Genomic DNA, 115,343 nt, shown 5'->3' with positions numbered 1-115,343 from the left:
ATCATCTTCTCGTAAGCTTCGAGGTTCTGCAGCACAATAATGCCGTTGAGGCACTGGTTGAATTCCTTGCTCTTACCCTGCTTAGCGAGGTCGATGCAGGAACGAATCTTCTGAACGACTTCGCTCTTATTTCCGGCCGCGGACTTCTGGAATTCTTCGTTGACCCGGCGATCCATTTCCGCAACAGTCTTGGCCGTCTTAGTCACTTCAACAATGGCCTTGTCCAGGTCAGATACCCCGTTGGAGTAAGCATTTACATAGGCTTGCGCGGCCGCAACGAAGCGCTGATCCACATAGGCCTTGGAGTAATGAGAGGCCTGATTCTGCAGCGCACTGACCATCCAGGCATCGGCCTGATCGGCCGGGGTAGCCCCCAGGGCTTCGTTAATCTTGCCCGCGGCGTAGTCGGCGGTGCTGGTATCAGCAGCGGCGGCATCTGCCGGCGCGCCCGCACCGCCAGCGCCCGCAGCTCCGGCACCCGAAGAGGCATCTGAAGCAACCGGCGCGGTGGCTCCGTTCGGGCTCGTCGAATCCGCGAAAGCCGCGCCCGCGCCGCCCAGCATCACCGTGCAGGCGGTCGCGGCAGCCACGACACCTCTGAGTACTTTCTTCATATTCTTCCTTACGCTAAGAGCAGCCACTCCACAGGGCCACCACCATCGGTGCCGTTGCGTCATCCTATGTCTTGGATTTAGGCGCCCTTAACGAACATAAACACACGAGCACGCCAGCTTTCCACGCGGGTACCCGCAGCTCATCCCATCTATTCCACCGCCACAACGTACAATTTAATTTATCAAATCACGACAGGATTGATAAAGGTACTTCAAAATCACAATCGTCACACAGGTAAGCATGCGGGCAGGCCAGCGAGCCAGAAACACCGGCTACACCGTGTGACGAAGCCCGCTGGGGCATCCCGAAACGGGCCCTATAGTACAAACCCCGGAACCTCGGCCACACGTCCGGAATAACCCGCGGCGGCCCCGCCGCTACCCCACCGAGGAAATAAATACCGCGGTAATGAGATGGGACACCCAGTCAAGCAGGTCATCACCTTCCATGGGCGCACCGCTCCCGAGGCGCGCGGAGGTCTGCGCCACCCCGAGCGTTCCGGGGCGAAGGCCGCCCGCTCCAGCGCGCGTGCTTCCCCCGGCAGCGCCCCCGCCGCTCCCCGCGGCGGGCGCGGGCGGGACAGGCACCATGAGGACTCGAACCGCGGGCTTGAGCATCGCCCCCGGATACAGGCGCTTGAGGCGCGCCTGCCGGGAATCGGGCAGCGCCACCGGCGTGAAACGCACATTGCGCCCCATCTGGGTAATTTCCTCCAGCCCGGCACTGCGCGCCAGGTCACGCAGCTGCGCGATCCGGAAGAGCCGCGCTGCCACGTCGGGAATCTCCCCGTAGCGGTCGCGCAATTCCGCCCGAATTTCCTCGCGCTGGTCCTCCCCGCGCGATGCCGCCAACTTGGTGTAAATCTCCAGGCGCAACCGTTCGGAAGGCACGTAATCCTCGGGTAGGTAGGCTTCCACCGGCAGCTCAATGCGCACATCGCTGCTGGCGTCGTCGTCGCCCGGAATCTCCCCGCGCATTTTCGCAACCGCTTCGGAGACCATGCGCACGTACAAATCGAAACCAACGCCCTCGATGTGACCGGATTGTTCGCCGCCGAGCATATTGCCGGCCCCGCGGATTTCGAGGTCCTTCATGGCGACCTGGGTGCCGGCCCCGAGGTCGGTATTCGCGGCGATGGTGCGCAGGCGTTCCAGGGACGTTTCCGTGAGCGCGCGGTCCGGGTCGTACAGGAAATACGCGTAGGCGCGCTCGCGCCCGCGGCCCACGCGCCCGCGCAGCTGGTGGAGCTGAGAAAGCCCGAGCTTATCGGCATTATCCACAATGAGCGTATTCGCATTGGAAATATCGAGGCCCGTTTCCACGATGGTGGTGCAGATAAGGACGTCGATCTCGTGATTCCAGAAATTCTGAATAACATTTTCCAGATCGCGTTCGCTCATTTTTCCGTGGGCGACGGCGATGCGCGCCTCGGGCACCAGCTCGCCGAGCTGCGCGGCCACCCGGCCCATATCCCCCACCCGGTTATGCACGTAAAAAACCTGGCCGTCGCGCAGCAACTCGCGGCGAATCGCAGCACTGATCTGGCGATTTTCCCGCGCGCCCACGTAGGTGAGAATCGGGTGGCGCTCCTCGGGCGGGGTGGCCAGGGTGGACATTTCCCGCACCCCCGTGACCGCCATTTCCAGCGTGCGCGGAATCGGGGTGGCCGACATCGAGAGCACATCGATATTCGGGTACATCTGCTTGAGGGTCTCTTTATGTTCGACGCCGAAACGCTGCTCCTCGTCAATCACCACCAGGCCGAGGGCTTTGAAACGCACATTTCCCGTGAGTAGGCGGTGGGTACCGATGACCACATCGATACTGCCGTCGGCGAGCCCGGAGATGACCTCCTCCGATTCGCGCGCGCTCTGGAAACGCGAAAGCGCCGCCACCCGCACCGGGAAGCCGGCGTAGCGTTCCTCGAAAGTCTCGCGATGCTGCTCCACCAGCAGGGTGGTCGGCACCAGAACCGCCACCTGGCGGCCATCCTGCACCGCCTTGAAAGCCGCCCGCACCGCAATCTCGGTTTTGCCGTAGCCCACATCCCCGGAAATAAGGCGATCCATGGGAACCGGCTTTTCCATATCGGCTTTCACTTCGTCGATAGTGTGCAGCTGATCGGGGGTTTCCACGTAGGCGAAGGCGTCTTCGAGCTCGCGCTGCCAGGGCGTATCCGGCGAAAATGCGATACCCGGGGTGGCCATGCGCTGCGCGTAGAGGCGAATAAGCTCCGAAGCAATTTTGCGGGTGGCAGCGCGGGCCTTCGACTTGGTTTTCTCCCAATCGGCCCCGCCCATTTTATTGAGGCTCGGGGATTCCCCGCCCGAATACTTCGACACCTGGTCAAGCTGATCGGTGGGCACCCAGAGCTGATCGGGTGGCCCGCCGCGCCGCGACGGCGCATACTCGAGAACAATATATTCGCGCTGCCCGCCTTTACCGCCAATCGTGCGTTTTTCCATCCGCACGAAACGGCCCACCCCGTGGCGGTCATGCACCACAAAATCCCCGGGAGTTAGCGAGAGCGGATCAACGGCATTCTTGCGGCGCCGCTTGGGCAGCGTGCGCATATCCCGAGTGGAGGAACCGCCCCGCCCGGTCAGATCCGCACCCGCGTACACCCCGAGCTGCTGGCCTTCCATAACGAAGCCCTCGGCGATGGGCGCGGCCACCACGTAAACCACCCCGGGTTCGAAGTGAGCGGGGAGCTCCGCTACCGCGCTGGCCGGAACACCCAGCTCACCGAGCTGTTCCGCGTAGCGGCGCGCCAAGCCCGGCCCGTCCACCACGAGCACCTGCCGCACCCCGCGCCGTGCCTGCTCCCCGATAGCGGCGAGAGCCTCATCAACTTTCCCGAGGAATTTGCGCGGTTCGCGCGCCGCGACAGCGGCGCCGGCGTCGTCGTTCTTGGTGGTGCTCCCGGTGGAAGCGAGGCGACCCGAAGTAGTCCCGGCGGACGCGCTGTGTCCGGCGACGGCACTGCCGGACAGCGCGTTGCCGGACAGCGCGTTGCCGGAAAAGCCGCCGAGCGTCCACCAGGCCTGGCCGCGTTTCAGCGCTTCCGCCCGGGTGGCCGCGACACTCGCGAAACTCGCCGCATTGGCCTGCACCGGAGGCGTGCCGCCGGCCGCCGCCGCACTCCAGGCCGCCGCTAGGAATTCCTCCGTGGTGGCGATCAGCGATTCGGCGCGCTGGTCCACGCGCTCCGGCTCGATAATGAGGAGGCGGGCGGTGGCGGGAAGCACGTCCACCACGGCGTCCATGCCGTCCACGAGCACCGGCGTGAGGGATTCCATGCCCTCCGGGGCGATGCCGGCGGCGATTTTGTCGAGCATATCGGTGGCGCCGGGCAGCTCGCTGATGAGCGAGCGGGCGCGGGTACGCACCGATTCAGTGAGGAGAATTTCGCGGCAGGGCGGGGCGTAAAGTTCTTCGCGTTCCTCCATGGAACGCTGGTCGCCCACGGAGAAGGTGCGGATTTCGTCCACGGTATCGCCGAAGAATTCCACGCGGATGGGGTGGCGTTCCGTGGGCGGGAAAACGTCCAGAATGCCGCCGCGCACCGCGAATTGGCCGCGGCGTTCCACCATATCAACCCGGGTGTAAGCAGCGTTCACCAGCGCATTTTCCACCTCCTCCATGGGGGCGTCCTCGTTGAGGCGGATACGCACCGGCGCCAGGTCGCCCAGACCGCGGGTAATGGGCTGAAGCAGCGCGCGCACCGGCATAATGAGGAGGCGCAGCGGCTCGAATTCCTCCGGATGGGCCAGGCGACGCAGAGTGAGCAGGCGGCGAGCCACCGTATCCGAACGCGGAGACAGGCGCTCGTGCGGGAGCGTTTCCCAGGAGGGGAACACCGCGATCTGCTCCGCCGGAAGGTAGGCGCGCATCGCGCCCTCAAGGATTTCAGCCTCCCGCCCCGACGCGGTGATGGCCACGTGGAGGGGTGCGGGGGTGGCGGTTTCTGCGGTGGGGTTTTTCGGGGCAGCGGTTTCTGGTACGGCGGCCGTGCCGGTTTGCCGAGCCGCGCTTTCCGAGGCATTCGCGCGCGCGAGGTACGCCAGGGCCGGCGGCACCACCCCGCGCGGCATCGGAATATCCAGGCGGGTGGCGGTCGAGGCGGCAGCGCTGCTCAGGGCGGGATCGGCGCCGATGAGCGGCAGCAAGGATTCTAATTGCACGGGACGCTCGTTTCCTTCCTCGTCCTTCTGGGGTTTCGGTTCTCGCTCGGCGCAGCGCGGGCGCGGTGCCGGCGATTTAGCGCGCAGCGCGGGCGGTTCGGCGCCGTATTTGCGCGGATCCGCGCCGTATGCCGCGGCGCCGCCGCTCCACGCCGCCGGCTAATGCTTCGTATGCAAACGCATCGTGGCGCTTTCCAGCCCGTTGCGCAGCACATCCTCCACGGCGTCCGCGGCCTGCGCGATAAGCACATCAAGCTCCTTGCGCTCCGTCGAGCTAAAGGGCCGCAGCACAAAATCGGAAGGGTCCTGGCGCCCGGGCGGCCGGCCGATACCGAAACGCAGCCGAATATAATCCTTCGAGCCCGTGGACTGCGAAATCGACTTGAGCCCGTTATGCCCGCCTTCGCCCCCGCCGCGCTTGAGGCGCAGAGTCCCGAAGGGGAGATCAAGCTCATCGTGAACCACAATAAGATTCTCCACCGGGCAGTCGTAATAGCGCAGCAGCGCGCTGACCGGCCCGCCCGAGGTATTCATGTAACACTGGCACGTGGCAAGAATGACCTGCTCACCGGCCTGCCCGGGCGCCACCCCCACCCGCGCGGAAAGCTGGTTCGTCTGGGTGGCGCCGTGCGAGCGCAACTGCCCCCCGCAACGCGCGGCGAGCTCCGCCACCACCATATGCCCACAATTGTGGCGAGTTCCGGCATAGGTAGCACCGGGATTGCCTAATCCAACAACAGCGTACATGCGTTCCTCCTGTGCATATTCAACCGTACCCGCTTGCCCGGGATTGTTCCGCCTCTGCGTACTTCATATTTTTTACGACGACGCCGACACGGCACGCGGCCGCGGACATTGCGTCCGCGGCCGCGTAAGAGTCACTCGTGGCGAGTGAGGTGCATCGCCGAATTACTCGCCGGCACCTTCGGAAGCTGCCGCTTCTTCGGCTGCTTCTTCTGCCTGAGCTTCGGCCATGGCGGCGTCGGCTTCTTCCAGAGCCTTATCAACCTGGGGCTCCATGACCAGGGACACGATTTCTTCGCCATCGACCAGGGCTTCCACATCCTCGGGAAGCTTGAGGTCGGCCACGGTCACGCGAGCGCCATCTTCGAGACCTTCCACATTGACCTCGATGGATTCCGGAATATCGATCGCCGGGGCGGAGACCAGGATATTGAGGAGTTCCAGGGTGTTGATAAGGCCGGGAGCCGGTTCGCCCACAACGACCACCGGAATTTCAACCTCGACCTTTTCGTCGCGCTTGACGCGCAGGAAGTCCACATGCTCGATGGAGCGGGAGAGCGGGTTACGCTGAATGTCCTTGACCAGCGCGAGGGTCAGTTCACCGTCGATGGTGAGGCTGACCAGAGCATTCGGATTGCCCTTGACCGCGAGGAACAGATCGTGAGCATCCAGGTGCACGTGCACCGGCTCGATTCCGTGCCCGTAAAGCACGGCGGGAACGCGCCCATCGCGGCGCAGGCGGCGAGCCGCGCCCTTGCCAAATTCATCACGGGTTTCGGCAGTCAGCTTCGCAGCATCAATAGCCATGATTCTCCTTCGTCAGATTAGCGGTCACCCGAGTGGCGGGCTGACCTCGATATTGTCGATATGAACACCCGCGCCGCACACGCCGCGCCGGGTGGTGGCCTCGTTAAAGCAGGCCACCCGAAGGAGCGCCTGCCGCGTCGATAACGGAAGAGTCCGCGAGCGCGAATCCCGATTCCCAGCTCCCCTGCCCCGCAGGCTTACCAGAATCGCCATCCCGTAGACCGGGCGATTCCCCAATTCAACGACCGGGTGATTCCGCGCTTCGAGCTCCCTCCCTCGCCGAAGCAACGCCGTCAATTTTAGGGCGACGGCGGCAAAAAACAAAGTTTTTTGCCGCTCCTCACACACACGCGCCCTTCCTGCCCCACCAGCCCCCTCACGTTCCGAGGAGCTCCACCGCCCGAACCCGGAACACCCCCGCTGCCCCACCACCAACTCCGCCAGAATCCGCCCCGCCAGCTGGCGCCGTCGTCGTACCACCCCTACCCCACACACAAAGTGCGCATTTCAAACCACCACCCCCGTCAAGTGCGCGTAAGAGACACAAAACCAGCCGAAAACGGTGCTCTTACTCGCACTACGTTTTGGCCCCCACCCCGGAGATCCCTGTGGAGCTTACTGGCGGCTTTCCGCGCGATTTCTACCTGTGGATAACAGCACCTTCCTGTGGATAGCCGCTTGCCCGAACCACCACTTGCCTGAATACTCACCTCATGGTCAATAAACCCCGTGAATCGGTACCAATCCCACCCATCTTCAGCCTCGCACAGCTGGACGCTCTGGGGTTGCCCCGAACTCTCGCCCGGCGCAATTGTTTCCAACTATTGACACGGGGGATCTACCGGGACACCCGCCGCGATTTTACGGAAGTCGATGTCCTCATCGCTATGCAACATAGATTCCCACGAAGCGTAGTGACAGGAATGTCCGCAATGCGCCTCTGGGGTTTACCGCTCCCACCCCGCTTCTCGACATGGGACGACTCTAAGCCCGTGGATCTATCTACACACGCTAAACAGGACAAACATCCCCACCCCCTCATCCGCTGGGATCGCACGCAACTGCTGGACAGCGACATCGAAACGATCTGCACGCCCGGCGGGGACCTGCGCATCGCCTCCCGGCCCCGCGCCGTGCTAGCGAGCGTGCCGGATCTATCGTTTTACCAGCTCATCGCGGCAATCGACGCGCTCCTGCGCATTCCTCGCCAGCGCTTCGAGGGGAGGTCGGCGCCCTACGCCACCCGCGAGGGACTGGAGGCTTTCCTGGCAGAACACCCGAGCTGGAATTTTGTGGCGCACTTCCGCGCGGCGCTGGCCTGGGCGCGGGTGGGCGCGGATTCGCCGATGGAAACCCTGCTGCGACTCCTTATCGCCATGGCGGGATTCCCGGAACCGCGCCTCAACCAGCGGCTTCTCGCCCCGGACGGCTGCCCGCTCGGCCAACCCGATATGCTTTTCGAGGAGCAGCGCATCATTGTGGAGTACGACGGCGCACCTCACCGAGACGCCTCCCAGCAGGTCAAAGATCGCCAGCGGCGCGAACTCCGCACCAGCTACGGCTGGATCGAACTTCAGTTTTTCCACCCGGATCTCCACCTCCCTCGGCGGCTCGTCCGCATGATGTTCAACCCGGGCAGACCCGCGCTCCCACGCATCGCGAGCGGCGAAGTTCCCGCAACCGCTCACCTCGCCGAGGCATTCCGCCAGCGCGGGTGGCGGATGAAGAACTGAGCCGGTGGCGGATGAGGAACTGAGCCGGTGGCGGATGAGGAACTAAGGGCAGCCGCGCCGCCCTACCCCAACGCCCGCAGCATCAGCCAGATCGCGAGCGCTGTCCCGAAGATGCCGACCAGCCAGCGCACCACACCACCGGGGAGGAAACGCTGGAGGTGCGGGCCAACCATCCCGCCCAGCAGCCCGCCGAGCATCATGGTCAGCGCCGCCGCGTAATCCACTTCCCCGGACCAGATGAAGAACAGTAGCGCGGTGAGATTTGCGCAGCCGAGCACCGGAGATTTGAGCAGCAGTGCCTCGTGGGTGGTCATCGGGGTGAGGATCGCGGCGATGCCAAGATACACAACCGCCGAGGCCGCCCCGAAATAACCTCCGTACACGCCCAGCACACCCACTAGCACCAGGAAGGTAGGAACCGGAATATTCGCGTGGATGCCGCGTCGTTCCAGGTAGGGGCCAACCAGCGTGGAAAGGGTGGCGATGAGAACCAGCCAGGGCACCACGAACTCGAAAACTTTCGGGTCGAAAGCCAGCAGCAGCACCGCGCCGATAGCTCCGCCCACCGCGCTGATAAACATCTGCGGCCACAACGGATAGGCCTGCACCGCCCGCATGGAGCGCCAGCCGGTCAGCACCGAGCCCAGGCTGCTCCCGAAATTATTGATCGCATTCGTCACATTGGCGGTAATCGGCGGGAATCCGAGGGCCAGGAGAGCCGGGTAGGTGACCAGCGAAGCCACCCCGGTCAGGTATCCCACAATGCCGCCCACCAACCCGGTAGCGAAGACAAGTACGGACAGCGCCCAGCTCGATGTGACCACCACGTGCGTTTTTAGTACGCGCCGTCAAATAGCGAGGTCACCGAGCCATCCTCGAAGACTTCGTCGATGGCGCGCGCCAGGGTGGGGGCAATGGAAAGCACCGTCAAGCCCTTGAAACGCTTCTCATCGGGAATCGGCACGGTGTCGGTCACCACGAGTTCACGAATCGGCGCATTGGAGAGCCGCTCGACCGCTTCCCCGGAAAGCAACGCGTGGGTGGCCGCCACGATAACGTCCTTGGCGCCGGCATCCTTAACCACGCGAATCGCGCCGACCAGCGTGCCGGCGGTATCGATCATGTCGTCAACAATAATGGCGGTCTTACCGGCCACATCGCCGACAACCCGGTTAGCCTTCGCGGTATTGGCCTTCTCAATATTGCGGGTCTTATGCACAAAAGCCAGCGGAATTCCGCCCAGGCGCGAGGACCACTGCTCGGCCACCTTAATACGGCCGGCATCGGGTGAGACCATAACGGCGTCGTCGCCGGTAATAATGGAGCGGACATATTCGACCAGCGTGGGCATCGCCCACAGGTGGTCCACCGGCCCGTCGAAGAAACCCTGGCTCTGCGCGGCGTGCAGATCCACGCTCATAATGCGGTTCGCGCCGGCCGTCTTGAGCAGATCGGCCACCAGCCGCGCCGAAATCGGTTCGCGGCCCTTGTGCTTCTTGTCCTGACGAGCGTAGGGGTAGTACGGCGCCACCACGGTGATGCGCTTGGCGGAGGCACGCTTGGCGGCATCCACCATGAGCAGCGTCTCCATCAGCCATTTATTAATGGGGCTGCTGAAGGCCTGCATAATAAAAACATCCGCCCCGCGGATCGACTCCTCATAGCGGATGTAAATTTCTGAATTTGCGAAATCGTAGATGGTGGTGGGCAGCATGCTGATATGCAGGCAGCGCGCAACCTCCTCCGCCAACTCCGGATAGGCGCGGCCCGTGGCTAGGACCAGCCGCTTATCGTTCGATACCCGCATTCCCGTGCTCATTGTGCTCCCCCGATGTGTTTCGCCTGCTTGGGTTTTTCGACGTTGTCAGCTTATGCGATCGCGGCGCTACCCGCTACCCGGTAAACGGTGTTTACCGCCGGAACAGTGTTTACCCGCCGCAGCGGTGCTGGGCGGCTTCCCCGAGCGCAATCGCGTGCCGGGCACATTTACCGGCCGGAATGAGGCAATCGCGCAGGTGCACATGCCGCGCCCGCGCGCCTTCCTCCACGATGACATTGCTCAGTTCCCCGGGCCCCACGTGCCCAAACCGCGCTACCCGCGTGGTTCCGCGCAAAATTGTATTAGGTTCGACGACGCAATCCGGCTCCAGTTCCACCTGGACATCAATCCACGCTGTGGCCGGATCAATAATGCTCACCCCGCTGCGCATCCACTTTTCCCCGATGCGTCGATTCATTTCCCGGCGCAGGGCCGCCAGCTGGACCAGGTCATTCGCACCCTCCACAGCCAGGTAATCACTGCTTACATAAGAACCGACCCCGGCGCCGAGCTGGTACGCCCGCGCCACCACATCGGTCAGGTACATTTCCCCCTGCGCGTTATCGGTGCCCAGGGTCGCCAGCGCCTCGCGCAAAAACGCGGCATCGAAAATATAGGTAGAAGTATTGATTTCGTTGATGGCACGCTGCTGCGCACTTGCGTCTTTATCTTCTACGACGGCGCAGATGGTGCCCTGGCTATCACGCACAATCCGCCCGTAGCCAGCCGGATCAGGCACCCGGGCGCTCAGCACGGTGACAGCGGGGTTGGCGGGGGCAGCCGGAGCGGTAGCGGCGTCGTCGTTCATGTAAACAGTGTTCCCGCACGAACTGCTGCCGTGAACACTGTTCCCGTGGGCGCGCGCGAGCTCCCCGAGAATCTCCCCACCCAAAAGCGGGGTATCCCCGGCCATCACAAGAACCGGGCCACTCACCCCCGCACCCAGGGCTTCCATCCCGCACCACACCGCGCGGCCGGTGCCCTTGATCTCATCTTGATCGGCGATCATGACCGAATCGTCCAGCTCAAGCGCGTGGGCAGCCACCCGATCCCGTTCGTGGCGCACCACCACAACAATATGGCGGGGATTGAGGCTGCGCGCGGCGGTGATGGCGTGCCCGAGCAGCGTGCGGCCGCACACCTCATGCAAAAGTTTCGGGGTGGCTGATTTCATGCGAGTTCCCTGGCCAGCAGCCAGGATGACGACAGCGGAGAGATCCATGCCTTCCCTTTTCTGGCGGCAATGCGCCCTATATTTCGCCACGGGCGCTGACGCTGCGCCCGAAAACGTTCCGCCACTAGGATTCGAACCTAGAATAACGGTTCCAAAGACCGCTGTGTTGCCGTTACACCATGGCGGAAAACTGCCGACGCGCGGGCCGGCACCGATATAGTCTAACCGACCGAAGCGCTCCTGGCATAATACTGAGTATGAAACAGACCTCGCCTGAGGGCACGAACGGCATTGATGCCGCCCGCGCCGCCGATAATACGCTCGCTCACACCGATCAGAACATCGAACAGAACACCGCTGCCACCACCGCGGATGCCTCCACTCCGACCACGACACAGACCCCCGCACCTGCCCCCGCCCCGGAAAAGAAGCGGGTGCGCATGTCGCGAGCGGACCGGCGTAAACAATTGGTGGGCGTGGCCCGCGAACTTTTCGCGGCCCAGGGTTTCGACGGGGTCTCCATCGAAGAAATCGCCGCGGCCGCCCAGGTCTCCAAGCCGGTTGTGTACGAACATTTCGGCTCCAAAGAAGGCATTTACAACGTGGTAGTGGATCGCGAGCTCGTCACGCTCACGGAATTACTTTCCGCGCGCATGAACATTGGCCTGCCCGAGCGCGAGGTGCTCGAGTCCATCGTCGTCGCCGTGCTGGATTATATTGAGCATAACGACGACGGTTTTCGCCTCCTCGTGCAGCGTTCGCCGGCCACGCTGGGCGGGGATTCCTTCTCAACCGTGATCGCGGATGTGGCTGATTATGCCTCGGATTTGCTGGCGCCCATGCTCGGGCGCAATGGTATTTCTCCGCAATACGCCCGCATTTACGGGCAGACGCTGGCCGGGGCGCTCGGCCAGGTGGGCCAGTGGTGGGTGGATGTGCGTCAACCCGATAAAGAAACGGTAGCCGAGCACGTGGTCAATTTTATGTGGAACGGCTTGCGCGGGCTGGAATCGCAGCCGCGCCTGCTCACCCGCGGCGGGCACTGAGCGCGCGTTGAGCGTGCGTGGGAACGCGCTGAGCCGGCACTAAGCGGGCACTGAGCCGGCGCGCATCCGGCATAATCCGGCCCGTCCCCCTTTCTTAATCTAGGTTTCACCGGGACTCTGGCATAGGATAGACGGCGACACGCAAATAGAACGATGGCGCTCTAGGTGACGTCACCGGTCTTGCGCGCGGCGGTTGCCCGTGTCTGGGCGGGCGGCGCGCTACCCTAGAATATTCATCAATCGCACAATAGCAAGGACGTACCCTTTATGCTCTCCGTTGAGAACATCTCCAAGAGTTTCGGGTCGCGCAAAGTGTTGCAGGATCTTAGCTTCGCGGTTCGCCCCGGTGAAATCTTCGGTTTCGTCGGCTCGAACGGGGCCGGGAAAACCACTGCGATGCGCATTATGCTCGGCCTCCTGAGTAAAGATTCCGGGCAGGTGACCTGGAATGGCCAGCCCATTGATTTCGCGGCACGCCAGCGCATCGGCTATATGCCAGAAGAACGCGGCCTCTACCCGAAGATGCAGGTCGATAAGCAGCTGATGTATTTCGCGCGCCTGCACGGGATGAGCCCGGATGCGGCACAGGCCGCTATGGAACGCTGGACGGATCGCCTCGGGGTGGGCTCGCGCCGGGAGGATGCCGTCCAGAAGCTTTCCCTCGGTAACCAGCAGCGCGTGCAGCTGGCCGCCGCTCTCATTCACGATCCCGAACTCCTCATCCTTGACGAACCTTTCTCCGGTTTGGACCCGGTGGCGGTGCGCACCATGAGCGATACGCTGCGCCAGAAGGCCGATGAGGGCGTTCCGGTTATTTTCTCCTCCCACCAGCTTGACCTGGTCGAACGCCTCTGCGATAGCGTGGGAATCCTCGCGGGTGGAAATATCGTGGCCCGCGGCACCGTAGATGAGCTGCGTAATTCCGGTAACCCGCCCTACGCACTGGCGGTGCGCGCGGAGGAAACCGCGCTGCGCACGGCCCTCAGCCAAGCCGGATTCACCGTCCACCCCGATCCGCTGGCCGGCACCTCGGAGGCGCCGCTGAGCGCGGGAATTGCGCGGGTGCTCGTGGAGACCGCGCCCGCTAACCCCACCCCCACCGCAGACCCCACCGCCGCGCTTCTCGCCGCTGCCCAGCAGGCCGGCACCGTGGTGGAATTCGCCCAGCGCCGCCCCCACCTCACGGAATTGTTCCGCGACGTTGTTCAGGTGCCCTCCACAAACGAAGATGACGCGGCCGCACCCAAGAAAAAGCGCGGCCTGCTCGGCTCGCTGTTCGGAAAGAAGGCTAAGTAATGGTACGCACTGTTTTCGCACGCGAGTTCAAGAACGTTTTCGCTTCCCGCGCCACCATGATTTCCCTCGCGGTTATGTGGGTCATCGCTATTGTGGCCGGCTTCGCGGGCCGCGTCTTCCTGGGCGGAGACGATGAAGCTAACGGCGCCGCCCCGGCCGCGCAAGCCCAGGGCATTTACCTGGAGGCCAGCGCCGCGCAGCTCCAGCCCTACCTGGAGAGTGCCGGTTTCGCCGCCCTCCCCACCTCCAATATCGCCGCCGAGCTGGCCACCGAAGAACCGGAAGCGGAAATCGGCATTTCCGGCACGGCCCTCGATCCGCAGATCGTGGCCACTTCCCCGGATCCGAAGGAGCTGCCCGCTCTCAAGAAGGTGCTCAGCACCTATGTGCTGGAGGAATCCGGGGTGGATGCCACGGTCCTCGCCCACCTGGATACTATTAATAATCTCCGGGTTCAGACGGTGAATTACACTCCCTCCGGTTTCGATGCGAATCCCATTGGTTTCCTTATCGGCTCGGTGAGTGCCATGCTGATTTTCTTCATGGTGATGGGCGGCATTGGCGCGGTAGGCGCCGGCGTCGTCGAAGAAAAATCCTCCCGCGTGGTGGAAATTATTTTGACCACGGTCCGCCCGCGCGTCCTGCTGCTCGGCAAAGTGCTGGGCCTGGGCGCCGGCTGGGTGGTCATCCTCTTCGGTTATATCGGCGCGATTATTACGGGCGTGGCCATTTCCGGGCTGGTTCCCGATCTCAGTTTCCTCCAGGAATTCGGGCTGGCCGGCATGGTGGCGCGCACGGTCGTGTGGATGGTGCTCGGCTACTTCACCGCCACCGCGCTGGTGGGCGGGCTGGCGGCCACGGTGTCCCGCCAGGAAGACCTGGCCGGCATCAACACCCCGGTCATGTTCCTCCAGTTCATCCCGTTCTACACCGCGCTCTACCTTATTCCGGCGCTGCCCGAGGCCGCGGTCACGAAGATTCTCTCCGTGCTGCCGTTCTTCGGCCCGTTCATGATGCCCATGCGCGCGGCCATCGGCGAGGTCCCGCTCGTGGAAGAACTGGCGGCGGTCGGCATCAACGCGCTCGGGGTCTTCCTGCTGGCGATTCTGGCCGGCAAGATTTACGAACGCTCGATTTTGCGGATGGGTGAGCGCGTCAAGCTCACGCAGATTTTCCGTAAGGCCGCCTAAATTCTGATGTAGTACGACGACGACGCACGCGGGGCCCGGGATTCTCCCGGGCCCCGCGTGTGTGTACGCCTGGCGGAATGGCCATTCTGGCTGGGTGGGTGCGCTCGCCTTAGCCCTCGGCTACTTCAGCTGCCTCCAACCACTGTTCTTCCAGCTCGTCAAGCTGGCCACTTGCCTCACTTAGCTCTTTGCCAATGCGCGCGAGTTCCTCATAGTCCCCGCTGACCGCGCAGGCGGTGCTGCGCTCCTCCAGCGTGGTGATCTGCTCGCGTAGCCGATTCATCCGTTTCTCGATGCGCTGCACTTCTTTGCGGGCTTCGCGCTGGAGGGCACTCGCGCTTTTCTCAGCCCGCTCCCCCGATGCACCGGACGCGGCTGCCGCAGCCCCGGAGCTGCCGGAGCCGCCTGCACCGCCGGCGCCCGCACGAGCATCTGCACCCGCGCGCGCTCCAGCCGCGCCCTTGGCACCCTCGCGCTCGCCCCGCTCCTCTTCACGCAGCCGCAAATACTCATCCACGCCGCCCGGCAAATCCCGCACGTGGCCACCCAGCACCGCGATCTGCCGGTCCGTCATGCGTTCGAGCAGGTAGCGGTCGTGGGAGACCACAATGAGGGTGCCCGGCCAGCCGTCCAGCACATCTTCCATCGCGGCGAGGGTATCGGTATCCAGGTCATTCGTCGGTTCGTCCAGGAGCAGCACATTCGGTTCGGCCATGAGCAGGCGCATGAATTGCAGGCGGCGCCGCTCCCCGCCCGAAAGTTCACTGACTCGCGTCCAGGCACGTTCGCGGGTGAATCCCATCCGCTCGGTCACCTGGCTCGCGGTGAGTTCCTTCTTCCCCACCTGCACGCGAGCTGCGACGTCGTTCACGGCCTCCACCACCCGCAAATCCGCAACCTCATCGAGTTCGCGAGTGTGCTGGGATAGTTCCGCGAGTTTCACGGTGGCTCCGCGTTTGACGTGCCCGGAAGTGGGCTGGAGCCGCCCGGCAATGAGCGCGAGCAGCGAGGATTTCCCGGCACCGTTCGCGCCCAGGATCCCCACGCGTTCACCCGGCGCAATCCGCCAGGTCACCCCGCGTAAAATTTCCGGGCCGCCGCCGTAGCGCAGGCTGACGTCCTCAAGATTAACCACTTCTTTACCTAAACGAGCGGCGGCCATGCGCGTCATTTCCACGGTATCGCGCGGGGCCGGAACATCCGCAATAAGATTTTCCGCCGCTTCGATACGGAAACGTGGCTTCGAGGTGCGGGCCGGGGCGCCGCGCCGCAGCCACGCCAGCTCCTTCCGCAATAAGTTATTGCGTTTTTCTTCGGCGAGCGCGGCCTGGCGTTCCCGCTCAGCGCGCTGGAAAATATAATCCGAATACCCGCCCTCGTAGGTTTCGACCCGGCCGGGAATCTGCCCGCGCGGCCCCTCCACCCCGGGCACCACTTCCCACAGGCGGGTTGCCACCGCATCCAGGAACCAGCGGTCGTGGGTGACGGCCACCAGCGCCCCGCGCGGGCGCGGCCCGCCGAAACGTTCCTTAATATAATGCGCCAGGAAAGTAATACCCTCCACGTCTAAATGGTTGGTCGGCTCGTCGAGAATAATAATATTCGCGTCTCGCGTGAGGGTGTGGGCCAGGGCCACCCGCCGGCGCTGCCCGCCGGAAAGCTCACGAACCCGCGCCTCGAGGGGAATATCGGGCAACAGCCCGGCATGCAGGTCCCGCACCCGCGCGTCACTGGCCCATTCGTGGCGAGCGGTTCCGGCGTGAATCGCCTCAAGCACCGTGGTATCGGGCAGCTCATCGGCCTGGGTGAGCGTAGCAAATTTTGCGGTATTGGTGGGAATCACCTCACCGCTGGTGGGCGCGAGCGCCCCGATGATGAGGCGCAGCACCGTGGTTTTCCCTCCCCCGTTCGGGCCGACGACGCCTATGCGGCTGCCGTCCTCTAAACTCAGGGAGACGTTGCTGAGAATATCGCGGCTTCCCAGGCTGACGCCCACGTCATGTACCGAAAGTAAATGTGCCATAGCTGGTGGTCCTTGGAATGGGTTTTTAGTTGGGGAGTTCGCGGGCCTGCACGATCCGCACATAATCGTCAATGGTGAGGGTTTCCCCGCGGGCCTGGGGCGATACCCCAGCCCGCTGAAGGATGGTTTCGGCGGCGGCCGGGCTGCCGGCCCAGGAACCCAGGGCACTGCGCAGAGTTTTACGCCGCTGAGCGAAAGCGGCGTCGATCACAGTGAAAACGCGTTCGCGCAGGTCATCGTTACCGGGCGCGGGCCGCAAGCGCAGGTGGACGAGGGCGGAATCCACATTCGGCTCCGGGTAGAAAACGTGGCGGGAGATTTTCGCGCCGCGGGTGGCACTGCCGTACCAGGCGGCTTTCACCGAGGGCACGCCGTAGGTGCGGGAGCCGGGGGCTGCGGCCAGGCGGTCGGCGACTTCCAGCTGCACCATCACGGTGATGGTTTCCAGGCTGGGCAGGGCTTCCATGAGGGTGAGGAGCACCGGCACCGCCACGTTATAGGGAAGGTTGGCCACCAGGGCGGTGGGGGCGAAGGGCTGCGTGCTGCCGGGATCGCCGGTGCTGGCGGTTACGGTGCCGGTTGCCGCGGCTCCGGTCTGGCCAGTGCGGAGCGCGGGCGGGCAAGCGAGTTGTTCGGGCCCGGTGATGCTCAGGGCATCCGCGTGCAGCAGCGCGAAATTCTCCGGGGCGCTGTGGCGGCGCGCCACGGTATCGGGGAGCGCGACAGCCAGGGCGGCGTCGATCTCCACCGCGGATACGTAGGCGCCGCTTTCCAGGAGCGCCAGGGTGAGGGAGCCTAGACCCGGGCCAATTTCGAGGACCTTATCCCCCGGGCCCACCCCGGCTTCCCGCACGATTTTGCGCACGGTGCCGCCGTCGTGCACGAAGTTTTGCCCCAGGGTTTTGGTGGGGCGAATATTCAGGGCCGTGCACAGCGCGCGCACGTCCACCGGGGTGAGGAGGGCAGTTCCAGCCGGGGTATCACCGGCCGGTTCACTACCGAGCGGTGTGCGGCCGGGCTGCGTGTTCCCGGGCGAGTCCTGTTGAGCAATATGATTGGCGACCACAGATGCAGTGTACCCGGCTAACTCGCGCTCTCGAAGCGAGGCCCAACGAACGGGGTTCCCAGAGTTACGAAAGTCCCTTCCCACCTCTCAGCTCTGCAAACGTAGACTCGCGCGAAAACGGCGCGGGAGAGTAGATGGGTTCACACCGAGACCGTTGATGAGAACCAGGACGACAGCCGCTGAAGAAAAAACAATCCAATACAGGCCGCGGTCCATTCCGGCTCCGATCAATGTCACGGAGACTATCCAACCAACTAAGGCACAGCATATGGCCACGATGAATGAGACACCCACCTGCGCGGTACGGATCTTCTTTGTACTCCAACCCAAGTTCCAGTACACAAATTCTTTGAGATCCCGCACAGCGGTTTGTTTCCTGCGCGCCAGGAGAAGCAGCACGCTCACTGCCAGGCCCGCCGCTGCCGCCAGGACTACAAGCACAGGTAGTAATACTTCAACAAGGGCTTCACCAATATCTAATCCGCGGGCACCTTTCCGGAACCACACGATCATTGTTACTACTTCACCAAGTAGCGCGCAGAACACTCCGATAAACAGTCCCTCAGCAACGGTTAACCAGCCTAGAAGAGAGATTCGCGGAAGATTCGAGCCGCTCCTTCGACTGGCGTAACGAAGCGGAAGGATAAGAAGGAGCGCATAGATAACAGCCCCGCAAACAAGCGGAATGCCTGCTAGTAATCGAGGTTGTTCCGCCACTGAAAACAGTGCCGTCGTTACAAGGGCACATGCGAGAAGAATCAGCCCCCACGCTTCTTCCCGAAGAACGGTTGCAAGACATGAGGATGAGGACCATCCTTGATTTTTGAGAACATTGAATCTGGTTCGTCTCGCGGCAAATTCCACCGCTCCCACCACCGCAATCACGCCGATGATGAGGAAGCCGCCCGCCTGCGCGATGGAGTGCACCAGAGTGGTGAGGAGGCTTGCCATGAAATCCGCTGCGCCTAGCACAACATAGCGATGATCGACCCAGCCAAGCGCTTCCACTTCTTGACGGCCGGCCTCGCTATCGGTTTGGCCCGCAGTTTGCGGTATCCAAATCTTCGCAGTTCCGAGTGATGAGCCTGCCACTACCCTGGCATCTACACCTATGGACCGGATTCGATCAGCCACTTTGCCGATGGCTACTAGCGCATCCTCCCGAGTTAGGCCCTCAAGATTCGCGACTCGTACCCTAATGGCGTTGATCGGGAGTTCCCCCGCAAGAGCTTCCGCGCTTCCGTAAGAAACCACTGCCGATGGTGGGTTCAGCGCAACACCGAGTCCTGAGCGGAGGTGGTCGATCCGTTCGCCTCCCTGCATCAGGTGATTTGAAGAATAAAGTCCGAGCGCTCCGAGAGGATCCGTGCCAGGTACATCATCCGTTTTCGTTTCCTGCGGAGTGAACTCGCCAACCTCAAACGGTGCACCACCGTCACGAACAACCGAGCCAAGAGAGGTGTCTAAGGGAGAGGTCGCACGATACGTAATCTCTGCTCCAATCTCCTGCGGAGTTACTTGCGCGGCTAGAGAATCAGACTCGTTATAAGAAGTATAAAGGGGAGCAATTCCTACGGGATTCACCACAAAGCTAGCCCGATATTCCTCGTCAGCCTGAGCACGCCGCGAAGCTTCATCTTCCGCCACCGTTTCACCCGCAGGAACCGGAGTGAGTTTCGGAGCGAAAACGTTATCGGCAGTAACGTAGGCGCCATTGGTATAGGTCTCAGTTATTCGCCCGTAGGTTTCCCCTCCCTGTTCTGGAAGAGGCAGCAAAACCGCACGCGAGCCAAAGGGGCTATTGTCATGCGCCAGATCAATGCGTTGCTCGACTGTGCCTACCGTTTTTCCATGCTTGTCGATGCTCTCTATGGCAACTGAGATAGAGATATTCGGTGAGAAATCCTGGTTGGCAACGTATCCAAATATCTGAGAATTTATCCCATATGCCCGCCACGGCACCGGACGACTACGTTCTGCCATTCCTGGCATTGCAGCGAGCGGCGCAATCTCCTCGTGTCCTTCTCCCGATCTCGCTTCCTGTGCCAGAGCAAGGTCTTGCTGAGTAACTACAACGCCGTTGGGAAGAGCCGCGAGATCATCTGCGCTAAGAGGATCTCCAAGGCCCAATTTACGTTCAACTACCTTGTCGAATTCAATAAGAGGATTGAGCCATTCTCCTGCTGACCCTAACATTTCACGTTCCGATACGGGATCTACTACTGCGACACTGGTTGCCACATCTGGCAGCGCAAAAGCCGTGAGAAGAACCGAGTTTTCATCCGGGATGGTGACGCTTGGATAGTGATACCGGTAGAGCTCTGGCCGCATGCCTATATGCGACTGAATTCCGGTGGGTTCGCCGCCGGTGGGCGTGGGCCGAGCAATGATTCCTGTGGCATCGAGGTCATATTGCGCCGTCCCTTTATCCAGAACCTTAGTTTCTGCCTCAAGCACTTGCCACGTGACGCGATAACTCTTCACAGGCGACGTTTGGAAATCTATTCCATCTGAGGCAATTTGCGGAAGTACCCAAAATCCTTTGTAACTGCCGAGAAAACCGACCGGTGCCGCCACTGACACACCCTCAATTTTTCTCACTTCTTCTAGTATTCGCGATTCCAGCTCCGGCAAGGTCTGCGCTGCATAGTTTTGTTCCAGCAGCGTCATTCCGGCTTTATCACGTGAAGAATAGAGACTCTCTCCTGCCTTTTTATCTGTGACCAGAATGTCGTAACGTCCGCGCCATTCGTCATCCATTTTGGCCCCGGCGAGGGAGTATGCCATGTGCGAGGCAAACACCCACGCGAAGCAAAACAGCGCTATGAGCACGTAAACAGCACTGCGCTTCCAACTGGGCCGGAACATTTACAGGCTCACTTTCGTGTCAGCAATGGCCCCAATCACGTCATCGTGAGTGGCGACAAGAATACCGGCTCCCCGCCGTGCCTCCAGCTGTAAAATCTCGGCAACCGTTTGCGCGTTTCCCAGATCAAGCGACGAGGTGGGTTCATCCAAGATCAATAGATCAGGTTGCTTTGCAAGCGCCCGTGCCAGCGCTACCCGCTGAGCTTCACCACCCGAAATCTTCGCTCCCCGACTATCCGAAATATCTGCGACGCCAAGCTTTTCCAGCCATGAGTGCGCCGTCGCTTTGTCAGCTCCCCCGCACATAACGTTCTTGAGAACAGTAAGGTCGCCTAGTAAAAGCGCTTTCTGGTCCACGTACCCAATATTTGCGCGCCGGATATGTTGCGCTTCGCTTTCACGCAAAGAACCGAGATCCCTATCGCACCAGGAGACTCTTCCCGAACTGGGAGGCAGCTTTCCATATGCCACATCGAGGACGGTACTTTTCCCCGAGCCCGAGCGGCCACCTACCGCTGTAATGCTCCCGGGCTCTACCGAAAAAGTAAGATCATCAAAAATAACCTTATTCGGCTTGCCAGCTACCGAATACACCAAGCTCACAGCTTCAAAACCTATGAGGGTCGTACAATCCATTTTTAACCGCCTCCCTTCGAACAGCTATTTACGGAGCATGTGATCTTATAAGACCCCTACCCCCGGTTGGTCACGCCCACACAACCAAGCAGAGATACACAATAATAAGAATCACAGCCGCCACTACCGCTATAAGCAAAGCAATTGCGCGGCGCTGCTGCCGGACAACTACACCACTGGAATCCGGTGAACCCCCGGAAGCCTCAGAACCCTGTGCGTACCCAGATTCCCCAGAATCTCCAACCAGGAATTTCCCCCACGCCAACCCGGCACCCACGAGGATCACGAATTGAATAACCCAGACGTACCAGGGTAGCCCCCATGACCGCAGCCCAACCATCGAGATCAGCGTCAACCCGCCAGCCAGTATCGTGCTTCTCACCACATTCATGGTGTAACTGTATACCCGGATAGTCACGTTTATTCAGCTTCCGGCACTGAGGGAAAACTATTGACTAACCCCGGCCGCGCATTCTCTTTGAGTAGCTCGGTTATCTGTTCCAGATCCCGTAATTGACCTCCGGCGACAGCGAAACACATGTCAGCTAGCGCGTCGTCGTTCATCATCAATGCGAAGCCGAACTCGTTGAGGGTAGCTTCGCATAGTAGCGCCCCGAGCCGCTTATTTCCGTCAAAAAGCGGGTGTTGGGTTTCTACTTCCAGCAGGATTTTCGCGGCTTTTTCGTGCGGACTCGGGTACAGTTCCACACCGTACATTTTCCCGAAGGTACCCTGGAAGCAGGAGCGCAGTCCGGCCCGGGAGCGCACATAAAATCCACGCCGCGCCAGCCAGCGTTCCACCGCGAATTCGTTGAGCCGCCTCAATTTCCCAAACGCTCCATCGCGGTAGCGCGCTTGGAATACAGTGCATCAAGCTGGTCCGCGACCTCAAGCTCGCTGCGAAGAGCCGCCAGGCTTTCGCGTAACACCTGCTCTTCGCTCATGCCGTAGCGAGCCGCGATATCCGCAATATCGCGCGCTAGTTTTTCACTAATCGTTATCGTGGCGCTCATAATCATGAGCGTATAAGCCGCCCGGCACCAGCGCAATACCGCTCTTGAGTAGCGGCGGTTGCGTAACGGCTGAGGGCTGCGGGCTTAAACCTTAGAGCTGCGGGCTTAAAGCTGCAGGCTTAGTACCACCCGCGGGAATTGGAATGCCCGAGCGCGGCGCAGGGGCTGCCGTAGCGGCCCTCAATATAACCCAGGCCCCAGCGGATCTGGGTGGCGGGATTGGTCTGCCAATCGGCACCGGCGGACGCCATCTTGGAGCCGGGCAGCGCCTGCGGAATACCGTAGGCCCCCGAGGAGCTGTTTTCGGCCAGGTGATTCCAATTCGATTCCCGGTTCCACAGCGTGACCAGGCAGGAGAACTGGTCCTGACCCCAGCCGTAAGCGGAGAGCATACCCGAGGCGATTTCCTGGGCGGTGCCGGCCGGAACCACGCTGGCGCTCCCGAGCGCCGCACTGCCACCGTCACCGCTCGCGCCCGCCACCGCGGCGGCGCTTTCCGAGGTCCCCACCTTGACCACTTCATCCATGCGGGCCTGCTTGACCGCGGAGAAGGTCAGGGTACGAGCAACTTCCTTGCCGTTTTCCACCCGGATTTCGTAGGTATTGGCAGAAATGCCATCCTTGCCTTCCGTTTCCACCTTGGTGGTGCCTTTGGCAAGCGCGGCGTCGTCGACCTTGGTGGAACCGTGCGCGTCCACCACCTCTTCGGTGACCACGCGCTTTTCCACCCGGGTGATGGTGACCTTCGCGCCGGGGGTGACCGCTTCGGCGAGGCTCTGCGAAACAACGTCATCCCCGGAAACCGTGATCCCGGCTTCCTGCAAAGCTTCCCCGAGAGTGCCCGCCGTGGTGGTGAGGGTGCGTTCTTCGCCTTCAAAATTAACGGTGAAAGAGTATTCGGAAACCGTAGCGCCGGCCGCGCGCGCCACCGGGAAACCATCCGCGTACGCATTGGCGGGCATGGACATATGCGACATCAGGCCGATACCACTGCCGGCCAGCAGCACGGCCCCGAGCGCGGCAACTCCGCGCCGGCTGAGCGGGAAAGCGCTGAGCTGGGCGTTCGCAGCGGTATCCTCCACCGCGGCGGGTGCCTGGAACGCGGTGCCGGTGGCCTGCGGCCGAGTGGCCAGCGCGGCCTGCACCGCCTCGCTCACCGCGCCGCGTTCCATCATGAGAGCCCGCGACCGCGGACCCGGGGTACGAACCTCAGCCCGAACGAATTGCTCGAGTCCCATTCCCTGTGCGCTGTGACGCCCCACTAAACTTCCTCCGTTGCTTGCGCGAGGACCCTCCGGCCTCGCTTTTATAACGAAACTATATCGAGTGTAATCATTTCGTAACATTTGGACAACGATTCGGAGAGGAAGGCTCGTTTTTCTTGAGATTTTCAAGAACGCTCATGCGGTTGTTACGTGATCTTTCCGCGGATTCTTGCGGTTTTTGCGCATGTGGTACGACGACGCCGCCAGCTGGCACATCGTAATCTGAGCGTTATTTCACATTGCCGGGGAGGGCTGGGGAGGCCCTGGCGGGGAGACTTAGCTAACGCGCCGCCAGCGCGGGCGTTACATCGATTACATTTAAGGCTATGAGCACTCAATATCCCGGATACGCACAGCAGCCTGTTCCTCCGAGCTACCCCGTTCCCTCCGCATCGAAGCGTGGCACCGGCGTGCTGCGCGGCCTGGCGGCTCTGACCACCGCGCTGAGCATCGCTCTTATTATCTTGTGCTTCACGCCGGTCCTGGCCCTGGGCGAAGATAATGCCTCGATCTTCGGGCTGGCGCATCCGGGTGGCGTGTGGCTGCCCGTGATCCTATACGGTGTCGGATTGCTCCTCGCGCTGCTGGCGGGAGTGCTCGGTTTGTTCATCACCGGCCGGGCAGCCCAGGCTTTTTCGTGGCTGGCGCCGCTGGGCGGGGCGATCACCCTGGGTGGGCTCGTGGCGCTCTCCTTGGATAGTTCGGTGGGTGCGCTCCGCGAATTCGGGGCGCAGTACACCGTGCTTTTCTGGGTGACCGGCGCGCTGGCCTTGGTTCTGGCACTGGTGGGGATCACGCAGGGGGTGGCTGCGGGAACGGCCGCTAAGAAATCCACGCGCCCCGCGTACCCGGGTTATCCCGGCTATCCCGCAGCGCAGCCCTACGGGCAGGACTATCCGGCGCAAGGGTACCTGAGCCAGGGCGCGCCGATGCAGGGTTATCCGCAGGGCTACGGCCAGGGCTACCCGGGTCAAGCTCAGTATCAGGGCCAGCAGCCCTATGCCCAGCAGTACCGCCAGCCCTACGGCCAGAATTACGGCCAGCAGGCTTATGCACAGCAGGGATACCCGCAAGGTAGCGGCCAGCCGCAAGCCCAAGCTCAGCAGACGGCTTCAAGCCAATCGGCTGCCCAATCCGGGCCGTCCGCCCAGAGTCCCGAGTCGGAAAGCCCGCAGAACTAACGAACCGCAAAGCTAACTAGGCCGCGCCCAGTTCCCCGTACACCGCCCGGGTGTTCTCCAGGAGCTGGGCGCACCAGTCTGCTTCGCTCACGCCGCGCAGCTCGGCCCCGAAACGTACCGTCCACGCCATCACGTAGGGTGCGTTGGGGTGGCCGCGCCAGGGCACCGGCGTGAGGTAAGGGGCATCGGTTTCCGCGAGGAGCAGCGCCGGATCAAAAGCTTGGAAGGCCGCGCGGAGTTCATCATTGGCCGGGTAGGTCATTTGCCCGCCAAAACTTCCGTACCAGCCTTCCTGGTTGCACAGCTCGGCAAGCGCGGCGTCACCGGAAAAAGCGTGGAAAACTACGCGACTCGGGGCGCCGTCACGGCGCAGTACCTCCACGCAATCGGCGTGGGCTTCGCGGTCGTGAATCTGAACGGGCAGGTCGAGCTCGCGCGCGAGGGCGAGGTGGGCGCGGAACGCCTCAATTTGGGCGGCGCGGCCCTCCTCGGAAGTGCGGAAATAGTCGAGCCCGGTTTCCCCAATAGCAACGACGGCGCTGGAGCGGGCCGCCTCCGCCACCCGGCCAATGGCATCCTCCAAGCTGAGGGCGTGGTGAGCGGCAAGCTCCTGGGCTAACCCATCCGGGCCGGTCGCGGTGATGCCGCGGTGCCGGGCGGCCTCATTGGGGTGAATCGCGAGCGCGGCGGAAAAGTGGGCGCGATCCGCTTCCGCCACCGCAACCGTCGGCAGCAGATCCGGGACCTCGCAGGCGCAGGTAATGGCGTGGCAGACCCCGGCGGCGTCCATGGCGGCGGCTTCCTCGCTCGGCAGCATCCGCCCGCGCGGCGGGGTGAGCGCCTCCCCCGCCGGCACCCAAATATGGGTGTGGTTATCGATAACCGGGCCGGCAAGCCGGGCCGGAGCATCGGGCAGGTACCAGCGGCGGGCCCGCTTTTTCTCCTTCGCGGAAAGGGCCGCGAATTCTTCCGGCGCTAATTCATTGCGCACGGCACCATTCGGAACCGCTCCATTCGCAACTGCTCCATTCGGTGCCACGTCACGCGCGGCCCCGTCCCGCACCGATTCATTGCGCACGCTTAGCCCTCAACAACGCGTCGAGGCGCTCCAGTTCCTCATCAACCACGCTGGTATCCAGCTTGGTGAAAACCGGGGACGGCTTCGAAATCGGGGTGCCAACCGTAACCTCAACTCGCGCCCACGGATGCGGATCGGAATAATCCCCGGTAATAATCGGGTAGGGCTTACCGGAATCCAGGTCGGTGACTTCTTCCAGGCGCGGCATCGGGGCAATATCACCGGCACCGCCCAGCACCCGGTCCACCGTATTCGAGGAATGCGGAAGGAATACGCTCATCATGGTATTGAGATCAGAAACCACCTGGATGAGGGTGTGCAACACCGTGCCCAGGCGTTCACGCTGGGAAGGATCCTTCATCTTGAAAGGTTCGGTCGCGGAAACGTAACCATTGGCCTCCCCCACCAGCCGCATAATTTCCGTGAGCGCGGCGCGCTGGCGGTGCGCGGCAATGGCATCACCCACGGTGGTGAATCCGGCTTCCACCGCGTCCAGGAGCTCCCGGTCCATATCCTCAAGCGGCCCGGCCGCCGGGATTTCCCCGAAGTTCTTGGCGATCATGGCCGCGGTGCGATTGACGAGGTTCCCCCAGCCGGCCACCAGCTCGGAATTATTACGCCGCACAAATTCCGCCCAGGTGAAATCAGCGTCGGAAGTTTCCGGGCCGGCAATGGAAATAAAGTAGCGCAGCGCATCGGGCTGGTAGCGCGAGAGTACATCACGCACATAAATAACCACACCCTTGGACGAGGAGAACTTCTTGCCTTCCATGGTGAGGAATTCCGAAGCCACCACCTGGGTGGGCAGATTAAGCGCACCTAAATCCCCGGGCTGGCCGCCGCGGCTCCCCTCCCCGTTATAGGCGAGGAGTTCGGCCGGCCAGATCTGGGAATGGAAAACAATATTATCCTTCCCCATGAAGTAGTAGGAGCGGGCCTCCGAATCATTCCACCAGGCCCGCCAATCCTCCCGGCTCCCCACTCCGCGCGCTTCACGCCGGCGTGCCCATTCAATAGAGGCGGATAGGTAACCGATAACGGCGTCGAACCACACATAGAGGCGCTTGGAGGGCTGATCTTCCCACCCGGGTACCGGAATGCCCCAGCTAATATCCCGGCTCATGGCACGGGGGCGTACATCCTCCAGGAGGTGCTTGGAAAATGAGATAACGTTCGGGCGCCACTTCCCAGATTCTTCCACCTCATCAAGCCACTGCCCCAGGCGCTCCGCCAGCGCCGGCAAATCCAAGAAATAATGCTCGGTTTCGCGGAATTGCGGGGTCTTCCCGGAGACCTTGGAGACCGGGGCGATAAGATCCTGCGGATCGAGTTGGTTACCGCAACTATCGCACTGATCCCCACGGGCCGAGGTGTTACCGCACAGCGGGCAGGTGCCTTCAATATAGCGATCCGGGAGGGTGTTCCCGGTTTCCGGATCGAAGGCAACCGGGGCGGAGTGCACCACCATGTAACCGTTATCCCGGCACACCTCAAACATCTGCTGCACAACCCGCTCGTGATTAACCGTGGTAGTACGGGTGAACAGATCGTAGGAAAGCCCGAGCGCCACGAGGTCCTCCACAATAATGCGATTATTGCGGTCCGCGAGTTCTTCCGGGGTAATTCCCTCCGCGTCGGCCGAAACCAAAATCGGGGTGCCGTGTTCATCGGTACCCGAGACCATGAGGACATCCTCCCCCACCATGCGCATATAGCGCGAGAACACATCCGAGGGAACACCGAATCCAGCAACGTGACCAATATGGCGCGGGCCGTTGGCATACGGCCAGGCAACAGCGGAGAGAATATGAGTCATGGCCACCATTCTACTAGCGTGCCGGCGCGCGTGCCCGCTAGCTGACTTCCGCGCGCGCCCGCTAGCGCGCCCGCATCCCCGCGCCTAAACTATAAGGGCGCGGCGCCACCATTGCGTTAAACCAGCCGGCCGCCGCGCACCGCGTGATGACCCGCTTCATCAGGAGGATGACTATGGATGAGACCCGCGCACTCATCATTGTTGATGTACAACCCACATTCTGCGAAGGCGGCAGCCTCGGGGTAGATGGCGGTAACGCCGTTGCCGAACGCATTGCAGATTTCGTCACCGATAACGCCGAGGAATACGCTCTCATCGCCACCACCCAGGATTGGCATATTGATCCGGGTCCGCATTTTTCCGAGAATCCAGATTTTGTGGATAGCTGGCCGCCCCACGGCGTGGCCGATACCCCGGAGGCGGAGCTGCACGAATCCATCGCGGCACTTCCTATCGACGTGCAGTTCAAGAAGGGCCAGTACGCCTCGGGCTATTCCGGGTTCGAGGGCACCGATCCGCAGGGCAATCTCCTCGAGGACGTGCTGCGCACCGCCGAGGTCACGGATGTGGACGTGGTGGGTATTGCCGAATCGCATTGCGTGCGCGCCACCGCCATCGACGCGGTCCGTAACGGTTTCCGCACCCGCGTTTTTTCCGACCTCACCGTGCCCACCTCCCCGGAACTCGGGGCCGCGGCCCGCGTGGAGATGGACGAAGCGGGCGTGGAGCAGCTGCATTCCTCGGAGGCCTTCGGTTTCTACGAAGAGTCTGAGGTTCCGGATGAATTCGATGATCCGTACGACGACGCCGCAGCTGGCGAGGAGGAACTCGAGCACCTCGATGAGGATTACGAGCTCTACGAGGACGATGATTTCGATGACTACGCCGAAGAAGACGAAGATATCGACTTTTCGGATGAGGTCAATGAGGCCGATTTCGATTTCTCCGATATCGACTACCGCCCCGGAATGGACTCCGCGAAATAGCGCGGCTGTACCAGCCGGCCAGCCCTGTGCCAGCCGGCCAGCCGGCCCGCGCGCGGCCCGCTAAACCGAGCGCCAGAAGTCTTTGACCAGCTCCTCGCGGTTAGCCACCTGGCTTTTCTTGAGGATATTGTGCACGTGCACCTTCACCGTGGAGGGCGATAGATAGAGCTCGCTAGAAATCTGGGAATTTGTTTTCCCGCGCATGAGGTAGCCGAGGACTTCTTCTTCGCGCTTCGATAGCCCCCGAGCCTGGGAATAGAACACCAGGGAGGATTCGATAAAATCCTCCTCCAGGTGATTGACGGTTTCCGGGGGCCGGTCGAAGTGGATGCGCAGCACCCGCACCCCGAAACGCATCACGTGGATCACCCAGCAGATGTACATGAGGTTTTCCAAGAAATTGCGTTCAGGAAGGAAGGCCAGCGCGGAAGCGCTATCCGCGTGGGGAGCCACGAGGAAAATAAAGGTAATATTCCAGGCGAAGGTTCCCAGTACCGCCACCCAGGTAGCAACGTAAAGCCAACGGTGGCGGCGCTGGCGAATTTTCTCCACCCCGGTGGTGGCATGCAGATAATTCCACGTTGCCACACTGAGGATCCCGATCACCACGATGCCGCGCATGGAGAAGAAAACGAATTCCCGCCAGGCCGGATCGGGAATCAGCAAAGCCCCGGCACTCCCCACAATAAAAATCCCGGCCGGGATGAAAGTGCTGTGCCACTCCACTTTCGCTTCCGGTTCCGTCATGAAGGTGGCGTAGGTCAGCCAGATAAGCCCCATGAGCAGCGCCCCCAGGGTGATGGATTCCAGGGGCGCGGTGATGTGGTAGACGCTGTCAATATTGCGTGGATGGGTGAAGTCCGTGCGGGCCACGGTTGCGACGTCGAAAAAATACACGAGGAAAAGGGCGGCGCAACACACAAACATGCGACGGCGCGAAACGAGATAACACGCAAGCGCCGTCGCCGAACCCATGAGGATGAAGAGTCCCACCATCCAGGTGTAATAAAACAGTCCTATCGTCATTGCACAGCTCCGTTGCCTTCACCACGCGATTCCGCCACGGTTGCCGGCCACGCGGGATCGCGAGCGCGAGTGTCTCGCGCCACACCGTTTCATTATAAAAGTATTAACCGCCACGCCGAAATACCGGGCCGGCGGAATGCACGCTGCGGCCCCGGCGGTACCAAGCCCGCCGGAGCCGCGCGTTTCGGCTATTTTTTAGCCGTATTCTTCGCGCCTACGCGCCGTAGATAAGCACCTGAGCCACGCAGGCCACCCCGCCGAAGCCGAGTACGAAGAGCACCATCGGCCACACGAAGCGGAACCAATGCTGGTACTTCATATCGAGCATCTGCAAAGTTGCCATGACCAGGCCCGTGGGTGCCAGGAAGAGCATCGCGTACTGACCCCATTGATACGCACAAACGATGATCCACCGCGGGATACCCACGGCGTCGGCCAGCGGCGCCATAATCGGCATGGCCAGCACGGCCAAACCGGAGGAGGACGGCACCACAAAACCGAGCACGAAGAAGATCAGCAGCATAATGATAATGAAGAGCGGGCCGGACATCCCCGAGACCAGGTTCGTTGCCGAATGGAGCAGGGAGTCGGAAATGAGGCCGTCGTTCATCACGATATTGATGCCGCGCGCCAGTCCGATAATGAGCGAAACGCCCACCAGTCTGGAGGAGCCTTCGATGAAAGCGTCCGTCAGCTGTTTCTCATTGAGCCGGTCCTTCCCGAAGAGGGAAATCGCCATGACCGCGATGGTAATGGTGAGGAAGGAGGCCGCCATGGTCGGGAACCACCAGCCCATGGCCATAACGCCCCACACCATAATCGGGAAGGCGGATACGAAGAGAACGAGGATGATTTTCTTCTGCCAGTTGAAGGCGGGAACATCATCGGCGTGGGTGGTCATCGCCCACTGCTTCTCGAAAGCTTCGTGATCTTCGTAAACGTAGGACTTCGTGAAGTCCTTCTTAATCATTTTTGCGTAGCGGTGCAGGTACCACACCACCACGATGGCACCCACGATACAGCCGCCCACGCGCCAGATAATGCCGTCCGTGAAGGGGATACCTGCGGCATTGGAGGCGATCACCACGGAGAAGGGGTTGATCGTGGAGAAGGTGGTTCCCATGGATCCGGCCAGGAAGATCGCGCCCACACAGATAATGGAGTCGTATCCCATGGCCAGGAATATAGGGACCAGAATCGGGTAGAAGGCCACCGCTTCTTCTTCCAGGCCGCACAGCGATCCGCCTACCACCATGAAGACGGATACCGCAAAGACGAGGAGGAATTCGTGGCCCTTGGTTTTCTTCGTCAGCGCGATAAGCCCTGACTCGAATGCACCTGTTTTTCTCACCACCCCGATGAGGCCACCGAGCACGAAGATGAAGACCATAATGTCCACCGCTTCGATCGTGCCGTGCACCATGGCGACCGGAATATCGGCGACGCTGGCCGGATTCTGCTCGAGGGACTCATAGGATCCCGGTACCGAGATCGGCTTATTGAGGGCCCCAGAGGTGAATTGGGAAAGGTCAATATCCATGCCCAATTCGCTCAGGGTGTCCTGGGTGCCGGGGTATTCCTTGGTTTCCCCCTGCGGGCTGAGCACGGAGAAGGTGCCGGTATCCGAGCTGTAGCTCAGCTTGGCGTAGGAGCCGGCCGGCACCAGCCACGTGGCGATAGCCGCCACGATGGTCAGGAAGAAGAGGATCGTGAAAGCGCCCGGGATGGTTATACCGCGCCGCTTCTTGCGGGGTGTTGTTGTGCCGGTGTCTTCGTCGGCCCCATTGCCGACGGGGGCATCGTTTGTGCGTGTTGTCATGATTGTGTCCTTCGGACTTAGGCGATGATCGCGGTGCCGCTCTCCCCGGAAATGCCCTGTTCGGCCTTTTCCAGAGAGGTAATAATGGCGCGCTTGCCAGCCACGCCGTCCACGAATTCGAGGCAGGCTTCCACCTTGGGCAGCATGGACCCGGGGGCGAATTGTTCTTCCTCGATGTACTGGCGGGCCTGAGCCACCGTCATTTCGGGCACATCGCGCTGCGTGGGTTTGTTGAAATCAATGGCGACCGCGTCCACGGCGGTGAGGATGAGGAGAGTATCGGCGTCGACCTCCCGCGCCAGCAGCGCGGCGGTGCGATCCTTATCGATGACGGCCGCGACTCCGCGGTATCCCGAGCCTTCCTTGACCACCGGGATGCCGCCACCACCGGCCGCGATCACGATGGTGCCGGCCTCCACGAGCGAGCTAATAACATCGCGTTCCACGATGGAGACGGGGAGCGGGGAGGCCACCACCCAGCGCCAGCCGCGTCCGGCATCCTCCACGTATTTGTTTCCGGTTTCCTCCATGAGGACCCGGGCCTGTTCTTCGGTGAAGAAAGCCCCCACCGGCTTGGTTGGGCGCCCGAAAGCGGGATCTGCGGCGTCGACCTCCGTTTGGGTGACCACCGAAATAACCGGGCGGGCAATCTGCCGCGCCGCGAGTTCGGCCTCGATGGCCTGCTGGAGGTGGTAACCGATATAGCCCTGGGACATGGCGCCGCATTCGGCGAAGGGAATCGACGGTGTTTCCCCGGCGGCCGCGGAATTATCGGTCGCGACCTTGATCATGCCCACCTGCGGGCCGTTCCCGTGGGTGACAACGACGTCGTTGCCGGTTGCCACCAAATCCACGATGGAGCGGGCGGTTTCCTTAATAAGTTCGAGCTGCTGCTCCGGGGTTTTCCCGAGCGCATTGCCGCCTAGCGCAACCACAATTTTTTCGCCGGCGGTACGGGTGTTTTCCTGAGTCATCTTCTGTCCTTTTCACGCGCGGGCGACGCGCCGCGGGGTGGCCCTGCTACCTGCAGCCAGCTCCCCGGCGCCGTCGCCCGCGCTACCTGGGCACGGCCGCGCGGGCACGTGCCTGAACCCTCCTAGGAGAGGGTTGCGTACATAACGGCCTTAATGGTGTGCATGCGGTTCTCGGCTTCGTCGAAGACGCGCGAGCGCGGACCTTCGAAGACCCGGTCTTCCACTTCCATTTCCGTCACCCCGAACTTCTTGGCGATTTCCGCGCCGATGGTGGTGTTGGTGTCGTGGAAGGAGGGCAGGCAGTGCATGAAGATCGCTTCCGGATCGGCCTTGTCCACGAGTTCCTGGGTGACGCGGTAGGCTTCCAGCTCCGCGATACGCGAGGCCCACACTTCATCCGGTTCGCCCATGGAAACCCAAATATCGGTGTAGAGCACGTGGGCGCCGGTGGCGGCCGCCGCGGCATCTTCGGTGAGGGTCACGCTGCCGCCGGATTCCGCGGCGAGTTCCTTGCAGGTATCGACCAGCCACTCTTCGGGCATGCGATCCTTCGGGCCGCAGGCCACGAAGTTGAGGCCCAGCTTGGAGCAGACCACCATAAGCGAGTTCGCCACGTTATTGCGCGCATCGCCGAAGAACACAAACTTCTTGCCCTTGATGCCGTCCTCGAAGTTCTCCTGGACGGTGAGGATATCGGCGAGCATCTGGGTGGGGTGGAAGAGGTCGGTCAGGCCGTTCCATACCGGCACCCCGGCCTTGGCGCCCATTTCTTCCACGAGTTCCTGGGAGAAACCGCGGTATTCGATGCCGTCGTACATGCGGCCCAGCACCCGGGCGGTATCCTCAATGGATTCCTTCTTGCCCATCTGTGAGCTGCCCGGATCCAGGTAGGTCACGCCCATGCCCAGGTCCATGCCGGCCACTTCGAAGGAGCAGCGGGTGCGGGTGGAGGTCTTTTCGAAGAGCAGCACAATATTCTTGCCTTCGAGGTAGCGGTGCGGGGTGCCGCTGAGCTTGAGTTCCTTGAACTGCGCGGACAGACGCAGCAGGTAGCGGATTTCATCGGGCGTAAAATCGAGCAGCTTGAGGAAGTTGCGTCCGCGGATATTGACAGCCATTGTCGTTCCTTTCCTAGCGCGGTCCGTGGTCCCGTTCGGGCAGACCGGCCAGCGGTAACGGGGTCTTCTTTGGCCCCTGGGATCACTGTTGGCTGTCCAACCCGTACCCGCCTCGCGGCGAGAGGATCATGTCCCGGCCCCGGTTCCCCGGGGGTTGTTTTTACTGTGCATGATCCAGGTCACGCGCGCTAGGAAAATCCGGGTGGAGCGCGGGTGGAACGTGGTTTAGCTCCGTTTTTCAGGCCCTAAACCCCACTAAACCCGCGTATTTCCGCGCTTTATTCGCCCTGCTCGAGGGCGGCGCGGTAGAGCTCATTCGTGCGTAAACCGGTGCGCGCGGCCACGAAAGCGGCGGCATCTTTGCGGCGCAGACCGAGCTGACACAGTTCGGCGACGTCGCCCACGGCCCGCGCACGCACCTGCTCTTCCCTTTCGGCCGCGCTACTTCCTGTTACGACGACGACGATCTCTCCCAGGGCCCCTTCGCTGAACCGCTGCGCGAGTTCGACCAGGGGCCCGCGCACGATTTCCTCGTGCGTCTTGGTGAGCTCCCGGCAGACCGCCGCTTCGCGCCCGGGGCCGAAGGCGGTAACGAAATTGGCGAGGGTGGCCCCCAGGCGGCGCGGGGATTCGAAGAAAATCATGGTGCGTTCTTCGCTTCGCAGTGCCGCGAGCGCGGCGGCCTGTTCCCCGGCTTTACGCGGGAGGAATCCTTCGAAGGTGAAACGGTCAGTGGGCAGGCCGGAGGCGACCAGCGCGGTGAGCGGGGCGGAAGGGCCGGGGACCACGGTCACGGGAATACCGGCTGCGCGGGCCCGTACCACCAGGCGGAAGCCGGGATCGGACACGGAGGGCATACCCGCATCGCTGACCATGAGGACGCGCGCGCCAGAACGTGCCAGGTCAATAAGGTGGGCGCCGCGTTCGGCTTCATTATGTTCGTAATAGGAGAGCACCTGGGCGCTCACCTCAATATCGAGGCGGGCGGCGAGCTGGTAAAAACGCCGGGTATCTTCCGCGGCCACGGTATCGGCCCGCGCGATTTCGGCGCGCAGGCGCGGCGAGGCATCGGCGTCATTTCCAATGGGGGTGGCGGCAAGAACAATTCCCGCGTGCTGGCTTTCGTTCTGACCGGGGCGGTGCCCCTCGTGCTGTCCGGCATCCTGACCTGTGCTCATTCTGCTATTCTGCCACGCGCTCCGGTGCCGCGGCCGTGCGCCCACGGCGCCGGGCCGGAACGCAACACACGCGTGCGGCACCGGCCGCCACGGCCAGCGCCACCACGCGGGCGCACAGTTATCGATAGAATCCGCACGTGAGCGAAAAACTAAGCGAACCCATCGGGCGCCTCCCCCGCGAGTGCGCGGAGCGCTACGAAGACGAGCTGCGCGGCCGGCTCGGGCTGGCCCCGCGCGGATTAGAGTGGCTCACCCGCGGGGAAAAACGCCTGGGGTGGTGGATCACGGGAGCGGTCACGCTTATCGCCGCCCTCACGCGTTTCTTCCGCCTGGGATTCCCCGACCGCCTCATGTTTGACGAAACCTACTACGTCAAGGGCGCGAATTCGTTGCTGCGCCTGGGCTACGAGGTGGATTGGCAGGGCGGCACGGAATTCGACGCCGCTTTCGCCGCCGGCGACTTCTCCCACACTTCACCGGCCGGGGACTACGTGGTTCATCCCCCGCTCGGGAAATGGATCATGGCGGTAGGCCAAGCACTTTTCGGGGAAACCTCCCCCGTCGGCTGGCGTTTTATGGTGGCGCTGGCCGGTACCCTCGCGGTGGCGCTCCTGGTTCGCGTCGCCCTGCGCCTCTTCCTCAATCCGTGGCTGGCCGGAGTGGCCGGCATCGCGATGGCCCTGGACGGCATGGGCATCACCCTCTCTCGCATCGGAATCCTCGATAACCTCCTCGCTTTCTTTGTACTGGCCGGATTCTGGACGCTGCTGCGCGACCGCGATTGGACCCGGGAGCGCCTGGCCCACCGGGTGGCTTTTGGGCCGGTGCGCGCGGACGGCCGCCCGGCCGCCTGGGGCCCGCGGGTCTGGTGGCGCCCCTGGATGCTGGCCACCGGAGTATTCCTGGGGCTGGCCTGCGGGGTTAAATGGTCCGGTATTTACGCCGTGGCGGTTTTCGGTCTGGTGGCCTTCTTCTGGGGCATGGCGGCCCGCCACGCGGTGGGCCTGCGCCTGTGGGTAGGCGCGGCGGTTTTCCAGGAAGGAATTCCGGCTTTCGTGCATCTGGTTCCCACCGCTGCCGCCACCTATGTAGCTTCGTGGTTCTCCTGGTTCCGCGATAGCCGTTCCTGGGGGCACGGCTGGGCGGCGGGCGTGCGCGAGAGCACCCCGGAGGCCCTCCCCTTCCCCTGGCTCCCCAATTCCTTCAACGATTTGGCGCACTACCACAGCCAAATGTGGGATTTCCACAACGGGCTCTCCACCCCGCACACCTACCAATCCTCGGTCTGGCAGTGGTTCGTGCAATGGCGCCCGGTCTCGTTCTGGTGGCCCACCTCCGAAGAAATGGCCGGCCAATGTCCGAGCGGCGAGCGCTGCGTCCAAGCGGTCACCTCGGTGGGCAACCCGGTGGTGTGGTGGCTGGCGCTCCTCGCCCTGGTGGTGGTGCTCTGGGTGGCTTTCACCCGTTTCGACTGGCGCGCCTGGGCAATCCTCAGCGGCTACCTCGCCATGGCCGCGCCGTGGTCGCTGTACATGGACCGCACTATTTTCCAGTTCTACGCCGTTGCTTTCCTTCCCTTCGTGGCCCTCGCCCTCACCTACGGCCTCGGCTATATCACCGGCGCGCTGGGCGCCCCGCACGCGCGCGGGAACGGGAGCGTGCGTGCTGATAGGTACGACGACGCAGCCTGGGGCCACGCGGACTTTATCCGCGATGAGCCTCCTGGTGTATGCGCCTATCCCGTGCGCTGGTGGCGGTGCCGGATTAGCCGCCGCACGCTCGCGGCGTGCGGCGCCGTCGTCGTTCTTATTATTCTGGCGGCGCTGTTCTGGTACCCGATCTGGACCGGGCAAACGGTTTCCTATGAGTTTTGGCGCCTGCATATGTGGCTGCCGTCGTGGATTTAGCGCGGCGGGCAATGCTCGCATTTTCGGACAACGTTCAGAAACTTTCCAGAATCGGCGGGCATGCTACCCGGTGTGACCGGACCACCGCGGCAGCCGTGGCGGCGGCTAGGTGCGGAGTGAGGAAAGGACGTTTCACATGACAGACGAGTGGCGTAATGACTCGGGCGATCCGAGCGCGCAAGCTGGCGGGACCCAACCGGGTGGCACGCAGGCAGGCGGCACGCAATCGAATAGCTACACGAATGCGTATCACTACCCCAGCGCCCCCTCCGCCGGGCACGCTTCCACCGCGGGCAGCGCCTCGGCCGCGGCTAGCAGCTCAAACGCGAGCGGCACCCCGGGCGCGAGCAGCGGTGCCGCGCACTACGGGTACGCTTCCGCGCAGCCGCCCTATCCGGGCAGCTCAGCAGGGAACGGCTCAGGCGGGTACTCGGGAGGTTATTCCGGAAGCTATCCGGGCTCGTACCAGAGCGCTTCGCAAGGCTCCTATCAGAGCGCATTTCCCGGGGCGTATCAGGGTGGGTACCAGGGCTCCTACCAGCAACCTGGCTACGGGTACGGCTATGGCCCCCAATTCGGGGCCGCGCCGGCGCCGGTCAAGCGGCGTTCGAAGGGTACCACCGCCATTCTCGTCATTATCGGAATGGTAGTCGCGCTGCTCGTGGGTACCGGGGTAGGGTATTTCGGCCTGGCTCCGGAACCGCAAGCGAGCTCCCCTTCCGTCAAGGATCCTTTTAGCTTCCAATATAACGACGGCCTGACCGCCCCGAATGACGGACGCCAGCAGGGCGGAGCGGAACCGTATATGCCGATTCCGCGGGATTTCCCCACCCAGCTGCCCGGCGGTAACCACGGCGCGGACGGGCCTATTGACCGCGGTGAAAAGGTAAGCCCGGCGGGCGTGGCCATTATTAATGCGCGGATGGGCTCCGGCATGGGGGCTGGCAGCGGGATTGTGCTGACCGCCGACGGCCAGGTGCTCACGAATTACCACGTGGTGATGGGATCGGATGCCATCCAGGTGGAGATTCCCGCGGCTGGGAAAACCTACGCGGCCAGTGTTATTGGGCATGACGAGAAGCGCGACGTCGCCCTATTGCAACTCAAGGACGCCTCCGGGCTCACCCCGGCAAAAATTGCTAGCACCCCCGCCAAGCAGGGCGATAAGGTCAGCGCCGTGGGCAACGGGCGCGGGCAGGGCTATCTCACCGAGATTAAAGGTGAGGTAACCGGGCTGGGTATGGACGTGCGGGTGGCCACCGAGGACGGCCTGAGCTTTGACACCCTCAAGAATATGATCGTCACCGATGCCGATGTGGTCCCCGGATACTCGGGCGGGCCCATGATGAACGCCCAGGGTGAAGTGGTGGGGATGAATAGTGCCGCGTCGCAGGGCACCACCTCCGCGCAGGTGTACGGTTTCGCGATTCCCATCGAGCGGGCGCTGTCCATTGTGGAGCAGATTCGCGCCGGGAAGAGCGACGATAATGTGACCGTGGGCAAGAATGCGGCCCTCGGGATTACCGTGGGGCTCAGCGAGCAGGGCGGGGTGACCGTGCTGGCCGTCGGCCCGAATTCCGGGGCGGCCAAGGCCGGCGTCAAGGAAGGGGATACGATTCTCAGCCTGGATGGCCAATCGGTTTCCAGCCCGGCGCAGGTGGCTAAGCAGGTGCGCACCCACAAGGTCGGGGACACCATTACCCTGGAGATTTCGCGCGGCGGCGGTACCCCGCAAACCATCGAGGTGACGTTGGGCGAATCGCCGGTGAACTAGCGGGAGGTGGCGCGGCCGGTATACCGGAACTGATACCGGGACGGGGCCGCACTCCGCATAAAACTGGACCACCGCGCGCCGCTGGAATCTCGCGGCTAAATACCAGAAGGGGACCTGAACAGCTTCTGCTGCGCAGGTCCCCTTCGGTGTTCCACAGGGAGCGGCGTGCCGCTCCGGTACTTCAAGGCGCGGGGATCATTAGGCCCGCTGCCCTGGAGACTTTACTTCGAGGCGAGGCGGGCGCCTTCCACGAGCGTCTCGAGCTTCGCCCAGGCGATGGACGGGTAGATGCGCCCACCCAGCCCGCAATCGGTGGAGGCGATCACGCGCTCGGGGCCCACCAGCGAGGTGAAATGCTCGATGCGCTGGGCCACCAGCTCGGGGTGTTCCACCACGTTCGTGGAGTGGGAAACAACGCCCGGGATAAGAACCTTGTCATCCGGGAGGGTGATATCTTCCCAAATCTTCCATTCGTGGGCGTGGCGCGCATTGCCCGCTTCAAAGGTCAGGCCCTGTGCCTTCACCTTCAAACACAGGTCCACGATGTCGCGGAAGGGAATATCGGTGGTGTGCGGGCCGTGCCACGAACCCCAGCACACGTGCAGGCGCACGAGTTCCGGATCGATGCCTTCCAGCGCGTAGTTGATCGCTTCAATACGGCGAGCCACCCAGGTGCGGTAATCGGCAACCGCCGGTTCCGGATTGACCTGGTCCCAGCCTTCAGCCAGCGAGGGATCGTCAATCTGGACGGTCAGGCCGGCATCGGTGATGATCTTGTATTCCTCGTGGAGGGCATCGGCCATCGCGGTGAGGACTTCATCTTCCGACTTGTAATACGTATTGGAAATACGCGCCGCCGACCCAGGAGACAGCGCCGCGATGAACCCGGAAGAAGCATCAAGCCCGTTGGCCTTGAGTGCCTTGAGAGTAAGGTCGACGTCGCGCTGAGTTTGTTCGGCACCGATGTAGGTCACGGGGCCGGTGATGGTGGGCATGGCCACTTCCTGGCGCTTAGCCTGGTGGATTCCCGATTCCGGATCCGTGTAGGCATCCTTGAACCGCTGCCAATCCCGGCGCTGGTCGAAGGGAACGAGCTCGACCGCTCCCCCGCCCGCGGTGGCCGCCGCGTGGAATTCGTTATCCGTGAATTCCAGCCCGCCCAAGCGCGAGAAGGAGTACCACCACCAGGAACCGTAATTGGTTACTTCGGTCATGACGTGACCGTATTCGCCGTCGTTAATAATATCGAGGCCGATGTCCTTCTGGCGTGCAACAACGCCAGCAACTTCGGCGTCGAGCTTTTCTTTGAATTCAGCTTCGCTAATCTGGCCGTTCTGGTGCGCTTCGTTGGTAGCGCGCAGCGAATCGGTACGCGGGAGGGAGCCGACGTGGGTGGTCTTGATCTTCGTCATATTAATATCCTTTATGCTGGGTGTGGTGATGGAGATCGGTCCGACTCAGCGTATCCCATCAACGATACGACGCCGCAGCGGCGGGTGCTCAGTGAGACGTAACGGACCGGGGCGAGATGTCCTCGCGCGCGGAATCGCCCGAAGGCCAAGTGGAATCCGCGCTAGCCCAGCATTCGCATTCGGGCGGCGGGCATCGTCATGGCAGAGCGAGGATCAGTGAGAACCATGGTGCATCCTTTCCGTCCGAATCGGGGCGCCGGGGCCGTGCCGCCGGCAGTGTTACCAGGTGATGCCCCGTGTGGGCATCCACCTCCAGTAGCCTAGAGGGAATTATTAAGCCACGTCAAACTATTGACCACTATATGAGATGAGGGTTATAGGTTGGGCTATAAGGCCAGGTGCTTCAGCAGCTCGATGCACATAACAGGCCCGGCTTACAGAACCGGCCGGACACGCGGTACCTGCCAGGTATACAGAATCTGCTAGAGATACAGAATGGGCCCGGGTAAAAACCCGGACCCATTCAGCGTGAAACGATGAAACAGTTGAGGATGAATTACCTAGTGGCAACCAGCCTCGGAACTGTTGTTAGTGCCAGAGGCAGGTTCGCTTAGGCAAACTTGCGGTAGGCAACGAAGGCACCACCGGCCAGCAGGAGCAGAGCAGCTCCACCGGCAGCCGCACCGGCGTCAACACCGGAGTTGGCCAGCTTCTTACCTTCGGCCTTCTTGGCTTCCTTCTTGGGGTCAGCCTTCTTTTCAGCCTTGGGATCAGCCTTCTTATCGGCGTCCTTCTTCGGCTCAGCCTTCGGGTCAGCCTTAGGATCGACCTTCTTGTCGCCGTCCTTCTTCGGGTCAACCTTGGGGGTTTGGCCCTTCAGAGCATCAAGAGCCTTCTGGGCGGCATCCAGTTCGGCAACGGCCTTGTCGTAGGCACCCTGAAGCGCCTCAACACCCGGGAAAGCATCAAGGGCTTCTTCAGCGTAGCTGAGGGTACCCTTCTGAATGTCGATGTAACCCTGGATGTCAGCGATATCCGTCTTGATATCTTCCACCGCGCGGAGACCGGCAACGCCAGCCTGTGCGGTGTTCATAGCCGTCTTAGCATCGGCCATAGCCTTCTGGAGAACCTCATCGTTCGGGTTGGCTTCGAAAGCCACGCGAGCCTTGTTGTAATTCTCCTGGGCGGTAGCCAAAGCCGCGTAGGCAGCCTCAGCCTTCTTAAGTTCCTTGGGAAGTTCAGCCTTAGCGACCTCAAGTTCGGTCAGCTTGGCCTTCGCGTTCGAGACGGCGATCTCGAGCTTCTCAAGCTTTTCGGAAGCGGCCTTCAGCTCAGCTTCCGCGGCAGTAACCTTCGCCTTGGCGTCGGCCACAGCCTTTTCAGCCGCCGTGGTATCGGCAGCGGTCACCTGGGGTGCATCAGGCGCGGCAGGAGCAGCGTAAGCTACACCCCCCCCGCGGCGAGCATCACACCAAAGGTAGCGCCAGCCACAATCTTCTTCAACTGCATGTCTACTCCTATAAACGTATGTCCATGGCATGCCTACCTCAGAAGAGCCCTTTTACCGACCGATCCCATTCGCCAGCCGTGCACTCCACTGAGCACCTGCCACAACAGTCACAATACTTTATTGCGCTCTATTAATATACGGGAACGATGAGATTTCCGAAACTCTGTGACCATCGTCACTATCGGCAGTTTAGCTTCAAATTCCGCGCCAAATTAACACGTACTTTTTATTGAAGAAATGTAAGTTACCAGGTAGAAGTGCATGCGGGCGAATTAATATACCCCGTTTCCCACAATCCATCCGAATGGCACCAGCTGTTAATCATGTGTCTATAGTGACAATTGGTGTCTGTACCACTCCGCAAGCGCGTCATGTTTCACTATGCACGGCGGCGGGCACCACCTACTCACCGGAAAGGCTCCACCGCTCCGGCCAAGCATCTCACGGGCGGGCAGCTCTCACCCTCACCCTTTCCATCACGCGCCCATAATTCCCCACCCGCGCACTCAAGGCGATAAGCTCAAGGCGCTATAAGCACATTCCTCACATATCGGGAAAGACCTCTATGTCCACGAATTCCACGCCGGCACCCGCCGGAACTCCAACACCCGGCACGCCCACGGCACCCGGCACACCCACGTCCAGCTCACCGGCACCCGCCGGCACACCAGCACCGGGTACCCACACCAAGCATCACGCTGCCCACCTGCACCGCGACCTCCACAATCGCCATATCCAGATGATCGCGCTGGGCGGGGCCATCGGCACGGGCCTCTTCTACGGCTCGGCTTCCTCCATCAGCCTGGCCGGCCCGGCGATCCTCTTCGTCTACCTCATTGGCGGTTGCACGATCTACCTTGTTATGCGCGCCCTGGGTGAGATGAGCGTGCACGAGCCGGTCCCCGGCGCCTTCTCCCACTACGCCTACAAATATTGGAGCCCGCGCGCCGGCTTCATCTCGGGTTGGAATTACTGGTTTAACTACATTTTCGTGGCGATGTCGGAGCTGTCCGTCGTCGGCCTGTATATCAACTACTGGTTCCCGGCGGTCCCCACCTGGCTCACCGCGGCCTTCTGCCTGGTGTTCATCACGGCGGTCAACCTACTCGGGGTGCGCGCCTTCGGCGAATTCGAATTCTGGTTCGCGCTGGTCAAAGTGGTGGCGATTATCGGCATGATCGTGCTGGGAATCCTGGTGCTCGTCGTCGGGCTCCAAGAACCCCACCAGGTTCCGCCCGGAACCTCCTTCGCCGAGCTGGTTTTCCCCAATGGCCTGAAGGGGGCGACTTTTGCTTTCGTCGTCGTTATGTTTAGTTTTGGCGGCATTGAGCTTATCGGCATCACCGCCGGGGAGGCGGACGACCCGCGCCGGTCCATCCCGCGCGCCATCAACCTGGTGATTCAGCGCATCCTCATTTTTTACGTGCTCTCGCTCGCCATCATCATGGCGGTCATCCCGTGGCGCTCCATCGACGGGCACGCCAGCCCCTTCGTCCAGATTTTCGATTCGGTAGGGATCACCTTCGCGGCCCATATCCTCAATTTCGTGGTGCTCACCGCGGCGCTCTCCGTCTACAATTCCGGCCTGTATTCCAATGGCCGCATGCTGTATTCCTTGGCGCAACAAGGAAATGCGCCGCGGATTTTCGCCACGCTTTCGCGCGCGGGCACGCCGTACGTGGGAATTTTGACGTCCTCGGCCGTGACGGTGGTGGCGGTCATTGTAGTCTTCGCGTTCCCGAATTTCGCTTTCGGGTACCTGCTTTCCATCGCCCTCATCGCCGGGATTATCAACTGGACGATGGTCATGATCACGCAGCTGAAATTCCGCGCCGCACTCGGCCCGGAACGCGTGGCGGGCCTTAGCTACAAACTCCCCGGTGGCCTCGCCTCGAGCATTTTCGTGCTGGTGGCGCTGGCGGCCTGCGTGGTCCTCATGCTGTTCCAAGACGCCTACCGCGTGGCCGTTTTCGTTGGCCCAGCCTGGCTGCTGCTCCTCACCATCGCCTACCAGGTGAAAGTTTCGCGTGAGAAGCGCCATGCGCGCGCGTAATTATTATTAAAGTACGACGACGACCGGGCCGGGATGTGAGCATCCCGGCCCGGTGCATCTGGCCCACGGGAGATTGGGCCACCCGCGGCTGCTTGGGCCGCGGGCGATCAGGGCTTAGAATTCGCCGTCGATGGGCGAATTGGCCACCACCTTGATATTGACGAATTCGTGAATACCCAGGTCGATGAGTTCGTGGCCGTAGCCGGAGTTCTTCACGCCGCCGAAGGGAATATCCGCCGCGACCGCGGTGGGATGGTTGAGGTAGACCATTCCGGTATCCAGCCGCGCGGCTACCTTCTTGCCGCGTTCCAGATCCTCGGTAAAGACCGAGCCGCCCAGGCCGTAGGGCGAATCATTAGCGAGGGTAATCACCTCTTCTTCGTCCTTGACCCGGTAAATCTGGGAGACCGGCCCGAAGAATTCCGTATAGCGGCACTTCGCGCCCTCGGGGATTTCCGTGAGGATAGTGGGCTGGAAGAAGTTGCCGTGCTCGGGTAGCTCAATTCCGGCTTCTTCGGCCTTGGCGCCCTCAGCGATAGCTTCCTCGAGCTGCTTGGCCAGATCACGCTTTGCTGCCGCGGAGGAGAGCGGCGCCAGGGTGGTTTCCCGATCCATCGGGTCCCCGGCCTTGAGCTGCTTGACGCCTTCCCGGTACTTCTCCAGGAATTCGTCGTACACGGAATCCACCACGATCATGCGCTTGGATGAGCAGCACACCTGCCCGGCATTCCAATGCCGGCCGGTCACCGCCCAGGCGACCGTCTTATCGATATCGGCATCCTCGAGCACGATAAAAGCATCGGCCCCACCCAGTTCCAGCGTGGACTTCTTAATGTACTTGCCGGCCAGCTGCGCGATAGCCGCCCCGGCTACTTCCGAGCCGGTGAGCGCCACTCCGCGCACCCGCGGATCGGCCAGCACAATTTCCGACTGGTCATGCGAGAGGTAGAGATTCTGGAAGCAGCCTTCGGGCAGGCCCGCTTCGCGGAAGATCTCCACGAAGGCAGCGGCCGATTCCGGAACGATGGATGCGTGCTTGAGAATGAGGGTATTGCCCGCGAAAAGCTGTGGGGCAGCCACGCGGACAATCTGGTAGTATGGGAAGTTCCACGGTTCCACCATGAAGAGCACCCCGAGCGGCTGGAAGAGCAGCTGCACGGAATCCTTCCCGTATTTATCCGAGGGGAGCGTGCGGGTGGCCAGATACTTTTCGCCATTGCGCACGTAGTCTTCAAACATCGCGATGCAGATATCGACTTCCGCTTCCGCTTCCCCGATCACCTTGCCCATTTCCTTGGTGATAATCGAGGCGTATTCGGTGCGGCGTTCGCGCAGCAGGTCGGCAGCCTTCTGAAGCACCTGCGCGCGCTGTTCATACGATGTTTCCCGCCACGCCAGGAAGGCGTTATGGGCAACGTCTACTGCCTTCTTGACTTCCTCATCCGTGGCAGTGGGATATTCCTTGAGTATTTCACCGGTGTACGGACTGACTGTCTTGTACGCCATTGTTCGACCTCCGCGTATCGGTGCGAGCAGACCCGCGGCCCGCCCGCGTAGTGGATATATTCGATGGACTTCCCGGCGTATCCCGCGCGCCTCGCCCCCCTTGCACGAGCAGCGCAGATACAGGGACTTAGGGCCGGGTAGAGAGGCGACGGCGCTTCGCTACCCGCGGGAAGAGAGCATATATACGGTTATGGGCGGAACGCGGAATCTCCCGCATTCCTACCTATCACTCTACCTATTTTTGGACACATGTGAGGGGTTTCATATCTCTGGGTGAACATGGGAAAGCCTTGGGACCCCTGTCCCGGTGCTGCGTCGTCGTTCCACTGCGCACGCGCTACAACGTGCCCGCCATGCCCGCCGCCGGGGCGCGGCCCCTACACTAGGGGTATGAGTAATACTTTCCCCCAGGGGGCAGACGTGCCCTCGGAACGCTCCTCGAATCCGCCCGAGCCCAACGGCACTCCCGCGCCTATGCCCGCACCGGCGCCAATGCCAACGCCGGCGCCCGCGGTTCGCACCACTCCGCCGCTGGCGGCTCCGCTCGGCGTGCTGGCCGGGTCCATTATCGGTTTTATTGGTACGGCGCTGCATTTCTGGACTCTGCATATGAGCGCCGGCACCCAGTCGGAAGATTTCGGCGTCAAGCTGTGGGAAACCGATACCAAGTCGGTGGCCATTTTCATCACCATCGGGCTGGCCCTGGGCGCGATTGGCGCTTTCGTGGGGCTGGTGCGCCAGGCGCCCGCCGCCGTGCGGAAAACGTGGTCTTCGGGTGGCATCGTCGGCGCCGTTATCGTGGGGATTTACCTGGTCATTAATATCAAACCCTCGGATGCGGATACCATCATTGCTTACGGGCAGGCCCAGGGCGTGGATGTGGATATTGCTCCCGGTATTGGCTACTACCTGCTCGCGGTGGCCGCGGTGCTCATGTTGGGCTTCGGCATCTGGCAAATCGCCAAAACTCCGGCCACGGTAGCCAGCCCCGCGCAGCCCGGAACCGGTGCCGGCGCCGCCGCGCAGGCACCTTTCGCCGGCCAGAGCCCGCAGTTCCCGCCGCAGGATCCCGTTTTCCCGCCGGCACCGCCCGCTGCGCCAGCAGCGGCGTCGTCGCCCGAAAATACGGACCGCGCAGAAAGCGCAGCGCCCGCGGAAACGCAGCTCGTGCAAGAACCGCGCGAGGGCGAAGAACCGCAACAGCCCCGCGAAGGTGAAGACCCGCAAGCACCGCAGGCCCCGCACAACTAGCGAAGCTGACGGCTACAGGCCCAGCTCGAAGAGGTCGTTGAGCACGGTGAGCACGCCTTCTTCCGCATTGGAGGGCGCCACGTAGCGGGCGGCCGCCACCACATCGGGCTGGGCATTCGCCATGGCGAAGCTGAAGCGGGCGTGCTCGAACATGGGGATGTCATTATTGAAATCCCCGAAGCACAGGGTTTGCGCCGGGCTGATGCCCAGGCTGGCCTGGAGACCGGCCAGGCCGGTGCCTTTCGTGGCGGCGGAGGGATTCACATCCGTCCACAGTTCGCCGCTGCGCACCACATCCACGCCCGGCCCGAGGGTTTCCAGCAGCGGAATCACGCGCCGGAGCGGGTCGGCGAAACTGAGCACCCCAATTTTGTAAATCCCCTCGGTATGGGGCATGAGGTCAGGGACGATCGCATTCGCGTGGTAGTAGGCGAGGGTTTCGTCCAGGAACGCGCTGTCGCGGCGTTCGGCGTAAGCCTTCTCACCGCAGAGCACCGTGCCCACATCCTCCCCGGACGCGCTGAGCTCGCGCACGATCTCCACCACCCGCGCGCTGGTTTCCCGCGGCAGGGTGGTGGTGGCCAGCGGCTCGCCGTCCCGGCGCACATTCGCCCCGTTCTCCGCGATAATCGGCATGCCTTCCACGTGGGCGGAAAACATATCCGCGAGGGTCTGGTACTGCCGCCCGGAGGCCGGGCAGAAAATAATGCCACGCTCGCGCAGGCGCGCCACCAGCTCATCGCCGCGTTCCGGGAAAATCTTCCCCGGCAGGAGGAAGGTGCCATCCATATCAACGACGACGAGTTTCACGCTGGCGGCGGCCTCACGCAGGAGGCTCAGATCGGTGGGGGCGGGCTCGGTAGGTGCGGGAGGCACGAAAAAACCTTTCTGGGTAGTACTGGGGTCAAGCGCCGTGCTTAGTTTTCCGTGGCGGGTACGCGGCGAAAAAGCCCGCGGCACCCGCTCCGGTTGCTTAGTTTTCCGTGGCCGCGGCGTCCGCTCCAGCACCGCTAGCGGCGCCAACACCGGCCAGCGCCACCACATCCGCGCGGCTGGCCGTATAGCCTTGCGCCCCGGAGGCCCCGGTGGCGATAGCGCCAAGCGCCGTGCCCCACCGGGCCGCGGTAGCCAGGGATTCACCCACCGCCAGTGCGGCCGCAAAAGCCCCCACAAAAGCATCGCCCGCGCCGGTGGTATCCACAACATCCACGTGGTGGGCGGGTAGCGCATCGGCCTTGACATCAGCATCGGGCAGGTAGGCGTCAATATACTGGCAGCCGTGGCTTCCCAGCGTCACCACGATGGAACCGCCGTAACGCAGATGGAGCTGCTGGGCGCGGTCGGTCACCTTGGTTCCCAAGATGGTATCCGCCTCGGTTTCATTGACGATGAGCACGTCCACATTCTCCAGTAGGTGACCCACCGGGGCGGCCGGGGCGGCATTGAGCACCGTGGTGGCCCCGCGTTTCTTCGCCTCCGCCAGGGCGGCCGCCACCGCGGGTTCGGGAATTTCCAGCTGGCAGACCACAATATCCCCCGCCTGCACCGCGGCGAGGCGCTCCACCACATTCTCCGGGGTATTCGCGGCGTTCGCACCGGCCACCACCACGATGGCATTTTCGCCATCCGCATCGGATTGGATCATGGCCTGCCCGGTGGGTTCACTCACCCGCAGCACGGCAGTCATATCAAGATTTTCTTCCGCGGCGAGCTCCGTGGCAACGGCATCCCCCACCGCATCGCGCCCGAGGGCGGCCACCATCGTAACGGGAATTCCCATGCGGGCCGCGGCAACCGCCTGGTTGAGGCCCTTCCCGCCCAGCGCGGTGTGGGAGCTGAGCGCGGAAATTGTTTCTCCCGGCTCCACAAAATTCTCCACCTTGAGGAAAGTATCGGAATTCATGCTTCCAACAACGAAAATGCGTGCCATGGATACACCCCGTTCTATTTAGGCTCGTGCGCGGGCGACGGCGCCAATCGCGCGGCTCATCACCCTAATACTACCCGGAGCCGCTCCGGTTCCGGGCGCGCTCACCCAAAGGTGGTACGACGACGCGCGCGGCGCGCAGCGCCGCGCGGGGAACCCACCCCCTGCCCACTAAGCGCAATGCGTGGCGATGTACTCGCGCACCGCTTCCGGACCGGCGGGAACCTGGGTTGCACGCTGCGGGAGGGCGAGCAGCCCGGCCAGGCGTTCCTCCAGGCCATCGGCCACATCCCCGACCGCTTCACGCACGGTATGCGCGAATTTCTCCGGGCGGGCGGTTTCCATGGCGAGCACCGTGACCGCGCCGTCGCTCAGGCGGCGGGCCACCGTGACCGCGTCCGCGGTATGTGGGTCAATGAGAATCCCGCTGGTCCGGTAGGTCCATTCGATAGCAGCCAGGCGGTCCGCATGGTGGGATGAGGAGGCCGCGAAACCGAATGTCTCCCCGAATTCCGGCAGATAATCGCGCATATCTAACGTCCCGGTGGCGCTCAGCTGCGCCCAGGCGGCCGGGAAATCCTCCCCCAGCACCTGCCAGATGAACCGCTCCACATTGGAGGCCTTGGAAATATCCATGGAGGGGCTGGAGGTGGCGAAGGTGTGCTCGCGCGAGCGCGGGGTATAGCGCCCGGTGGTGAAGAATTCTTCCAGCACATTATTTTCGTTGGTGGCCAACAGCAGGCGGCGGATGGGCAGGCCCATGCAGCGGGCCAGGTGACCGGCGTAAATATTGCCAAAGTTACCCGAGGGCACACAGAAATCCACCTGGCTGGCCCCGGCCCCTTCCCCGCCGGCCCCACCGGGAGCGGGAGGGGCGGCCGCGCCAGCGGCGGCGTCGTCGTTCAAAGCCTGCGAAAAAGTGCCATCGGTATAACGCAACCACGCCCAGAAGTAGTAGACGATCTGCGCGGCGATCCGCCCGAAGTTGATGGAATTGACCGCGCCGATGCGGTAGCGGGTTTTGAAATCGATATCCGAGCTGAGGGTTTTGACGATATCTTGGCAGTCGTCGAAAACGCCATCGACGACGAGGTTGTGGATATTGGCGTCCTGGAGGGAATACATTTGGGCGCGCTGCACCGCGGACATGCGCCCGCGCGGGGAGAGCATAACCACCTGCACGCCCGGCTGGCCGCGGAAGGCGTATTCCGCCGAGGAGCCAGTATCCCCCGAGGTGGCGCCCAGGATGGTGAGTTCGCGCCCGGTGGCGGCCAGCACGTAGGGAATGGCCTGGCCCAGGAATTGCATGGCGAGATCCTTGAAGGCCATGGTGGGGCCTTCGGATAGGCCCACCAGCACGAGGGTGTTATCCACGCGGCGCAGCGGCACCCCGCCCGGGAAATTCTGCGGGCTATAGGCGGCCGCGGTGAGGCGCGCGAGGTCCGCGGTGGGAATATCGGTGGCGTACAGGCCAATAATCGCGGCGGCCAGCTCCGGGTAGCTCAGGGTGCGCCAGGCTTCGAGCTGGGCAGCATCCACCTGCGGGATGCTGGCGGGCACCACCAAGCCGCCGTCCGGGGCCAGGCCGTCGAGCAGAATATCGGTAAAAGAAGCCGGTTCCATCCCGGAACGCGTGGAGATGAACTGCATGCTCGCCTTTCGCTGAGGGTGGGCGCGGGGAAGAAGGCCGCTCTCCCATCATAGTGGCTCCCGGCGCGCAGAGCCTCGCGAACGGCTCTTCACATTCTCTTCACGAAGCCTCCAGGAAGTCTCCAGTAAGCTGAGAAAAGCTACTACCTATCAGAAATTTTCCCGAAGACATGAAAGGTACCCGGTAGTGACCTTAGCTGGACGCGCGTGGCGTTACGTCGCCCGAAAACATATCCGTACCCTGCTTCTTTTCGTCATTATCACAGTGGTGGTGACCGTGCTGGTTTCGGCCGGGGCGGTGCGCACAGCCTCAGCCGCCGCGGGCCGCGACGCGGAACGCACCCTGGGCTCCGGTTTCGTGCTGGAGAACTCCCCCTATAACTCCGGCACCCCGCGCGGGGGCGGCACGGTCAAACCCGCGGACGTGGAGCGAATCGCCGCCCTGCCCGGGGTGGATCGCTACACCGCGCGCCAGGATGTGACCGCGGATCTGGTGGGTGCCAAGGTGGCTCGGCTGGATCGCCAGGAATATGACGCCAAGCGCGAGGCGCAGCTCGGCAACGCGGTGAGCGTGCGCGGGGTGAGTTCCAGCGCTGATGAAACGAATATTCGCAGCGGCACCCTCGAGCTGGTGGCCGGGCGGCATATTACCCGCGAAGATAAAAATAAGGCGATTATTCACGAGGATTTGGCGCGGCTCAACGGCCTGACCGTGGGCTCGAAACTCACCCTGCGCGGAAACCCCTACGATTACGACAATACGAAGAAATCCACCGCGGAAGTCACCGTGGAAATCGTGGGGCTGGTGCGCGGGGATAATCCGCAGCCGGCCGCGCGCCGCCTCGAACTTTTCGCCAACGCGGTCTACACGGACCTCGCCACCACCCGCACGCTCTACGCCTACACCCCGGAAACCGAGATCTACCAAGACACCACCTTCTTCGTGGCCGACGGCACCGATAGCGAAACGGTCATGAAGGAGGCGCGCGGCCTGCCCATCGATTGGCGTAACTATCAGCTCACCCGCACCTCCCAGCTGCTCACCGGGATTACCGGCGCGGTGGCCGGGGTACAGAGCGTCATGACCGGCGCGATTATTACGACGGCGCTCCTTGCCCTCGCGCTTCTTAGCCTGGTTCTGGTGCTCTGGCTGCGCGAACGCCGCCGCGAAACTGGCGTGCTGCTCGCTATCGGCACCTCGAAAGCGAAGATTCTGGGCCAGTACCTGGTGGAGCTGCTCTTTATTACTATTCCGGCGGCGGCGTGCGGGGTGGCGCTCAGCACCGTGGTCGCCCAGCGGGTGGGGACCAGTGTGCTGGCCTCAGTGAAGAAATCCGGGATGGAGGAGCTCACCTCGCAGGCCCCGCTCGGGGGCGGGGTGGATGTCACCACGGCCACCCGAACCTTGGATGATCTTGCGGTCCAGTTGAGTGCGGGTACGACGACGCTCGCTCTGGCCCTCACCCTCGCCGTGCTTATCGGGGCAACCGTGCTGGCGGCTCTTCCCATGCTGCGCACCTCCCCGCGCAAGCTGCTGGTGAGTGCGGCATGAGTGGGGTAACTCCCGAAAGTGGGCACGTGGGTGACGGTGCGCTAGTGGGCGATGGTGCGCGAGTGCGCGATAGCGAGCCACAGGGGACTCAGCTCCCCGCACCCATGAGCGCAGCGAGCCGCGCCGGGCTCGCGCTGCGGCGCCGCCCGGTTCGCAACATCCTGCTTTTCGTGGTTATTAGCGTGATTTTTACGGCGCTGGTGGCGCAGGCAGGAGTGCGCGGGGCCATGGGACAGCTGCGCACTGCTATTGACGCCCAGGTGGGAGCCGGGTTCGTGGCGAGCGCGCCGGCTACTTCGGCAGATGGTTCGGCCGAAACTTCGCCTGCTGGTTCGCCGGGCAATGCGGGTGATGCGGTCCCAAGCGATAGCCCACATACCACCCCCCGCGATAATCCGCTGACCCAAGCCGCGCCCACCCTGAGTCCGGCCCAGGCCAGCCAGCTCGCGGCGCTGCCTGGAGTGGCGAGCACTGCCACCGAGCAAGATATTCTGGCCACTCCGGTAGGTGCTACAGCGGTGGCGACCGCGGGCGGGGTGCAGCTGGATGCCGGAGTCATGGGCGCGGTGACGGTGACCGCGAGCTCGGATCCGGCGCGTTTCCCGGCTTTCGCGGCCAAGCTTTACCGGCTCACGTCCGGACAGATGAACAGCAGCGCGAAACCGGGCGCCCTCATCCACCGCGATTTCGCCGAGGCGAATAGCTTGCGGCTTGGCGATGAGCTACGGCTACGCGGCCCGGCCGGCGAGGTCACCCGCCAGGTCACCGGGATTTTCGACGGCACCACCCCGAATCCTTCCGGGTTGCCGGCAAACGCAGCCGCGAATCGCATCCTCGTGGATAGCGCGGCCGGCCGTGAGCTCAGCGGGGACGCGGGTGCCACCCGGGTGCGGTGTTTCACCGCGAGCGCGAGCGAGTTACCCGCCAGCCTGGCCGCGGCCCGCGCCACGCTCCCCGATCTCAGCTACGAGCACAATGCCGCGAGTTTCACCGGGGTGCTGCGCGCGGTGGATAGCGTGGAGGGGCTGCTGAGTGCGCTGCTCAGCGGTGCCTGCGCTGCCGGCGTGGTGATTGCCGCGGCGGTGTTGGCCCTGTGGGTGCGTGGGCGTATGCGGGAAATTGGGGTGCTGCTCTCGCTCGGGCAGCGGCGCCGCGTGATTGCCGGCGGTTTCGCGCTTGAGTTGGGCGCGCTGGCGCTGGCTGGCGGCGTCGTCGCTATTCTTGCGGGGCGCCAGCTTACCGCGCTCGTCGGGCGGGCCGTTGTGGACGGTGCGGCACCGGGCGCGCTGGCCGGGTTGCCGCCGGTGGCGGTGAGCGGCGCGGATATTGCGTGGGCGCTGGGTGTTGGCGCCGGGATTCTTGCCGTGGCGCTGGCTATTGCGCTGTTTCCGATTTTGCGCCGGTCTCCCCGGCAGATTCTTTCGTCACTGAGTTAGGAAAAGATTATGAATGTTATGGAACTTGATCACGTGAGTTACAGCTACCCGGGTAGCGGCGCGAAGGTGCTGACCGATGTGTGCGCGGGTTTCGAGCCGGGTACGGTTACGGCGCTGCTGGGAGCTTCGGGTGCCGGGAAATCGACGCTGTTGAGTTTGCTGGCGGGTTTGGATACGCCCACGAAGGGCGCGGTGCTTTTTGAGGGCGTGGATATTGCGACGACGGGCTACGCCCATCACCGCCGCGCCCATATTTCGCTGGTGTTCCAGAATTACAATCTCATTGATTACTTGACGCCGCTGGAGAATGTGCGGTTGGTGGATCGGCGGGCGGATAGTTCCGTGCTGCTGGAGCTGGGGTTGAGTGAGGATGAGATTCACCGCAATGTGCTGCGGCTTTCTGGTGGGCAGCAGCAGCGGGTGGCGATTGCGCGGGCGCTGGCCTCACCCGCGCCGGTGATTCTTGCGGACGAGCCGACGGGGAACCTTGATGAGGACACCGCGCGCGGCGTGGTCCAGATTTTGCACGACGCCGCACATCTGCACGGCAAGTGCGTCATTCTTGTCACGCACTCCGCGGATATTGCCCGCGGCGCGGATCGCGTTCTCACGCTCTCCCACCGGCGCCTCACCGAGCGTACGGCTGCACGCTAAGCAGGCGGGATGCGGGCGGGGAGCGGCCAGAGCTGAGGCGTGTATTCCGCAGCTGATGGGAATTTCCTAGCAAGCTGTGCGCATCCGTTGCGGAATAACGCGTTCCGTGAGCCCGAAGTGCGCGTGGGCCTCGGTCGCGGTGAAAGAAAGTAATGCTTCATCGCCGAGCGAGGTGAATTCACCGCGGGTAGGCGTTACGTTATCAGCCTTGAGTAGCTCTGCGGCTACCGCGCGGCCAAGCATGACAGGAACGGAATTTCCGATTTCTCTGAATCCGTTCCACTTGGTTACGTGGAATCTGAACCAATCCGGGTAGCCATGCAAACGTGCTGCTTCCCGTACTGTAATTACCCGAGGATGGACGGGATGAATAGGGCGGGGAGCTGTGTACGCACCACGGTCTGAGGCAGTACCGGCCCGCAAGGTATTGCAGATTCCTTCTGGGTGAAGCCGAAGGAATCTGCTGATACGTTCGGTTGTTCCGGGAAGAGTAGCGGTGAATCGGTCAATTGATTTTTGAGTATGAACTGTTCGTGCGGATGCAGTAAGCCGATTACCCACGGCCGGGCGCGGCCGGGCGTAATTCCTCAGATCTTGTGTGATACCACGCAGGATTGCCGCGTAGGGGCTTGGTTCCGAATATTCAGTGCTCGCCACCGAGTCACCGCGCAGCAATTCCTCAAAAGTATCTGCATCGGGTAGATCTGCAAGAGCGTCACTGACACTGGGACCCAACGGGAGCAGACTCTCTTCCGGGAGTGAACCATCGATACGGCGTGGCGTATACCGTGGACTCGGGTAGCTGGGGCGCGGGCAGTCCTGCCGATAGCCCAATAAGAAGAGCCTTTTTCGGGATTGTGGAGTGCCAAAATCTGCTGCCTGTAGCACCGATACTGGCTCGACAATGCGATAGTCCCCGTGAGAGACAAATAGTGCGATAACTTCGTCGAGGAGCTGCCGGTGCGAACCGATAGTTAGCCCCGCAACGTTTTCCATAACGAAGTAGCGCGGGCGCAATTCCAGGACTAAACGGACATATTCCTTGAGGAGGGAATTACGTTCATCGTCCAGAGCTCGTTTGCCTATCAGTGAGATCCCCTGGCAGGGTGGACCTCCTGCCACAAGGTGAATCTCTTGATCCTGAATATCTGATTCGGAGCGGATCATAGCGCCGCTGACGTTACGCACGTCCGCGCAGAAAGTCTTACCGTAGGGGAAATTAAATTCGTGGACAGCAGCGTGGATCGGATCGTATTCAACGGACGCGGTAACGTCATACCCGGCTTCCTCAAGGCCGAGAGAAAGCCCGCCGGCACCCGAAAAGAGGTCCACAGCAATGGGACGACGAATACTCTGTGACATGCTCGCAGTTTATCAGTGGCCTACGACAGAATTTTGGAGTAGAAGGAAGCCTCCGCGACCGTATCGCCCATGGTAGCCTGAATATCGAAGACCCCGGAACGATCCCTAGCCTCGGCTAAATCGCCGGGGTTACGACTTTCCAAGATCCGCACATACGTCACAACCGGTCCAATAGGCCGGGTTCGGAGTCGGAATGATTAAATGGCCGCCAAGGCAAATCGGAAGAGGGTTAACAGTACTCCTAAGCGTCATTGTTATGCTTTGGGGTTGTTCAAACGGCAAAACCACTTTGCACTCGGAAAAGCTCATCAACTGGACGCAGTACGAAGTTACAGATTCACACGAGCTGACTTTCACCGTTATCACGGGTGACCCCAAATGTTTCAAGTTGCGTACCGTCACCAAGGAAACTGATGGACGCATTGAGGTGGCAGTTATCGAAGGAGTACTACCGAATGCTCCACAGCACTGCACGGCTGTAGGCCGGATCGAAAAGCTCATTGTTAAAACTGAAGCCCCAGCGCTAGAACTGGATGTCCACGTTTTACCAGCAGAAGAAGTCCAACTAAATCCCTGACTTCCGAAAAGCAGACTTCGGTAAATGAATAGAAATGTGGTGTGAGTATTTATTAGCCAGAATGGTGGAGCTAAGGGGATTCGAACCCCTGACCTTCTCATTGCGAACGAGACGCGCTACCAACTGCGCCATAGCCCCAAAGACCTGATTAGTTTAGCACCCGAACGGCCCGGAATGAAATTTCGGGGAGTGGTTCCCATTACACCACTCCCCGATCTTCCTTTTCAGTTAGTACCCGCGGCGCGGCAGCACATCAGTCAACCAGGCTGCCTCGGCCTACCACAGCTACGCGCGGCGCTTGCGCAGCAGCTCGTCCAGAGCCGCCCCACCCGCGAGGCCGTCATGCGCAGGTGCAGCCACCTGGGCAGGAGGCACTGCGGCTTCGGCCTTCGGTGCCGGCGCGCTGCTTTGCGACGCAGCTTGACCCGCCGGCACTGCGGAAGCCGCCGCGCCTTGCGCCACAGCATCCACAAACGTCACCCGCTCGCCAATCTCCTTCGGGCGGTATGGTACCGGAGCTACCGGAGCTTCAGGGGCTTGGTAGGGCGCTACCGTTCGCTGTTGGATCTGCGGCTTGAGCGTATAGCTGGGCAGCTGGCGGCGCGGGACCGCCCCCGCAACGAAACGCTTAGGAAGTTTCTCCGCTTGTTCACGCTGCGAACCGGCGATAGGAGCGAAATCTTCCGTGGCGATAATCCCCTGTTCAAGGGTCACCGAAATGCCGGAACGGCGCTTAGGCGCCCGCGCCCCCGCGTTCCGGCTCCGTGCTTTTCCCGGGTTCACCCCGGCATCATGTTCCTCGGTACTCGCAGCCTGAGCATCGCGAGCTTCACCAGCGGCACCGTCACGAGCATCGCCAGCAGCTTCACCTTCGCCAGCCGCATTTGCGCCGCCGGTGGCCGCCGAAGCAGCCGTTGGCGTGGTGGCCGCGCTCCTACTCCCCGCACTCGCGCTCGCCGCGCTCCGGCTGAGATCAGCGCTCCGCCCCAGGTCCGCACTGCGGCTCGCATCGGCCGTCAGCGCCCCGAGGTCATCGCTTCCCAGGGCCGCGCTGGCCGCGCTCAAAGCCGAATGGGCGGAAGCCGCCGAGACCGCCGAACGCCCGGGGCGCGGGCGAGCCGGGCGGCGCGAATGGCGCTGCGCCCCGCGGGTCTTCCGGATACCAAGTTCCTCGGTGAGCTCGGCAATATCCTCACGGTCACGAGCGGTTGCCTTCCCCATTTCACTGAGGAGGTAGCCGAAGCCCGCCCCGTACAGCACCCCGATGCCCACAGCAACGTAGAAAATCCAACGTGGCATCGTCGTCGTAAAAGCAAGAGCGCCGAGCACCACAATAAGCAAGCCTAAAGCGCCCGCAACCACAAAACCGCGCTGCCGATTTGCCGCGCGTTGGGAAATACGTGCCTTACGGCGCGCGCGTTCCCGCGCCAGGGTGCGCACATTACCCCCCGCGCTGGGTGGAAGAATATCGCGTTCGTCGTTCTCTGCCATGATGACCTCCGGCTTCCGGAAAAAAATGGCCCCGGTTGGCCCGCCCGTTTCCACGCCCGCCGTTCCGTCCGGCAGCGCGAGGGTGCGTAGCTGGGGTGAATAGCGTTCGTCGATGCGCACATCCGCGAGGATGACGCGCCGCCGATACACACCAGGGATGACATAGACCATGAGCAGCACAACTACTGCCATCAACGCGTATCCCTGGAATCCCACACAGCCACTTTAACCAATCGCGGGGCGCTCAGGCAGGGACGCGCCGTTACTTTCGTAGAGAGAATAACAACGATGTGATTCGTGGGACGAATGGGGTTGTTGAGCAGGGCTATCCCTTCAAGCTGGGCTTACCCGTTGAGAATCATGCACTCTAATTCGTCGCCAATTCCCACGCTTTCCTTATCCGCGGGAACCACCGCGAGCCCGTTCGATTTCGCGAAATTCGCCAGGGAGAGCAGCTCCACATCCCCCACCGGGTCAAATTCGTAGCCGGCGCGCGGATCGCCGTACACCTGCACCCGCACGTAATCTTGCACGCCGGGCCGGGAGAGCAGCCCGCGCGCCGCCCGAGCCCGGATCGAGCGCGGGGTCACATGCTTGTAGCCGGCCATTTTCCGCAGCGAGGGGCGCACAAACACCTCGAAGCACACCAGCGCGGCCACCGGGTTGCCCGGAAGGCAGAACATGAGTGCCGAATTTGCGACGTCGCCCCCGATGGTACCCACCCCGACGTGCCGGCCCGGATTCATAGCGACGGCGTCGAACCGCATCGAACCGAGCGGGGACAGGACCTCCTTGAGGGTATCTCCACCCCCGTAACTCAAACCGCCGGTGGTGAGGATAACGTCAGCGCGCAGCAGCTGGTCCTCCAAGGACTCGCGCAAAAGATGCCGGTCATCGGAAACCGCCGGTACGCGATACGCAACCGCCCCGGCGTTACGCACCGCGGTGGCAAGCGCGTGCGAATTCGCGTCGTAAATCTTTCCGTTCCCCAAAGCTTTTCCGGGCGCCACCAGTTCATCGCCCACAGACATCACGACGACGCGCGGCGCCGGGCGCACCCGTACCCGGTCGCGCCCGGCCGCCGCCAGCAAGGCAATATGGCGCGCCCCGATACGGGTGCCTTCTTCCAGAATCGTGGTGCCGGCCCGCAGGTCCTCACCCTGCGCGCGCACATTCTCCCCGGGGGCCACGCGCGCCGTAATATCCACCTGCGCTTCCCCGTGATCCGTATCGATAAGGGGAACAACGGCGTCCGCGCCCGTGGGCATCCGCGCCCCGGAAGCAATGCGGGCCGCCGCGCCGGGAGTGTGGGCGATGCGGTCGGTGGTGACGGCGAAAATATCATCGGTCACCGGGAAATGCACCGGGCGTGCGGGCTCGGCACCGAAAGTTTCGTCCGCGCGCACCGCGTACCCATCCAGAGCCGCCAGGTCGGTGTGAGGAACATCAACAGTTGCGACGACGTTTTCGGCAAGAATACAACCCATCGCGTCGGCAAGCTCCACATCGAGAGCCTCCAAAGGCTGGGCGACCTTTAAGAATTCATCGAGTTGCTCGGCTACTGTTTTCACGTATTCCTCCTCGGTACACAGCACAGCGTACCGGTTTGGGGGCCTGCCGGCGCTCACGCCGCGCGCACGGGCCTTGTTATTAGAGCACGACGGGCCTTGACTCCACACCACAAGGGCCTTACTCCTAGCGGGCATCCAGCACCTCGTGCCACACTGGTGCCATGACCGACCACACCATATCTCTTCCTGACGTCTCCGCGATGGCGGTGCCGGAAGCCAAACAGGCCTTGCGCGCAACGGTGCGCGCGGCTCGGGCCAAGCGCACGCCCGCAGCCCGGGAGGAAGCCGAAGCCCGCTGGGTCACCACCGTGCTGGATTTCCTCGGCACCGCCACCACGGTTGCCGGCTATATTTCCGTCAATAACGAACCGGGCACCCGGGCCCTATGCGATGCCATTGTGGCCAGCGGGCGCACCCTCCTTGTCCCCAAGCTCGGCCCCGGGCTCACCCGCCAGTGGGCGCGCTACACCGGCGCGGAGAATCTCACCGACCAGGCCCCCGGCCGCCCGCCCGCACCCCGGGGCGAAGCCCTCGATTCCACGGTATTACGCGAGGTAGACGCCGCTTTTATCCCCGCGCTGCTCGTCAATCACGACGGCGTGCGCCTGGGCCAGGGCGGGGGCTGGTATGACCGCGTGCTCAAGCAGCTCGATAGCGCCACCCCGGTCGGCGCCCTGATATGGCCCGAAGAATACGTGCACACGCCCCTCCCCCACGATGAGATGGACGTGCCGGTGCGTTACGTTCTGCTCCCCGAGACCGTGGTGGACCTGGGCGGACATTCTCCCCTGCACTAGGGTTGCGGGCGACTTCCCCGAGGGCACGTGTCACGCGCTAGAATAATGCGCCGTACGGCTTGTGCCGGCCGCCCCTCGGCTCGGCCACCGGCCCGGAAAGGAAGAACGTGCCTACCTACAGTTACCGTTGTGACAATTGCGGTCACCATTTTGATGCGCACCAGTCGATGACAGCCACCGCCCTGGTCACGTGCCCGGAGTGCGGGAAAGACGCATTGCGGAAGGTAATGGCAGGGATTAGCGCAATCGTGTTCAAGGGTTCGGGTTTCTACCACAATGACTCGCGTTCTTCGGGTGGGAGCTCCACGCAGAACTAAGTACGACGGCGCAGCTCGGTTTATCCCCAGCTTCGCGAAACGCTGCCGGTATCCACAGGCGGGCCCACTTCTGGTTGGCGGCTGAGCATTCCTCGCTAGCCTCAAGCTATGACTGGTATCCACACGCGGCTGTGGCGGGCACGCCATCTGCTGCTGGCCGGGGTTGCCCTCCTGGCTTTTTTCACTATTCTTCAGGCGATTGAGCGCCGCTACCCGGAAACCGGGCAAGTGCTGGTCGCGCGCCGCAATCTAGCGGCCGGGCATGTGCTGAGCGGGCGTGATGTGGAGGCGCGCACCGTGGCCCGGGATCTCATTCCGGAGAATGCGCTTTCTTCGCAAGCTGAGGCCAGCGGGCAGCGCCTGGCCGCTAATATTCCGGCCGGGTATCCCCTAGCCCGCGGGGTGCTGCTCTCCCAAGAATTCTTACGTGATCCACCCGCCGGGCACGTGGTGGTGGCGGTGCGGGTGGCTTCCGATGGGACCGGGAGCTTTATTGAGCCGGGCAATTTTATTGGCTTATATGCGCCGGCCCCGGAACATAGTACGGAGGCCGGAGCAGTCCGGGTGGTGGAACGAGCCGCGGTGGTGGGAATCGGCGAAGAGGAAAAGAATGCCGGCATGCTCTCCGAGGGTGTCACATATCGGGTGCTCTACCTGGTTGTTCGCGAAAAAGACGCTAATCTTATCGTGGGCTATGCTGCCGCGGATTCTTTGCGGGCAGTGTTGGTAGCCCCTCCATAGTTTCTGCCGCCGGGGCATTCCCGGTGGCGCTCCGCGCGAAAGGATGGAAGGTGCTCGCGGGTTTCAAGAAATTCATTATGCAGGGTAACGTCATGGACCTCGCCGTCGGTGTTATCGTCGGTGCGGCTTTCTCAGCCGTGGTGAAGTCCCTGACGGACCATATTCTCATGCCGCTTATCGCCGCGATTTTCGGCCAGCCGAATTTTGACGGTAATTTTGTGTGGCACCTGGGTGGGGGCGAAATCCAATTCGGGAGCTTCCTCACCGCGGTGGTCAATTTCTTCATCGTGGCTTTCGCGCTGTACTTCTTCCTGGTACTCCCCATGAATAAGATGCGTGAACGCCACGCCAAGCCGGCCGCGGAGGCCCCGGAAGATCCCCAGCTCATCCTCCTCAAGGAAATCCGTGATGAGCTGCGTGCCAAGCGCGACTAATCTGCGCGATTGATGTGCCCGACTAATCCGCGCGACTAATGTGCTCGGCTAATCGGCGCGACTCACCGCTCGAATACGTGCAGTTCTGAACTCGCGCGGTTCTGAGCGGGTGCGGGGCTTCGCTGTTTTCCGGAGTCCGCTACCGCTTAGAGCTTGCCGATATTTAGAGCTTGCCGAAGTGGGGCGGGCGTTCGTCAAGAATGCTCTGTTCGTGAGCGGTGCGCGCCACAATATCTCGCGTGCGAATATCGCGTGCGGATACGGCCGCGTCCCGGGGTGCCACGGTAGTGGCCCCCGGGGCGCTCTTTTTTAACGCGGATTTTTTGGTGGGCGTATCCGGGTGCGGTAGGGTCGCTCCCCCGTCCCCGCGCGCGAGGCGCTGGAGGGCTTCGGCGGCGTCCTTGAGTTCGCCACTTTCCACCCGCCGGGCATCTACCTCGGAGAGGCGCACCACCGCCCGGTGGACGCGTCTTGCCTGCTGAGCACTATCCCCCTGGCTGCTATCTGCAACCTGGCTGTTATTTACCACCCGGTGGGTGCTTCCGGAATGTGCCTTGCTCGCCACGGCCGCGCGCCTAATCCTGGGCCAGGCCGGAGCGGCGCACCACGTTACCGAGCACCGCATCGGCCTGGGGCCCGCGGCGGCGAATATCAAGTTCGCTGCGCAGTTCTTCCACCAGCTGTTCGGAGTTACGGGCCACCCCATCGGAGGCAATCCAGGCCACCATGTCATCAAGCTGGTCATCCGAGTAGGCGGCTAGCGGCAGGCCCGGCCGCACCGCGGGTTTCTTTCCTCGGGCTCGCCGCGATGCTTCCGGATCCGGCGCGGAAGTTCCGGCCTGTGCACTGCCGGCCGCGCTACCCGAGGCCGGGGTGTGCGTACCTGAACTGTTATCTGCGCCGGCTTCGCCCTGCTGAGCTTCCGCGCTTTCCGTGCTAGCAGCGCCCGGCATTCCGGCGCCCGGCGCGCCCGCGGCACCCGGCGCGCCCGATGCGCCAGCATCGCCACCAGCACCCGCCGCAGCAACATCCGCTTCATCCGCCACATCCGCGACGTCCGCCCCAAACGCGGGGGTATCTTCAGCCCGGTGGCGCGCGGCGGCCTCATCGCGGCGCACCACCCGCACGAGCGCTTCGATACGGTCCGCCTCAGATTCCGGATCAAGGAAAATCGAGGAGGAGAAGGTTTGGACCACCTTCCAGCCCAAATCCTCGAGCATCTCGACCCGGTAGCGGTCCCGGCGGCGCAGCGATGGTTCGGCAACGTAATCGGCGTCGTCGGTCAGAACAGCCACCCGCCAATCGCCTTCGTGTTCGGCAACAACCAGGGGGATGCGCAAGCCGGCGTCGTAGCCGTAGTAGAGGGCGGTGAAAAGCCCGCGCCCGCGCAGGCGCGCGGCCAGGTCGAAGAGCAGCGGGCTGGCCTTGGCCACGTCCTCGTCCGCCCCGATGAGTAGTTCTTCCCGGGCGGCCGTCTCCAGCAGGGTGGCCAGGAGCCGGGGCGCCGCCCCGGAAAGGTCATCCACCCCGATATCGCCGGGGCCCAGCGAAGAAATGACACTCATATAGCGGCTGGGAACCAGGAGTGCCTCGCTCAGGTAGCGCGCGCCTTCCGCTTCGGTAAGCGGGCCGAAAGTATGAAGCACCCGGCCGTGCACCGTCTTGCCGAAGCCCACCGAGAAAATAACCCGGTCGCGCCGCAGCCCGCTCGCCCCGGTAATATCCACCACCGGCACCAGGCTGGACGCGGATTCGCCCGCCTCGGTCAACGCCGGGCTATTGGCGATGGTGCGTTCCACCGCCGCGCGCACATGCACGGCATGCAAACGCGAAATCGTAATAACCGCGAGGGATTCCTCCGGGCGGGTGAGGAGGTGATCCACCACCGCATCCACCACCGCGTCCACTTCCGCGCTGGGGGCTTCCACCATTCCGGTATTCGGGGAGGGAACCCCGCGTCCGTCCACTACCTGCAGGCGGTCCGCCCGGCGCACCCGCCCCGCCGGAGCGGCGCGGTCGGCGTCGTCGTACCCGAGGGTGCGCAAGCAGGCGAGGGCAAGATCATCGTGATGCGCACGGAACGTGGGAAGTTCGCACACCGGAAGCGCATCGGCCAGGGCCGCGAGCGCGCTATCCGCGCCCGCCCGCGCCACGTCACCGAGGACGACGAGCTGCGAGCCGCGCGCCATGAGGGCGACCACCGCGGCGAGCGGAACATCCTCGATACCGTCCAGAATCACCACATCCGCCCAGGGCAGGGTGGGGATGAGCTCCGGGACCAGAGCCGGGGGCACCACCCATACAGGGCGGGCCGCCTGGACCAGCGCGGTTGCTGAAGCGGCCACGTCGGCCAGCGCGCTCACGCCGGCGCGGGCCAGGTAGCGGTCCACCGCCACGGTTTCTTCGCGCTGCTTGCGGGCCACCGATTGCATATGGGTAATTGCGGCGCGCAGCACCGGCCCGGGCAGGCTCTCCACGTGTTCGCGATCCAGATCCCGCACCGTGTGTACAAGCATGGCCAGCTGTTGCGGGCCGGCCTGGGCCAGCACGGTATTCCGAGCGATGAGCTGTTCGAACACAGAGTTGGTGTAGGCCAGGTCGAGTTCGGCGGCCACCGCTTCCCCGCTCACTTCGCGGCGGGCCATATCGCGGGCGAAATCTCCCAGGCCGCTGTCCTCAAGGTCGTGGAGCAGGTCGATGCGGCGCGGCTGGGAATCGAGCACCCGGCGCTGGGAGACCAGGGTGCGCACCAGGGCCAGCACGTTTTCGATGGGTTCGCGGCGCAGGCCGGCGCGGTGCGGGAGGAATTCTTCGAGTTCACGCACCTGCCCGTCCACTTCCGCGGCGGTGGCCCGGATCATCGTCATGCCCTCGGGGAGGGTGGGCCAATCGCTTTCCGCGCTGTAGCGGCGCCAGATATCGCGCTGGCGTGCCACTTCGCTCAGGGCCGCGTGCATATCCGCCACCCGGATCCCGGGGCGCACAAAATCGCGGGCCTGCTTGGTCAGGGCGCGGCGCTGGGCACGTTTCATGCTTTCGCCGTGCTCGGCGCGCCATTCATCACTCGCGGTGGCGATCACCATATCGGCAACCGAGCGCTCATACACGGCGGGTTTGAAGACCTCGAGGGTATCGGCGATCCCTTCGAGCATCTTGATTTGTTCCATCCACTGAGCCAGGGTCTTCGGGCGGGCCAGGCCGGTCTCCCCGGCCACCCGCTGGGATTGCTCCATAACCAGGGGAAGGGTTTCGGTGGCCATGCGGGTCACGGTGGAGAAGGCGCGGGCGGCGTCGTCCTCCGTGCGCACCTGCGCGCGCAACCATTCCGAATTCCCGCCCCCGCTAAAAGCCCCGGCGCGACTCGCCTCCGCGAGCCGTTCGAGCACCGCCTCCCGATCCTCACGAACGCGCGCCGCAGCGGTGGCATCCAGGCGCACCTTCGTGGCCGGGCCCTGGGGCTGGGCGGCGAGCTCGGCCAAATGCTCAAGCACGTCATATACCGAGGTATTCCACACCGGATCGACGGCGTGCAGAGCGTTCACGTAGCCGCGCAGGCTGCGGCGCGCCGCCTTGAGATCGCGGCGCACGGCCAGGGTGCGTTCTTCGTCGATCTGCGGGAACTTTTGGCGCAGGCCCTGGCGCAGCCGCAAAGCCGCGCCGTTAATATCAGAAAGATCAATGAGCAGTTCCCCCACGCCGAGCTCACCGGCCCGCGCGGTCACCGCGGCGCGCCGCGCCCGACTGCCGGGAATATAGAGGACGGAGCGGCTGGATGCGGCTGCGTCCGCGGCAATCGCGACCAGGGTGGTCACGTCCGCGCTTCCCGGCGGGGTATCGATCACGACGTCGCGGCCAGTTGCCACGGCTTCCACCGCGGCAAGTTCAGCCACATCCAAATCGCCCACTCCGCGTTCGCCTTCGGGGGCCCGGTCGCGTTTTTCGGCCGGTGGGAGCGGGGCGCTGGTGAGCTGGTGGGTTCCGCGATCCCCGGCAATTGCCGCGAGCACCCCGGAACGAATCATGACCGGGCGCAGCAGCTCCGCGTCGGTAATCGCGCGCGCGGCCGGATCGGCAAACATGCCCAGCAGCACCTGCGGACGGTAGGAAGCCCCGGGCAGGTAGAGATGCGATAGACGCCGCACCCGGGTAATAAGTTCATCTTCGGTGGCCCGCTCCACCCGGGTGAGCTGGGCCAATTCGCGCACCGGGGCGCCGTGCTGGCGCAGCGCGCTCACAATATCCGGATTGACGGACAGGGCCGGGGTGGTTTGGATAAGGGCATCCGTGCCCACGTCCTCCACCTGCAGCAGGCGGTACACAATCGGCACGCTAACTTCGCGCACCTGCCGGGTTTCTTCACTGTTGGAAGCGGCGGCTTGCGCGGTGCTTTGCCCGGCAGCTTCCGAGGCGGCTTGGGTGGCGGGTTGCTCGAGCGACTCCTCGAATCCGGCCGACTCCTCCCCGAGGGCTGCCTCTGCACCGTTCGCGCCAGAACCGCCGGCCGCCGCGTGAACAGCGGCTTCCTCCGCGCAGGCCCGCATCGCTTCCGGGTCGAGCTTGAGTTCGCCGGTGTCCTCATAGCCGGGCTCCAGCTCATCACTGGGCCGACGCGGCGGGAGCTCCGTCCACGTCAGATTGCCGCTGGCCAGCTGAATCGGGGCGTACCCGTATTCTTCCGCGGCGCGCGCCACCTGGTCCCGCAGGGTACGCCAGGTAGCGAGGGCCTCCTGCTGGCTGCGCTCCTCCCGAATAAGCGAGGTGAGGCGGGTGGGCGCCCCGGAAGAAAACTGCGCTCCCCCGGTCGGGTGCGGATGGGTGAGATCAATGCACACCCGGGCGGCCACATTCTCCGCCGCGCGCTCGGCCCGCGCGGCCAGCTCCTCCTGCCAGGCCGCATAGGCCCGCGACACGAGATCTTCGCGCTGCGGGGCGGGAAGCGGCGCGGGATGGTCCTCCGCTTCCGCTCTACTACTGTCACTTTCAGTTCCGTGTTGCACAGCTGCGGTTTCCGAGGCGCCGTGCGGTACGACGCCGCTAGCGCCGGCCTGCGGTGCCTGCTGAGCTGGAGTGGCGGAATTTCCGGCGGCTTCCGCGCTGGCGGCGGACTCAGCCGCGGCCGGTGAGGAAACGACGGGCGTATCCTGCCCGGGTTCCGCGGGGTCACGGTCGCCCGCGGGCAGCGCGGCGGCCTCGGGAACCGCGGCGGTATCACGAGAAAGAGATTCACGAGCCGAATGCCGGCGAGATGAGCGTCTGAAGAGAGGAGTCACAACCTTAACGCTACTCAGGTCCGGCGTAAAAGTCCCTATGCGCGCCGCAATAAGCCAAAAATTACGGCCTTATTCTGCCACCGGCGTGGAAGGCTGGGGCATGCTAGCGGCACGCGCGGAAGAATCCACAGCGGGGAACGACGACGCTTCCTCTGCCGGGCGCAATCCCGGCCAGAGCGGAAGCTCCTGGAGCTGGCCGCCCACGTGCCGGATAAGCAGCTGCGGGGCGGGTTCGGAGTCGGGCTCAGGGCCCGGTGCCGGGGCGCCGGCTCCCGCGGCGCCAATAACCGGCAGGCCAGCAAGCCCTGGATCCGCGCGATCAACTACGGTCAGCTGGGAGGCATAGCAGCGCAGCGCCGCCACCACGGTGGCTTCATGAGCCCGGGCGTTGCGGTAGCACCATCCGGATTGCGCGGGAGTGGATGCCAGCTCGAGCACCGGAATTCCGCTCACCCGGCCTAGGGCACGGGCCAGGCGATGCACGCGGACGTGGTCGGGATGGCCGTAGCTTGCTGCGGCGTCGTACCCAATAATGACGGTGGGCCGCACGTGCGCGAGGAGTGCCCGCGCATCTGCGATTTCTTCGCTCAGGTCCGCGCGGGAAAAGGCGCGCGGGCCGGCGCTGGGCGCGGGGCCGGCGACCCCGGGTGCAATCCAAGCCATCCCGGAATCGCGGTAGCGGCGCGGCGCGGCGCCGGGTGCGAGGGCCGGCAAGGTGCCGAGCCAGAAGCCGTCCGTGACCCCGAGGATGGCGCGCGCTCGAGTGATTTCCGCTTCGCGCCGGGCAACAAGTTCGGCCTCCCCCGCGCCGGCGGGCAGGGTTCCGGGGACCGCTTCGCCTTCTTCGCCGCGGGTGCAGGTGAGGATGCTGACGCGATGCCCGGCGGCGGTGAGGAGCGCGGTGAGGCCGCCGGCTTGGATTGCTTCGTCGTCCGGGTGGGCGTGGAGGAAAAGGGTGCGGGCGAAGAGCGGGTCGCTGGGGTCCCAGGTGTAGGGGACTGCGTTGGTGCCCGCGCTGGTCTGGCTGCTGGTGCGCGCGTCAGTGTGCGCGTTGGTGCGCGCGTTGGTTCCGCCGGCGGTGCTCATGCGTGCCTCCCGAGTTTGCGGTAGGCGGCGGCGTAATCGCGCGCGACCGCGTCCCAGGTGCGCGATTCGGCGAAGGCGCGCCCCGCGGCACCGTGCCGGGCCCGCAAAGCCGGATCGTCCAGGTAGGCCCGCACCGCGCCGGCCCATTCGCGCGGCTCGCGGCTGCGGCACAGGGTGCCCGTCACGCCGCCGTGCACCGATTCGGGGATCCCGGAGGAATCCCAAGCCACCACGGGGGTGCCGCAGGCAGCCGCTTCCACGTTGATAATCCCGAAAGTTTCCGAGAAAGAGGGATTGAGGAGGAGTTGTGCGTGGGCGAGGAAGGCCGCGAGGCCGGTGCGTGGGAGCGGCCCGATGAAGCGGACGTCACTTTCCATTCCCGTTTCGGTTACGACGGCGCGCAAGTGGTCCTCGTAGCCGGCGAAGTCATCGGAGGCCGCCCCAGCAATAACGAGGAGCGGGCGGGTGCCGGCGGGCAGCTCCGCGAGCGCGCGAATCGCTAAATCCGGGGCTTTCAGGGGTTGGAGGCGGGCGGCGAAGAAAACGTAGTCCCGGCCGCCGGTCACCTCGGTGACGCAGTCGGGGGCGGTGGGCGCTGCGGCCGGTGAGGCGGCAGCGAGTCCACCAGCGCGGGCCGGGCGGAACATCTCAATATCCACGCCCGGGTGCACGATTTCGACCGGGCAGGGCGGAGTGCCGTAGCGCTGCGCGATCATCTCTTTTTCCGCTTGAGATACCGCAATAATGAGGTCTGATTCGCGCACGCAGCGCTCCTCGCCGGGCACCCGCCCGGAGGATTCCGGCGGTTCACCATCGGCAAGATTTTGGCCTTTCCGCGCAGCTACCGAATGGAAGGACTGCACGTGAGGGCGCCCGGTTTCCTGGGCGACGGGCAGGCAGGCTACGCCCGCGAACCAGTGGTGGGAGTGGATAAGATCGACGCCGCCGCCGTGCTCGGCCATCCACCGGCGGAATTCCACCGTGAAGGGGGCGATGAGGCCATCGGTGTGGCTTTTTGCAACGGGATGGCGCGGGCCGGCCGGTAAGAAGAATGCACGTACGCCCGGCATGACCTCATGCATATAGGGCTGGCCGGGTTCGCTGGCGCGGGTGACCAGATCAACCCGGTGCCCGGCGCGGGCCAGGGCCTGGGCGGTATTGGTCACCACCACGTTGAGGCCGCCGGCATCGGCGGAGCCGGGAGTGGCCAGTGGGGAGGTATGCACCGAGGTCATAGCGATATGGAGCGGGGCAGGCGCGCCGTCGTTCCTATCCGGTTCCTGTACGTGGTGCGTATTTCCCAAGGTCATTCCCCCAGCCTACCCGGATTCGAGGGTTTTCCGAATATTCTCCACAAGTGCCATAACAGGCATATCGTCGGGAGTGAACTTCCGTATACCTTCATCCAAACGAGGAACGAGCTCCGCTAAATATTCCTTTTCCTGCACGGAAAGTCCCCTATGAAACTCGTGCCGGAAAACTTCAAGACCGCGGCTCGCTGGTGCGCCGTCGTAAAGATAGTTACCCGAACGATTCGTAACCGTGAAACGGTCGAAAGGACTCATGCTCGCACATACCGCCGCAACCGTTTGGTCAAGAGCGTTTACCGCCACCTCATGTGCTTCGGGTGGCGTCCAGCGAGCAGGCAAGCCGCGTAACCGATCCGCGTAAAATCGCTCCAATAATCCTGCTTGGGAAAGCACCGGTGGAACCGCAAGAATAATCGCGTGCGTGCGGCGCCCAAGCTCGCGCGCTTTCCTAGCTTCGGTTATTACCATCGCGGTATTGCGCCATGTTCCTTCAACCAGAGTGGAAAACGAGTTTTGTGACGCCCAATCGATGCACATCGCGATCCATTGGCCAGAGGCTTGGGCAGTTATGTGAGGCATCTGGAGAGGATCGTTCTGGCATAGCCAATCATAATCGGGATGAAAAGCTCGCAGATCATCGCCGATAATGCGCGTAATATTTTCATCGAGATAGCGAGATATTACCGTTTTTTGTGTTTTGGTTTTACCGGCACCTGGCTGGCCACCGAGAAAAATGGATACCGGCGATAGCGATACCCGAGATCTGGCGAATACTCGTGGTTTGACGCGACGGATCCACTCTGCGCGGATATCAAGATCACACATGAGAAAGAGTGGTGGGTAATTGCTCACGCAGTGCATGCCACGAGCGAATACAACGAATCTGTTCCGCCCGATCATTTTCATTCACAGCATCGCGCTGCTCAATGAGCTCGAGGTATTTACCATCGTAAACCGCTCGACGTGCTTCGTCACCCGCAATATCCGCCTGTCTGGAAAGGGAAATATAACGCCCGCAAAGCATCGTTCCCGCTTCATAGAACACGTCATAAAGAACCGTGTTGGAATAGTCCTCGTAACCAAAAGGCTCCGTCATGGTGTCACGCCCCTTTCGCCCTTGTTCTATCCTAAGCAGTAGCCCCCACACGGGCTACCCGCGCACCGATCTACTGTGCCCCCGAAAGGATTCGAACCTTCGACCTACCGCTTAGGAGGCGGTCGCTCTTCCCCTGAGCTACGAGGGCGGGCCTACCGCCGCCCGTTCATCCGAACGACGGTAGGAATAAGATAACCGTTCCAGGTTACTCTGCGTGGCACCGTGGGCGCCACTTACCGCATGCGGTGCCGCGCTACTTATCGCGGCTCACCCTACCGCCGGAATGTGCGCTGTCGCCCAGACCCCGCACGCGAGACCACCCGGGCACCTCGCACCACCACACCAGTTACTGCGCCGAAGGATCGGGCACATCCCAGGGCACATTAGTATCCGGAACGTGGAGGTTCTTGGTGGCGTGGGTTGGCACCACGAGCACCGGCGATTGGGTGCCAAGGAGCAGCGTGTGGCTAGTGGAGCCAAAAAGCAGCCCGGTAATTCCGCCGCGGCCGCGCGCTCCCACGACCACCAGGTCCACGGAGCTAGAGAATTCCGCCATGATTTCTGCCGCGGAGCCTTCCACCGCGTAGCAGCGCACCTGTACGGTTTCATCCCCGCGCAACACTTCGGCCACGGTTTCTTCCAGGCCCAGGCGGGTGTCATCCAGAATTTCGCGGGTCATATCCCCGCCGGGAAGCAGGCCGCCCCCGGCGCGCGTGACCGACACCGCGTTAATTGCGGAGACCTGCGCGCCCCAGCGCCCGGCCATCCGCACCGCCAAATTAAGCGCGTATTTCGATTCCTGTGAGCCGTCCACTCCCACCACAATGTGGCGAATCGGCAGGCGCCGCGAATGCTGGAGCGGCACTACGGCAACCGGGCAGTACGCCTTGGAAACAATCGCGCCGGCCACCACGCCCAGCTGGTCAATATCCGCGGTATCCGCCCCGGAATACCCGACCACCAGCCGCGAAGCGGTTTTGGATTCTGCCAGGAGTAGCTCAACCGGATCCCCGGGTAGCGCGACCGCGGTGGCTTCCAGCCCCGCCAGGCCCGCCACACCTTCCTGGGCGAGCGCCTCCCGCGCGATACTCATGGCGCTCTCATAGGAGCCGCGCGGATCGGGGCCTTCCTGGTAGCAGGTGAGGGCCCGCAGGGTGGCATTGCGACTCACGGCCACGTGCGCGCCCCACACAAGTGCTGCGCGCGATTCGGGGGAGCCATCCACCCCAACGACCACGGAATTCTCATGCTGGTACATCGTTACCTCCGTTGCCCATTCTCCCACGGGCCCGCCCCGGGGTGGAACCGTGCGTAAAATACGAACGCCGCCGGGAGCTCCGACGGCGTTCGCACATAATTCTTCTCAAACCTCGCGGCAGGCGCGCTTTAGGAAACGCGGATCACGATGGGGGTATCACCGCACCACGAATCCGGACCCACGCGGGTACCCATGCTCGGGTTCCACGCCGCCACATTCTTGCCGTTGCCCAGCGAGATCGCCACGTGGCCGGGCCAGTAGAGGATGTCACCGGGCTGGGCTTCCGCGTAGGAAACCTGGCGGCCCACCGAGAGCACCGAGGTGGTGTACCCGCCGATGGCAACGCCGTGCTGGGCGTAGACCCAACGCACGAAGCCGATGCAATCCCAACCGGAGGGGGTGGTGCCAGCCCATACATAGGGCGAGCCCACGCCGCTGAGGGCGGTATCAAGAACGGAGGAGCCGATAGCGCTGGGCGCGGCTTCTACTTCCACGCCAATGCCCGCGGCTGCGGGAGCGGCATCGTTATCAGAGGAGGCGGTGGCGGTTTCAGCCGCGGCGGTGGTGGCGCTGGCGGCCGGGGCAGCTACTTCAATAGCCGGAGCTGCGGATTGAATGTTGATCTGTTCGATCTTCCATTCCGAGGTGGCGCTCGTGGTGCCGGCGATGCCAGCGGCAACGTCCTGCGCGTGCGGGTTGGACAGCGCCGCCTTGGCGGGCGCCGCCGCGGTATCAGCCGCCGCATTCGGAACGATCAGTGCTGCTGCGCCGCCCACAACGAGAGCTGCGGTGAGACCACGTACTGCGGGGTTCGCGAGGTTATGAGCCTGCGACCGCGTATCAAGAGCGTGGCGTCCGGTCATGGGATGATCTCCTACAAAACTTTTCCTGCGCGCCCCGAGGGGCACTTTCGGTACGTCCATTAGCGTAACGATTAGGCAACGAATTGTCACGTTTATGTAACAAGTGGCACAGGAGGGCCGTTATCATCCCAAAACGGCGAACTCCCGGCCTTTCCTCCACTTTTTTCGCGTGATATCAGGCTTTTCCCAGCACCCGTTTATAACGTTTTGATATACTTTTTCGCGGCTTACGTCACGCTGAGGTGACGAACTGTGGTGGAGACCACGGGAACGACGACGCCGCACTACCGCTCCGTCAGGCCGATCATCCGGCTTTCATTGCCACTCGAGGCGCACCGCCTCCAGCCCGGCCGCCTCAGGCGTGCACGAGGAGGTGTTTGCGAATCCAGTCAGTCAGGGGAAGAACTCCGCTTGCCCCGTGGGCGAGGATATCGCCGTCGTCCTCAACACTGATGGTCACCGCAGCATCGGGTTTAATGCCGGCCGCGGCCATGGCTTCGAGGAGGTCGTCGTCGGTTTGCACCACTTCGCCGATGCGCGCAATGGTGACTTTCCCACCGTTCGGGTTGCGTTCCAGGTAATCCGCCACGGCGAGTAGGCCGGTGCGCGCGGCAATATCCGCGCCGGGACCCATGGAATTTTCCGCGGGAATCGGGTTGCCGAAAGGATCGTGGCTGAGTTCGTAGCCCTGCTCGCCCAGCACGTGGGAAATGCGTTCTTCCAGTTCGCGGGACATCACATGCTCCCAGCGGCAGGCTTCGGCATGCACGTGCTCCCAGGGCATCCCGAGCACGTGGAGAAGGAAACATTCGGCTACCCGGTGTTTGCGCATCACGCTGGTGGCGATGCGCCGGCCTTCGTCGGTGAGCACGATGGCGCGGTCGGTATCCAGGTACATCATGCCGTCACGTTCCAGGCGCGCCACGGTTTCCGAGACGGTGGGTTTGGATTGGCTCAGGCGCTCCACGAGCCGGGCGCGCAGCGGAACGATTCCTTCTTCTTCGAGTTCGTAGACCGCTTTGAGGTACATCTCGCGGGTATCAACAAGGTCATCACTCATCGCGCGTCTCCTTCGTCTCTGCGGCGGGGGCGGCATCCGGGTACCCGCCCGCATCCGGTTCCTCATGCGTATCTTGCCATTCTAAGCTGCCCGCGCGCTGCGGGGAATGCCCAGTTTCCGAGCCGCGAGCTACGCTCTCGTGCGACTCGCTATCGTGCGCTACGTTCTCGCCCGGCGCGCTTTCGTTCGGTTCCGTTTCCTGCACCGCGGCGGCCGATGCCTCACTCGACCGCAGCTCGCTATCGTGCGCTTCGTCCTCCGGTTCGAAAAGATCGGCTTCCACTTCGTCGTGATCCTCAGCGGTAAAGCTTTGCCCACTATCCGTCTGCCCGGTGCGATTGGCCCGCAGCTGCGCTTCACGCTCCTCATTTTCGTGTTCGAGCGGCCCGAGAATCTCCAGCTGGAAGGGGTGGCGCACCCGGTAATGCACTTCCACATCCCATTTGCGCCGGCCCCACAGGTAGGCACCCACGGTGGCCACCAGGCAGCCAATCGCGCCGATGCCCACGCCCCAGCGCGCCCCGGCCGCCCCGGAAATACCGCCAACCACCAGCGAACCAATCGGGGTCACGCCCTGGTTAACCGTCTGGTAGAGGGAAACCACGCGCCCGCGCATCTGCGGAGAAGTAGACATCTGCACCGCGGCATTGGCGGCGGTGAGCATGATGAGCATAAAGAAACCGACCGGCACCAGGGTGAGGGTGTAGATCAGCAGGTTCGGGGCCAGCGCATTGGCGGTCACCGCAATACCCATGGCCACGCCCGCTCCCACCACGGAGCGTACCCGCGGTTGCTTGGTGCGCCGCGCGCCCACCACGGCACCGGAGAGCGAACCCACCGCCACCATGGAGGAAACAATGCCGAATTGGGTGGAGTCGGCGTGGAATTCCATGGTGGACATGGACACCGTGGTGAGCGGAGTATTCATGGCCAGGCAGGACACCACCCCCACCACCGCGAAAATCACGAGGAGGTCGGAACGGTTGCCCACGTAACGCAGGCCGTCAATCGTTCCCTGAATCGCGGAAACTTTCTTCTCCGGCCGCGGCGCCGGATGAAATTCCTCCGGGCGCATAAGCGCAAGCGCAATAAGGGTGGCCCCGAACATGATGCCGTTAATAATGAAGACCCAGCCGGTGCCGATCACCCCGATAAGCAAACCGCCCAGCGCCGGCCCGATGAGGCGCGCAATATTAAAGGACATGGAGTTCAGGCCCACGGCGTTAGGCAGCCAGCGCGGGGGCACCAATTCGGAAATAAAAACGAGGCGCGGCGGATTATCGAAGGATTGAATCACCCCGATGGCCAGGGCGAACAGGCAAACCACCAGCACATTCGCCCAGCCCAGCAGCACCAGCACCCCCAGGGCCACCGCGGTGAGCAGCATCCCGAATTGGGTGAGGACCACCATTTTGCGTTTATCGAGGCGGTCAGCGAGCGCGCCGGCCAGCGGCATAATAAAAGGAATGGGAACGAATTGCAGCGCCGTCACAATACCCACGGCAAAAGCATCATTATTGGTCAGGTCGCTCATAACGAGCCAGTTCTGGGCGGTGCGTTGCATCCACCCGCCGGTATTGGCGACCAACGAGGCAGCGAACCAAATAGCGTAGTTGCGGTATTTCAAACTGGCGAATGTACGCCCCACTAAATCCTGCCCCCTGCGGAAAAATCCGATAACTATAGCGGCCGACGGGCGCGGCGGGCTCGTAGCTGCGCTATCTGCGGTGAGTTTATCACGCACGGCCAGGCAAAGCTCGCCTTTGTCTCACCGGCGAAAATAGTACGACGACGCACGGCGGGCCCGCCCCGGGGAGGGGCGGGCCCGCCGTGATTGAGCTGGCAGCCGAAGTGCTTAGCCGAGCAGGAGTTTCTGAATCGGGTCAAGCAGGAAGTAGATCACGAAGGCAACGAGCGTGCCCCACATGAGCGGGTGGACCTTGCGAGCCTTGCCGGCCGCCACCGCCATAATGACGTAGGCGATGAAGCCCACCCCGATGCCTACCGTAATGGAGTAGGAGAAGGGCATGAGGGCAACGGTGAGGAAGGCCGGGATCCCCACGCTCAGGTCGTCCCAGTCGATCTCGGTCACCTGCTGCATCATGAGGAAGCCCACCGCGACCAGCGCGGGAGCGGCCGCTTCGGAAGGAACCAGGGTCACGAGGGGTGCGAAGAAAATGGAGAGCAGGAAGAGGGCGCCGGTGGTCACCGATGCGAGGCCGGTGCGCGCACCGTCAGCTACGCCCGTCGTCGACTCAACAAAAGAGGTGTTCGAGGATACGCCACCCATACCGCCGGCCAGCGCCGCGAGGGAATCAAGGAGCAGGATGCGGGAGGTGTGGTAGGGCATGCCGTCTTCGTCGAGGAGGTCACCTTCGGAAGCGACCGCGACCATGGTGCCCATGGTGTCGAAGAAGTCGGCGAGCATCACGGAGAAGGCCAGCACCACCACGGAAATAACGCCGAGCTTCTGGAAGGGCCCCACCACGGAGAAGCATCCGAGGGTGGAGAAGTCGGGGATTTGCACCGGGGAGCCGTTGAGGGCGGGCGCCCCGCCGTTCCAACCGGTCACGTCGCCGCCGGCCACGCTTCCGGGCTTGGCAATAATATTGACGATCACGGCCGCGACGGTCGAGGACACGATGCCGATGAGGAGCGTGCCGGGCACCCCGCGCAGCAGGCAGATCGCGGTGAGGAAGAGGCCGAACACGAACACGGCCAGCGGCCAGGAGGCGATGGAGCCGTTGATCCCGAAGGACATGATGGTGCCTTCGCCGGGGCGGATGAGGCCGGCATTGACCAGCCCAACCAGGGTGATGAAGAGTCCCAGGCCCACAGAAATGGCGGTGCGCAAGAACTTCGGCACCGCCCGGAAAATGGCTTCACGCAGGCCCGTCACCACGAGCAGCGTGATGACGATACCTTCAATAACGATAATTCCCATACCGTCAGCCCAGGTCATTCCGGGCATCTGCACGATAACTACGCCGACGATGGTATTGAGGCCCAGCCCGGCCGCCATGGCCAGCGGGAAATTAGCGATGACGCCGGTGAGCAGCGTCATGAGGCCGGCCACGATGGCGGTGCCGGCAGCGATGGCCGGGAGGTTCGGGCCCTCGGTGCCGCCGCCCAGGTAGGCGCCGGTGGAATCCGGACCCGACAGGATAATGGGGTTAAGAACCAGAATGTAGGCCATGGCCACGAAGGTGACCAGCCCGCCGCGCAATTCGCGGGCCACGGTGGTCCCGCGTTCGCGCAGCCGGAAAAAATCCCGCTTCGGCTCGGAGGTTGTGCTGTGGTTCGTCTCGACGTGCGTGGAAGTTACGCTCACGAAGATCTCCTCGGTAGTCGTGCGGTCCGTTATGCGCTGGCGAGCGCGTGATCCGCAAGATTGACGGGCGGTCCTGACCGCCACCGGCACCCATTCTTGAACTGCGGTCACCACCCACGCAAGGAGCGTCTCATTATTTGGACGCTTTTTCGCTCTTTTCGTCTCATATTTTGAGACACGCGCGGGATGTGGTGAAGGAATGGCGCGGTGGCGCGGTTTTCCACCCCTTCACCTCCCGCGTGAGTCCGGCCACGCAGACTCCGCGCCAGACCTCACCGCGATGCGAATACCAGCGCGCACGGCCCGGGTTGTTACGGAACAGATGCGACGACGACGTCGCCAAACCCGCGGACCGCTAATTCTCCATCACAGTGCGGCACGAAAACCGCCTGCCCGGAGTTGAGCGGTTCACGCCGACCCCCGGCGAAGACTTCCACCGCGCCTTCCAGGCAGACCACGGTGCGCGGGCCGCGCGAACGCAGCTTTTCAATGGTGGTGGCATCACGCAGGTGAACCACCGAGAGTTCAAAATCGTCCACGGGAACATAGAAAGTGGAAACCGCTTCGCTCATATGCTCGGGGGCGATGCGGATGGGCGGGACTGCGGCGTCGTCCATAATTCGCAGCAATTCGGCCACGTCCACGTGTTTCGGGGTGAGGCCGGCGCGCAGCACGTTATCGGAGGCCGCCATGATTTCCACCGCGGTTCCGGACAGATAAGCATGAACTGTCCCGGCGGGGATAAAGAGGGCTTCTCCGGGGCGTAAGGTCACCGGATTCATGAGGAGGGAGGCCACCACTCCCGGGTCGCCGGGATAGTGCTGGGCTAGGGTTTCCACAATGCGGTCCGCGCGCGGGGAGGGCGAGGCGCCGCGCTCCAGGCGGGCGGCGCAGGCGGCCACCACCTGCTCGATCTGCTCGGGTGCCGGGCGGGTTCCCGCGGAAAGGAGATCGGCAAAGACCGCTCCCACCCCGCGTTCTTCCACGAGGGCGGCGAGCCGGTTCGTGAGGGGCAGGCCGAGGCCGCCGAGTACCTCGGCGATGCGCCGCGGGGTGCGCAGCCCGCAGATCGCCTCAAAAGGCGTGAGGGCGTAGGCCAGTTCCGGTTTGTGATTGCGATCCCGGTAGGAACGGTGGGGAGCAGTGCGGGAAATTCCGGCGGCTTCTTCCCGCTCGAAGCCGGCGCGGGCCTGCTCGAGGGAGGGGTGAACCTGGAGGGAGAGCGGCTGGTGCGGGGCAATAAGTTTGAGTAGATACGGTAATTCGCCCCCGTGCCGGCGCGCCACATCCGCGCCGAGCATTTCCTCGGGATCCCGTGCAATCAGATCGCGCAGGCTCGGCCCGCCGGGAGCTACCAGGGTGGCGGATTCTTCCGGCAGCTCTGGGGTGCGCGGGCCTCGCACCGGGCCGGCCCGGCGCCGCGAGCGCCGCCGCCCGCGTACCCCGCGCAGCGCGGCGCGCCCGGGCTCGTTCACTTCCGATTCGCGCCCGATCCGGTGTTCCCCGGTCGGTGCGGAAGGGTAGAGCTGGGCCAGGTCGAAAAGCGGGGCATCCTGGGCGGCAATCACCTGGGCGGAATCATCGGGGTGGGCGCCAAGCCAGATTTCCGCCACCCGGGTTTCCGCCGGTGCATAACCGAAGAGCGCGGGAAGCGCGCTCGTTCCGCCCCACGCATAGTCCCTGGCTCGCCCTTGGATCCGCATCACCGCTGCTCCTGTTTTAGCTCAGGGCGCCGGTGGCCTGGTAGCGCCGCCCGCGCGATCCGCGCACCACGGTGCGCTCGCGCCCGCGGCGAATCACCGGAGCCACGCCATTGGCCGGGCTCGCGGCTACTTCTACTGCCGCCGCTTCAGCTGCCGGTTCCTGAGCGGATTCGGAACTAGGGGCCGGCGCTGCTGCCGGAGAGGCAGCGTCCGTTTCTACCGCGCCGGTTTCGCTTTCCACGCCCGCGATCTTGCGCCGCACCCGGCGCCGCCGCCCGCTGCGCTCGGCGCGCTCGGCCTTCTCCGCCGCGGCAGCCCGCGCCGATTCCTTGCGTTCCTTTTCCGAGGCAGCCCGAGCCTGCGCTTTTTCTGTTTCCAGCTTGGCCAGCCGTTCGCTCCACGGCACCCAGCGCGGAGCCAGCAAAGCACCCGCACCGGGCAGCATCTCAATCTCATTAAAGGTCACGGCGCGAGCCCGGCTCGCCCGGCTCACCGTAATACTCCAGTACCAGCCGTGATACCCCGGATGGGTACAGGTAAAGAGGTAGGAGACCACCCGGGTATCCTCGGCGAGGAATCCCGCGTACTCCCCCACGAAACGTTCTGCCACGGCCTCAATCAGGGTTGCCCGCGCTTCATCAACAGCCGCGGCCAGCACCCGATCTTCGGGCAGGCCGGACTGCGGCTCCACCCGCTTATCATCCGGGGTCACCGCCACGTTTTCATCAACGCGATCCTCCGGGCGCGCCACATCCGCACCCTCATCCGCGTGACCTTCTACCCGCACCTCGGGGAAGTGCAATTCCGGGGCTTCGGCCCCCGCACCCCCGGCATTTTCTTCTTTTTCTTCATTCTTAGGCATCAAAATCATCGGCAACCGCACGCAAGGCGCGCGCGATCTGCCCTCCCCCTTCCGGGTAGCGGCCGCGCCGAAGCTGGGTGGAGGCCCCGTCCAGAAGCCGAATGAGATCTTCCACGATCACCACCGTTTCTTCCGGGGAACGCCTATTCTTCCGCGCGAGCGATTCAAGTTTGGTTATCGGTTCGACATTGAGTGCTTGCGGGCCGCGGCGCGTATCGGCAAGCCCGAAGGACACCCGCTGACCCTTGCGCGGCGTGAGCCCTTCCGGGAGGGCCGAGGAGGGCAGGAAGACCTGCGCACCGTCCTCATCGCTGACAATAAAGCCGAAGCCCTTAGCGGCGTCGAAAAACTTAACCTTTCCGGTTGGCACAACACTCTCATTTCTAGCAAAAACGCTTCGCACACGGTCGGGCGAAGCACCAGCGTCATTCTACCAGCGCCCCCGCGGGCACAGGCAACGCTACCGGCTGAACGCCCCCGGCCCCTTTTCCCATCCCGCTCCCAGAATGCTGTGGTTAAATTGTGCTGTCCACCACGTAAGGGGCAGGCCCGGTGCCGCACCGGGGGCACGGAAGGTTGAAGTTATGGGGATCGTACGCCGGATAGCTGGAACACTCGCGCTCGCGGGCGCGCTGCTTCTTTCCGGCCCGCTGGCCGCCGCGGAAGAACCCCTCTCCAGCGTTGATCCGGTCACCGATCAGGCCCAGGTTCTTTCCGCCAGCGAAGAAGAGCAGCTACGCACCTCCCTCAATCGCCTCCAAGATGAGACGGATTACGCGGTGCGTTTCGTTTTTGTTAATAGGTTCGACGGCGCAGGCGCGGACCAGTGGCCCATCGAAACATTCAATCGAGCCGGACTGTCCAGCGATGCCACCCTCATCGCCGTGGCCGTGGATAGCCGCCAGCTGGGCTACGCCTACGGCCGCGCGAGTTTTTCCGCTTCCGATCTGGATAAGGCTTTTACCGCGGAGGTGCGCAAGGCCTACCGGGACGGCCGCTGGCTGGAGGGTTCCCTCGCCTATACCCGGGAGCTGGCGCAGGGCGAAGAAACGGATTGGGCCAGCTTGGCGCTCGGGGGCGGCGCCGTCGTCGTTATTATCGGGGCCATTGTTTTCGTGCGCGCGCGGAAACGCAAGCAGGCGGAAAATAAAACTCGTGAAGATCTGGCCGTGCTCGGCAAACGTGCCGCCGCGGCGCTCTTAGCGACGGACGACGGCGTTCGCAGTGCCGCCGCGGAACTCAATTTCGCGCGGGCGCAATTCGGGGTGAATTCGGTGCGCGGCTTTGACCAGGCGCTCGCGCAGGCACAGCAGTATCTCCAGGAGGCTTTCAACCAGCGCCAGCTTTTAGATGACGATATTCCCGATACCCCGGAGCAGGTACGTTCCTATAACACCGCGATTCTGGAGCTCACGGAAAAGGCACAGCGGGCCATTACCGAGCAGGAAGAAGAATTCGCGCGGCTGCGGGATTTGGCGGCCAATGTGGAGGAGGCCGCGGCGCGGGTGCGCGAGGGCGCAGCGGATATTCGCGCCAATCTTCCCAGCGCCACCCGGCAATTGGATTCCTTGGCGGCCACCTACGGGGAGAATGCGGTGGCGAGTTTCCGCACCTACCCGGCGGATATTGAGGCGTTGCTGGCCGGGGCGGAGGATGCGCTCGGGCAGGTCGATCAGCTGCTCGGCACGGGTGAACGCAACCAGGCCGTGCCTTTTGTGCGCATCGCCGAACAGGCTCTGGACGAGGCCGCGGAACGCTACCGCGCTATTTCCAACGTCCAAGAATCTGTCAATCGGGCTTTCGCCCAGCTAGGTGAACATATCTCCTCAATTTCCGCGGATATCGCGGATGCTCATCGCATCGGCGGCGGGAATGCCCAGGTCGGGGCCGCGCGGGATCGGGCGGAGGCGATGGTGGAGAAATATCGCGGGGAGCGGGTGGATCCGCTCGCCGGAATCCGCGAGCTCACCGAGGCGGAAAATGCCCTGGACGCGGCTCTTGCCCCGGCTCGGGATGCAGAGGAAAACTACCGGCGCCAAGTGGCCGGGCTGGAACGGGATCGCCAGCGAGCCCGGGCGGCAGTGCAGCGGGCGGAGGCGATGGTCTCGCAGAACCGCTGGAGCACCGGGAATGAGGCGCGCGCCCCGCTGGAGGCGGCTCGCACCGCGCTCCAAGCCGGGGATACCAGCGATGACCTGGCTAAACGCCGCGATTATTACGCGCGGGCCGAATCCTATGCCCAGCGCGCCACGGATGCGGTGCAGGAGGCGATGTCCGCCCGCGCTGCGGGAGGTTTCGGCGGCAACGGCGGCAACGGCGGCAACGGCGGCGGGGACGTGGGCAGCCTGCTGCTCGGCATGTTCCTCGGCTCGCTGACCAGCGGCGGATCCCGCCACAATTCCGGTTGGGGTTCGGGCTGGGGTTCCGGTTTTGGCGGCGAGCGCTCCAGCGGATTCGGCGGAGGCTTCGGCGGTTTCGGAGGCGGCTCCGGAGGCGGGGGCTTCGGCGGATTTGGCGGCGGTGGCGCCGCGGGAGGAGGGAGCCGTTCGTTCTAACACCGGTGGCCGCGTGCGTCCGTTGATCGCGCCCCGCCCGGATACTATCTATCCAGTACATCACCCCATTCCTACTCGATAACACAGAGAAAGGCTGATCATGGCTGAAAAACAAACAATCCTCGGACGCATTACCCAGCTCGCGAAGGCGAATATTAACGCGCTCCTCGACCGCGCGGAAGACCCGCAGAAAATGCTCGACCAGATGGTGCGCGATTACAAGAATTCCATCGCGGAAGCCGAAGATGCCGTGGCCCTGACCGTGGGCAATCTGCGCCTGGCGCAATCCGATTACAACGAGGACGTCAAGGCCGCGCGCGATTGGGGCCAGAAGGCCATCGCCTCCTCGCGCCGCGCCGATGAGATGCGCGCCAAAGGCGATGAAGCGGGCGCGAACCACTGGGATGACCTGGCGAAAGTGGCGCTGAGCAAGCAGATCCAGTACGAACGCGAAGCCAAGGATGCCGAACCCATGCTCGCCTCCCAGGAAAAGGTGGTGGAGCAGCTCAAATCCGGGCTCACCCAGATGAAGGAGAAGCTCACCGAGCTCAAGAATAAGCGTGACACCCTGGTGGCGCGCCAGAAGTCCGCCGAGGCGCAAAGCCAGGTGCAGGACGCCATCTCCTCGATCAACGTGCTTGATCCCACCAGCGAGCTGGCGCGTTTCGAAGACCGGGTCCGCCGCCAGGAAGCCCTGGCGCAGGGCAAGGCCGAAGTTGCCTCCCTGAGCTTGGCTGACCAATTCGCCGAATTGGAGGATCATTCCGACGACGCAGAAATCGAAGCGCGCCTAGCCGCCCTCAAGAGCGGCCAAGAACCCGCGCAACTCGAAGGCCGGGACTTCTCCAGCTACTAAAGCGCAGCCGACTTCCCGGGCCGGGGTGGCAGCGCCACCCCGGCCCGCGGCGTCGTCGTTCCACCGCCATCGCTCCCACCGCTTTGCTTTCGCTTCCCGCAAACTTTCAGGAAGCTTCCAGATACCTCGAGTTTCCTTAACGTCATGACGCCTACCGAGCACACTCCCGAAGCGGCCATCCTCGTTGTTGATGATGAGCCCTCGATTCGTGAACTTCTTTCCGTTTCTCTCCGGTTCGCCGGATTCGATGTGTACACCGCCGCCGATGGCGCGGAAGCCCTCGCTCACCAGCAAAATCAGCATCTGGACCTGGCCGTCCTCGATATTATGATGCCGGGCATGGACGGCTTTGAAGTGCTGCGCCGTCTGCGCGAACGTGATCACGATCTGCCCGTGCTGTTCCTCACCGCTCGCGATGATGTGAAAGACAAGGTCCAGGGCTTGACCGTGGGCGGGGATGATTACATCACCAAGCCGTTCTCCCTGGAGGAAGTGGTGGCTCGTATCCGCGCGGTACTGCGGCGCACCAGCCCGGAAGAAACCGAATCGGCGGTGCTGCGCTACGCGGATCTAGAAATGAACGAAGATTCCTATGAAGTCACCCGCGCCGGCCGGCCGGTGGAGCTCTCCCCCACCGAATTCAAGCTGCTGCGCTACCTCATTATTAACGCCGAGCGGGTGGTTTCTAAATCTCAGATCCTCGACCATGTATGGGATTACAACTGGCAGGGCGAAATCTCCATCGTGGAATCCTATATTTCCTATTTGCGGCGCAAAATTGATTCCCCGGAAGCGCTGGGGATTACCGACCCGGAGGAGGCACGCAATCTTGTGCCGCTCATCCACACACGCCGTGGCATCGGCTACGTTCTGCGTGCTTCCAAATAGCATTCGGTTATGACCCAACGTCACGATCCGTTCCCTGCGGAAAGCGCGGGGGCTCCGGGCGCGCCGGGCCGCCCGGCGAATCCCGGCACCTCGACGCGACCGGACCACCCGGCTACCGATGCCCCCGCGCGCACCCGCCGCGGCGGAGTTTTCCGGCGCGCGCTGCGGCCGGCCCGCACCCTGGCCGGCCGCCTCATTATTGCCTTCGTTATTCTGGTAGGCACCGCGGCAACCTTTTTGGGTTTCGCTTCGGTCACCCTCCTCAAGCAATACCTGGTCTCCACTATCGACCAGGATCTGACCACGAATGCACGCTCGGTGGAACGAATGTTCCTCCAGGAGATGCCCGGCGCCAGCCAGTCCTCCCTCAACCTTTCCGATTTCTTCGTGCGGGTCAATTGGGGTATTGCCGGGCAGCGGGACGTGACCACCTACGAGCTGCCCAACCCGGGGGCGGTGGAAGAATTCGGTTACCCGCGCGAACTTGAACGTATTGCCAGCCTGGGTTCCGAAGAGCCGGTCACGGTTCCTTCCACCCTGTACGGCTCGGATTGGCGGGTGCTGGTGCACCCCATTAGCCCGACGTCCACCGGCGGCCTCATTACCGGGAATATTATTATTGCCCAGCCGCTCGGCCCTATCGAATTTACGATTGCGCGGCTGCGCCTTATTTTCGTGCTCGCCGGGCTCGCGACCGTGCTGGCCGCGGGGCTTGCCGTTACCGGCCTGGTATCGCGTACCTTGCGGTCCCTGCGTGATATCGAGGCAGCCACGCATACCATCGCGGAAGGGCACCTGGCCGAACGCGTCCCGCACGGTGAGGACGACGACGAAGTTGGGATGCTCGCCAACTCTATTAACGTTATGCTCGCCCAAATCGAGCACGCCTTCGCGGAAAAAGAGCGCTCGGAAGCAAAAATGCGGCGCTTCGTTTCAGACGCCTCCCACGAATTACGCACCCCGCTGGCCACCGTGCGCGGGTATTCCGAGCTGTACCGCCTGGGCGGGGTTCCCCCGGAGCGGGTCCCCGAGGCGATGGAGCGGGTGGAATCGGAAGCCAACCGCATGGCCGGGTTGGTGGAGGATCTGCTCCAGCTGGCCCGCCTGGATGAAAACCGGCCCCTCAATCTTGATTGCGTCAATCTGGCCAAGCTGGCCGATAACGCCATCCTTGATTTCCGGGTGCGGGCCCCACAGCGCACCGCCACGGTGGTCGCTTTGGATGGGAGCACCCCTCCGCCCGAGGTGGTGGAGGTACACGGAGATGCGGATCGTATCACCCAGGTGATCGCCAATTTGCTGTCGAATGTGCTCGCGCACGCCCCGGAAGCCAGCCCGGTGGAAGTGGCGGTGGGCATCGCGGAGGGCCAGCCCACTATCGAGGTGCGCGATCACGGCCCGGGTATTTCCGAGGCGGATTCCCAGCGGATCTTCGAGCGGTTCTACCGCCCGGATTATTCACGTTCGCGCGAATCGGGGGGCTCCGGGCTGGGCCTGGCGATTGTTGCCGCCATTATGGCCGCCCATCACGGTACCGCCCGGGCGCTCACCACCCCCGGTGGCGGGCTCACGGTGCAGCTCACCTTCCCCGCACCGAGCGAACCGTGCCAGAGTCCCGATGCGCTCGCGCCCGCGAAACCGAGCGCGCAGGAATAGGCGGGCTACTCAGCCGCCGGCGGATCGAAGGGACTGGTGCCTTCCGGGGTGAGCGGATGCGCGCTCTTCTGCTCCAGCATCATCTCAATAGCGGTGAATACCCGGCCCATAAAATCAGCCGGGTCTTCCTCCGGCATGCCATACATAGGCCGGCCAATAAACAAGAACACTTCCCCGCGGAACTTCGGGAGCACCGCCCCCACCGGCATCACCTCGTGCCCACCGGACATGGCGATGGGAACAATCGGAACGTTGAAACGCTGCGCGAGGGCCGCGGCGCCCGCCTTAGGGGTGCCGAGCTTCCCGGTGCGCGAGCGGGTCCCTTCCGGGAAAATCAGAATCGGAACACCCGCGGCCAGCAGGCGGCCCGTCATCCCCTTGGCGCGGCCGGGCTGATATTCCGACCCGGCTTTCCCGGTGGGTTTTTTACCGCGCTCAATGGGATAGGTATTAAAGAACAGCGAAGTGAGATTAGAAATGCCACGGCGGCGATAAAAATAATCCGCGGCCGCGCCGGTCGCTAACCTCTCGGTGAGTTTATCGGGAAGCAGCGAGAAAATCATCGGAGCATCCAGGTGCGAAGAATGATTAGGCACCAGGATAAAAGCGCCGTCCAGGTTCTCAATATTTTCTTCCCCCAGCACGGTAGGTCGGAGAATCGTGGACATGACCGGTTTCGTCAGGGCGCGGCGCACCCGATGCCGGCGGCGGGCCTTGGACTCATCCAGATACGGATCAATCGGTTCGAGCTCGCTCACCCGCGGTCCGCCTTTCGCCCACTGCCATTAATTTTCCTTGCCACCCAGTTTACCGCGCAGCGCGGGCCTTTCTCCGCCAGGAAACCAATGATCTTGTAACGCACGGTAGGCGTGCAGCGGACTTTTCCGCGCGCGGCCGCCGCGAGCGCGGCCCGCGCCACCGTATCGGGCTCCAGCCACAGCGCATCGGGAACCCCGGAGCGTTTCCCGCCCGAGTTGCGGTGGAAATCCGAACGCACCCAGCCAGGTAGCACCGCGGTGACCGTCACCCCGCTGCCGTGCAGCTCCACCGCCAGCGATTCGGACCATACCCGCACAAAAGATTTGAGGGCCGCATAGGCACCCATGGGAACGAAGCTCTGCACCGAGGCAATATTAATGAGGGCGCCCCTCCCCCGCGCGGCCATCGCCGCGGTGGCCGCCGCGCCGATCCGCACCGGAGCTCCAGCCATGAGGGCCGCCGCCGCGTCAATCCGGTCCATATCCCCGTCCACGAGGCTTTCATACAGGCCAGCCCCGGCATTATTGACCACCACATCAACGGCATTGTCACGGAGGTAATCGCATAGGCGTGCGACGTCGTTCCCCACGCCAAGATCGCAACACATCGTTTCGCATTCCACGCCCCGCGCCCGGAATTTTTCGGCCACGGCGCCTAGGCGTTCTTCCCCGCGCGCCACCAGGACCAGCGCGTATCCGCGGGCGGCGAGCTGGCGGGCGAAGGCGAGCCCGATGCCGGAACTTCCCCCGGTCACCAGTGCCCGAGGCCGGCCAGCTGCGTGCGAGGCGGAAAAGGCTGCGTCAGATATCACGTCTCTACGTTAGTGCACCGGCCGCGCCCGTGCACCTCGCCGGCCCGGTTATCGCGTTCAGCTGGGCGAAAAGTGGCAGCCCCGGGAAACTCTCCGCCCGCGTCCACGCGCCACGCCGCACTCCCCCGGGGCGGGCGCGCCCGGCAAAAAGACCCACATGTTCCCCACCCGGGCCTGGGCATGATTAGAATCAGTTGCGTTTGAGTGCGGAGGGCGACGTGCGTCGTCGTCCCCTGGCGAAAAGTTCGCCGCGGGTGCGCACCACGGTGGGAGGAAATATGTCCGTTCCTTCGTGGCTGCCGGTTTCTTTCGAGAAGGCAGTGACGGGGCTGGGGGCGACCGCGTCCAGCGCGGAGATTCAGGAGACGTGTACCTCGGTGCTGGCGCGCTGGTCGGAACCGGATCGTATCTTCCACGATATTCACCACCTCACGGCCATGCTCGCCAATGTGGAAAAACTCATTAACGAAACGCATCATCCGGATACCGTGCGGCTTGCGGCCTGGTACCACGGCGTAGTTTTTTCGACGTCGCGCTACCGCGTCTACACGAAACGCGGCGGTGAAGATGAACTGCTTTCGGCGCGCACCGCTGAAAATGAGCTGACGAACCTCGGCATCGCGCCGGAAACCGCGCGCCGGGTGGCTGAGCTGATTTGGGGGATGAAAGCGCCGGCGCTCACCGCGATGCCGGTGATGGGGCGCGCCCCGGCCACCAGCCTGGGGACCGCCGAACAGGATATTGACATTATGGTGCTGCGTGATGCGCACCTGGCGATTTTGGCTTCCTCCCCGCAGAGCTACCGGCGCTATACCCAGGCGATTCGCGAGGAATACCCGCATATTCCCGACGAGAGTTTCTGGCGCGGGCGCGAGAAAATCGTGGCGAAGCTGCTCGAGCGCAAGCATTTGTTTTATACGCCCGAGGGCCAAAAATGGGAGGATGCCGCGCGTCAGAATTTGCAGGCGGAGGCCGCGAAATTGCGTAAGCGCCTGGCCGAGCCGGAGCCAGGTACAGGCGGTGCGAATGTTGCGGGCGGGCCGCACGCTGCGGATGGGGCGAACGCCGCTGAGGCTCTGCGCCCCGTAGATGCGGCCGGAACTGCTGAAGGCGCACGAACAGCAGATGCCGCGCGAACGTTAGACGTGACGCGCCCGGCAGAGGTAACGCGCCCCGTGGATGCGAATGTAGGTACGACGACGCTCACCGGGCTCGCCACTCCCTCCGCTCCCACCGCGCCGGCCGGGGCGGATGCCTATCGCGATGCCCGCACCGAAACTTCTACTTTGGAAGCGGTGGAAGCTCGGATTCCGGAAGAGGATGCCGGCGAGGTGACGCGGGTGCTGCCCACCGGGCCGGCCGCCGAGGCGAGCGAGCCGCAGCTGAGCGCGGAACAGCTTCGCAAGCGCCAGCGTGAGGAGGTCTCCCAGGCCACCCTGAATAAGATTAATGCACGCCGGCGGGCGGCGGAGAAGGAACGCGATGAGGCCATCGCGCTGGCGGAGAATATTGATTCCCCGCTCGCGGATCGCGCCCAGGCGGAGGTGTGGAAGGAAAAGGAACGCGAGGGCGCGCCCCGGCGTACCCCGCGCTATACGGAGAGCATCCCGCCGCTGATCGAAGACGATCCGGAAGGCGATATTGTGGCCCGGCCCGCAGATCCCTCCCCCACGCACGGCATCGAGCGCGAACCGGATATGTAGCCGCGGCCGTGGCGGTCAAGTGCGGCCGAGCCGGCGCACCGTAGAGATGAACCGGCGCACCGCAGCCGTGCCCTTACGCACGTTCTGATACCACAAAGGTGGCGCGCCCTCCTCGCGGAAAGCGCGCCACCCGACAACTACCAGATCACGCTGGCAGCACTATTACTTTTTGGCGTCAGCTGCAGCTGAATCTAGCGGTTTAGTACATACCGCCCATGCCGCCGTCACCCTGCGCGGCCGGAGCCGGCGGTTCGGGCTTGTCCGCCACCACGGCTTCGGTGGTGAGGAACAGGCCGGCGATGGAGGCCGCGTTCTGCAGCGCCGAGCGGGTCACCTTGACCGGATCCATAACGCCCGCCTCCATGAGGTTGACGTATTCGCCGGTGGCCGCGTTGAGGCCCTCGCCCTTGGGGAGGTTGCGAACCTTCTCGGCCACCACGCCGCCCTCGAGGCCGGCATTGCTGGCGATCTGCTTGAGCGGAGCTTCGATAGCGTAACGCACGATGGCCGCGCCGGTCGCTTCGTCGCCCTCGAGCTTGAGGTCGGCGAAAGCTTCCTTACCGGCCTGGATAAGGGCCACGCCACCACCGGCGACGGTGCCTTCTTCCACGGCCGCCTTGGCATTGCGCACGGCGTCCTCGATGCGGTGCTTGCGTTCCTTGAGTTCAACCTCGGTAGCCGCACCGGCCTTGATAATCGCCACGCCACCGGCGAGCTTGGCCAGGCGCTCCTGGAGCTTCTCGGTGTCGTATTCGGAGGTGGAGTTTTCGATCTGGGTGCGGATCTGGGAAACGCGCCCGTCAATCTGCTCCTGGTCGCCAGCGCCGTCCACGATGGTGGTGTTTTCCTTAGTGACAACCACCTTGCGGGCGCGGCCGAGGAGCGTGAGGTCGGTGTTCTCCAGCTTGAGACCAACGGATTCGGAGATCACCTGGCCGCCGGTGAGGATGGCCATATCCTGGAGCATTTCCTTGCGGCGATCACCGAAGCCCGGGGCCTTGACGGCCACGGAGCGGAAGGTGCCGCGGATCTTGTTGACCACGAGGGTGGCCAGCGCTTCGGATTCCACATCCTCGGCGATGATGAGGAGCGGGCGATCAGCCTGCATCACCTTTTCGAGAACCGGGAGGAGCTCCTTCTGGTTGGAGATCTTCGAATCCACGAAGAGGATGAAGGGATCTTCCAGAACGGCTTCCTGGCGCTCGGCGTCAGTCACGAAGTAGGGGGAGAGGTAGCCCTTATCGAAGGACATACCTTCGGTGAGCTCGAGCTCCAGCTCCAGGCCGGAGGACTCTTCCACGGTGATCACGCCTTCCTTGCCGGCCTTATCCATGGCTTCGGCAATGACCTCACCAATTTCCTGGTCACCGGCCGAGATGGCGGCGGTGGAGGCGATTTCTTCGCGGGTATCGACTTCCTTCGCGTCCGCGAGGAGGCGTTCGGTCACGGCCTTGACCGCGGTATCGATACCCTTCTTCAGCGCGATGGGGTTGGCGCCGGCGGCCACATTGCGCAGGCCTTCCTGCACGAGAGCCTGGGCGAGAACCGTCGCGGTGGTGGTGCCGTCACCGGCGATGTCGTCCGTCTTCTTGGCGACTTCCTTGACGAGCTCAGCACCGATGCGCTCGTAGGGATCTTCCAGCTCAATTTCCTTGGCGATGGACACACCGTCATTCGTGATGGTGGGGGCGCCCCACTTCTTATCAAGAACGACGTTACGGCCCTTGGGTCCCAGCGTCACCTTGACGGTGTCCGCGAGGAGATTGAGGCCGCGCTCCATGGAGCGGCGTGCTTCCTCATCAAAAGCAATGGTCTTTGCCATGCGATATTCCTCCAGAATCACTGTGGCCGGTGCCCGCGACGGACGACTTCCCGCGCGAAGCCTTTCTTCGCTCACGGTCAGCCTCACCAACCAGTTGGACTTATCACTCACATACTCGGAGTGCTAACAGAGATTCTGGCACTCTCACGGCGCGAGTGCAAGCTGTGGTTCAGGTACGACGACGCAGCAGCCACCCGCCAGAAAAGCGCGATATGCCCGCAATTCCGCGCGCCCGGCCCCGGATAACCGCCCCGAAAACTTGAGCGGGAAGCACTCAAGTTTTAGCGGCTGGCGAAGCCGGGAATCTTCGCCCGAGGTTCTTTAGTTGCGAGTATCCCCCGCCAGCACGACGACGATGCTATCCCCGCTCGCGCTGGCGTTTTCAACGAAATCGGTGATTCCCAATTCGGCACCGATGGCTTCCACGGTGGGCAGATCAGCGGCCTCCGGATAGAAAATCTGGGAGTGGGCCGGTGCCGCGTGCTGGTAGTTGCCGATGGAGGTGGTAGTAAAGCCAGCTTCGGTGAGTTGGCGCTGGTGCGCGGCGGCATATCCGGAAATCCCGGAGGCGTTGAGGATGAGGGTGGAACGGCTGTGATCCACTTCAGCGGCCGGGGTGGGGGAAGCCGAAGGCGAGGCTTCTTCCGCGGGCGCTGGCGCCTCCGAAGCGGGGGCCGGGCTACCTTCCGTGCCCGCGGTGCCGGCTTCGGGAGCCGTAGCTGAGGGCTGGGCCGGTGCGCTCACGCTCGGCTTGTGGGAGGGTGGCGCTACTGAAATCTGGTTCATTTTGACAATGCCGTACCCGAGAGCCGGGGCGAGAATGAGGATAGCGATGAGCGCGATCCACCACTTTGCCGAGGATTCGCGCTTGCGGTGAGCGCCGCGGGTTGTGCGCTGGCGCGCCGCGATATCAAATTCGTCTACTGGGTACTTTCCTGCCACACCGTTAGCCTAGCTGTTTTCTGCCGCGCAATCAGCGGTGACGCGGCACGCGGTCGCCACAAATGACGCGCCGCCCCGCGCGCCCGCGCTGCTCGCGCAGCGCGCGTCACTCGCCGCGCCCGCCGCGTTCCTTATCGCGCAGGTCCCGCAGCCGGGTGATAGCTCGCACCACATCCGGGTACTCCACTTCGGCGCGCGGGTTATTGAGAATGCCGGAAAGAATGAGGTAGTAGCGGGTGGGAGTCATGCCGAGCGCCCGGATTGCCTCGGTTTTCGTGCGGTACACGGCCCGCCACCGCATCTCCGTGGTGAGGACGCGCAGCTCGTCGTCGTGCAAGGCAGGGCCGGCACTACGCAAGAAATCCTCCCACGAAGCTTCCCCACTACCCTCACTCGAAGGTGTGCTCGTAAAAGGAGGTTCCTCACTCCGGTACTCTGACACTATGCAGCCTCTTTCCGAGATCATCAGCCCCGATTGGGCGCGGGCTCTTGCCCCTGTTGAACCTATCATTCATGAGATGGGTACGTTCTTACGCGAAGAGAACGCGGCCGGGCGCGGCTATCTTCCCGCGGGCAAAAATGTGCTGCGCGCTTTTACCTATCCCCTGGATTCCGTGAAGGTGCTCATTGTGGGCCAGGACCCCTACCCCACCCCCGGAAATGCGGTGGGGCTCTCCTTTAGCGTGGCGCCGAATGTGGCTCCGCCGCGCTCGCTCGTCAATATCTTTCGGGAATTACACGACGACGTTGGCGCCCCGCTCCCCAGCAGCGGTGACCTCACGCCGTGGTGCGAACAGGGCGTGATGCTGCTCAACAGGGTGCTGACCGTAACCCCGAATAACGCTAATTCACACCGGGGGCGCGGCTGGGAAAAAGTTACCGATCATGCGATTCGCACCCTCGCGGCGCGCGGGAAACCGCTGGTGGCGATTTTATGGGGCCGTAACGCTCAGGAGCTACGCCCGCTGCTGGGAAACACCCCGGTGATTGCCAGCCCGCACCCGTCGCCGCTTTCCGCTTCGCGCGGTTTCTTCGGTTCCAAGCCTTTTTCGCGCGCCAATGCGCTGCTGGCCGAGCAGGGCGCCAGCCCGGTGGATTGGCGGTTACCCTGAATATCTGTGCGTATTCATTTACTACGGCGTAACATGGGATGTAGTGCGGGATTCCCGCCCGCACATCACGCCGTTTCTCAATGTAGTTTCACAGCTGAAGCTGGATAGAGAATTATTTTCCACGGAGGTACCCATGGCCATTCACGCACATACCTTCGGGCGGCTCGCCCTTTCCGCCGCCCTGGCCGGCGCCGGCATTTTCCTTCCCGCCACCGCCACAGCCGGTGGTCCCGATCCTGACCGGACGCTCATGCGCAATGTCATGACCGCGACAGGAGGCGGAGTGAACTGCCGCGGCGGGGATACCTGCGTGGAGAAGGTGGGCGACGTCGCCCATGTGAGTTACACGGTTCAGGTAGCTCGCCTGGTGGAATCCTCGGACCATATCCAGACTGCGCAGGGCGCGGCGGTTTTCGTTCCGACCGTGCTGGAGAACGTAAAAATGACGCTCACCAGCGTTCCGGACTACCCCGCTCTTGAGGCCCTCCAGGCCCAGCCTGATTTCGATTGGGAGAGCCGCTGGACGGTTCCCACCAAGCCCGTCAATCAGGAACTCCGTATCTGGGATGTGGGCCGCGACAGCGACGGGGATGCGGTTTTCGATCCCGAGCTCTATCCCGATATAGCTCCCGAGGATTTCCCCTGGTACTCACACATCACGCCGGATTTCGAGGATCCTAATCTTGGTGTGCGGCGTATAAAAGCCGACTTGGCCGTTGCCACAGCTCCGCCGTCGTACCTCGCCTACGGCGGCGAGGTAGCGAATATGGACCTCTATGACGAATACTCTTTCGGAATAGGCGGCTCGGGCGTCTACACGCTCCGCGTGGAAGGCGATGTGGCGGTGCAATCGGAGGTGACCGTGCTGCCGATCCGCGCCATAAATAAGCTGTGGAAATGCTCGCAGGAAGGCGGCGGGCCCGGTTCGTATATGGAGGGCTGCCAGAGCCTGCAAGAATTTGAATGGGGCCGCATGGGCGATCTACCCGCGTATTCACTCAGCGATCCCGCGGTGAATGCGGCTGCACGCGAGCGGGTCACGGATGCCGGTTTGACCGGCTCGCCGCAGTGCGTGGTGACGCGGGAAACCGGACGCAACGATCTTATCGGGAAAGATATTGAGGGCTCCCTGGGTGCGGGCGATTGGTATACCTACCTCTACGCGCTCCACGCCAATCCCGCGGTTACCTACACCATCAGCGGGGTTGGCGAGGACGGCTGCGATCAAGCCGCCGCGGTCATCACGCTGTGCGAGCAGCCGGAGCCGTCGCCGGAACCTTCCGAATCGCCCGAGCCGTCTTCTTCAGCCGATCCGTCGCCCGAACCTTCCACTTCGCCGGAACCGGAGCCTTCTGAATCGCCGGAACCCGAACCGTCCATGTCACCGGAACCTTCCGAATCGCCGGAGCCGTCCACTACGCTGGTGCCGGAACCCGGTGACCGGAGCGTGCCCAGCCCGACGCCGTCCACGCCAGCGCCGCCGGCACCTACACCTACCGTGCCGGCTACTATGAGCACTCCGAATGTTCCCAGCACACCGCCTTCGGTGAGCACGCCGCGCCCAACGCCGCTACAACGCACCGGCGCGAACTCCGCTGCGGGCCTGGCACTCGCAGCGCTGCTGGGCGGGGCCGGAGTAGCGCTCGCGGCCTGGCGCCGGTTCCGGGGCTAAAGCCGGGCTTCGGGCTCCGCTACGACCCCGAGCCGGTAATGGCAATGGTGCCGGGAGCGGCGTCGAAATTACCGACAACGGCGCCGATCTCGCATTGGGCCGGATAGAGCGCGGAAACCGCGTGACCGTCCGAGCTGATGGTCACCGCCCCGGAACAGCGGTCGGTGAAGCGCAGATTCGCGGTGTCCCCGCCGGTCAGATCGGAGAGAATACTCGTCGGCGCACCGCTGGCGGGGCTGGTGTAGAGCGGCGTCGTCACATTCTCACCATTGGGCCACACCCCGATAATGCTGATGGGAATCGGCTGCCCCTGCTGGATCCGCGGGGGCACCGTGACCTTGACGGAGCGCAGGCGCTGGAGGGGATAGGCGGTGGAGGTAGCCGTTTCATCCCCGGCCGCCTTCGCGGTTGCCTCACTAACCTCGGTGAGCCACTGCGAAAGCTCCTGTTCGTCTTCAGGAACGTAATCCGAACTCACCGTGGCGGTAATGGTCACCGGCTGGCCAACCGTCACGGTGGGAGCCTCCAGGGTCCAGGCACAGCGGGCCGTGAGCGAAGTCGTGGCATTGGAATGCGGTTTGCCGGCGCGATCCCACACCACGTCGGCGCATTGCGGCGCCGCTGCCCCGCTCGTTCCCTTCGTGTTCTGCTGCTCAGACTGCTTTTTCGCGGTATCCCCACCTTCATCCTTGGGTTGCGGGGCGGGAATCACCTCCAGCACGTTACCCGAAATCGGGCTTTTTGCGGTTTTGTACGTGACGGTGTAGTCGATGACCTGGCGTTGCGGATTCCACTTCGCCTCGCGCACAATCGACAGACCGGAGGGAAGCGGGTGATCCTCCAGCCGCGCCTGGATCGGTTCGGTGGGAGCGGTATCGGCACTTTCCGCCTGCGGCCACAGCATCCACACCACCCCGGCAATCGCCGCGAGGAGCGTCACGGCACCCAGCGTCACGAGAATCCAGTGCTCGCGTATAAAACTCCCGGTTTTTTCCCAGAAGCTCGGCTCACGTTCAACCACGGGCGCGGGTACATAGTTAAGGTCCAGTGCCGCGCCGGAACTAATAATGGTGGCCGACGGCGCAGCGTCAAGCTCCCCTAAACTCTCGCGGGAGAGGACGACGGCGGGGCGGGCGGGCGCCTCTTTCTCAGTATCCTTAGCCGCGCCCGGCGCTTCGCGGGCGAGTGCGGCGGCGTTGAAAGCACCGTCCAGCATGGTGGCCGGGTAAAAGACCGGGGCGGAGGGGTTGATCTCCAGGGGGTCCTGGCCGGCGCTTGCCTCCACGCAAGCCGGTAACCTGTCAAGCACCTGCGCGGCATCCGGCCGGGTATCCGGGTTCTTCCCCACCAGCTCATCGAGCAGAGCCGCGGTGTTTTCTTCCAGGCCGGCCAGCGGAGCAATTTTCTCCGTGAGGTGGCGATGCGCAATAGTGAAAGGATTGAGGCCCTCCCCGCCGAAGGGGGTGCGCCCGGTGAGCATTTCGTAGAGCATAATGCCCACCGCGTACATATCCACGCTCGGGGTGGCGCGCGCCTGCGCGATGAGTTCCGGAGCCATATAATCCGGGGTTCCCACGATGCTCGTGGTTTTTGAGCCGGTCCCGATAATCGCGGCAATACCAAAGTCTGTTACTTTGACGTTGAAACGGTCCTCCGCTTCGGTGCGCCCGCGTAGTTTTTTCCGCCCCGGAAGGGCCTTATCTTTGCCGGCCGTGGCTGGCGTATCTGGCGCGACCGCCGCGTCCGGAGCCAGCCCGGTCAAAATAATATTGTCCGGTTTGATATCGCGATGGACGACATCGCCCGCGTGTGCGCTCTGGAGTGCTTCAACCACCTGACGGGTGATATCCAAGGCATCCGCGGGGGCTAAGGGGCCGTGCTCAGCGAGGTATTCGCGCAGGTTAGGGCCGGGCGCATACTCCATGACGATGCCGAGTTTGCCGCCGTCGGCCACCAGATCATGCACCCCGACGATATGGGGGTGGCTGAGCTGGGTGAGGACGGAGCGTTCGGTAATGAAACGCCGCAGAATTTCCGGGTCACCCACGTATTCGTCGCGCAGGAATTTAATGGCAACGCGGGTGCCATCATCCTTGCGTTCCCCCTCGTAAACCACGCCGGAGGCACCGCGGCCGATGGGGGCGAGGGCGCGGTAGGAAGCTCCAAAATCGAATGCGGTACTCATGCGTCATCCCGCACGGTCACGGCTTGGATGAGGGTGGCGGTGCCGCCTTCGCAGGCGTAGCCGCGCCCGGCGGTCATTTTGACCGGGGAGCGCCGCGGGAGGCGCACGCCTAGGAGGTCGCCATCGTAATCGCGGTTCGGGTGGAGCAGAATGCCCAATCGTGATTTGCGTAGCGTCGCCGTCCATTTGCCGTAGGCGGAACGCAGGTCATCGTTGCGGCCGGCTGCGATAATAAGGAGCTGCTGGTTGCTGGTGGCGAGGAGATCCTTGAGGGCTTCTTCCCCTTCCGTGACCTGGTGTGCGTCGTCGATCAAAAGAATAGTGGGCGTGGTACCCAGACCGGCTTCCGCCACCGCGGAGGGGACATCCTCGTGGTCATAAACGTTGTCGAGGACGTCGCTACCGTGCAGCGGGGAGCGGCGCGAGGCCAGGCCGATAATGCGCAGGGGGCTGCCGGCGGCCCGCGCATCGCCGGCCAGTTTTGTGGCGATGCCCAAGAGTACCGAGCTTTTCCCGCTGCGCGCCGGCCCGGAAATGAGCATATGCTCCCCGGCGTAGGCTTCCAGGCAGTAATCGCGCAGGGTGGCTTCTTCCACTCCGACCGGGATAATCCAGGGCTCCCCCGTTAGCTGCGCGGTGGTACTCAGATCGGATACCCGCAGGTCGTCGCTCAGGCGCGCCACCACGGTGGCTTTCTCCACCGGCTGCCAGCGCGCCGCCACCGTGGCAATAGCCTGCTCTAGCGGGGCGGGAATGGTGGCCACATGCCCGTGGAGTTTCGTGATCGCATCCACGTAGCGGCCGGGAACCTGGGCGGGAATATTATCGCGTGAGACCCCCACCAGGGAGTAGTCATAAGAATCGGCCAGGCGATAGAGCCATTTCTGGGTGGTGACTTCATCCACCGCCGCGGGAATGGCCTTGAGGCGCGAGGTGGCGCCCACCATGTGGATGCCCACGCCCGGCCCCTTGCCCCATACCTGGTAGAGCCCTTCGAGGAGTTCCATGCCTTCCGCGTCATCGTATTCTTCACGCAGGGTGGCGAATGAATCGATAAAAACGTAGATATCGGAGTATTCGCCCGGGTCCGTGGTGCGCTTATCGTATTCGCTGCGCAGGTAGCGCAGCAGGCGCTGCTGGAGTTCACGATTGGCTTTGCCCGGCCCGGCGTAACCAATGGAATGGGGCAGTTCGTGGAGGGGTTCCAGGCCGCGCCCGCCCAGGTCAAGGTACAGGAAATCCGTGGTGGCCGGGTCGGATGTTGCGGCGATGACGAGGGCGAGGGATTGCAGCGTCGTCGTTGTTCCCGAACCGGGAATGCCGGCGAGCATAAGATTGCCTTCCGCGGGCCGCCAGCCGGCCGGGATTTGGCGCTGGTGGCTGGGATCATCGGCGAGGGCCACGGCGACGGTATCCCCGCCCGCGCTCACGCGAATATTAGCTACGCCTTCACGCGGAGTATCGGTATCGAGGAGTAGATCCACCCGCTCGCCCAGCGGTTCGGGCCAGACGGGCCGCGGGGTGCCGAAGCCCGCGGCGCGGTGGGCTTCTTGGATGGCTCGGATAAGGAGATCGACGTCGGATTCTTCGTCCCCGGCGCGCGCCACGGTGTGATCAGGGAGCGGACCGCCCAGCTCAATTTCGTCCACGTGAAGGTCGGTGGATTGGGCCGCGTCGCTTATACCCGTCACGAGCGCGGTTTGGATGGGGTGAATATCTTCTTCACCGAGTTTGATATAGGCGCGCCCGCGCTGTTCGCGGCCGATGCTGGAGGCGTGCGGCACCCCGATAACATTCGAGGAATCATCGCGTGATTGCACCCGCAAGGCCACCCGCATATTGGTATTCGCGAGGATGTCATCATTGACAACGCCGGCGGGGCGCTGGGTAGCGAGCACCATATGCACACCGAGGGTACGCCCCACCGCGCCGATAGAGACCAGGGAGGAGAGTACATCCGGGTACTCTTTCGCGAGCTGAGCGAATTCGTCGACGACGACGAGAATGCGCGGCATGGGCTCACTAGGGTTCGTCGCCAAGTAGTTATCGAGGTTGTCCACGCCTTCCCCGGCGGCCGCGAAGCATTGCTGGCGGTAGAGCATCTCAGCTTCCAGGGCACGTAAAGCACGGTAGGCCAGGGAGGGCTCCAGATTCGAGAGAGTGCCGATGGTATGGGGAAGCTGGTCGAGGGTGGCGAAGGCCGCGCCGCCCTTGAAATCAACCAGGATGAACGTGAGGTGCTGAGGATCTACCCGGGCGGCGAGCCCGGCCACCATGGTGCGCAGCATCTCCGATTTACCCGACCCGGTGGTACCACCCACGAGGCCGTGCGGGCCATCGCGAACCATATCCAGCCAGTATGTACCATCTTCGGATACGCCCAGCGGGAAGCGGAATCCCTTATTGTTCTGCCACAGCTGGGTGATATCCGCGCTAGTCATATCGCGGGAAAGCCCGAGCAGGCCGAGAAGATGTACAAGGGGCGGCAGGGCCGCGCCAGCATCGCGCACTTCCGGATCATCGAAAAGGGAGAGGGAACGCGCCCACTCTTCTAGGCGCGGCTCGGTGGATATCGCCCCGGCAATATGTTCGATGGTGACATCTTCGGAGGGGATACTCAAGGTCAGCTCCGCCCCGGGTTTCGCCTCGATAACACTATGGCAGGAAGCAGGGAGCTGTTCGGGGCGGGTGGCCAGCACGATACCGCTGACTTCTTTAGCTTTCTGGGAGCCGGTCACATCCTCCCCTCGGTAGGCGAGGAGGTCACGGGCCGGGCAATCCCGACCTTCCAGGAGTGCCACATCATCAATAACGAGGAAAAGGGATGCGGAAGGCAAGCCGTTGAGGCCATCGCGTAGGCCACGCAGCATGGTTTGGGCCGGAGTGCGCTCAAAGGCAAGATAGCGATTATTCGGGTTAGCTCCGCCCACGCGGGTATGGGGCAGCCAGGCGCACCAGCGCCAGTGTTCGGAGCGGGCCCGGTCGGTAGCAACCGCGATCGTCATATCGGCCGGGCCGGAGAGGGTGGCCAGCTGGGTCACCAGGGAACGCGCCAAGGCCAGGGCCTCGTCACGCTCACCCCAGATACCTACCGGGCCCTTGGTGAAATCCACCCGAACCGGGGCGGCCGGGATGCGGGCCAGGTCGAGGATCTCGCGTACCCGCGGTTCCGGTTTGGTACTGGCATTTTCGAGCGGAACCTCGAAGGGAACCGGCCCGGTACCAATCTGGGCGCTGCCGAAATCGAAGTGATCGGAGCGCACCTGCCACAGGCGTGGCCCGCCGCGCCGAGCTTGTTCGGCCAGCTCGTGCTGGTAGGGAGTTTGGGCGCGCATCCGGGAGCGTTCCACCAGGGCGGCTTTGCCGATATCCACGGTGAAATCCTGGAGCGCGGCCACGAACTTTTCTTCTTCTTCGATTTTGCTTTTCTTGGAGCGGCGCTTCTGTTCAATAAAAGAACCGATGGCGATCACCGGGGAGAAAAGCGCGATGAGGGCGAAGCGGAAGGAACCGAGCACCGCCACGAGCACCACGGCCATGAAAATCGGAGCTAGGATCGCGGCCCAGGAGAGCCGGCCGGGTTTTTCCGGCATTTTCTTTTCCGGCGCTTCGAGTTGTTTGGGGTGGGCGGGCAGGGCTCGGCGCGGGGGTCGGTTAAAAGCGACCGTGGACACGGCGGTGAGCACGCCGTGAGCGGCGTCGTCGTTCTGTTGAGAAGTCTCCTCATCACGCCGGACTGCTTCGAGGTAGAAGGCCCCGATGCCGATCACGTCCCCGGGATGCACTTCGGTGGCGCCTTCCTCCCCTTTTAGGGCCGCGCCGTCCAGGATGGTGCCGTTCGAGGAGTTATCGTCACTGATCCACAGGCCGTCCTCGCGCACTTCCACCAGGCAGTGCGACCACGAAACCGTGGGGGAATCCAGGTGGATATCGGCTTGCGGGCTGCGGCCGATGCGCAGGGTACGGCCCGCGGGAAGGGAGATATAGCGCCCGGTATCCGGTCCCGCTGTAATGATGAAGCCCCACTCCTCGGCGGGCTGTTGCGGTTCGACGGCGGAAATGACGCTTCCCTCGTGCACCCCGGCGCGGGCCAGGGTGGTTGAGGGGGTGACCGCCACGCCGTCCACCCACATGGTGGCCCATTCGCGCCGGTCGAGGTGGGCGCCGTCGAGGATATCCCCGACGCGCGTCTCTTCTGTCACGTTTGTCAGAGAAAACAACCGATCCGAGTGATCGCTCCTAATGACAATACGCATATCGTTTTCCGCTGTGCCTTTACCTTCAGGGGCCGCACCTGGGGTGATGCGGGCGGCCCGCTCCGCTTTTTTCGGGGTGTTCCTTAGTGGGCACCCTCAGAGGAAATCCATTCGACGCGCCCATCCACGATGGCTGCTTGCACCGGGCACGGACCGTCGCCCGCGCTACCTGCGCCGCTGCCACCGCTACTCCCGCTACCTGCGCCGCCACCCGCGCTGCCCGCACCGCAGCGCGCCACCCGTTCGGTTCCCGATACCGCAGCTTCGCGGGCTTCGGAGGTGGTGAGGGCCTGCATGATCTTGGCCGGGTCGGTGGAGTCGGCTACCGCGGCGGCGGCCACGAAGCTGAGCACCGCATCGTGACTGAGGCCGTCCGCGTACTGCCAGCGCTCGCTGAACTCGGTGTCATCGCGCAGGGAGGGAAGCGCGCCGTTGGTGCGCATCACTTCCACGGCCTGGAGGAAACCGCCGGCCGGCAGCCCGCTGGCATCCGGTGACGTTAGGGAGGTTCCTCCCGGGGTGGGGAATCCGTAACTGTAAATACCGGCAATCGGGGTGCGTGCATCGGTGAGGGCCGTGCTGAGTACGCCATTGAAAGCTTCCGGCCCCACGAGGATCGGACCGTCGTATCGCGCCCCGCGCAAGCCGGTGACCTGCTGGGCGATCGTGGATGCCGGAGCGTCAATCACCACGCAGGGATTGGGTCGTCCCAGGGTGGCTTCCAGCACCTGGGCGCTCACGGTGGCGGGTTCAGCCAGACCGATATGGGCATCGACCCCGCGCACGCCCCGCACCCCGTTGGCGAGCTCCCCGCCCACCGAAACCACGGTGGAACACTGGAGGTCACCGAGCTGGTTGGTCAGCCCGGTGATCCAGCCGCCCGCGGTGGGAAGCTGGTAGTGCGCGCCCTCGGGAACATTGGCGGAGGGCTGGAGCTGGTAGGGGAAAATAATGGGGAGCCCGGCATCGGCGGCCGCGTTCGCGAGTGCCAGGGTGTGGCTACCGGTAGTGAGGGCAATGACTCCGGAAACATCGCTATCGGATAATTCGGCGATGGCGGCGCGGGCGCCGTCGTCACTCCCCTGATCGGAGACGGTCACAAGTTCCACCGGGGTGCCGCCCTGCGCGAGGCGCCATTGCGCTACTCGTACGCCTTCACCGCTGAGGTCCCAGCCCGGGCCCTGGGTGAGATCTTCCGTATAAGATACGACGACGCCGAGCTTGAGGCCCTCGGGCACATTCTCCACGGCGAGCTCCACGGAGGCCGGCGGGAAAGCCTCAAAATCGGGTTCGCTGGCCGTCCGTGCCTTTTCTGATTGGTACCGGAAGAACCAGATCAGGGCCGCGAGGAGGGCGATCAACAGAAGAGCCGCGAGAATACCGAGTGCGGTACGGCGCTTATCGCGAGCGGGCTCGCCGCCCGCCGGGTAGGCCCCGGAGGATTGAGTTTCGGCCTCGGTGTGCTTAGCGGATTCGCTCACTTTTCCTCCTCAGTAGGAATGACGTGGAAGGAGTACATTCCGATTTCCGCGTTGCCGGATGCCGGGAGCGTGGGCAGCTGTTCGAGGCGGGCCAGGGAGGCGCGTAGACGCGCGGCCCCGAAGGCATCTGCCCCGAGTGCCGAACGGTACCCGGATTGAATGGTTGTGGTGGTCGCGGTGGAATCGCTCAGCTTGGCATCGGCAATTCCAAGGTGACCTTCGGAGGTTTTCATGGCTCCGAGCAGGCCGCCGCCACCGGGGGTATTGGTCCCGATATCCGCGAGCACGTTGACGAGGTCCTGCATAATGAGCGCGGACACGGCATCCGAATTAGTGATCGCGTTGCGGCTGGTTGTGCTCACGGTTGCGCTGTTCTCATCCATGAGCTGGTTGGTTTCCGCGTCCAAGGTGTTATTCGCGTCCGTAATCAGACCGGTGGTGCTCCGCACCGCGCTGGACCCGGTATTGCGCAGGTTCTCGGAGAATACCGTCAGCTGATTGGAGACGCTATCGAAAATCGCGCTGGAGGAACGTTCGGTGCGATCCCGCGCGGTGGAAACCCCGGTGTAGAGGCGGTCGCGATTGGTAGTGCCCGTTTCATCGGTGCGGGTCTTCGATTTTCCAACGAAACCGTCCAGTTCCGCGGCGAAGGCATCCAATTCACCCACCACGTCACGGGCCAGCGGGGCCAGATCCGCGTAAATATCAACGGTGGTGGCGATGTTCTTATTCAGTTCGTCAACCATCTGCGCGAGTTGTGCGGTGCGATCCTTGCGCTGATCATCGAGGCGAGCGCGTTCGGCATCCAGATCCGTGAGGATCTGCTGGGATTGCGTGAGGCTCTCGCGTAGCTGCGCGAGCCCGGCAATGGCCTCCGGCTGATTCTCCCCGCTCACCGATTGGCTTGCTTCCATAATCGAGGTGATATGATCACGGGTTTCCTGCCCGAGGAAACGCACGGATTGGCGATATTTACCCGCGCGGTTACCGATCATTCCCGCGGTATGCGGGCATTCGGCGCCGGTGAGATCGCGAACAACCTCCCGCACTGCCTTTTTATCGAGCTTGGGATTGGCGATCAGCTCCTCCGAGCCAACCTCACGGGTCAGGCCCGCGTCAATACACATGGATTCCGTGATTTCGGTGAGGCGCTTGTCCTGAGCCTGGTTACGTTCAAAAGCCTTCCCGGCTTCCGCATTCACCCGCGCGAATTCCTTATCCAGGGTATCCACGAGCTTGAGTGCGGCATCGAAACGCTTCTTGAGTTCGTCAATATAGGGCGTCATGGGGGCGCTGGAATCCACCGTTTCGGGCGGAATCTCGTGGGGAGCACCCGCACTGGGCCCCGCGCTTGGCTCCGCAGTAGGCGCCGCGCTCGGTTCAGGCGTACCGGAAGGTTCGGTTCCCGCGCTCGGTTCAAGCGAGCCAGAAGGCTCGGTTCCCGGCCGCGGCGGGAAGCTAGGAGAAAGCCCGGGCGTGGGTTCCGGCTGCGGCAGGCGGCCTTCGTGCTGGTAGATCTGCAGGTCTTTCGCGAGGGTGTTCACGCTGCGCAGCGCTCCATCCAATTGCTCAACCGTATCCAGGTTCTTGTGCTGGGAACCGCCACGCAGCTGCGTGACCAGCTCTTCACCTTCGGAACGCACCTGGTTGCTCAGCTCATTCAAATCATGGTGGGCGCTGAGAACCGTGCAGGTCAAGGTGGTGGCAACGGCCGGATTCGCGCAGTCTTCCGGGGAGGGATTTTGCGGCCCGAGGATGCTGTCCAGATCGGAAAGAATATGTTCCTGGCAGCGGGTGGTGGTGGCGCTCAGCGCTTCCAAACGGGCGGAGAGGCCGTTGATAACCCCGTACACCCCGCCGGCCGGAATCACTTCTTCCGGGTTGGTGACGGTGGGCAAGTCATCGCCCGCTGCCGGGCCGCTGGGCTTGGGTGCCGGTGACAGCGTGGCCATGGGAATGGAGCTTGCCGTTGGCCTGGGGCTGGGATCCCCATTCGGGAGGGTGGGCCACGGCGACGGCGCGGCACCCGTACCCGCAGAAGCAGAAGGCGAGGGAGCCGGGGATGCCGGCGCGCTCGGCCCCTCCCCCGGGCTGGGAGCCGCCGGCGTGGAAGCTGCCGGGCTGGGAGCCGCCGGGCTCGGCGTAGCCGGCAGATCTTCTTCCAGGCCGAAGTTGATTTCGCAAGTATCGGGGTTGATATCGATACGCGGCCGGGGAGCATCCGGGTTACCCAAGAGGGTGCGCACAGTGGCGGTTGTTTCCGCCAGCGAGCTGGACATGGTGGAGCCCGTGCTGGCGAAGAGGCTGTTGAGGCGCGATTCCAGGCTCTCGAGCGTGGATGAGACGGACTGCGCCGAATTCTCGATGCGCCCGCGCGACATTTCCAGATCCCGGATAGTGCGCGAACCAATGGATCCGCCGGCGTTGGCGAGCATGGCACGCGCATCCTCAAGGGCGGTCCCGGAATCCGCGAGGATATCCGCGGATTCTTGCAGGGTACGGATCGTTTGGGAAACGAGCAGTGTTTCCTCACGCTGCTTGCGCGAATCCGGGTTGATACCGAAGCCGGGCTGCGTCGCAATATTAATAACGGGCGTGACGAAATCCTGTGCCTCAACAACCAGCGTGAAATGCAGGAGCGAGGTGGTGGACCCTACTCCGGTGAGTCCAGCCCACTGCACCGTGGTGGTACCGCGGTCATTAACGGCGACGACGCCGTTGGTTGCTATGCCTTCACCGCCGGCCTGGGGAGTCCGAACAGCTTCGGGAGCGATACCGGGCAATTCCACACCGGCAGCAACCGACATCGGGGTGGCCACCAGGACCTCGTGACTAACAGCGCGCCCGTCAATATCCGCGTTCACCCGCTCCAATTTACCTGTGATATTTTGCACAGTGACATCGATGCGGACCGGGCCGGTAGCCCCGGCAACACTGCTGGCATCTGAAGTGGTGACCCCGTTAAAGGTGTAGGAGGTCACCACCCGGATGGGGAGGTCCCCACCGGCGGCTGCCGGATCAATACGGTGGCCATCACCGCCGGCCATGGCCGTAATGGCTCCGTCACCGCCCACCTGGATCGTGACAACTCCAGGGTCGGCCTGAGCCGGGACAGCCACCGCCACTCCGGCCACGGCCAGAGCGGGAACCGCCAGAGCCAGAAGCGCTGGCCGGCATCGCTTCACAAAGTTGCGGACAGGAAACATTGGGCGCCTTTCGTACTGTGGTGAGCGCATGACGGCCACACCCTATCACTACGTGATGACATAATTTCCCTGGCTTAAACCGCGCCAGAAAGCCGTTTCCCGGGAATTTGGTTTTTATTTACCTTGGGGGCACATACTATGCGGATTTACCTTCGTTTCACGGTCCCGCGCGGCCGGAGAAGCACCGTCGCCGTATATTCCACCGCGCCGCAGTCAAGCCCGCCGCAAGGTTAACGCAAGCCCTCCACCACCCTCGTAATTGTTATCAATTTGTAATATTTCACGTTACGGAGTATTTACCCGGGGTCAGTAGCGTCGAAGGCGTCGATGGCTAGACATGACAATGTCGCCCTGTCGGCACTGTCAGAACTCTTCTCTACCCAATAAGGAGACCAATCATGGCTCGTGTACTTACATCCAGTGAAGCCAAGCAGGCCATTCAGCAGATGCAGTCCATTATTAACGGTGGGCTGACCGATCAGATTTCGCAGCTTGATACCCAGGGGCAGACCCTCTCGGATGCGAATGTGTGGGATGGTCCGCTCGCTCAGCAGTTCCGTGGTGATGTGTGGCCGCAGACCAAGTCGGCTCTGGACAAGGCCAAGCAGGAACTTGAGGATCTGCGTAACCAGCTCGACCAGATCTCGACCAATATCTTCACCGCCGGCGGCGGCGAGTAAGCACCACACCACCACCAGTCCGATTTACGCGCAATCCGGGCGGTTCACCGCATTTGCGTGTCACCCACGCGGCGAACCGCCCGGATCTTGCGTTTCCTTATATTTCATTTCTCCTCCATGACTTCTTCATCGCCCGCCCTGTCTCGCCTCGCCACCACAGCACACCGTCACGTGCCCCGCGAGGCGCTCACACTGAGCGCGCGAAACACAGCTTGCCCAGCCCGGATGTCGACTCATAACGATAGGTAGTTCCCATGCCAAGACCCAACGTATATACCGGTTTCGAAGCCGGTCTCGCGAGCAATTTAAAGAGCGCTATCAACAACGCGATTGAGGCGCTGAACACCGCCCAGACCACTCTCAACGGCGGCATCGCCTACGCACAAATTGACTTCGCCGGGCGGTTCGCGGATTTGTACGCGCAGAATATGGATATCCAGCGCGCGGATAAAGAGATGCTGGTCGCGTCTTTGCAGGCGCTGGAATCGGGCGTTACCGAACTGGAAGAAGCCGCGCGGGCCGAACAGAAGATGATCGACATCTTCAACGCCTGGGAAGCAGACCACAACCGCTGGCGCGCCCGGCGGCCCATTGACCCGGAGCTCATACCGCTGTGGTTGGCCAACGAACCGCGCCTCATCCCTCCGAGTGCGCGTTACCCGGGTACCCCGCCGGCGCGTTCCATCGATCAGCCTTCCTTACCCCAACACGACACCCCCATGCCGGGCAGCGGCGGTGGCGGCTCAGGCGGGCGTTCCTCCTGCTACCCCGCGAATCTGTACGAATACGTGCTAGCGGCCCGTTCAGCGCATGACACTCTTGAGAGCCATCCGCGCGCCTTGCAGACTGCCGTCAGTTCCTTTGTGAGCGGCTGGAAGTTCGGGAATCTTTCCGGTGGGGAAAGCATCGCGTGGGGCATCAACGATTACATGCGCAATAACGATAACGATGCCGAGTGGATTGACGTGGTGCGCCAGGCATTCAAGGAAGCCGGCGAGGGCGGTCCCGTACTTACGTTGCTGGATTCGTACATCGATGCGGTGCTCGATAACGCCGGTGTGGATGCGGGGCGTAAGGCTATTGGGGTGGCGTGGCCGGTTTTGACTGGTCAGGTTGTTAATTCTGCTTTGGTGTCTGATCCGGTTAATAGTGCGACGGGTAATTTCCTGGAGCCGGAGTTAGATATTAGTTTCCCTGACGGTTCCCAGGTGGGTGGCTTGTCGCGGGTGTATAACTCGATTCTGGCTCATATGCAACGCTTGGGTAGTGATGATGCTCCCGTGCGTGGTGTTTTCGGTACGGGGTGGACGAGTGTGCTTGACCAGTGTGTGGTCGAGCGTGGCGATTACCTGGTGTGGATGCGCGGGGATGGTCAGCATATCTACTTCCCGGTGGACGGCGAGAAGTTCGGGCCCGGTTCGGGCGTGGTGCGTGCTGAGGGAGAAAACTTCTGGGTCCGCGCGGTTATCGCGCCTGGCGATAGCGAAGGAGCACTGCGTTGGGAAGTTTCGGATAATACTGGCCAGCGTTGGATCTTCACCCGAGGCGGGGCCTGGCTTGAAGTGTGTGGGCGTGAAGGTTTCGGGGTAAGCGTCGAGCGGGATCGTGATGGCCTGATTAGCGCGCTGGTCAGTGAGCGTGGCCGGCGTATCGAGGTGGAGTACCTGGATGGCCGGGTGGTTGTGGCTCGTGGCTGGGATGGTACTCGTTTCGAATATCTTTACGAGGGCGAGCATTTGGTGGGCGCGAAGGGCCCGCATGGTACCCGGCGTTACGAGATTGATGATGCTGGTCTAGTTGCCCGCGTGGTTGCGGCAACTGGCGTGGTTGAGTGCGTGAATGTTTACGACGACGCAGCTCGCGTGATCAAGCAGACCTCCGAGCACGGTCGTGATACTCGTTTTGCTTATCTACCGGGCCGGGTCACGGTGGTCAGTGATGCTGATGGTTCGCGTTCGAATACGTGGGTGGCTGATAGTCGGGGGCGTACTATCGCCGCCCAGGACTGTGATGGTAACCGCCAGACCATGTCTTATGACCGGCACGGGAACTTGTTGCGGTCCCGGGACCGGGATAATAAAGTCACCACGCATTTTTATGATGAGCGTGGGCACCTGGTTCGCACGGTTTCCCCTGCTGGTGGGGAACTAACCGCCACCTATGACGGTCTGGATCGCCTGGTTGAGGCGGTGGGGCCTACCGGCCTGGTGGCCCGCTATGAGTATGAGGGCGAGAGCCGTAACCCGAGCCGTTTCATTGATGCGGCCGGCGGCATCACCACGATGGAGTGGGAAGGCGGGCTCTTGGTGAAGGCCACGGACCCGACGGGAGTATTCCAGACTATTGGCTATAACGATGCCGGTGAGGTTATTTCCTTTGCTGACGCGTTGGGGAATACGTATCGCCTGGATCGTGATAGCGCGGGCCGTGTGGTTGAGATGGTCACACCGCTTGGTTTTGCTACCCGGCTTGTTTATAACACGGACGGCAGCTTGGCTCGCCGTGTTGATCCGGATGGGGCTACCACCACGATTGATTACGATGCTTATGGGCGTCCGGTTGTGGTCACTGACCCGGGCGGGGCGAAAATAACGTTGGTGTATAGCGAGATTGATGGCCGGGTAGAAAAGATTATTAACCCGCTGGGCCATAACCTGGCTAATGATGTGGATGACTTGGGTAATCTGCGTTCCATCACTATGCCCGATGGGGATGAGTTCACCTTTGTTTTTGATGCTCTCTCGCGCCTGCGCGAGGTTGCTGACCCGCTAGGGCATGCGTGGAAGTTTGAGTATGACGCTGTTGGGGATCTTTCCACCGTGATTGACCCGGCTGGGGTTACTACCCGGACGGTCACGGACTCTAAAGAGCGTACCGCTACCTCGGTTGACAGCCACGGTCATGGTGCGGTTGTGCAGTTTGATGAGTTCGGGCGTCCGGTGGCTAGTTATGACACCGCGAAGAACGCCTCCGTGGTTACCTACGATACCCGGGGTAATGTCACGGAAATGTTAGACGCTGAAGGCGCTCTGACAACCCTGGATTATGACGCGGCCGGGCGTGTGGTGCGGATGACTAGCCCGGGAGGGAAGGTTACTGACTACACGTATGGGCCCTCGGGGCGTTTGGATGAGCTCACTACCCCGGAAGGCGTGACGCGTTTTGAATACGATGCTGACGGGCGTGTGGTTGCCACGGTGAATACTGCCGGGGAGCGTTCGACTTTCGAGTATGACTCGTGTGGGAGGTTGCTGCGGGCTAGGGTAGCCGGGCGGGGTACCTCCGAGTTCCGGTATGACGCGTGTGGGCGGGTCACTTATTCGCGGGATATCCTCACGGGTGTCCGTTATTTCCGGTATGACGCGGCGGGGAATCTTATCTCGGTGCGTAACGGCCTGGGCGGTATCACGCGTTATGAATACGATGTGCGTAACCGCCTGGTGCGGGTGGTTGACCCGGCTGGCGGGGTGACGGAGCGCGTGTATGACGGTGTGGATAACCTCCTCTCGGTCACTGACCCGCTCGGGCGTAGCGTGGCGGTGGCCTATGACGAGCTGGGGAACCCGCTCTCCCGCACGAGTGCTGATGGGACCGTGACGAGTTTCGAGCATGAGGATGGCATGGTTAGCCAGGCTCGTATCGATGGCCGGGAAGCCTTCCGTTCCGAACTTGATTATGAGGACCGTACCCTTACCCTTACCGATGGTGAGGAGAATCGGTATGTGTTCACTTATGACCGCCTGGGCCGCCTGGTTTCCCACAACAGTATGGTGGCAGGAGGTGCGCGGTGTTCTACCTGGACGTACGGGAAAGACGGGGAGCGGACTTCTTATACCCCGGCAGGCGGGGCGACCTACCGTTATGGCTATGATGCGGTTGGTAATCTCGCCACGATCACGCATCCGGACCTGGATACGGTCCGCTTTGGTTACGATCCGATGGGCCGAGTCACCCACATGGTTGCCGGTGAAGATACCCATCAGTGGGCCTATAGGGATGGTTTCGTCTGCCGCCATACGCATACTCGTGATGGTGTGGAGGAAACTACCCGTGTTGAACATGATTCGTGGGGTCGTGTTATCTCGATAACCACCGGGAGTGAGAAAGTTGCTTATGAGTACGGTGAGGACGGCCAGCTTACTGCTGCTATCTCAACCAGTGGCGTAAAGAAGACGTGGGAGTATGACGAGGCTGCTCGTATTATCCGCTTCACCGACGGTGATACGGTCAGTGAATACACCTATGATCAGGCGAGCCAGCTCGTTGAGCGGCACCTCACTGGCCCGCAAGGCACGAGCCGGACGGTTTACGGCTATGACGCGGATGGGTATCGGGTTAGCCAGACCGTGGACGGGAAGCTCGTGCGCCGGTTGCGTTGGGATGCGAGTGGGAGCCTGGCGGGTATTACTGACGTGGTTGATGGCCGTGAACGCGAGCTGACTATCACCCTGGACGGGTTGGGTAACCCGATCAGTTTCGGGGATGAGACTCGCCTTGAGTGGGATTATGCTTCCCCTATCCCCACGGTCGGGGCGATGAATGGTAGCCCGTTCGTGTCTCTTCCCGGTGGTGTGATGCTCAGCGGGCAAGGTATGGAAACTCGGTCTGATACGAGCTGGAGGGCCGGGCGGGGCACGGACCCGATGGCCCCGTTCGCTAGCCCCGGCGTCGTGGCTGGTTTGAGTGAGTCTTTACCTGAGGGTGTTGACGTGCTCGGGACTGGGGCCTTGCGTGTTGGTGGTATGGAGTGGATGGGTGAGCGCCTGTATGACCCGACCACTCAGGCGTTCTTGTCCCCGGATCCCCTCCCGGCGCCGGCGGGGACGTCGTACCAGACTAATCCGTATAACTATGGTGCGAATAACCCACTCGCACTCATGGACCCACTCGGGCTGACCCCTGCTACCGATGGTTTCTTTACAAGGCTGGGTAGAGGGCTTGATGCTGCGTTTGATGGTATTGGCAAGGCTTTGCGTACTGGGTGGGATTGGACCCGCGATAATATCCTCAAACCAGTCGGCAACTTCCTGAAAAGCGCAGGGAACTGGCTCAAGGGAGCGTTCAACGCAACTGTCAATTGGGTAAAGGTCCATTGGGAAGACATCAAGCGCGGAGCGCTCATTGTTGGTGGAATCGCTCTCGTTGCAGCCGGTGTTTTTCTAGCGCCCGCCGTATTTGGAACTGGGCTCGCAGCCGCAGTTATAGCGGGAGGAGCGGTAGCTGGCGGAGCTAATATGACCACTCAAGCGATATTCAAGCCAGCTAATCAATTTAGTTTATCGGAATTCGCCCTCAGTACTGTGGTCGGGGGAGCAACCGGAGGTTTAGGAAAATGGGTCGGAGACCTTGGTATCGTCAAGAACTTCGCCGGGCGTTTCGGTGCAGCCGCTCCAGATAAAGTCAATGGCGTAATTTCAGGAATGAACAAGCTAGGACAACGATTCCTCGGCAAAACATCTCTCGCTAAGAATGCTATCCCGAAGCTCTCTGCGGGCGGACGAGAATTTGTTACTAACGTGGCCGAAAATGGGATGAAGAGCTTCGCATCCGACGGCGCAAAAGAAACTGCATCCTGGTTCATGAACGGAACGTTTGAAACCTTTGCCGAGACCGGACAGTTCAAACCCAATTACGATGTCGGAAAACTTGCGGGAAATATCGCAAAATCGAGCCTCGGAGCCACGGGAAGCGGCCTAGTCAAAACCAAGGGCCTGGACAAGATTGGCATTGACAAGCTTCCACAGAACCCCAAACTGAAGGATCTCGGCCAACGGGCACTCAACCGTGGCGGACAGTTCGCGGTAGAAATGACCTCGAAGGAGATCAAGAACTTCGGTGGATACGTCCAAGATAGATTCCTAGATGGGGATCCTGCGATTAATAAACCGGAGTCACACGCCGAGAAGCAGATCAAGGCTGTTGGCGACTCGCTATCGAAGATGACGCAGAAATAAGGACTCTATGTAATCAATAAAGTACCCCAGGTAGGAAAACGGTGGGTGGGATCATATGCACGATTCCACCCACCGCTCAACCTTTTCAAACGTCAATATTTCTTGAAAGGAAAAGACCCGTGTCAGTTACATTCGCTCCATTCGCAGGATTTGTTACCGGCGCAATACAATCCCCGTTGCAACGCCGCATCAGGAAGATGAGCGAATACCCGCGCCAAGAGCGAGTTTTCTCGATAGTCAAGCGGGCAGTTCCTATCGGCGGCGTTTTCCTAGCAATCGGAATCCTCGGTCTTCTCGGCACCCTCATCGTGTCATCGGGATCGGACCTTGGCGACTTCATCCCGGAACTCGTGGGATTTTCCGCCAGTTTTATTCTGGGTTTGCTCCTGGTATGGGTAGGTCTAGCTCGCCGATACGGCGTTAATCAGGTAAGTGTATGGTCCCATCTGACTCCGTTTTTCCATCACGAGATCCCCTACTCTCAGATCACCAGTATCACCACTGCCGGCAATGACGGCTGGAAGGTTTATGGGAACAGCACCCATCTCACCCTCTCCAAAGATGTTTTCGATTACACCCTTGCCTACCTACGGATCCTTGAGGAACTCAAGTACCGCCGTTTCACCGCCAACAATGTTGAACCCCACGACCCGCGTTGGCCCGAAGCCGCACAAAACCTACGTTACGAACTAGCCGCGGAAACCTACCGCAACCACCAGAAGTACTACAACAGCCACCCAGCTGAGCTCCAAGCGCTGATTGAACTTTCCGAGGGACGTTAGTTACCAAACCCCGCTCCCCTTGGTAGAAAAGGATTCCCCTGATGACTAGCTTTATCGGACCAGCGGCCAGTTTCACCGCGGGCGCTGCGGCACCAACCATTCAGCGGCGACTCCGGAAGATGAGCACGTACCCGCGTGAACCACGAGTCTTTTCACAGGCGAAAATCTTCCTTCCAGTCGGTGGAATCAGTGCCAGTCTCCTCGGACTAACGGTCATTGCCCTAGCAACCAGTGACGAGGCCAGCCGCCCCGAGGATGCCACCATAGGGATTGTCTTATGCTCCATCGCAATAATTCCGTCCCTCTGGTTCCTCTGGATGGGATTAGCGCGCCGGTTCGGCGTCGACAACGAAAAAGTTTGGTCCCGTTTCGCACCCGTGTTCTACCGCGAGATCTACTTCTCGGACATCACTCGAATCACGTTCGACAACCTGGGTTTTCGCCTCTACAACGGACAGAAGAAGTTCCTCGGAATAGCAATCAACCGCTTCGACTACACCCTTGCCTACTTGCGAATCCTTGAAGAGCTGAAGTACCGCCGTTTCACGGTGGGCGACGTCGCCCCACACGACCCGCGCTGGCCCGAAGCCGCACAGGAACTACGCAACGCGCTAGCCACGGAAGCCTATTGCAACCACCAGAACTACTACGACACACATCTCGTCGAACTCCACGAACTCACTGCCCTCGCTCAAGGACGCTAGTCATCACCGTTTCCGCGGAAGGAGCCGCTGCCATGTCCATACCTTTTGTCTCCGCTGCCGGACTCGCCACCAACGTTATGCAATCCTCGGTCCAACGCAGACTCCGGAAGATGAGTATGTACCCGCGTGAAAAACGCATCTTCTCTCAAGCGAAATTGGCTCTTTCTCTTGGCGGCATCATAACTAGTTGCGCCGCTTTGGGGCTTCTTGTCCTTTCTGTTGTGGATCCAGAAGAGCGAACTTCCAATTTCACCAGTCTCATCGCTATTCTCGCCGCCGCGTGTTTTATCGGATTGCTTTGCCTATGGCTGGGAATCGGGCGCCGTCTTGGTGTGGACAACCATAGAATGTGGTCGCGCTTTACTCCCATTTTCTACCGCGAGATACCTTTCGCGAACATTACTCAGATAACACCTGCGGGGAATAATGGATGGCGCATTTATGAAGGTAATTCCCGTCTCGTGATCGACAAGGCGCGTTTCGATTACACCCTCGCTTACTTGCGAATCCTTGAAGAGCTGAAGTACCGCCGTTTCACGGTGGACGACGTCGCCCCCCACGACCCGCGTTGGCCCGAAGCCGCACAAAACCTACGTTACGAACTAGCCGCGGAAACCTACCGCAACCACCGAGGCTACTACGACAGCCGCCCCGCCGAGCTCCAAGCACTGATCGAGCTTTCCGAGGGACGTTGAGAGCCCGAAGGGTAACGCCCCACCGCTAATGCGTTGAGCTCCTGCAATTCGACTGGGTGGGAATCATAGTAATTTTGGTGGTTCCGATACGCTTCGGCCGCAAGGCGATTACGCATGTCCTGCCACGCCTCCGGCCACCGCGGATCGTTCGGTTCAATTTTCCCAACCGTGAAGCGACGGATCCGCATCTCCTCCAGGATTCGCAAGCATGCCAGGGTGTAATCAAAGCGGTTGATACCCAAAGCAATAGGTCTCTTATTACAAGCAAAGACCCCGAAAGATATCCCCGCGAAGGTCACGCGCGTTATCTCGGAGAAATAAATCTCTCGGTAGAAAACAGACCCGAACTTCGACCATACTTTTTGATCATCTACGCCGAAACGCCGCCAGAAACCATGCGCCAAAAACAAAACGCCGAAAAACATCCCGAAGGAAATCAAAGCGAGAAACAGCATTTTATCAACAGGATCAGGCACTTCGTCGGTAGTCAGAACGATAACCGAGCCGATCAACAGAAACGAAGTACATAATGCCCCTACTGGAATAAGGAGCTTCGCTTGCGAGAACACCCGCGGCTCGCGCGGATACTTGCTCATTTTCCGCAAACGGCGCTGAATCGCGGGCGCTGCAGCAGTAAATGCACCAACGGGAAGGGACATAAAAACCTCCATAACCAGGAGCCGCTGAGGCTACCGCGTCTCAGTCGAACGATCACATGTACGCGAACTACCGACGCCACGCACCATTCACCACTAACGGTACGATGCGAGGACTGCACCGCCACAAGCTATGCCTATTCTGCCGCATGAGAACACCTAACCCCGTATAGTGTGACTGGAAATACCTCAACAATAAATCGCATTATTTAAAAACTGCACCTCAAGAACCATTGCGCGAAAATCAATCACATTAAAATGCACCCGACCGGCCACGATAAACCAAGTCTTCACCAGAAAAACACAGCACGGTATGTGCACCTCATTTCCCCCGCTATGTTCGACCAGTTCGATACGATTCAGGCTATAATTTCTAATATATTGAGCAACCTCAACAGGTTTATCTACGCCTTTGGTGTAGCCCAAATTCTACTTCGGGTTAGTCCAGTGTCGGGTACCCAAAAGTTTAGAATTGCGGGCTCCGCCACACCTCGTATTTTTACCCACGTTACGAATGGATGAGACATGAAAAAACCAATAGTGGCATTCGGGAGCGCCGCTCTTGCTGTTGCGCTCGCCGGGATAGGTTTGCTTCTACCCGCCACTGCCAGTGGCACCGCCACGCAGTGGGGCCGCGGTATTAATTCCCTGACTGGCGGCGCGGTTAACTGCCAGGGCGGCGACACTTGTGTGGAGAAAGTTGGTGACGTCGCCCATGTGACCTATACAGTACAGACAACTCCCCTACTTCTATCCTCCGACCATATTCAAACAACGCGAGGTACCTCCATTTTTGTACCCTCCGTACTGGAAAATGTGAAATTCACTCTAACCAGCGTCCCGGATCGTGCCTGGGAGGTTGCGGAGAAGTCCGATCTTCGTGTAACAACGACGATTCCCGTAAAAAGCGTGGAACAAGCCCTTCCCGTTATTGAGGTTACGCGCGATTCCTCCGGTTGGTTAGAAACACCGGGCAGCGGTGGGGTTATTTCCACCGATTTCACCGATCCTAACTTCGGGATATGGCGTACTCCAGCGAGCACCGCAAAGTCAGGTGAAGAGCCATCATATCTTGGTTATAGCGCGCCGGTGAAAAATATGGAGATGTACGACGAGTATAGCTTCGGCATCAACGAGCCAGGTGTCTTCACAATCAAGGTTGAAGGCGATGTCACCGTCCAATCAGAGCTGACCGTTCTTCCTATCCGTGCAACCAATAAGCTCTGGAAGTGTAGCCAAGAAGGCGGTGGGCCCGGTTCCTACGAGGAAGGATGCCAGAATCTCCAGGAATATCAATGGGCCCGCACGGGTGAGTTGCCCGCTTATTCGCTGACAGATCCCAGCACCAATAAGTTCCTCCTCGAACACACCACCCCCGCAGGTCTGACTGGCTCACCCCAGTGCATCGTCACCGGAGAATCAGGCCGCACCGACCTTATCGGTACGGATATTGGAAGTTCTGCGTCAGTTTATGACCGCTATTCCTTCACCTTTGCACTCCACTCAAATCCTGCGGTCACCTACTACCTGAGCGGCATCAACGAAGATGGCT

Annotated in this window: 85 protein-coding genes and 3 tRNA genes (2 of these 88 cut by a window edge); 31 read left to right on the top strand and 57 right to left on the bottom strand. The window is 62.6% G+C overall.

The window, feature by feature from the left end:
- The 4 genes from QP305_RS02460 to QP305_RS02445 all read right to left on the bottom strand — a co-directional run.
- Positions 1-614, bottom strand: partial view of an LPXTG cell wall anchor domain-containing protein gene (locus tag QP305_RS02460; protein WP_284903768.1) — the 5' end (the start) only. It extends 991 nt beyond the left edge of the window; the window shows 614 of its 1,605 coding nt (coding positions 1-614); the start codon lies at positions 612-614; its stop codon lies beyond the left edge, outside the window.
- A 378-nt stretch (positions 615-992) separates the two neighbouring features.
- Positions 993-4,799, bottom strand: a complete 3,807-nt coding sequence (gene mfd / locus QP305_RS02455) for a transcription-repair coupling factor (RefSeq protein WP_284903767.1) — start codon at positions 4,797-4,799, stop codon at positions 993-995.
- A gap of 159 nt (positions 4,800-4,958) precedes the next feature.
- On the bottom strand, positions 4,959-5,546 hold the full coding sequence (gene pth, locus QP305_RS02450; RefSeq protein ID WP_087070446.1) for an aminoacyl-tRNA hydrolase: 588 nt from the start codon (positions 5,544-5,546) through the stop codon (positions 4,959-4,961).
- Positions 5,547-5,708: 162 nt separating this feature from the next.
- Entirely contained in the window at positions 5,709-6,350 is a 642-nt protein-coding gene (locus QP305_RS02445; RefSeq protein ID WP_087070445.1) for a 50S ribosomal protein L25/general stress protein Ctc, read from the bottom strand.
- A gap of 992 nt (positions 6,351-7,342) precedes the next feature.
- On the opposite strand from QP305_RS02445, the gene QP305_RS02440 reads away from it, so the two are divergent.
- Positions 7,343-8,083 carry a hypothetical protein gene (locus tag QP305_RS02440; protein WP_284903766.1) on the top strand — a complete coding sequence of 247 codons (741 nt, stop codon included), beginning with the start codon at positions 7,343-7,345 and terminating at the stop codon, positions 8,081-8,083.
- A gap of 62 nt (positions 8,084-8,145) precedes the next feature.
- Here the strand turns inward: QP305_RS02440 and QP305_RS02435 are convergent, their stop codons facing one another.
- The 4 genes from QP305_RS02435 to QP305_RS02420 form a co-directional block, all read right to left on the bottom strand.
- Entirely contained in the window at positions 8,146-8,907 is a 762-nt protein-coding gene (locus QP305_RS02435; RefSeq protein WP_284903763.1) for a sulfite exporter TauE/SafE family protein, read from the bottom strand.
- 11 nt (positions 8,908-8,918) lie between these two features.
- Entirely contained in the window at positions 8,919-9,902 is a 984-nt protein-coding gene (locus QP305_RS02430; RefSeq protein WP_016443229.1) for a ribose-phosphate diphosphokinase, read from the bottom strand.
- 109 nt (positions 9,903-10,011) lie between these two features.
- Entirely contained in the window at positions 10,012-11,124 is a 1,113-nt protein-coding gene (locus QP305_RS02425; protein WP_284903762.1) for an NTP transferase domain-containing protein, read from the bottom strand.
- A 68-nt stretch (positions 11,125-11,192) separates the two neighbouring features.
- A tRNA-Gln gene (locus QP305_RS02420) sits at positions 11,193-11,263 on the bottom strand.
- 70 nt (positions 11,264-11,333) lie between these two features.
- On the opposite strand from QP305_RS02420, the gene QP305_RS02415 reads away from it, so the two are divergent.
- From QP305_RS02415 to QP305_RS02405, 3 genes are all read left to right on the top strand, one after another.
- Positions 11,334-12,122 carry a TetR/AcrR family transcriptional regulator gene (locus tag QP305_RS02415; RefSeq protein ID WP_284903761.1) on the top strand — a complete coding sequence of 263 codons (789 nt, stop codon included), beginning with the start codon at positions 11,334-11,336 and terminating at the stop codon, positions 12,120-12,122.
- Positions 12,123-12,389: 267 nt separating this feature from the next.
- The gene (locus tag QP305_RS02410; RefSeq protein WP_284903759.1) at positions 12,390-13,418 is read left to right on the top strand and encodes an ABC transporter ATP-binding protein; all 1,029 of its coding nucleotides are present in this window, start codon (positions 12,390-12,392) and stop codon (positions 13,416-13,418) included.
- Positions 13,418-14,608: an ABC transporter permease gene (locus tag QP305_RS02405; RefSeq protein WP_284903757.1), complete on the top strand. Its 1,191-nt coding sequence runs from the start codon at positions 13,418-13,420 to the stop codon at positions 14,606-14,608. Before QP305_RS02410 ends, QP305_RS02405 begins: the two co-directional genes overlap by 1 nt.
- Positions 14,609-14,717: 109 nt before the next feature.
- On the opposite strand, the gene QP305_RS02400 is transcribed toward QP305_RS02405, so the two are convergent.
- The 7 genes from QP305_RS02400 to QP305_RS02370 all read right to left on the bottom strand — a co-directional run bounded on the left by QP305_RS02400 (position 14,718) and on the right by QP305_RS02370 (position 23,476).
- Positions 14,718-16,631 (bottom strand): ABC-F family ATP-binding cassette domain-containing protein, encoded by a 1,914-nt coding sequence (locus QP305_RS02400; protein WP_284903756.1) that lies wholly within the window; start codon positions 16,629-16,631, stop codon positions 14,718-14,720.
- Positions 16,632-16,656: 25 nt separating this feature from the next.
- On the bottom strand, positions 16,657-17,697 hold the full coding sequence (locus tag QP305_RS02395; RefSeq protein ID WP_434736381.1) for a ribosomal RNA small subunit methyltransferase A: 1,041 nt from the start codon (positions 17,695-17,697) through the stop codon (positions 16,657-16,659).
- An 87-nt stretch (positions 17,698-17,784) separates the two neighbouring features.
- A complete protein-coding gene (locus tag QP305_RS02390; protein ID WP_284903753.1) occupies positions 17,785-20,457 on the bottom strand; it encodes a hypothetical protein in 2,673 nt (890 codons plus the stop codon).
- Positions 20,458-20,565: 108 nt separating this feature from the next.
- Complete coding sequence (locus tag QP305_RS02385; RefSeq protein ID WP_284903752.1) at positions 20,566-21,201, bottom strand: ATP-binding cassette domain-containing protein; 636 nt, start codon at positions 21,199-21,201, stop codon at positions 20,566-20,568.
- A gap of 420 nt (positions 21,202-21,621) precedes the next feature.
- Complete coding sequence (locus QP305_RS02380) at positions 21,622-22,026, bottom strand: Fic family protein (RefSeq protein WP_284903751.1); 405 nt, start codon at positions 22,024-22,026, stop codon at positions 21,622-21,624.
- Positions 22,023-22,214, bottom strand: coding sequence for a hypothetical protein (locus QP305_RS02375; protein WP_284903749.1), 192 nt, complete (start codon positions 22,212-22,214; stop codon positions 22,023-22,025). The genes QP305_RS02380 and QP305_RS02375 overlap by 4 nt, the downstream gene beginning before the upstream one ends.
- Before the next feature lie 119 nt (positions 22,215-22,333).
- Positions 22,334-23,476, bottom strand: coding sequence for a G5 domain-containing protein (locus QP305_RS02370; RefSeq protein WP_284903746.1), 1,143 nt, complete (start codon positions 23,474-23,476; stop codon positions 22,334-22,336).
- Between the two features lie 329 nt (positions 23,477-23,805).
- Between QP305_RS02370 and QP305_RS02365 the strand changes: the two genes are divergently transcribed.
- The gene (locus QP305_RS02365; protein WP_284903744.1) at positions 23,806-24,660 is read left to right on the top strand and encodes a hypothetical protein; all 855 of its coding nucleotides are present in this window, start codon (positions 23,806-23,808) and stop codon (positions 24,658-24,660) included.
- A gap of 16 nt (positions 24,661-24,676) precedes the next feature.
- Here QP305_RS02365 and QP305_RS02360 read toward each other — a convergent pair whose 3' ends face one another.
- Together QP305_RS02360 and metG are read right to left on the bottom strand one after the other, a co-directional pair.
- Positions 24,677-25,651, bottom strand: a complete 975-nt coding sequence (locus QP305_RS02360; RefSeq protein WP_284903742.1) for a TatD family hydrolase — start codon at positions 25,649-25,651, stop codon at positions 24,677-24,679.
- A 76-nt stretch (positions 25,652-25,727) separates the two neighbouring features.
- A complete protein-coding gene (gene metG, locus QP305_RS02355; protein ID WP_284903739.1) occupies positions 25,728-27,554 on the bottom strand; it encodes a methionine--tRNA ligase in 1,827 nt (608 codons plus the stop codon).
- 173 nt (positions 27,555-27,727) lie between these two features.
- Between metG and QP305_RS02350 the strand changes: the two genes are divergently transcribed.
- Positions 27,728-28,540 carry an isochorismatase family protein gene (locus QP305_RS02350; RefSeq protein WP_284903737.1) on the top strand — a complete coding sequence of 271 codons (813 nt, stop codon included), beginning with the start codon at positions 27,728-27,730 and terminating at the stop codon, positions 28,538-28,540.
- 60 nt (positions 28,541-28,600) lie between these two features.
- Here the strand turns inward: QP305_RS02350 and QP305_RS02345 are convergent, their stop codons facing one another.
- The 5 genes from QP305_RS02345 to rsmI form a co-directional block, all read right to left on the bottom strand.
- A complete protein-coding gene (locus QP305_RS02345; protein WP_284903735.1) occupies positions 28,601-29,566 on the bottom strand; it encodes a helix-turn-helix transcriptional regulator in 966 nt (321 codons plus the stop codon).
- Positions 29,567-29,780: 214 nt separating this feature from the next.
- Complete coding sequence (locus QP305_RS02340; RefSeq protein WP_284903732.1) at positions 29,781-31,385, bottom strand: YfcC family protein; 1,605 nt, start codon at positions 31,383-31,385, stop codon at positions 29,781-29,783.
- A 17-nt stretch (positions 31,386-31,402) separates the two neighbouring features.
- Positions 31,403-32,359, bottom strand: coding sequence for a carbamate kinase (arcC, locus tag QP305_RS02335; protein ID WP_284903731.1), 957 nt, complete (start codon positions 32,357-32,359; stop codon positions 31,403-31,405).
- 122 nt (positions 32,360-32,481) lie between these two features.
- Positions 32,482-33,477: an ornithine carbamoyltransferase gene (gene argF / locus QP305_RS02330; RefSeq protein ID WP_284903730.1), complete on the bottom strand. Its 996-nt coding sequence runs from the start codon at positions 33,475-33,477 to the stop codon at positions 32,482-32,484.
- 278 nt (positions 33,478-33,755) lie between these two features.
- Positions 33,756-34,655 carry a 16S rRNA (cytidine(1402)-2'-O)-methyltransferase gene (gene rsmI, locus QP305_RS02325; RefSeq protein ID WP_284903728.1) on the bottom strand — a complete coding sequence of 300 codons (900 nt, stop codon included), beginning with the start codon at positions 34,653-34,655 and terminating at the stop codon, positions 33,756-33,758.
- 137 nt (positions 34,656-34,792) lie between these two features.
- On the opposite strand from rsmI, the gene QP305_RS02320 reads away from it, so the two are divergent.
- Both QP305_RS02320 and QP305_RS02315 read left to right on the top strand, forming a co-directional pair.
- Entirely contained in the window at positions 34,793-36,562 is a 1,770-nt protein-coding gene (locus tag QP305_RS02320; protein WP_284903726.1) for a dolichyl-phosphate-mannose--protein mannosyltransferase, read from the top strand.
- 136 nt (positions 36,563-36,698) lie between these two features.
- Complete coding sequence (locus QP305_RS02315) at positions 36,699-38,336, top strand: S1C family serine protease (protein WP_284903723.1); 1,638 nt, start codon at positions 36,699-36,701, stop codon at positions 38,334-38,336.
- A gap of 221 nt (positions 38,337-38,557) precedes the next feature.
- On the opposite strand, the gene QP305_RS02310 is transcribed toward QP305_RS02315, so the two are convergent.
- Positions 38,558-39,748 carry a cobalamin-independent methionine synthase II family protein gene (locus tag QP305_RS02310; RefSeq protein WP_284903721.1) on the bottom strand — a complete coding sequence of 397 codons (1,191 nt, stop codon included), beginning with the start codon at positions 39,746-39,748 and terminating at the stop codon, positions 38,558-38,560.
- A 610-nt stretch (positions 39,749-40,358) separates the two neighbouring features.
- Positions 40,359-41,156, bottom strand: a complete 798-nt coding sequence (locus QP305_RS02305; RefSeq protein WP_284903718.1) for a hypothetical protein — start codon at positions 41,154-41,156, stop codon at positions 40,359-40,361.
- Between the two features lie 667 nt (positions 41,157-41,823).
- Here QP305_RS02305 and QP305_RS02300 point away from each other — a divergent pair.
- Positions 41,824-43,311, top strand: coding sequence for an amino acid permease (locus tag QP305_RS02300; RefSeq protein ID WP_284903717.1), 1,488 nt, complete (start codon positions 41,824-41,826; stop codon positions 43,309-43,311).
- Between the two features lie 114 nt (positions 43,312-43,425).
- Here QP305_RS02300 and QP305_RS02295 read toward each other — a convergent pair whose 3' ends face one another.
- Positions 43,426-44,817, bottom strand: a complete 1,392-nt coding sequence (locus QP305_RS02295; protein ID WP_284903714.1) for an NAD-dependent succinate-semialdehyde dehydrogenase — start codon at positions 44,815-44,817, stop codon at positions 43,426-43,428.
- A gap of 390 nt (positions 44,818-45,207) precedes the next feature.
- On the opposite strand from QP305_RS02295, the gene QP305_RS02290 reads away from it, so the two are divergent.
- Positions 45,208-46,068, top strand: a complete 861-nt coding sequence (locus QP305_RS02290; RefSeq protein WP_284903712.1) for a hypothetical protein — start codon at positions 45,208-45,210, stop codon at positions 46,066-46,068.
- A gap of 12 nt (positions 46,069-46,080) precedes the next feature.
- On the opposite strand, the gene QP305_RS02285 is transcribed toward QP305_RS02290, so the two are convergent.
- From QP305_RS02285 to QP305_RS02275, 3 genes are all read right to left on the bottom strand, one after another.
- Positions 46,081-46,944 (bottom strand): Cof-type HAD-IIB family hydrolase, encoded by an 864-nt coding sequence (locus QP305_RS02285; RefSeq protein ID WP_284903710.1) that lies wholly within the window; start codon positions 46,942-46,944, stop codon positions 46,081-46,083.
- Positions 46,945-47,041: 97 nt separating this feature from the next.
- The gene (locus tag QP305_RS02280; RefSeq protein WP_284903709.1) at positions 47,042-47,998 is read right to left on the bottom strand and encodes a ribokinase; all 957 of its coding nucleotides are present in this window, start codon (positions 47,996-47,998) and stop codon (positions 47,042-47,044) included.
- 168 nt (positions 47,999-48,166) lie between these two features.
- Positions 48,167-49,645 carry a threonine synthase gene (locus QP305_RS02275; protein WP_284903707.1) on the bottom strand — a complete coding sequence of 493 codons (1,479 nt, stop codon included), beginning with the start codon at positions 49,643-49,645 and terminating at the stop codon, positions 48,167-48,169.
- 187 nt (positions 49,646-49,832) lie between these two features.
- Between QP305_RS02275 and QP305_RS02270 the strand changes: the two genes are divergently transcribed.
- Genes QP305_RS02270 through QP305_RS02260 form a run of 3 tightly spaced genes read left to right on the top strand, consistent with a single transcriptional unit; the run spans position 49,833 to position 53,287 of the window.
- The gene (locus QP305_RS02270; RefSeq protein ID WP_284903706.1) at positions 49,833-51,197 is read left to right on the top strand and encodes an ABC transporter permease; all 1,365 of its coding nucleotides are present in this window, start codon (positions 49,833-49,835) and stop codon (positions 51,195-51,197) included.
- Positions 51,194-52,633, top strand: a complete 1,440-nt coding sequence (locus QP305_RS02265) for an FtsX-like permease family protein (protein WP_284903704.1) — start codon at positions 51,194-51,196, stop codon at positions 52,631-52,633. The genes QP305_RS02270 and QP305_RS02265 overlap by 4 nt, the downstream gene beginning before the upstream one ends.
- 9 nt (positions 52,634-52,642) lie before the next feature.
- Positions 52,643-53,287: an ABC transporter ATP-binding protein gene (locus QP305_RS02260; RefSeq protein WP_284903702.1), complete on the top strand. Its 645-nt coding sequence runs from the start codon at positions 52,643-52,645 to the stop codon at positions 53,285-53,287.
- A gap of 66 nt (positions 53,288-53,353) precedes the next feature.
- On the opposite strand, the gene QP305_RS02255 is transcribed toward QP305_RS02260, so the two are convergent.
- Positions 53,354-54,649 (bottom strand): DNA cytosine methyltransferase, encoded by a 1,296-nt coding sequence (locus QP305_RS02255; protein ID WP_284903701.1) that lies wholly within the window; start codon positions 54,647-54,649, stop codon positions 53,354-53,356.
- Positions 54,650-54,842: 193 nt separating this feature from the next.
- Between QP305_RS02255 and QP305_RS02250 the strand changes: the two genes are divergently transcribed.
- The gene (locus QP305_RS02250; RefSeq protein WP_284903700.1) at positions 54,843-55,226 is read left to right on the top strand and encodes a hypothetical protein; all 384 of its coding nucleotides are present in this window, start codon (positions 54,843-54,845) and stop codon (positions 55,224-55,226) included.
- Between the two features lie 62 nt (positions 55,227-55,288).
- Here the strand turns inward: QP305_RS02250 and QP305_RS02245 are convergent.
- The 3 genes from QP305_RS02245 to QP305_RS02235 all read right to left on the bottom strand — a co-directional run bounded on the left by QP305_RS02245 (position 55,289) and on the right by QP305_RS02235 (position 58,288).
- Positions 55,289-55,364 (bottom strand) — tRNA-Ala (locus QP305_RS02245).
- Positions 55,365-55,511: 147 nt separating this feature from the next.
- Positions 55,512-56,909 carry a DUF6667 domain-containing protein gene (locus QP305_RS02240; protein ID WP_284903699.1) on the bottom strand — a complete coding sequence of 466 codons (1,398 nt, stop codon included), beginning with the start codon at positions 56,907-56,909 and terminating at the stop codon, positions 55,512-55,514.
- A 152-nt stretch (positions 56,910-57,061) separates the two neighbouring features.
- On the bottom strand, positions 57,062-58,288 hold the full coding sequence (locus QP305_RS02235) for a molybdopterin molybdotransferase MoeA (protein WP_284903697.1): 1,227 nt from the start codon (positions 58,286-58,288) through the stop codon (positions 57,062-57,064).
- Positions 58,289-58,449: 161 nt separating this feature from the next.
- Here QP305_RS02235 and QP305_RS02230 point away from each other — a divergent pair, with 161 nt between their 5' ends.
- From QP305_RS02230 to mscL, 4 genes are all read left to right on the top strand, one after another.
- On the top strand, positions 58,450-59,085 hold the full coding sequence (locus QP305_RS02230) for a 5-formyltetrahydrofolate cyclo-ligase (protein ID WP_284903696.1): 636 nt from the start codon (positions 58,450-58,452) through the stop codon (positions 59,083-59,085).
- A gap of 107 nt (positions 59,086-59,192) precedes the next feature.
- Positions 59,193-59,402 (top strand): FmdB family zinc ribbon protein, encoded by a 210-nt coding sequence (locus QP305_RS02225; protein ID WP_284903695.1) that lies wholly within the window; start codon positions 59,193-59,195, stop codon positions 59,400-59,402.
- A 108-nt stretch (positions 59,403-59,510) separates the two neighbouring features.
- Positions 59,511-60,143, top strand: coding sequence for an SAF domain-containing protein (locus QP305_RS02220; protein WP_284903694.1), 633 nt, complete (start codon positions 59,511-59,513; stop codon positions 60,141-60,143).
- A 50-nt stretch (positions 60,144-60,193) separates the two neighbouring features.
- Positions 60,194-60,577 carry a large conductance mechanosensitive channel protein MscL gene (mscL, locus tag QP305_RS02215; protein WP_026428418.1) on the top strand — a complete coding sequence of 128 codons (384 nt, stop codon included), beginning with the start codon at positions 60,194-60,196 and terminating at the stop codon, positions 60,575-60,577.
- A 163-nt stretch (positions 60,578-60,740) separates the two neighbouring features.
- Here the strand turns inward: mscL and QP305_RS02210 are convergent, their stop codons facing one another.
- The 15 genes from QP305_RS02210 to QP305_RS02140 all read right to left on the bottom strand — a co-directional run bounded on the left by QP305_RS02210 (position 60,741) and on the right by QP305_RS02140 (position 78,786).
- Positions 60,741-61,142, bottom strand: a complete 402-nt coding sequence (locus tag QP305_RS02210) for a hypothetical protein (protein WP_284903692.1) — start codon at positions 61,140-61,142, stop codon at positions 60,741-60,743.
- A 10-nt stretch (positions 61,143-61,152) separates the two neighbouring features.
- Positions 61,153-65,847 carry a hypothetical protein gene (locus QP305_RS02205; RefSeq protein ID WP_284903690.1) on the bottom strand — a complete coding sequence of 1,565 codons (4,695 nt, stop codon included), beginning with the start codon at positions 65,845-65,847 and terminating at the stop codon, positions 61,153-61,155.
- 69 nt (positions 65,848-65,916) lie between these two features.
- Positions 65,917-66,933 (bottom strand): PIG-L deacetylase family protein, encoded by a 1,017-nt coding sequence (locus QP305_RS02200; RefSeq protein ID WP_284903688.1) that lies wholly within the window; start codon positions 66,931-66,933, stop codon positions 65,917-65,919.
- Entirely contained in the window at positions 66,930-68,243 is a 1,314-nt protein-coding gene (locus QP305_RS02195; protein WP_284903687.1) for a glycosyltransferase, read from the bottom strand. The genes QP305_RS02200 and QP305_RS02195 overlap by 4 nt, the downstream gene beginning before the upstream one ends.
- Positions 68,244-68,252: 9 nt before the next feature.
- Positions 68,253-69,068 carry a zeta toxin family protein gene (locus tag QP305_RS02190; RefSeq protein WP_284903686.1) on the bottom strand — a complete coding sequence of 272 codons (816 nt, stop codon included), beginning with the start codon at positions 69,066-69,068 and terminating at the stop codon, positions 68,253-68,255.
- A complete protein-coding gene (locus QP305_RS02185; RefSeq protein ID WP_284903685.1) occupies positions 69,061-69,339 on the bottom strand; it encodes a hypothetical protein in 279 nt (92 codons plus the stop codon). Before QP305_RS02185 ends, QP305_RS02190 begins: the two co-directional genes overlap by 8 nt.
- 76 nt (positions 69,340-69,415) lie before the next feature.
- Positions 69,416-69,487: transfer RNA gene (locus QP305_RS02180), tRNA-Arg, on the bottom strand.
- A 198-nt stretch (positions 69,488-69,685) separates the two neighbouring features.
- Positions 69,686-70,624: a universal stress protein gene (locus tag QP305_RS02175; RefSeq protein ID WP_284903684.1), complete on the bottom strand. Its 939-nt coding sequence runs from the start codon at positions 70,622-70,624 to the stop codon at positions 69,686-69,688.
- A gap of 101 nt (positions 70,625-70,725) precedes the next feature.
- Positions 70,726-71,460: a C40 family peptidase gene (locus QP305_RS02170; protein ID WP_284903682.1), complete on the bottom strand. Its 735-nt coding sequence runs from the start codon at positions 71,458-71,460 to the stop codon at positions 70,726-70,728.
- Between the two features lie 355 nt (positions 71,461-71,815).
- Entirely contained in the window at positions 71,816-72,520 is a 705-nt protein-coding gene (locus QP305_RS02165) for a metal-dependent transcriptional regulator (protein WP_026428424.1), read from the bottom strand.
- Positions 72,513-74,168: an MFS transporter gene (locus QP305_RS02160; protein WP_284903679.1), complete on the bottom strand. Its 1,656-nt coding sequence runs from the start codon at positions 74,166-74,168 to the stop codon at positions 72,513-72,515. The genes QP305_RS02165 and QP305_RS02160 overlap by 8 nt, the downstream gene beginning before the upstream one ends.
- Before the next feature lie 207 nt (positions 74,169-74,375).
- A complete protein-coding gene (locus QP305_RS02155; protein ID WP_284903678.1) occupies positions 74,376-75,851 on the bottom strand; it encodes an NCS2 family permease in 1,476 nt (491 codons plus the stop codon).
- 311 nt (positions 75,852-76,162) lie between these two features.
- On the bottom strand, positions 76,163-77,554 hold the full coding sequence (gene manA / locus QP305_RS02150; protein WP_284903855.1) for a mannose-6-phosphate isomerase, class I: 1,392 nt from the start codon (positions 77,552-77,554) through the stop codon (positions 76,163-76,165).
- Between the two features lie 16 nt (positions 77,555-77,570).
- Positions 77,571-78,416, bottom strand: coding sequence for a DUF3027 domain-containing protein (locus QP305_RS02145; RefSeq protein ID WP_284903675.1), 846 nt, complete (start codon positions 78,414-78,416; stop codon positions 77,571-77,573).
- Positions 78,409-78,786, bottom strand: a complete 378-nt coding sequence (locus tag QP305_RS02140) for a cold-shock protein (protein ID WP_026428428.1) — start codon at positions 78,784-78,786, stop codon at positions 78,409-78,411. Before QP305_RS02140 ends, QP305_RS02145 begins: the two co-directional genes overlap by 8 nt.
- Positions 78,787-79,000: 214 nt before the next feature.
- Here QP305_RS02140 and QP305_RS02135 point away from each other — a divergent pair, with 214 nt between their 5' ends.
- From QP305_RS02135 to QP305_RS02120, 4 genes are all read left to right on the top strand, one after another.
- Positions 79,001-80,971, top strand: coding sequence for a TPM domain-containing protein (locus tag QP305_RS02135; RefSeq protein ID WP_284903674.1), 1,971 nt, complete (start codon positions 79,001-79,003; stop codon positions 80,969-80,971).
- Positions 80,972-81,071: 100 nt separating this feature from the next.
- Positions 81,072-81,827, top strand: coding sequence for a PspA/IM30 family protein (locus tag QP305_RS02130; protein ID WP_035276494.1), 756 nt, complete (start codon positions 81,072-81,074; stop codon positions 81,825-81,827).
- 144 nt (positions 81,828-81,971) lie between these two features.
- A complete protein-coding gene (locus QP305_RS02125; RefSeq protein WP_026428430.1) occupies positions 81,972-82,715 on the top strand; it encodes a response regulator transcription factor in 744 nt (247 codons plus the stop codon).
- 9 nt (positions 82,716-82,724) lie between these two features.
- Positions 82,725-84,371, top strand: a complete 1,647-nt coding sequence (locus QP305_RS02120; protein ID WP_284903673.1) for a sensor histidine kinase — start codon at positions 82,725-82,727, stop codon at positions 84,369-84,371.
- A 5-nt stretch (positions 84,372-84,376) separates the two neighbouring features.
- On the opposite strand, the gene QP305_RS02115 is transcribed toward QP305_RS02120, so the two are convergent.
- Positions 84,377-85,129 carry a lysophospholipid acyltransferase family protein gene (locus QP305_RS02115; protein WP_284903671.1) on the bottom strand — a complete coding sequence of 251 codons (753 nt, stop codon included), beginning with the start codon at positions 85,127-85,129 and terminating at the stop codon, positions 84,377-84,379.
- Positions 85,126-85,941: an SDR family NAD(P)-dependent oxidoreductase gene (locus tag QP305_RS02110; protein WP_284903669.1), complete on the bottom strand. Its 816-nt coding sequence runs from the start codon at positions 85,939-85,941 to the stop codon at positions 85,126-85,128. Before QP305_RS02110 ends, QP305_RS02115 begins: the two co-directional genes overlap by 4 nt.
- 200 nt (positions 85,942-86,141) lie before the next feature.
- Between QP305_RS02110 and QP305_RS02105 the strand changes: the two genes are divergently transcribed.
- Entirely contained in the window at positions 86,142-87,644 is a 1,503-nt protein-coding gene (locus QP305_RS02105) for an HD domain-containing protein (RefSeq protein WP_284903667.1), read from the top strand.
- 199 nt (positions 87,645-87,843) lie between these two features.
- Here QP305_RS02105 and groL read toward each other — a convergent pair whose 3' ends face one another.
- The 3 genes from groL to QP305_RS02090 all read right to left on the bottom strand — a co-directional run bounded on the left by groL (position 87,844) and on the right by QP305_RS02090 (position 90,850).
- Positions 87,844-89,466, bottom strand: coding sequence for a chaperonin GroEL (groL, locus tag QP305_RS02100; RefSeq protein ID WP_016443292.1), 1,623 nt, complete (start codon positions 89,464-89,466; stop codon positions 87,844-87,846).
- 321 nt (positions 89,467-89,787) lie between these two features.
- A complete protein-coding gene (locus tag QP305_RS02095) occupies positions 89,788-90,408 on the bottom strand; it encodes a LytR C-terminal domain-containing protein (RefSeq protein WP_284903666.1) in 621 nt (206 codons plus the stop codon).
- Between the two features lie 106 nt (positions 90,409-90,514).
- On the bottom strand, positions 90,515-90,850 hold the full coding sequence (locus tag QP305_RS02090) for a DUF3263 domain-containing protein (RefSeq protein ID WP_284903665.1): 336 nt from the start codon (positions 90,848-90,850) through the stop codon (positions 90,515-90,517).
- 1 nt (position 90,851) lies between these two features.
- Between QP305_RS02090 and QP305_RS02085 the strand changes: the two genes are divergently transcribed.
- Positions 90,852-91,520: a uracil-DNA glycosylase gene (locus tag QP305_RS02085; RefSeq protein ID WP_087070355.1), complete on the top strand. Its 669-nt coding sequence runs from the start codon at positions 90,852-90,854 to the stop codon at positions 91,518-91,520.
- Positions 91,521-91,653: 133 nt separating this feature from the next.
- Complete coding sequence (locus QP305_RS02080) at positions 91,654-93,192, top strand: hypothetical protein (protein ID WP_284903664.1); 1,539 nt, start codon at positions 91,654-91,656, stop codon at positions 93,190-93,192.
- A gap of 19 nt (positions 93,193-93,211) precedes the next feature.
- On the opposite strand, the gene QP305_RS02075 is transcribed toward QP305_RS02080, so the two are convergent.
- The 4 genes from QP305_RS02075 to QP305_RS02060 all read right to left on the bottom strand — a co-directional run bounded on the left by QP305_RS02075 (position 93,212) and on the right by QP305_RS02060 (position 104,320).
- Positions 93,212-95,377, bottom strand: coding sequence for a serine/threonine-protein kinase (locus tag QP305_RS02075; protein ID WP_284903662.1), 2,166 nt, complete (start codon positions 95,375-95,377; stop codon positions 93,212-93,214).
- Positions 95,374-99,579, bottom strand: coding sequence for an FtsK/SpoIIIE domain-containing protein (locus QP305_RS02070; RefSeq protein ID WP_284903660.1), 4,206 nt, complete (start codon positions 99,577-99,579; stop codon positions 95,374-95,376). Before QP305_RS02070 ends, QP305_RS02075 begins: the two co-directional genes overlap by 4 nt.
- Before the next feature lie 137 nt (positions 99,580-99,716).
- The gene (locus QP305_RS02065) at positions 99,717-101,114 is read right to left on the bottom strand and encodes an ABC transporter substrate-binding protein (RefSeq protein WP_284903659.1); all 1,398 of its coding nucleotides are present in this window, start codon (positions 101,112-101,114) and stop codon (positions 99,717-99,719) included.
- Positions 101,111-104,320: a hypothetical protein gene (locus QP305_RS02060; RefSeq protein ID WP_284903658.1), complete on the bottom strand. Its 3,210-nt coding sequence runs from the start codon at positions 104,318-104,320 to the stop codon at positions 101,111-101,113. The genes QP305_RS02065 and QP305_RS02060 overlap by 4 nt, the downstream gene beginning before the upstream one ends.
- Before the next feature lie 398 nt (positions 104,321-104,718).
- On the opposite strand from QP305_RS02060, the gene QP305_RS02055 reads away from it, so the two are divergent.
- The 5 genes from QP305_RS02055 (at position 104,719) to QP305_RS02035 (ending at position 113,135) form a co-directional block, all read left to right on the top strand.
- Positions 104,719-105,000, top strand: coding sequence for a pyrophosphorylase (locus QP305_RS02055; protein ID WP_087070350.1), 282 nt, complete (start codon positions 104,719-104,721; stop codon positions 104,998-105,000).
- Between the two features lie 254 nt (positions 105,001-105,254).
- Entirely contained in the window at positions 105,255-110,954 is a 5,700-nt protein-coding gene (locus QP305_RS02050) for a DUF6531 domain-containing protein (RefSeq protein WP_284903655.1), read from the top strand.
- 197 nt (positions 110,955-111,151) lie between these two features.
- Positions 111,152-111,736, top strand: coding sequence for a hypothetical protein (locus tag QP305_RS02045; RefSeq protein ID WP_284903653.1), 585 nt, complete (start codon positions 111,152-111,154; stop codon positions 111,734-111,736).
- Positions 111,737-111,777: 41 nt separating this feature from the next.
- Entirely contained in the window at positions 111,778-112,440 is a 663-nt protein-coding gene (locus tag QP305_RS02040; RefSeq protein ID WP_284903650.1) for a hypothetical protein, read from the top strand.
- Between the two features lie 110 nt (positions 112,441-112,550).
- On the top strand, positions 112,551-113,135 hold the full coding sequence (locus QP305_RS02035) for a hypothetical protein (protein ID WP_284903647.1): 585 nt from the start codon (positions 112,551-112,553) through the stop codon (positions 113,133-113,135).
- Here the strand turns inward: QP305_RS02035 and QP305_RS02030 are convergent.
- On the bottom strand, positions 113,078-113,794 hold the full coding sequence (locus tag QP305_RS02030) for a hypothetical protein (RefSeq protein ID WP_284903644.1): 717 nt from the start codon (positions 113,792-113,794) through the stop codon (positions 113,078-113,080). The genes QP305_RS02035 and QP305_RS02030 overlap by 58 nt on opposite strands.
- Before the next feature lie 522 nt (positions 113,795-114,316).
- Between QP305_RS02030 and QP305_RS02025 the strand changes: the two genes are divergently transcribed.
- Positions 114,317-115,343 carry the 5' portion of a hypothetical protein gene (locus QP305_RS02025; protein WP_284903643.1) on the top strand. 452 nt of this gene lie beyond the right edge of the window, so only the first 1,027 of its 1,479 coding nucleotides appear in the window; its start codon is at positions 114,317-114,319; the stop codon falls past the right edge of the window.

This window comes from Actinotignum timonense (assembly GCF_030216305.1).
Classification (GTDB): Bacteria; Actinomycetota; Actinomycetes; order Actinomycetales; family Actinomycetaceae; genus Actinotignum; species Actinotignum timonense_A.
The sequence above is the reverse complement of the archived record's forward strand: the minus strand, read 5'-3'. Positions and strand labels throughout refer to the sequence as shown.

What these genes read in the sequence shown, in the direction of transcription:
- QP305_RS02195 (WP_284903687.1), bottom strand. Translation starts at nt 68,243, where the DNA reads ATGACCTTGGGAAATACGCACCACGTACAGGAACCGGATAGGAACGAC.
- QP305_RS02145 (WP_284903675.1), bottom strand. Translation starts at nt 78,416, where the DNA reads ATGCCTAAGAATGAAGAAAAAGAAGAAAATGCCGGGGGTGCGGGGGCC.
- QP305_RS02365 (WP_284903744.1), top strand. Translation starts at nt 23,806, where the DNA reads ATGAGCACTCAATATCCCGGATACGCACAGCAGCCTGTTCCTCCGAGC.
- QP305_RS02200 (WP_284903688.1), bottom strand. Translation starts at nt 66,933, where the DNA reads ATGAGCACCGCCGGCGGAACCAACGCGCGCACCAACGCGCACACTGAC.
- argF (WP_284903730.1), bottom strand. Translation starts at nt 33,477, where the DNA reads ATGGCTGTCAATATCCGCGGACGCAACTTCCTCAAGCTGCTCGATTTT.
- QP305_RS02035 (WP_284903647.1), top strand. Translation starts at nt 112,551, where the DNA reads ATGAGTATGTACCCGCGTGAAAAACGCATCTTCTCTCAAGCGAAATTG.
- QP305_RS02345 (WP_284903735.1), bottom strand. Translation starts at nt 29,566, where the DNA reads ATGACGATAGGACTGTTTTATTACACCTGGATGGTGGGACTCTTCATC.
- QP305_RS02190 (WP_284903686.1), bottom strand. Translation starts at nt 69,068, where the DNA reads ATGTGTGATCTTGATATCCGCGCAGAGTGGATCCGTCGCGTCAAACCA.
- QP305_RS02410 (WP_284903759.1), top strand. Translation starts at nt 12,390, where the DNA reads ATGCTCTCCGTTGAGAACATCTCCAAGAGTTTCGGGTCGCGCAAAGTG.
- QP305_RS02240 (WP_284903699.1), bottom strand. Translation starts at nt 56,909, where the DNA reads ATGGCAGTAGTTGTGCTGCTCATGGTCTATGTCATCCCTGGTGTGTAT.
- manA (WP_284903855.1), bottom strand. Translation starts at nt 77,554, where the DNA reads ATGCGGATCCAAGGGCGAGCCAGGGACTATGCGTGGGGCGGAACGAGC.
- QP305_RS02030 (WP_284903644.1), bottom strand. Translation starts at nt 113,794, where the DNA reads ATGTCCCTTCCCGTTGGTGCATTTACTGCTGCAGCGCCCGCGATTCAG.
- QP305_RS02165 (WP_026428424.1), bottom strand. Translation starts at nt 72,520, where the DNA reads ATGAGTGATGACCTTGTTGATACCCGCGAGATGTACCTCAAAGCGGTC.
- QP305_RS02250 (WP_284903700.1), top strand. Translation starts at nt 54,843, where the DNA reads ATGATTAAATGGCCGCCAAGGCAAATCGGAAGAGGGTTAACAGTACTC.
- QP305_RS02445 (WP_087070445.1), bottom strand. Translation starts at nt 6,350, where the DNA reads ATGGCTATTGATGCTGCGAAGCTGACTGCCGAAACCCGTGATGAATTT.
- QP305_RS02135 (WP_284903674.1), top strand. Translation starts at nt 79,001, where the DNA reads ATGGGGATCGTACGCCGGATAGCTGGAACACTCGCGCTCGCGGGCGCG.
- QP305_RS02375 (WP_284903749.1), bottom strand. Translation starts at nt 22,214, where the DNA reads ATGAGCGCCACGATAACGATTAGTGAAAAACTAGCGCGCGATATTGCG.
- QP305_RS02400 (WP_284903756.1), bottom strand. Translation starts at nt 16,631, where the DNA reads ATGGCACATTTACTTTCGGTACATGACGTGGGCGTCAGCCTGGGAAGC.
- QP305_RS02085 (WP_087070355.1), top strand. Translation starts at nt 90,852, where the DNA reads ATGCAGCCTCTTTCCGAGATCATCAGCCCCGATTGGGCGCGGGCTCTT.
- QP305_RS02405 (WP_284903757.1), top strand. Translation starts at nt 13,418, where the DNA reads ATGGTACGCACTGTTTTCGCACGCGAGTTCAAGAACGTTTTCGCTTCC.
- QP305_RS02060 (WP_284903658.1), bottom strand. Translation starts at nt 104,320, where the DNA reads ATGTTTCCTGTCCGCAACTTTGTGAAGCGATGCCGGCCAGCGCTTCTG.
- QP305_RS02040 (WP_284903650.1), top strand. Translation starts at nt 111,778, where the DNA reads ATGACTAGCTTTATCGGACCAGCGGCCAGTTTCACCGCGGGCGCTGCG.
- groL (WP_016443292.1), bottom strand. Translation starts at nt 89,466, where the DNA reads ATGGCAAAGACCATTGCTTTTGATGAGGAAGCACGCCGCTCCATGGAG.
- QP305_RS02265 (WP_284903704.1), top strand. Translation starts at nt 51,194, where the DNA reads ATGAGTGGGGTAACTCCCGAAAGTGGGCACGTGGGTGACGGTGCGCTA.
- QP305_RS02290 (WP_284903712.1), top strand. Translation starts at nt 45,208, where the DNA reads ATGAGTAATACTTTCCCCCAGGGGGCAGACGTGCCCTCGGAACGCTCC.
- rsmI (WP_284903728.1), bottom strand. Translation starts at nt 34,655, where the DNA reads ATGAGCACAGGTCAGGATGCCGGACAGCACGAGGGGCACCGCCCCGGT.
- QP305_RS02055 (WP_087070350.1), top strand. Translation starts at nt 104,719, where the DNA reads ATGGCTCGTGTACTTACATCCAGTGAAGCCAAGCAGGCCATTCAGCAG.
- QP305_RS02340 (WP_284903732.1), bottom strand. Translation starts at nt 31,385, where the DNA reads ATGACAACACGCACAAACGATGCCCCCGTCGGCAATGGGGCCGACGAA.
- QP305_RS02430 (WP_016443229.1), bottom strand. Translation starts at nt 9,902, where the DNA reads ATGAGCACGGGAATGCGGGTATCGAACGATAAGCGGCTGGTCCTAGCC.
- QP305_RS02075 (WP_284903662.1), bottom strand. Translation starts at nt 95,377, where the DNA reads ATGAGTACCGCATTCGATTTTGGAGCTTCCTACCGCGCCCTCGCCCCC.
- QP305_RS02310 (WP_284903721.1), bottom strand. Translation starts at nt 39,748, where the DNA reads ATGACGAAGATCAAGACCACCCACGTCGGCTCCCTCCCGCGTACCGAT.
- QP305_RS02275 (WP_284903707.1), bottom strand. Translation starts at nt 49,645, where the DNA reads ATGCAGTTCATCTCCACGCGTTCCGGGATGGAACCGGCTTCTTTTACC.
- QP305_RS02255 (WP_284903701.1), bottom strand. Translation starts at nt 54,649, where the DNA reads ATGTCACAGAGTATTCGTCGTCCCATTGCTGTGGACCTCTTTTCGGGT.
- QP305_RS02050 (WP_284903655.1), top strand. Translation starts at nt 105,255, where the DNA reads ATGCCAAGACCCAACGTATATACCGGTTTCGAAGCCGGTCTCGCGAGC.
- QP305_RS02425 (WP_284903762.1), bottom strand. Translation starts at nt 11,124, where the DNA reads ATGGATCTCTCCGCTGTCGTCATCCTGGCTGCTGGCCAGGGAACTCGC.
- QP305_RS02385 (WP_284903752.1), bottom strand. Translation starts at nt 21,201, where the DNA reads ATGGATTGTACGACCCTCATAGGTTTTGAAGCTGTGAGCTTGGTGTAT.
- QP305_RS02350 (WP_284903737.1), top strand. Translation starts at nt 27,728, where the DNA reads ATGGATGAGACCCGCGCACTCATCATTGTTGATGTACAACCCACATTC.
- pth (WP_087070446.1), bottom strand. Translation starts at nt 5,546, where the DNA reads ATGTACGCTGTTGTTGGATTAGGCAATCCCGGTGCTACCTATGCCGGA.
- QP305_RS02280 (WP_284903709.1), bottom strand. Translation starts at nt 47,998, where the DNA reads ATGGCACGCATTTTCGTTGTTGGAAGCATGAATTCCGATACTTTCCTC.
- QP305_RS02315 (WP_284903723.1), top strand. Translation starts at nt 36,699, where the DNA reads ATGACAGACGAGTGGCGTAATGACTCGGGCGATCCGAGCGCGCAAGCT.
- arcC (WP_284903731.1), bottom strand. Translation starts at nt 32,359, where the DNA reads ATGACTCAGGAAAACACCCGTACCGCCGGCGAAAAAATTGTGGTTGCG.
- QP305_RS02130 (WP_035276494.1), top strand. Translation starts at nt 81,072, where the DNA reads ATGGCTGAAAAACAAACAATCCTCGGACGCATTACCCAGCTCGCGAAG.
- QP305_RS02125 (WP_026428430.1), top strand. Translation starts at nt 81,972, where the DNA reads ATGACGCCTACCGAGCACACTCCCGAAGCGGCCATCCTCGTTGTTGAT.
- QP305_RS02260 (WP_284903702.1), top strand. Translation starts at nt 52,643, where the DNA reads ATGAATGTTATGGAACTTGATCACGTGAGTTACAGCTACCCGGGTAGC.
- metG (WP_284903739.1), bottom strand. Translation starts at nt 27,554, where the DNA reads ATGACTCATATTCTCTCCGCTGTTGCCTGGCCGTATGCCAACGGCCCG.
- QP305_RS02295 (WP_284903714.1), bottom strand. Translation starts at nt 44,817, where the DNA reads ATGGCGTACAAGACAGTCAGTCCGTACACCGGTGAAATACTCAAGGAA.
- QP305_RS02220 (WP_284903694.1), top strand. Translation starts at nt 59,511, where the DNA reads ATGACTGGTATCCACACGCGGCTGTGGCGGGCACGCCATCTGCTGCTG.
- QP305_RS02300 (WP_284903717.1), top strand. Translation starts at nt 41,824, where the DNA reads ATGTCCACGAATTCCACGCCGGCACCCGCCGGAACTCCAACACCCGGC.
- QP305_RS02230 (WP_284903696.1), top strand. Translation starts at nt 58,450, where the DNA reads ATGACCGACCACACCATATCTCTTCCTGACGTCTCCGCGATGGCGGTG.
- QP305_RS02170 (WP_284903682.1), bottom strand. Translation starts at nt 71,460, where the DNA reads ATGACCGGACGCCACGCTCTTGATACGCGGTCGCAGGCTCATAACCTC.
- QP305_RS02185 (WP_284903685.1), bottom strand. Translation starts at nt 69,339, where the DNA reads ATGACGGAGCCTTTTGGTTACGAGGACTATTCCAACACGGTTCTTTAT.
- QP305_RS02080 (WP_284903664.1), top strand. Translation starts at nt 91,654, where the DNA reads ATGGCCATTCACGCACATACCTTCGGGCGGCTCGCCCTTTCCGCCGCC.
- QP305_RS02415 (WP_284903761.1), top strand. Translation starts at nt 11,334, where the DNA reads ATGAAACAGACCTCGCCTGAGGGCACGAACGGCATTGATGCCGCCCGC.
- QP305_RS02390 (WP_284903753.1), bottom strand. Translation starts at nt 20,457, where the DNA reads ATGGATGACGAATGGCGCGGACGTTACGACATTCTGGTCACAGATAAA.
- QP305_RS02045 (WP_284903653.1), top strand. Translation starts at nt 111,152, where the DNA reads ATGAGCGAATACCCGCGCCAAGAGCGAGTTTTCTCGATAGTCAAGCGG.
- QP305_RS02120 (WP_284903673.1), top strand. Translation starts at nt 82,725, where the DNA reads ATGACCCAACGTCACGATCCGTTCCCTGCGGAAAGCGCGGGGGCTCCG.